This window comes from Lactobacillus sp. ESL0237 (genome assembly GCF_003692985.1).
In the GTDB taxonomy this organism is placed as follows: domain Bacteria; phylum Bacillota; class Bacilli; order Lactobacillales; family Lactobacillaceae; genus Lactobacillus; species Lactobacillus bombicola.
In genome coordinates, this window is the sequence record NZ_REHE01000008.1 from 1 (window position 1) to 115,343 (window position 115,343).

The 115,343-nt window shown below is 34.6% G+C and carries 99 protein-coding genes, 1 tRNA gene and 2 pseudogenes (1 of these 102 running past the window's edge); 16 read left to right on the forward strand and 86 right to left on the reverse strand.

The features are described 5' to 3' along the window. Together F5ESL0237_RS04060 and F5ESL0237_RS04065 are read left to right on the forward strand one after the other, a co-directional pair. A partial coding sequence (locus tag F5ESL0237_RS04060; RefSeq protein WP_147440980.1) for an SHOCT domain-containing protein occupies positions 1-255 on the forward strand: 255 nt, incomplete at its 5' end. A 103-nt stretch (positions 256-358) separates the two neighbouring features. After that, on the forward strand, positions 359-1,480 hold the full coding sequence (locus F5ESL0237_RS04065; protein ID WP_122024707.1) for a site-specific integrase: 1,122 nt from the start codon (positions 359-361) through the stop codon (positions 1,478-1,480). A 121-nt stretch (positions 1,481-1,601) separates the two neighbouring features. Here the strand turns inward: F5ESL0237_RS04065 and F5ESL0237_RS04070 are convergent. The 3 genes and pseudogenes from F5ESL0237_RS04070 to F5ESL0237_RS04080 all read right to left on the reverse strand — a co-directional run bounded on the left by F5ESL0237_RS04070 (position 1,602) and on the right by F5ESL0237_RS04080 (position 3,880). Then, a tRNA-Ser gene (locus F5ESL0237_RS04070) sits at positions 1,602-1,690 on the reverse strand. 93 nt (positions 1,691-1,783) lie between these two features. Further along, complete coding sequence (locus F5ESL0237_RS04075) at positions 1,784-2,992, reverse strand: ABC transporter permease (protein ID WP_122024708.1); 1,209 nt, start codon at positions 2,990-2,992, stop codon at positions 1,784-1,786. Then, positions 2,985-3,880 (reverse strand): annotated as a pseudogene (locus tag F5ESL0237_RS04080) (ABC transporter ATP-binding protein). Before F5ESL0237_RS04080 ends, F5ESL0237_RS04075 begins: the two are co-directional and overlap by 8 nt. 586 nt (positions 3,881-4,466) lie before the next feature. On the opposite strand from F5ESL0237_RS04080, the gene F5ESL0237_RS04085 reads away from it, so the two are divergent. Continuing rightward, positions 4,467-4,760, forward strand: coding sequence for a helix-turn-helix domain-containing protein (locus F5ESL0237_RS04085; RefSeq protein ID WP_122024709.1), 294 nt, complete (start codon positions 4,467-4,469; stop codon positions 4,758-4,760). 483 nt (positions 4,761-5,243) lie between these two features. On the opposite strand, the gene F5ESL0237_RS04090 is transcribed toward F5ESL0237_RS04085, so the two are convergent. Both F5ESL0237_RS04090 and F5ESL0237_RS04095 read right to left on the reverse strand, forming a co-directional pair. Further along, on the reverse strand, positions 5,244-5,702 hold the full coding sequence (locus F5ESL0237_RS04090; RefSeq protein WP_122024710.1) for a hypothetical protein: 459 nt from the start codon (positions 5,700-5,702) through the stop codon (positions 5,244-5,246). A 246-nt stretch (positions 5,703-5,948) separates the two neighbouring features. Further along, entirely contained in the window at positions 5,949-6,368 is a 420-nt protein-coding gene (locus tag F5ESL0237_RS04095; protein WP_147440982.1) for a hypothetical protein, read from the reverse strand. 353 nt (positions 6,369-6,721) lie between these two features. On the opposite strand from F5ESL0237_RS04095, the gene F5ESL0237_RS04100 reads away from it, so the two are divergent. Beyond that, positions 6,722-7,354: a helix-turn-helix transcriptional regulator gene (locus F5ESL0237_RS04100; protein WP_122024712.1), complete on the forward strand. Its 633-nt coding sequence runs from the start codon at positions 6,722-6,724 to the stop codon at positions 7,352-7,354. Between the two features lie 784 nt (positions 7,355-8,138). Further along, the gene (locus F5ESL0237_RS04105; protein ID WP_122024782.1) at positions 8,139-8,693 is read left to right on the forward strand and encodes a phosphatase PAP2 family protein; all 555 of its coding nucleotides are present in this window, start codon (positions 8,139-8,141) and stop codon (positions 8,691-8,693) included. Between the two features lie 237 nt (positions 8,694-8,930). Here F5ESL0237_RS04105 and F5ESL0237_RS04110 read toward each other — a convergent pair whose 3' ends face one another. Next, on the reverse strand, positions 8,931-9,761 hold the full coding sequence (locus F5ESL0237_RS04110) for a DegV family protein (RefSeq protein ID WP_122021836.1): 831 nt from the start codon (positions 9,759-9,761) through the stop codon (positions 8,931-8,933). A 237-nt stretch (positions 9,762-9,998) separates the two neighbouring features. On the opposite strand from F5ESL0237_RS04110, the gene eno reads away from it, so the two are divergent. Next, complete coding sequence (eno, locus tag F5ESL0237_RS04115) at positions 9,999-11,285, forward strand: phosphopyruvate hydratase (RefSeq protein WP_118897025.1); 1,287 nt, start codon at positions 9,999-10,001, stop codon at positions 11,283-11,285. 148 nt (positions 11,286-11,433) lie between these two features. Beyond that, positions 11,434-13,707 (forward strand): HAD-IC family P-type ATPase, encoded by a 2,274-nt coding sequence (locus tag F5ESL0237_RS04120; RefSeq protein ID WP_122024713.1) that lies wholly within the window; start codon positions 11,434-11,436, stop codon positions 13,705-13,707. Positions 13,708-14,236: 529 nt separating this feature from the next. Here the strand turns inward: F5ESL0237_RS04120 and F5ESL0237_RS04125 are convergent. The 24 genes from F5ESL0237_RS04125 to F5ESL0237_RS04240 form a co-directional block, all read right to left on the reverse strand. Beyond that, entirely contained in the window at positions 14,237-14,797 is a 561-nt protein-coding gene (locus F5ESL0237_RS04125; RefSeq protein WP_122024714.1) for a GNAT family N-acetyltransferase, read from the reverse strand. A 168-nt stretch (positions 14,798-14,965) separates the two neighbouring features. Further along, positions 14,966-15,493, reverse strand: a complete 528-nt coding sequence (locus tag F5ESL0237_RS04130; RefSeq protein WP_090092169.1) for an adenine phosphoribosyltransferase — start codon at positions 15,491-15,493, stop codon at positions 14,966-14,968. 93 nt (positions 15,494-15,586) lie between these two features. Continuing rightward, positions 15,587-17,872: a single-stranded-DNA-specific exonuclease RecJ gene (recJ, locus tag F5ESL0237_RS04135; RefSeq protein ID WP_122022048.1), complete on the reverse strand. Its 2,286-nt coding sequence runs from the start codon at positions 17,870-17,872 to the stop codon at positions 15,587-15,589. Positions 17,873-17,995: 123 nt separating this feature from the next. After that, positions 17,996-19,834, reverse strand: a complete 1,839-nt coding sequence (gene lepA, locus F5ESL0237_RS04140; protein ID WP_122024715.1) for a translation elongation factor 4 — start codon at positions 19,832-19,834, stop codon at positions 17,996-17,998. Positions 19,835-20,184: 350 nt separating this feature from the next. Beyond that, entirely contained in the window at positions 20,185-21,324 is a 1,140-nt protein-coding gene (gene dnaJ, locus F5ESL0237_RS04145; RefSeq protein ID WP_122024716.1) for a molecular chaperone DnaJ, read from the reverse strand. Between the two features lie 78 nt (positions 21,325-21,402). Continuing rightward, positions 21,403-23,241 carry a molecular chaperone DnaK gene (gene dnaK / locus F5ESL0237_RS04150; RefSeq protein ID WP_090092174.1) on the reverse strand — a complete coding sequence of 613 codons (1,839 nt, stop codon included), beginning with the start codon at positions 23,239-23,241 and terminating at the stop codon, positions 21,403-21,405. Between the two features lie 19 nt (positions 23,242-23,260). After that, complete coding sequence (grpE, locus tag F5ESL0237_RS04155; RefSeq protein ID WP_122024717.1) at positions 23,261-23,839, reverse strand: nucleotide exchange factor GrpE; 579 nt, start codon at positions 23,837-23,839, stop codon at positions 23,261-23,263. A gap of 12 nt (positions 23,840-23,851) precedes the next feature. After that, complete coding sequence (gene hrcA, locus F5ESL0237_RS04160; RefSeq protein WP_122024718.1) at positions 23,852-24,901, reverse strand: heat-inducible transcriptional repressor HrcA; 1,050 nt, start codon at positions 24,899-24,901, stop codon at positions 23,852-23,854. Between the two features lie 126 nt (positions 24,902-25,027). Next, positions 25,028-25,960: a riboflavin biosynthesis protein RibF gene (gene ribF, locus F5ESL0237_RS04165; RefSeq protein WP_122021843.1), complete on the reverse strand. Its 933-nt coding sequence runs from the start codon at positions 25,958-25,960 to the stop codon at positions 25,028-25,030. A 19-nt stretch (positions 25,961-25,979) separates the two neighbouring features. After that, positions 25,980-26,873, reverse strand: a complete 894-nt coding sequence (gene truB, locus F5ESL0237_RS04170) for a tRNA pseudouridine(55) synthase TruB (protein WP_122024719.1) — start codon at positions 26,871-26,873, stop codon at positions 25,980-25,982. A 38-nt stretch (positions 26,874-26,911) separates the two neighbouring features. Beyond that, the gene (locus tag F5ESL0237_RS04175) at positions 26,912-27,274 is read right to left on the reverse strand and encodes a ribosome-binding factor A (RefSeq protein ID WP_090092181.1); all 363 of its coding nucleotides are present in this window, start codon (positions 27,272-27,274) and stop codon (positions 26,912-26,914) included. A gap of 18 nt (positions 27,275-27,292) precedes the next feature. After that, entirely contained in the window at positions 27,293-29,935 is a 2,643-nt protein-coding gene (infB, locus tag F5ESL0237_RS04180) for a translation initiation factor IF-2 (protein ID WP_122024720.1), read from the reverse strand. A 4-nt stretch (positions 29,936-29,939) separates the two neighbouring features. Next, on the reverse strand, positions 29,940-30,251 hold the full coding sequence (locus tag F5ESL0237_RS04185; protein ID WP_122021846.1) for a ribosomal L7Ae/L30e/S12e/Gadd45 family protein: 312 nt from the start codon (positions 30,249-30,251) through the stop codon (positions 29,940-29,942). Between the two features lie 2 nt (positions 30,252-30,253). Continuing rightward, positions 30,254-30,550, reverse strand: coding sequence for an RNase P modulator RnpM (gene rnpM, locus F5ESL0237_RS04190; RefSeq protein WP_122024721.1), 297 nt, complete (start codon positions 30,548-30,550; stop codon positions 30,254-30,256). 17 nt (positions 30,551-30,567) lie between these two features. After that, positions 30,568-31,755: a transcription termination factor NusA gene (nusA, locus tag F5ESL0237_RS04195; protein WP_122024722.1), complete on the reverse strand. Its 1,188-nt coding sequence runs from the start codon at positions 31,753-31,755 to the stop codon at positions 30,568-30,570. An 18-nt stretch (positions 31,756-31,773) separates the two neighbouring features. Further along, a complete protein-coding gene (gene rimP / locus F5ESL0237_RS04200) occupies positions 31,774-32,247 on the reverse strand; it encodes a ribosome maturation factor RimP (protein ID WP_122021848.1) in 474 nt (157 codons plus the stop codon). A gap of 105 nt (positions 32,248-32,352) precedes the next feature. Further along, positions 32,353-36,660 carry a PolC-type DNA polymerase III gene (locus tag F5ESL0237_RS04205; RefSeq protein ID WP_122024723.1) on the reverse strand — a complete coding sequence of 1,436 codons (4,308 nt, stop codon included), beginning with the start codon at positions 36,658-36,660 and terminating at the stop codon, positions 32,353-32,355. A 5-nt stretch (positions 36,661-36,665) separates the two neighbouring features. Then, positions 36,666-38,366 (reverse strand): proline--tRNA ligase, encoded by a 1,701-nt coding sequence (locus F5ESL0237_RS04210; protein WP_122024724.1) that lies wholly within the window; start codon positions 38,364-38,366, stop codon positions 36,666-36,668. A 34-nt stretch (positions 38,367-38,400) separates the two neighbouring features. After that, positions 38,401-39,660 carry an RIP metalloprotease RseP gene (gene rseP / locus F5ESL0237_RS04215; RefSeq protein ID WP_122024725.1) on the reverse strand — a complete coding sequence of 420 codons (1,260 nt, stop codon included), beginning with the start codon at positions 39,658-39,660 and terminating at the stop codon, positions 38,401-38,403. A 10-nt stretch (positions 39,661-39,670) separates the two neighbouring features. After that, complete coding sequence (locus tag F5ESL0237_RS04220) at positions 39,671-40,468, reverse strand: phosphatidate cytidylyltransferase (RefSeq protein ID WP_090092196.1); 798 nt, start codon at positions 40,466-40,468, stop codon at positions 39,671-39,673. Between the two features lie 17 nt (positions 40,469-40,485). Further along, the gene (locus tag F5ESL0237_RS04225; protein WP_122021852.1) at positions 40,486-41,211 is read right to left on the reverse strand and encodes an isoprenyl transferase; all 726 of its coding nucleotides are present in this window, start codon (positions 41,209-41,211) and stop codon (positions 40,486-40,488) included. Positions 41,212-41,214: 3 nt separating this feature from the next. Next, the gene (gene frr / locus F5ESL0237_RS04230; RefSeq protein WP_090092199.1) at positions 41,215-41,772 is read right to left on the reverse strand and encodes a ribosome recycling factor; all 558 of its coding nucleotides are present in this window, start codon (positions 41,770-41,772) and stop codon (positions 41,215-41,217) included. After that, positions 41,765-42,496, reverse strand: a complete 732-nt coding sequence (gene pyrH, locus F5ESL0237_RS04235) for a UMP kinase (RefSeq protein WP_122021853.1) — start codon at positions 42,494-42,496, stop codon at positions 41,765-41,767. Before pyrH ends, frr begins: the two co-directional genes overlap by 8 nt. A gap of 142 nt (positions 42,497-42,638) precedes the next feature. Further along, positions 42,639-43,544 (reverse strand): ROK family protein, encoded by a 906-nt coding sequence (locus F5ESL0237_RS04240; RefSeq protein ID WP_122024726.1) that lies wholly within the window; start codon positions 43,542-43,544, stop codon positions 42,639-42,641. 606 nt (positions 43,545-44,150) lie between these two features. Here F5ESL0237_RS04240 and F5ESL0237_RS08390 point away from each other — a divergent pair. Together F5ESL0237_RS08390 and F5ESL0237_RS04250 are read left to right on the forward strand one after the other, a co-directional pair. Next, on the forward strand, positions 44,151-44,366 hold the full coding sequence (locus tag F5ESL0237_RS08390; RefSeq protein ID WP_158593163.1) for a hypothetical protein: 216 nt from the start codon (positions 44,151-44,153) through the stop codon (positions 44,364-44,366). Between the two features lie 43 nt (positions 44,367-44,409). Next, positions 44,410-44,928: pseudogene (locus F5ESL0237_RS04250) on the forward strand (family 1 glycosylhydrolase); the annotation flags it as partial. Positions 44,929-45,017: 89 nt separating this feature from the next. Here F5ESL0237_RS04250 and tsf read toward each other — a convergent pair. The 3 genes from tsf to F5ESL0237_RS04265 form a co-directional block, all read right to left on the reverse strand. Then, positions 45,018-45,893: a translation elongation factor Ts gene (tsf, locus tag F5ESL0237_RS04255; protein WP_118897009.1), complete on the reverse strand. Its 876-nt coding sequence runs from the start codon at positions 45,891-45,893 to the stop codon at positions 45,018-45,020. A gap of 23 nt (positions 45,894-45,916) precedes the next feature. Further along, positions 45,917-46,687: a 30S ribosomal protein S2 gene (gene rpsB, locus F5ESL0237_RS04260; protein ID WP_165777865.1), complete on the reverse strand. Its 771-nt coding sequence runs from the start codon at positions 46,685-46,687 to the stop codon at positions 45,917-45,919. A gap of 152 nt (positions 46,688-46,839) precedes the next feature. Then, positions 46,840-47,871 (reverse strand): GIY-YIG nuclease family protein, encoded by a 1,032-nt coding sequence (locus tag F5ESL0237_RS04265; protein ID WP_122021856.1) that lies wholly within the window; start codon positions 47,869-47,871, stop codon positions 46,840-46,842. Between the two features lie 58 nt (positions 47,872-47,929). Here F5ESL0237_RS04265 and F5ESL0237_RS04270 point away from each other — a divergent pair, with 58 nt between their 5' ends. Both F5ESL0237_RS04270 and F5ESL0237_RS04275 read left to right on the forward strand, forming a co-directional pair. Further along, a complete protein-coding gene (locus F5ESL0237_RS04270) occupies positions 47,930-48,544 on the forward strand; it encodes a 1-acyl-sn-glycerol-3-phosphate acyltransferase (protein ID WP_090092211.1) in 615 nt (204 codons plus the stop codon). Positions 48,545-48,635: 91 nt separating this feature from the next. Continuing rightward, complete coding sequence (locus F5ESL0237_RS04275; RefSeq protein ID WP_122024728.1) at positions 48,636-49,811, forward strand: cyclopropane-fatty-acyl-phospholipid synthase family protein; 1,176 nt, start codon at positions 48,636-48,638, stop codon at positions 49,809-49,811. 47 nt (positions 49,812-49,858) lie between these two features. Here the strand turns inward: F5ESL0237_RS04275 and F5ESL0237_RS04280 are convergent, their stop codons facing one another. The 9 genes from F5ESL0237_RS04280 to F5ESL0237_RS04320 form a co-directional block, all read right to left on the reverse strand. After that, entirely contained in the window at positions 49,859-51,259 is a 1,401-nt protein-coding gene (locus F5ESL0237_RS04280) for an FAD-binding oxidoreductase (RefSeq protein ID WP_122024729.1), read from the reverse strand. 106 nt (positions 51,260-51,365) lie between these two features. Then, on the reverse strand, positions 51,366-52,403 hold the full coding sequence (locus F5ESL0237_RS04285; RefSeq protein ID WP_122024730.1) for an aldose epimerase family protein: 1,038 nt from the start codon (positions 52,401-52,403) through the stop codon (positions 51,366-51,368). Positions 52,404-52,476: 73 nt separating this feature from the next. Further along, positions 52,477-53,901 carry an L-arabinose isomerase gene (gene araA / locus F5ESL0237_RS04290; RefSeq protein ID WP_090092218.1) on the reverse strand — a complete coding sequence of 475 codons (1,425 nt, stop codon included), beginning with the start codon at positions 53,899-53,901 and terminating at the stop codon, positions 52,477-52,479. 70 nt (positions 53,902-53,971) lie between these two features. Next, positions 53,972-55,123 (reverse strand): sialidase family protein, encoded by a 1,152-nt coding sequence (locus F5ESL0237_RS04295; protein ID WP_122024731.1) that lies wholly within the window; start codon positions 55,121-55,123, stop codon positions 53,972-53,974. A gap of 72 nt (positions 55,124-55,195) precedes the next feature. Beyond that, positions 55,196-56,698: an alpha-N-arabinofuranosidase gene (locus tag F5ESL0237_RS04300; protein ID WP_370448615.1), complete on the reverse strand. Its 1,503-nt coding sequence runs from the start codon at positions 56,696-56,698 to the stop codon at positions 55,196-55,198. An 8-nt stretch (positions 56,699-56,706) separates the two neighbouring features. Beyond that, positions 56,707-57,993, reverse strand: coding sequence for an oligosaccharide MFS transporter (locus F5ESL0237_RS04305; RefSeq protein ID WP_122024732.1), 1,287 nt, complete (start codon positions 57,991-57,993; stop codon positions 56,707-56,709). Between the two features lie 14 nt (positions 57,994-58,007). Beyond that, positions 58,008-58,979: a family 43 glycosylhydrolase gene (locus F5ESL0237_RS04310; protein WP_122024733.1), complete on the reverse strand. Its 972-nt coding sequence runs from the start codon at positions 58,977-58,979 to the stop codon at positions 58,008-58,010. Between the two features lie 25 nt (positions 58,980-59,004). After that, positions 59,005-59,733, reverse strand: coding sequence for an L-ribulose-5-phosphate 4-epimerase (locus F5ESL0237_RS04315; RefSeq protein WP_122024734.1), 729 nt, complete (start codon positions 59,731-59,733; stop codon positions 59,005-59,007). 3 nt (positions 59,734-59,736) lie between these two features. Further along, complete coding sequence (locus F5ESL0237_RS04320) at positions 59,737-61,338, reverse strand: xylulokinase (protein ID WP_122024735.1); 1,602 nt, start codon at positions 61,336-61,338, stop codon at positions 59,737-59,739. Positions 61,339-61,715: 377 nt separating this feature from the next. Here F5ESL0237_RS04320 and F5ESL0237_RS04325 point away from each other — a divergent pair, with 377 nt between their 5' ends. Then, positions 61,716-62,813: a GntR family transcriptional regulator gene (locus tag F5ESL0237_RS04325; protein WP_122024736.1), complete on the forward strand. Its 1,098-nt coding sequence runs from the start codon at positions 61,716-61,718 to the stop codon at positions 62,811-62,813. 37 nt (positions 62,814-62,850) lie between these two features. Here F5ESL0237_RS04325 and F5ESL0237_RS04330 read toward each other — a convergent pair whose 3' ends face one another. From F5ESL0237_RS04330 to F5ESL0237_RS04345, 4 genes are all read right to left on the reverse strand, one after another. Beyond that, positions 62,851-64,647 (reverse strand): ABC transporter ATP-binding protein, encoded by a 1,797-nt coding sequence (locus F5ESL0237_RS04330; protein ID WP_122024784.1) that lies wholly within the window; start codon positions 64,645-64,647, stop codon positions 62,851-62,853. Between the two features lies 1 nt (position 64,648). Beyond that, positions 64,649-66,403, reverse strand: coding sequence for an ABC transporter ATP-binding protein (locus F5ESL0237_RS04335; RefSeq protein WP_122024737.1), 1,755 nt, complete (start codon positions 66,401-66,403; stop codon positions 64,649-64,651). A 69-nt stretch (positions 66,404-66,472) separates the two neighbouring features. Continuing rightward, complete coding sequence (locus F5ESL0237_RS04340; protein ID WP_090092700.1) at positions 66,473-66,688, reverse strand: YneF family protein; 216 nt, start codon at positions 66,686-66,688, stop codon at positions 66,473-66,475. Positions 66,689-66,757: 69 nt separating this feature from the next. After that, the gene (locus F5ESL0237_RS04345; protein ID WP_122024738.1) at positions 66,758-67,006 is read right to left on the reverse strand and encodes a DUF896 domain-containing protein; all 249 of its coding nucleotides are present in this window, start codon (positions 67,004-67,006) and stop codon (positions 66,758-66,760) included. 146 nt (positions 67,007-67,152) lie between these two features. On the opposite strand from F5ESL0237_RS04345, the gene lexA reads away from it, so the two are divergent. After that, positions 67,153-67,776, forward strand: coding sequence for a transcriptional repressor LexA (lexA, locus tag F5ESL0237_RS04350; protein WP_090092703.1), 624 nt, complete (start codon positions 67,153-67,155; stop codon positions 67,774-67,776). 259 nt (positions 67,777-68,035) lie between these two features. Here lexA and F5ESL0237_RS04355 read toward each other — a convergent pair whose 3' ends face one another. From F5ESL0237_RS04355 to ylxM, 7 genes are all read right to left on the reverse strand, one after another. Then, a complete protein-coding gene (locus F5ESL0237_RS04355; protein WP_122021868.1) occupies positions 68,036-68,800 on the reverse strand; it encodes a nucleoside phosphorylase in 765 nt (254 codons plus the stop codon). Between the two features lie 94 nt (positions 68,801-68,894). Continuing rightward, positions 68,895-69,242 carry a 50S ribosomal protein L19 gene (gene rplS, locus F5ESL0237_RS04360; protein ID WP_090092706.1) on the reverse strand — a complete coding sequence of 116 codons (348 nt, stop codon included), beginning with the start codon at positions 69,240-69,242 and terminating at the stop codon, positions 68,895-68,897. 111 nt (positions 69,243-69,353) lie between these two features. Further along, positions 69,354-70,079, reverse strand: a complete 726-nt coding sequence (gene trmD / locus F5ESL0237_RS04365; RefSeq protein ID WP_118896262.1) for a tRNA (guanosine(37)-N1)-methyltransferase TrmD — start codon at positions 70,077-70,079, stop codon at positions 69,354-69,356. After that, a complete protein-coding gene (gene rimM / locus F5ESL0237_RS04370) occupies positions 70,069-70,584 on the reverse strand; it encodes a ribosome maturation factor RimM (RefSeq protein ID WP_122021869.1) in 516 nt (171 codons plus the stop codon). Before rimM ends, trmD begins: the two co-directional genes overlap by 11 nt. A gap of 69 nt (positions 70,585-70,653) precedes the next feature. Next, entirely contained in the window at positions 70,654-70,926 is a 273-nt protein-coding gene (gene rpsP / locus F5ESL0237_RS04375; RefSeq protein ID WP_090092711.1) for a 30S ribosomal protein S16, read from the reverse strand. Positions 70,927-71,008: 82 nt separating this feature from the next. After that, on the reverse strand, positions 71,009-72,436 hold the full coding sequence (gene ffh, locus F5ESL0237_RS04380) for a signal recognition particle protein (protein ID WP_122021870.1): 1,428 nt from the start codon (positions 72,434-72,436) through the stop codon (positions 71,009-71,011). Between the two features lie 3 nt (positions 72,437-72,439). Beyond that, entirely contained in the window at positions 72,440-72,781 is a 342-nt protein-coding gene (gene ylxM / locus F5ESL0237_RS04385; protein WP_122021871.1) for a YlxM family DNA-binding protein, read from the reverse strand. 270 nt (positions 72,782-73,051) lie between these two features. On the opposite strand from ylxM, the gene F5ESL0237_RS04390 reads away from it, so the two are divergent. Then, complete coding sequence (locus F5ESL0237_RS04390; RefSeq protein WP_199688764.1) at positions 73,052-74,479, forward strand: APC family permease; 1,428 nt, start codon at positions 73,052-73,054, stop codon at positions 74,477-74,479. Positions 74,480-74,621: 142 nt separating this feature from the next. Here the strand turns inward: F5ESL0237_RS04390 and F5ESL0237_RS04395 are convergent, their stop codons facing one another. The 17 genes from F5ESL0237_RS04395 to F5ESL0237_RS04475 form a co-directional block, all read right to left on the reverse strand. Then, positions 74,622-76,046: a C69 family dipeptidase gene (locus F5ESL0237_RS04395; RefSeq protein ID WP_090092716.1), complete on the reverse strand. Its 1,425-nt coding sequence runs from the start codon at positions 76,044-76,046 to the stop codon at positions 74,622-74,624. Between the two features lie 25 nt (positions 76,047-76,071). Then, on the reverse strand, positions 76,072-77,319 hold the full coding sequence (ftsY, locus tag F5ESL0237_RS04400; protein ID WP_122024739.1) for a signal recognition particle-docking protein FtsY: 1,248 nt from the start codon (positions 77,317-77,319) through the stop codon (positions 76,072-76,074). 2 nt (positions 77,320-77,321) lie between these two features. Then, entirely contained in the window at positions 77,322-80,885 is a 3,564-nt protein-coding gene (gene smc / locus F5ESL0237_RS04405) for a chromosome segregation protein SMC (protein ID WP_122024740.1), read from the reverse strand. Between the two features lie 12 nt (positions 80,886-80,897). After that, complete coding sequence (gene rnc, locus F5ESL0237_RS04410) at positions 80,898-81,584, reverse strand: ribonuclease III (RefSeq protein WP_122024741.1); 687 nt, start codon at positions 81,582-81,584, stop codon at positions 80,898-80,900. Positions 81,585-81,740: 156 nt separating this feature from the next. After that, positions 81,741-83,510, reverse strand: a complete 1,770-nt coding sequence (locus F5ESL0237_RS04415; protein WP_122024742.1) for an oligopeptide ABC transporter substrate-binding protein — start codon at positions 83,508-83,510, stop codon at positions 81,741-81,743. Positions 83,511-83,654: 144 nt separating this feature from the next. Continuing rightward, the gene (locus tag F5ESL0237_RS04420; protein WP_122024743.1) at positions 83,655-85,427 is read right to left on the reverse strand and encodes an oligopeptide ABC transporter substrate-binding protein; all 1,773 of its coding nucleotides are present in this window, start codon (positions 85,425-85,427) and stop codon (positions 83,655-83,657) included. 134 nt (positions 85,428-85,561) lie between these two features. After that, complete coding sequence (locus tag F5ESL0237_RS04425) at positions 85,562-87,325, reverse strand: oligopeptide ABC transporter substrate-binding protein (protein WP_122024744.1); 1,764 nt, start codon at positions 87,323-87,325, stop codon at positions 85,562-85,564. Positions 87,326-87,534: 209 nt separating this feature from the next. Next, a complete protein-coding gene (locus tag F5ESL0237_RS04430) occupies positions 87,535-89,310 on the reverse strand; it encodes an oligopeptide ABC transporter substrate-binding protein (RefSeq protein WP_122024745.1) in 1,776 nt (591 codons plus the stop codon). Between the two features lie 166 nt (positions 89,311-89,476). Continuing rightward, complete coding sequence (locus F5ESL0237_RS04435) at positions 89,477-90,397, reverse strand: ABC transporter permease (protein ID WP_090092731.1); 921 nt, start codon at positions 90,395-90,397, stop codon at positions 89,477-89,479. Positions 90,398-90,409: 12 nt separating this feature from the next. Continuing rightward, positions 90,410-91,369, reverse strand: coding sequence for an oligopeptide ABC transporter permease (gene opp4B / locus F5ESL0237_RS04440; RefSeq protein WP_090092732.1), 960 nt, complete (start codon positions 91,367-91,369; stop codon positions 90,410-90,412). 2 nt (positions 91,370-91,371) lie between these two features. After that, positions 91,372-92,349, reverse strand: coding sequence for an ATP-binding cassette domain-containing protein (locus F5ESL0237_RS04445; protein ID WP_122021879.1), 978 nt, complete (start codon positions 92,347-92,349; stop codon positions 91,372-91,374). A gap of 4 nt (positions 92,350-92,353) precedes the next feature. After that, positions 92,354-93,364 (reverse strand): ABC transporter ATP-binding protein, encoded by a 1,011-nt coding sequence (locus F5ESL0237_RS04450; RefSeq protein WP_090092736.1) that lies wholly within the window; start codon positions 93,362-93,364, stop codon positions 92,354-92,356. A 120-nt stretch (positions 93,365-93,484) separates the two neighbouring features. Next, entirely contained in the window at positions 93,485-93,727 is a 243-nt protein-coding gene (gene acpP, locus F5ESL0237_RS04455) for an acyl carrier protein (protein WP_122024746.1), read from the reverse strand. Positions 93,728-93,756: 29 nt separating this feature from the next. Continuing rightward, on the reverse strand, positions 93,757-94,755 hold the full coding sequence (plsX, locus tag F5ESL0237_RS04460; protein WP_122021882.1) for a phosphate acyltransferase PlsX: 999 nt from the start codon (positions 94,753-94,755) through the stop codon (positions 93,757-93,759). Between the two features lie 15 nt (positions 94,756-94,770). After that, the gene (gene recG / locus F5ESL0237_RS04465) at positions 94,771-96,807 is read right to left on the reverse strand and encodes an ATP-dependent DNA helicase RecG (protein WP_122024747.1); all 2,037 of its coding nucleotides are present in this window, start codon (positions 96,805-96,807) and stop codon (positions 94,771-94,773) included. Between the two features lie 2 nt (positions 96,808-96,809). Beyond that, positions 96,810-98,468 carry a DAK2 domain-containing protein gene (locus F5ESL0237_RS04470; RefSeq protein WP_122021884.1) on the reverse strand — a complete coding sequence of 553 codons (1,659 nt, stop codon included), beginning with the start codon at positions 98,466-98,468 and terminating at the stop codon, positions 96,810-96,812. A 21-nt stretch (positions 98,469-98,489) separates the two neighbouring features. Beyond that, complete coding sequence (locus F5ESL0237_RS04475; RefSeq protein WP_090092743.1) at positions 98,490-98,852, reverse strand: Asp23/Gls24 family envelope stress response protein; 363 nt, start codon at positions 98,850-98,852, stop codon at positions 98,490-98,492. Positions 98,853-99,019: 167 nt separating this feature from the next. Here F5ESL0237_RS04475 and rpmB point away from each other — a divergent pair, with 167 nt between their 5' ends. Beyond that, a complete protein-coding gene (gene rpmB / locus F5ESL0237_RS04480) occupies positions 99,020-99,205 on the forward strand; it encodes a 50S ribosomal protein L28 (RefSeq protein WP_090092744.1) in 186 nt (61 codons plus the stop codon). A gap of 89 nt (positions 99,206-99,294) precedes the next feature. On the opposite strand, the gene F5ESL0237_RS04485 is transcribed toward rpmB, so the two are convergent. From F5ESL0237_RS04485 to gmk, 10 genes are all read right to left on the reverse strand, one after another. Then, positions 99,295-99,978 carry a thiamine diphosphokinase gene (locus tag F5ESL0237_RS04485; RefSeq protein WP_122021886.1) on the reverse strand — a complete coding sequence of 228 codons (684 nt, stop codon included), beginning with the start codon at positions 99,976-99,978 and terminating at the stop codon, positions 99,295-99,297. Further along, positions 99,975-100,625, reverse strand: a complete 651-nt coding sequence (gene rpe / locus F5ESL0237_RS04490; RefSeq protein WP_122021887.1) for a ribulose-phosphate 3-epimerase — start codon at positions 100,623-100,625, stop codon at positions 99,975-99,977. The genes F5ESL0237_RS04485 and rpe overlap by 4 nt, the downstream gene beginning before the upstream one ends. A 13-nt stretch (positions 100,626-100,638) precedes the next feature. Next, positions 100,639-101,532: a ribosome small subunit-dependent GTPase A gene (gene rsgA, locus F5ESL0237_RS04495; RefSeq protein WP_122021888.1), complete on the reverse strand. Its 894-nt coding sequence runs from the start codon at positions 101,530-101,532 to the stop codon at positions 100,639-100,641. Continuing rightward, the gene (gene pknB, locus F5ESL0237_RS04500; RefSeq protein ID WP_122024748.1) at positions 101,529-103,493 is read right to left on the reverse strand and encodes a Stk1 family PASTA domain-containing Ser/Thr kinase; all 1,965 of its coding nucleotides are present in this window, start codon (positions 103,491-103,493) and stop codon (positions 101,529-101,531) included. The genes rsgA and pknB overlap by 4 nt, the downstream gene beginning before the upstream one ends. After that, the gene (locus tag F5ESL0237_RS04505) at positions 103,493-104,239 is read right to left on the reverse strand and encodes a Stp1/IreP family PP2C-type Ser/Thr phosphatase (RefSeq protein WP_122021890.1); all 747 of its coding nucleotides are present in this window, start codon (positions 104,237-104,239) and stop codon (positions 103,493-103,495) included. Before F5ESL0237_RS04505 ends, pknB begins: the two co-directional genes overlap by 1 nt. Before the next feature lie 4 nt (positions 104,240-104,243). Beyond that, positions 104,244-105,605 carry a 16S rRNA (cytosine(967)-C(5))-methyltransferase RsmB gene (gene rsmB / locus F5ESL0237_RS04510; protein ID WP_122024749.1) on the reverse strand — a complete coding sequence of 454 codons (1,362 nt, stop codon included), beginning with the start codon at positions 105,603-105,605 and terminating at the stop codon, positions 104,244-104,246. Beyond that, a complete protein-coding gene (fmt, locus tag F5ESL0237_RS04515; protein ID WP_122024750.1) occupies positions 105,556-106,500 on the reverse strand; it encodes a methionyl-tRNA formyltransferase in 945 nt (314 codons plus the stop codon). Before fmt ends, rsmB begins: the two co-directional genes overlap by 50 nt. Positions 106,501-106,513: 13 nt before the next feature. Next, positions 106,514-108,910 carry a primosomal protein N' gene (gene priA, locus F5ESL0237_RS04520; RefSeq protein WP_122024786.1) on the reverse strand — a complete coding sequence of 799 codons (2,397 nt, stop codon included), beginning with the start codon at positions 108,908-108,910 and terminating at the stop codon, positions 106,514-106,516. Between the two features lie 74 nt (positions 108,911-108,984). Continuing rightward, positions 108,985-109,194 carry a DNA-directed RNA polymerase subunit omega gene (gene rpoZ / locus F5ESL0237_RS04525; RefSeq protein WP_118896282.1) on the reverse strand — a complete coding sequence of 70 codons (210 nt, stop codon included), beginning with the start codon at positions 109,192-109,194 and terminating at the stop codon, positions 108,985-108,987. 1 nt (position 109,195) lies between these two features. After that, positions 109,196-109,810 (reverse strand): guanylate kinase, encoded by a 615-nt coding sequence (gene gmk / locus F5ESL0237_RS04530; protein ID WP_090092757.1) that lies wholly within the window; start codon positions 109,808-109,810, stop codon positions 109,196-109,198. A gap of 169 nt (positions 109,811-109,979) precedes the next feature. Between gmk and F5ESL0237_RS04535 the strand changes: the two genes are divergently transcribed. Next, the gene (locus tag F5ESL0237_RS04535; RefSeq protein WP_122024751.1) at positions 109,980-110,255 is read left to right on the forward strand and encodes a hypothetical protein; all 276 of its coding nucleotides are present in this window, start codon (positions 109,980-109,982) and stop codon (positions 110,253-110,255) included. Positions 110,256-110,305: 50 nt separating this feature from the next. On the opposite strand, the gene F5ESL0237_RS04540 is transcribed toward F5ESL0237_RS04535, so the two are convergent. The 6 genes in view from F5ESL0237_RS04540 to xseA are tightly spaced (at most 10 nt apart) and all read right to left on the reverse strand, a layout consistent with a single transcriptional unit that may run on beyond the window. Then, on the reverse strand, positions 110,306-111,172 hold the full coding sequence (locus F5ESL0237_RS04540; protein WP_122024752.1) for a GNAT family N-acetyltransferase: 867 nt from the start codon (positions 111,170-111,172) through the stop codon (positions 110,306-110,308). Positions 111,173-111,174: 2 nt separating this feature from the next. Continuing rightward, positions 111,175-112,857 carry a DNA repair protein RecN gene (gene recN, locus F5ESL0237_RS04545; protein ID WP_122021895.1) on the reverse strand — a complete coding sequence of 561 codons (1,683 nt, stop codon included), beginning with the start codon at positions 112,855-112,857 and terminating at the stop codon, positions 111,175-111,177. A 10-nt stretch (positions 112,858-112,867) separates the two neighbouring features. Then, positions 112,868-113,680, reverse strand: a complete 813-nt coding sequence (locus tag F5ESL0237_RS04550) for a TlyA family RNA methyltransferase (protein WP_122024753.1) — start codon at positions 113,678-113,680, stop codon at positions 112,868-112,870. Continuing rightward, a complete protein-coding gene (locus F5ESL0237_RS04555; RefSeq protein ID WP_122024754.1) occupies positions 113,681-114,547 on the reverse strand; it encodes a polyprenyl synthetase family protein in 867 nt (288 codons plus the stop codon). It abuts the gene before it with no gap. Positions 114,548-114,550: 3 nt separating this feature from the next. Then, positions 114,551-114,793, reverse strand: a complete 243-nt coding sequence (locus tag F5ESL0237_RS04560; RefSeq protein ID WP_122021898.1) for an exodeoxyribonuclease VII small subunit — start codon at positions 114,791-114,793, stop codon at positions 114,551-114,553. Then, a protein-coding gene (gene xseA, locus F5ESL0237_RS04565; protein WP_122024755.1) for an exodeoxyribonuclease VII large subunit crosses the window boundary here: on the reverse strand, positions 114,774-115,343 show its final stretch. The gene runs 798 nt beyond the window's last position; 570 of the gene's 1,368 nt are visible here — the last part of the coding sequence; the start codon falls outside the window, past its right edge — the gene reads right to left on this strand; the stop codon is at positions 114,774-114,776. Before xseA ends, F5ESL0237_RS04560 begins: the two co-directional genes overlap by 20 nt.

Below are 115,343 nucleotides of genomic sequence, written 5' to 3' on the forward strand. Positions count from 1 at the left end.
AGCAATTTTGAAGTTAGTCTCTTAAACGCTAAAAATAATAAGGCAGACGGTTTTTTTGTTAGACATGCATATTCAGAATTAAACCATGTCATTGCAATTCTAGATGGCTGGAAAGCCACGGAAAAAGTCGTCGAAGATACCAAGGATAACACTGATGCCCCAGCAGAAATACGCAGATATAAACAACTACTAGATGATGGCATCATTACCCAAGAAGAATTCGAGGCAAAGAAGAAACAATTGCTGGGGCTTTAAGGTATCGTCCACAACACGCAACACCAGCAATGTTAAAAACTATGATGTGCAAAAAAGCTGTAAGACAATAAATCTTTGCGGCTTTTTTATTAGGAGGAAAATTATGCCAAAGCGAGACGAACATATAAAAGAATACAAAAACAAAAGAGGCGAACGTGTTTTTAAGTTCCACCTCTATCTCGGTATGGATGAAAACGGCAAGCGCGTTAATATCACTCGCCAAGGATTTAAAACGTATAACGATGCCAAAATCACTTATGACCAATTACGCGCCAATGGTACAACTGGATATCAGCGACCTAAACAAATTAAAACTGATGAAATGTATCAGTTATGGTTTAACAATTATAAGGGACAAGTGAAGCAGTCGACAGCCAACAAAAATTGGCAATTGTACAAAAATCATATTAAGCCTATCTTTGGCAATCAGTATATGGATAAAATTAAAGTTAAATCCGTACAAAAATTTGCTGATAACAAAGCAAACGAAATCGTAAAATATAAAGATGTAGTCAGACAACTAGGAACTTTATTCGAATATGCCATCAGACTTAATTACGTTAAAGATAATCCTGTTAAAAGAATTATCATGCCCAAGAAAACATCCCGCGCTCGCAGAGATGTAGAACATAATGTTTACTCTAGGGCAGAATTGAAAACATTTTTAGCTACTGCTAAAGACTATAACATTAATATTTATACTTATTTCAAATTGCTTTCCTCTACTGGATTGCGTAAGTCAGAAGCTCTGGCGTTAGAGTGGAAAGACATCGATTTCAATAAAAATACAATTTCAGTAAAGCGTACACTTGCTTTGGGGCTTGGTAATAAAACCATTGTCCAACCACCAAAAAGTAAAATGTCCAACCGAACGCTTCCAATGTCAACAAATCTTAGAAAAGATCTTTTAGAATATAAAAAATCTCAAAAGATACTTTCAAAAAATATTTTCCATACCCATGACGGCAACTACTTAACATTAGCAAAACCATCGCAGTGGTTAGCTCAAGTATATAGAAAAAATCCAAATTTAAGAAAAATAACTGTTCATGGATTTAGACATACTTTTGCTACATTACTAATCAGCGAAACAGACATTAAGCCTAAAACGGTTCAGATGCTAATGGGACATGAAAACATTCAAATGACTTTGGATATTTATACCCACGTAACCCAAAAAAATAAAAACGATGCTGCTACCTCAATCAGCCAATTGAATATTTAACAATAATGACCTTTTTAAAGGTTAAATTATTTTTTTATTTCTTTTTTGCCGTGCGTTTGCCGTTCGAAAGTAATAAAAAAGCTTGTAATCGTTGATATTACAAGCTTTTTAAACATATTTAAGGAGAGTACAGGATTTGAACCTGCGCGCCAAGGAATACTTGGTTCGCCGGATTTCGAGTCCGGTGCATTACCACTCTGCCAACTCTCCACAACAACCATAATTATACATGATATTGGCAAAACTGCAAAATTAATTTTACAATTTTGCCAAATTTGTTCTTATAATTGTTGTCCATTTTAACTATGACTTCTTTGATTTTTGCCAAAATGGCTTACTATCGTTTTGCAACATTAACCGTTTATATGATTTGCCAACAAAAAATACTAGTAAACCAATACATCCAATTAAAATAAGCAAAGAAAAGGCACTCTCCCAATTATTAGCCGTTTTAGTAATTAAGCGTAAGGGCATGAAAAACGATGAGAATCCAGGAATAAAGGATAAAAAAATTATAATAGGATTCTTTAGTGTACTGATATTGCTTGATGTTAATCCAATAAATAAGATAACAAATGAGAAGTAAGTAACTGGCTGTGCAGCTTTTGAAGCATCTTCTGTCCGTTTGACCACTGCTCCACAATATGCCGCTAAAATCATGAATAGAATTATTCCCAATAAAAGATATACTAGTTTAATTCCTAAAAGACTTTGGACAATAGCTCGGGCGTAAGCTAATAAATTAGTTTGCGCCATAAAAGGAGCAGCTTGCGGTATATGTTTAATCATTTCTAGCCCAGTAGCTCCAATGATTAAATAAATCAATAATTGAAAAACTACAAGCCCTAAAATACCAGTAATTTTTCCAGTGAAATATTTAACGGCAGAAATGCTTGAAAAAATAACCTCAATTATCTTTGTCCCTTTATCAGCAGCAATTTCTTGTGCGGTAATATTAGTATAAATACCAACGATAACAAACATAATTCCAAATATAGTCGATAAAAATAGATAAGGATCTTCACCGAGATTAATGGTCATCTTCTGCAAGTGCTCGCTTAATACTGGAGTCAGATGAGTCTGAGATGAGTTTAGTTTAGAATCTTTCTTGCTACGCTCATTTTGAAGTTGTTTCAGGTATTTTACTAATCTCTTTTTAAACTTTGAATCAATTTTCTTAGTACCAAAGTAATCGGCTTGAATTTGACCACGTTTAACTTCAATATCAACATAACCGTCAATATCAACATTTTGTAAACTCTTTTTAGCAATTGAAACTGTTTTGATAGTGTCATCAACGTAATCTTCAACATTAGCTTTTACAAAAGGTTTACTTATATCCGGATTATTGCTGACAACAGCATAAGTGTCACCCATGCTGTTAATAATGAAGTATTCGGTTCCAAATGTAACAGCTAAGAGCAAAAGTGGTACTGAAAATAACATCACGAATGACCATGATTTTACTTGTTTGTAAAATGTGTGCCAAACAACAATAGCAAATTTACGCATTCTTCTCACTCGCTTTCATCCGAAAAATTTCAGCTAAAGTTGGTGCTTGCTGCTGATATCTTCAATATACTGATCTTTTGTCAAAGCTGCAAAGACTTCTGGACCGCTTTTTTCGTCATCTATTCTTAATAAATAGCGATTATTTTTCCTCTGCTCAACAGTTTGAACATGTGGCAATTTAATTAGTTCTGCTAGCGGTGTAGCTGTTTTGACAAGAATTTCATTTTTAGAAAATGAATTTCGAACTTCTTCAACCGGACCTTTTAAAACTACCTGGCCTTTTCTGAGCATCAAAAGTGAATCGCAAATTTCCTCAACATTCACCATATCATGACTTGAATAAATAATAATAGCTCCATTATTCTTAGCGTCTAGAATTGCCGTTTTTAGTAATTCCGCATTAATTGGATCAAGCCCACTAAATGGTTCGTCTAAGATAATTAATTTTGGTTGATGAATCAAAGTACAGATCAGCTGTACTTTCTGCTGATTACCCTTTGATAAAGTCTTTATTTTGTCAGATTTATTTCCATTGACCTCAAATCGATCTAGCCAAGCATCGATTTTACTTAAAATATCTTGCTTTTTCATCCCTTTAAGTTGAGCATAATAAATAATTTGGTTTTGAAGCGTCAACTTTTGCATCAAACTGCGCTCTTCAGGTAAATAACCAATTTGATCAAAATTATCTTCATTTATCTGTTTATTTTCCCAGGAAATCTTACCGTCATAGCTAATAAAGTTCAAAATACTATGAAAAGTTGTAGTTTTACCAGCACCATTTTGACCAATTAGTCCTAAAATTTTACCTGGTTCAGCTACAAAACCAATATCATCTAGTGCGACCTTGTCACCAAACTTTTTACTAAGATGTTCAATTTTCAGCATATAAAACCGCCTTTTTAATTTTTTCTAAATAATTGATTTATAAAATAAGATAGAGCGTTTTCTTTTTTTATTAGAATTGCTGCATCCCCCTTCATGCCGTAGCGAATTATTTTCGCCTGCTTAGCTGATAATTTGGTTTGAGCCTCAACTAAATAAAGATTGTATTCATTGTAGCTATATAAATTAAAACTTCCTTTTAAAAATGTATCTCTTATTCCAGTTTGGTCAGAATTTTGGTTTTCCCATTTTAAAATGTGAGAAAATATATCTTTCAGAACTCCTATGATGCAATCTTAGTTTGTAATGAAAACACTTTACGCCAAATATTTTATGCTTGAAGCAAGTATTTTTTCAAGCTAAGTTTCTAAGACATAGTTCAAAAGACTCTATTTAGAAGGATTTTTTGATCATTTATAGTTAAGCAACATCTATTAACAATTTAAAGTAGACCTAACAACAGTCTATGAATAATTGGTAGTTAGTGCTAGGTACAAATTATTAAGACCAAATTGATTTTTAAATTTAGTTAAAAAATGGTTTAATATATATTTATATGTATATGAAATTTTGAAAAGGTGGTTTAAAAATGAAAATAGGTTTAAAAATTAAGTTTTATCGTACCAAAAACAGGCTTACTCAAGAGCAACTTGGCAATCAACTACTTGTATCAAGAAAAACAATTTCAAGCTGGGAAAATGATCGTAGTGTGCCTGATCTCGAAACTTTATTAAAATTAAGCGACATTTTTAATATTACTTTAGATTACTTACTGCACCAAGATATTACTAAAACTCAAAATATTAAGACACAGTATTATATTGGTATATCCTCCACTCATCAACATAGCTTTGTCTGTCATCTATTTACTATTATTCAATGACTGGGCTCGTTTTCAGCAAAAAAAGAAACTAGTTTTATTACTAGTTTCTTTTTTCTTACTTTTTAATTCTGTCATTATAATATCCAATAATTATCTTATTGCCTCTTCCTCAAATATACCTTCACATAACCTGGAAACCTTATTTGATGCGAGGACCCATGCCCTCACCCAGTCGAAAAGCAAGATGTCGACCCTTTAGATGCCGCCTAGATATGTTAGAATTAAGCAAGTTCTATGGTAACTTTTTATTTTCTAATCAGGGCAAATGTCCAACTTCATTCTATAATTTAGGAAAAAACATTTTGAAGATTTCTAATTAATTTTCCAATAGTAATTAAAAATCTATAGCATCATTGTCGCTCTTTTAACCCCACTATTAATTTTACCTAAATCTTTGTTATTGCAAATGTAAAATTTACTTTTATTTAACTTGTTCATTATTTGTTTCTCTCATATTCAATTTTTTACATACTTATCAAAAAACTAAGAATGGTGGTTAATAAACAATTTTTGAAGGCCGACACCTATCGCACTTGCTACAATCCCCAGCAGAACTACTAACCCTACATTTATTTTAACTTTTGCGAAAGACTGAATTACTTCTATTCCAGCTATTGCAATAACTAGTCCTCTTAAACCAGATACTATCATACTTGAATGTTTAATTTGTTGGGTATACATACCATTATCAATACTTTTTTTCAATAAGTGCTGATAAATAAAAATATCAGCAGAAGCTATAATTAGAGATACTAGGGCAATTAAACCACTTCTAAAATCATTTTTTTGTAAAAAAATTGCGTTTGGAATTGGAAAACAAAAAATTACAATCGCCAGTGGCAAGAGATTACCCTTTTTTAAAGCAGAGCTAGGATCTGACCATTCTTTCAGATGATGATAAATATCTTTTAACGCCTCAAAAACTGTTTCTTGTTTTTTCATCCTCTAATTCCTCCTAGTTTGAACTTCTAAGATTATAATATCTTATAATCAAAGTTGGCATTTTTTCAAGCTAAGTTTCTAAGATATGCATTAGAGCTTGATTTATTAAGTCATGTAGAAATTGCTTAATAAATTTTTTGAAAAACGGATTATTATTTGATGCAAAAGAATTTAAGCAAAGACAAACAATTATTATTAACATTTTTCTCGCGATTTTTGAAACTTATTCGAAAATTCAAAGTAACATTAATTTTCCCAACAGTTTTTCTTTATTAAAAAACAAACTTGAAGTCCATCTCCTATTAAGCTAGCTATTATTGAAAATATTAATACTGACCAAAGATTAAATTTCATTTTAGTATAAGTACAAATTGAAAGCATGATACTAACAATAATCAAGCTCATTCTTATAGATGTATTAATTAAAATCCATCTTTTCATTGAATCGTTGATATTATTAGCGTTAATTTCTTTAATGATAGCACATTGATAACAAAAGCCAGTCCATATTTCTGCAAATACATCAAAAACAAAAAGTGGGCCCATAACACTTACAGATTCGTTACCCCCATAATTAAAATTTAAATCTTGCAATACCATGAAAACACAGAACCATAAACGGGAATCGAATTTTAGAAAAGTATTTTTTTTCTCTAATTTATCCATATTTAATCTTTTCCATTTAGAAATATGGTTATGGATATCCATTAAGCTTTCTATAATCCCGTTTTTTTCATTTTAGTCTCCCCTCTTCTATGCACTCAAACAATTTTTTTAAAAAATATTTTCAATAGTATGATATTAAAAGTTATTACTTGATGTACTTCTACAGTAAGCTATAAAAATGATTTCTAAATAAATATCATCTCAACAATTGGTACTGAAAAAATCACAAATAATTGATATAAAATTTATCTTTTATAATTTTTAAATATTATATTGTCTTTTTAAACCAATAATGCTTGAATGTCACTATGTATGTACACATGATTTAAATTTTTTAATAGAAAGTCATAAAGATGGAATTAGGAGACAAAATTAAACATTATCGTATTAAATATGGTCTTACACAAGAACAATTGGCTAAAAAATTACTAGTTTCTCGTAAAACAGTATCAAGCTGGGAAAATGATCGTAGTACACCAAATATTGAAATGCTTTTTAAGCTTTGTAGTATATTTGAAATTTCACTTGATGAGCTAGGTAGTATACAAGATACAAAATTAAAAAAAGACAATAATGTAAAAAAGAAAAATAAGCCGTTAACCGTTATACTATATTTATTATTATGTGCATTTGCCGTAATGACTTATCTGAGATTTTTTGGATTTAAATTGATTATTAAATATACTCCATTTATAGCTTTTATAATCAATATTGTTTATCTTAATTTTTATTCTGAATGGAGTAAATTTTCTAAACCAAAAGCACTTGCCTTTCTTTTATGTTCTATTTTTATTTTTCTTATACTAAATTGCTGTTTATTATTTAAAAACAACTACCTTTTTTCTTCTTATTCGACAGATTATATAAATAATATTTTAGTTACTCTAGCTTCAATTACATATGTTTTGATTACCACATTTATTATTACAACAATAGTTTTTTTTAGTCCTTTTAATATAAAAAAACTCGCAAAAAATAATTTCTAGCCTACCTCTCTTAGATTAATCAACTTTTTCATTAGACAATCTTTGCTATAAGTCTATAGGTAGCAGTAATATGTTTTTATTAATTTTAAGTAGAACAAAATTATTTTTGATTATAATAAAAACCTTTAGCTTTAATTTCTTTAGTCTTTGAGACTTCTAAAAACCCATGTATTTATTTAATAAATTTGTTTCAGAATGTTTGCCTCCGCGTATTTCAATTAAATCCGCATTTTTTAGCAAATAAAATTGTATTTTTTTGTTGCATTTTTCATAATTAATTCCTCTCTTAAATTAATATTAATTTAAAAAAAGTTAACTAAATAATCTAAAAAATCGTACTTTCACAAAACTAAACAAAAACAAGTTAGAGTAATTCAGTAAAACTTTCTTGTTTTTTCATCCTCTAATTTCTCCTATTTAGACTTTTAAGATTATAATATCTTATAATCAAAGTTGGCATTTTTTCAAGCTAAGTTTCTAAGACATGCATTAGAGCTTGATTTATTAAGTCATGCAGAAATATTTTAATGAAGCAAAAAATATTTTTGCCTAGGAATATTCAATTAAATTTGACAAATTTTTAAAATTAATTGTTTATAATTCTAACTAAACCAATAACAAGTTAGTGACAAAAAGCATTTATAATTAGCAATTTTCTTAATTTTTACTCAAGAGTGTACTTTAAAGTATATTGAAACCTTGGTAACTGTTAAAATACAGTCAAATAAAGTTAAAGTTTGATAGGTAGGGATTTATCTTGTATTTAAACATCTGGGTTGCAATTATGTCCGCTCTAATACTGGTACTACTTATTTTTAATGTTAGAAACTCACGTCGATTTAATCTGTTTGACCATTGGCTCCATCACAAATTAGTTGGGCAACATGATGGTTTTAGCTGGCAAATAATTACTTTCATCAATGATCCAAAACTCTTAGTAGTTTGGGATATTTTTTTGGCTAGTTTCCTAATTAATGAAGAAAAGAATTTAGCCGCACTTTGGGTTTTATTTACTCTTGGTTTTACCGATTTAAGTGGGCTTCTATTAAAAAAGTGGATGCACCGTAAGCGTCCACTCATGCACTCCAGTCTTGAAGAAGGTTATAGTTTTCCTAGTGGTCATGTCTTAGGAACTACTAGTATGATCTTAATTATTTGGGAAATTTTTGGAACAAAATTTGGTAATGGGTTAATAATTACACTAGCTGTCATTTGGATAATGGTAGTGATATCAAGGATTAGTTTGAAAGCCCACTATCCTTCAGACGTTATTGGTGCAACTTCTTTAGCTGTCTTCTGTTTTACCTTATCACAGCAAATTTTTCTTGCTTTTTTATAAATACTAAATTATTAGAACAATAATACTATCTTAGCTAAATAGCATAAGACATATTTCATAGTATCGGATACGATTTATGGTTTACTTCTTAAGGTTTTACTCAAATTGGTCTTTTACTAATTGCCAAAATTACTATCAATGTATCTTAACCGTCATTTTTTTAAAGTGTAATAAAATAATTACCAAAAAAGCAGTTCACATCATCGTTATGTTGAACTGCTTTTCGCTATTTAAAAATTACTGCTCATCGAAACCAACCATTAAACTACCAGCTTCTGCGTAAAAAGCGCATAGGCCATGCATTGGTCGAATTATTATTTCTGCTTGCGGATATGATATGAGAATTTTTTCTTTAAGTACTTGCGCATCCTTTTCATTATTACACTGATCAATGATTACTCGCCCACCTTGATAGTTCATTTCATTCATCAATTTTAATATTTCATTTAAAGAACGCTTCATACCACGTACTTTAGCAATTGGTTCCAATTTCCCTTGCTCACTAGCTGTCCCAACAAGATTGATTTTTAACATTTTAGCTACTTTAGCTACTGCCATACTTACACGACCGTTTAAAGCTAAATTATGTAGGGATTGTAGTACAAACAATAAGTGCGTATGCGTTTTGTATTCCGAAATTTTTTGTTCTATATCTACAAACCTAGTTTGATCATCAACCAAGCGTTCAATTTCACGTTGAATCATTGAAACCTCTGGTCCAGCAGTTCTAGAATCAATAACGATGACCCGACTATTAGGATTATCTTTTTCATATATCTGCTTTGCTTGATAAGCTGAAGAAAAACTACCACTAAGTCCACTAGTAATTGTTAACATAATTGCTCGGCTACTACCTTCTAAGGCTTTAAGCCACTCATCGATACTTGGACAAGATGTCCTTCCCTCTTCGGTATTTTTCGCCATTGAATCAAGAAAATCAGCCATATTTAAATGTTCATCATCTATAAAGTCTTTACCTGAAATTGATATTGTTAAAGGAACGACTATCAGTCTTTCACTTATCTTTTCATTAGCACTAGAATCGATTATTAATTTTACTTCTTCCATTTATTGAATATCCTTATCAAAAATAAACCAATCAAAGTTAAGATTGTATAGTTAAATAATAATGCAAATCGACTAAAAAAGCGAATAAATGCTTATAAAATTTTTAATACTAGAAAACGGTTACAAATGTTTACATAATCACAAACTTAGGCTAAAATTTGTCATGTAGACTTGGAGCTCTGCTCCACTAATGTATGTACTAATTAGTACAGCATTTATTATTTAGGAGGTTTTTAGATGTTAAAATCAGTCATTGAAAATGTTCATGCACTGGAAATCTATGATTCACGTGGTAATCCAACTGTTGAGGCATTTGTTACGCTTTCAAATGGTGTTGTAGGCAAGGCCGAAGTTCCATCTGGTGCTTCAACAGGTGAAAACGAAGCTGTTGAATTGCGTGATGGTGATAATCGTGTTGGCGGTAAAGGTGTTGCCAAAGCCGTTGAAAACGTTAATACTAAGATTGCCGAAGCTTTAAAGGGTTTAGATCCTCACGATCAAGCAAATATTGACCGTGTTATGATTGAATTAGATGGTACCCCTAACAAGGCTAAGCTTGGTGCTAATGCAATTTTGGGTGTATCAATGGCTACTGCTGCTGCTGCTGCTAAAGATACTCATCAACCTTTATACCGTTACCTTGGTGGAACTGACCTTGAAATGCCTCAAACTTTCCACAACGTTATTAACGGTGGAGAGCACGCTGACAACGGTATCGATGTTCAAGAATTCATGATTACCCCAGTTAAAAAGACTTCATTCCGTGACGGTTTTGAAAAGATTGTTAACACTTACCACACATTAAAGAAGGTTCTTGAAGACATGGGTTACGAAACTGGTCTTGGTGACGAAGGTGGTTTCGCTCCTAACATGAAGAACTCTGAAGAAGCTTTGCAAGCTTTACACGATGCTATTGTTAAGGCCGGTTATAAGCCTGGTGAAGATATTGCAATTGCTTGTGACTGTGCTGCTTCATACTTCTACAACAAAGAAGATGGTAAGTACCACTTTGAAGGTAAAGTCTTTGACGACGATCAATTAGCTGAATACTACGACAAGTTACTTGATGAATTCCCTGAATTAATTTCAATTGAAGATCCATACGATGAAAATGATGTTGAAGGAATGATTAAATTTACTCAAACTCACAAAGATAGAATTCAAATCGTTTTAGATGACTTCATTTGTACTAATCCTCAACTTTTAGCTAAAGCTATTAAGGAAGGTGCTGGTAATGCATCATTAATTAAGTTGAATCAAATTGGTACTGTTACTGAAACTTTGGAAACTATTCGTCTTTCACGTAAGAATGGTTACAACACCATGATTTCTCACCGTTCAGGTGAAACTGGTGATACTTTCATTGCTGACTTCGCTGTTGCAATTAATGGTGGTCAATTGAAGACTGGTGCTCCAGCTCGTTCAGAACGTGTTGAGAAGTACAACCGTTTACTTGAAATCGAAGAAGAACTTGGTGCAGGTGAACGTTTAGCTACTTTCCCAGATAACGTTAACAAGGACTAATTAGTCTTATCATAAAAAAGCTTGCCTATAAGCAAGCTTTTTTTGTGCCCTATTTGTTGTAAGTAAAACCATGCCGTTTTATTTGCTAGAAAACGGGGCATATTTATGCTAACTTAAATAAAGAATTACTTGTTAAGGAAGGAAAATTATGTCTGAAAAAATTGCTAGCTTAAGTCAAGCCGAAGCAGATGAATTACTAACAAAAAATGGGTTAAACGAAGTACCCGAACCTCAATTTAACTTTTTTAAAGAATTTTTAGCTAAATTATGGAATCTATCCGCCTGGATTTTAGAAGCTGCCTTACTTCTTGAGTGTCTCTTAGGCAAATGGATCCAATCTTTTTTCGTTTTATTAATGTTACTATTTGCTGCTTGGAATGGTGCTTCAAAGAAAAAGCAATCTCGCCGTGTTTTAAACACTATTTCTCATAAATTAACCCCGCTGGTATCAGTTCAACGCGATGGAATTTGGAAAACTATTGATTCCAAATATTTAGTTCCAGGCGATTTGATTAGTATCCAATCTGGCGATGTGCTAGCGGCAGATGTTCAAATACTTGATAGTCCAGTTTCTTTTGATGAAAGTTCTATTACGGGTGAAGCAAAAACCGTAAAAAAGAACATTACAGATATCGCCTTTGCGGGTACCACTGTAACCGAAGGAAGTGCCCTAGCTCGTGTAACCGCAACAGGGGCAAATTCACGTTCTGGGAAAACCATTAATTTAATTAATAATTCAGCTGCTCCAGGTCACTTGCAACAACTATTAACTAAAATTATTTATTATCTCTGTATCCTTGATGGAATTTTAACTTTAGTAATCGTGATTGCTTCCTTCTTTAAAGGTGGTGATTTGAAGAATTTAATTGATATGCTACCATTTTTGGCAATGATGTTTATTGCCTCCATACCTGTTGCGATGCCTTCAACCTTTGCCCTCTCCAATTCCTTTGAAGCTACTAGATTAAGCAAAGAGGGGGTTTTGACATCTGATTTAACCGGTATTCAAGATGCAGCTAATTTAAATTTGATTTTATTAGATAAAACTGGAACAATTACCGAAAATAAAACAGCTGTTTCTCAATGGACTAATTTTAGTGAGATGAGCAATGATACGGTATTAGAACTTGCTTCTGCCGCCATTGATCAAAGAAATAAAAAAATTATTGATACTGCGATTACCGATTATATTTCCAACTGCAACTTACAGATTAAAACTAGTAAGGACTTTACTCCTTTTACCTCTGCAAGAGGCTATTCAATGGCCAATGTTGATAACCATAATGTTAAATTAGGGTCATTCAAGCAATTATCTTTAATTGATTCAACTGCCCTAACCAAAGTTAAAGATGTTGATTTTAGTTCAGGACGGTCAGTTGCTGTGTTAATTGATGATATTTTAGCGGGAGTATTTATTTTAGAAGATAAAGTAAGATCTGACTCAAAAGCTGCTCTAGCTGAACTTAAAAAACGTGGTGTTCTGCCAATTATGCTAACTGGTGATAACCAAAAAACCGCTCAGGCTGTTGCAAAACAAGTTAACTTAAGCGGAAAAGTTATTTCTATTCATGATTTTAATGATCAAACTGATATTCAACATCTTGCTGGAATTGCTGACGTTTTACCAGAAGATAAATTACGAATGGTCAAATTTTTTCAAAAAAAAGGTTATATTGTAGGAATGACTGGGGATGGTGTCAATGATTCTCCTGCATTAAAACAAGCCGAGGTTGGAATCGCTGTTTCAAATGCAGCCGACGTTGCCAAACGATCCAGTAAGATGGTTCTTCTTGATGATGGCTTAACATCCATTGTTAAAATTCTAGACGCTGGACATCGGGTATATCAGCGAATGACTACCTGGTCGTTAACAAAATTAGCTAGAACTGCTCAACTCACTATGCTACTTACTTTTGGCTATTTATTTTTCGATTATATCCCTATGGCCTTAAATGCAATGGTTATTTATACCATTATGAATAACATGGTTACAATGATGATTGGTACTGATCGCACCCACATCACTTACCAACCAGAAAATTGGGATATGGCTAAGTTAGCTAAAATTGCTTTTTCACTAGCATTCGGCTGGACCCTAATTGGCATAGCAGGTATATGGTACTTAAATAACCATAACTTTAGTCATGGTACTATTTCAACTATGGTCTATGTATATCTAGTTTTAAGTGCAATGTTTATTATTTTAATAACTCGAACAAAGCATTACTTTTGGCAAGACTATCCTTCTAAAGCCGTTGGATTAACGCAAATGGGAGATATTATTCTAACAATTGTGCTTGCATTGAGCGGAATTGCGATGACTCAGATTAATTGGATAAATTTGCTAATTACTATTTTTATTAGTTTAATAGCAGCAATCTTAATTGATTTATTTTATCAACCAATTATGAAAAATAAATAACTAAAATTGAAGTAGATCGCTCCAAATATCTCTTGTGATAAGTTTGGGAGCGATTTTTATTGTCTCTCAAATATGAGCTGCTTCTTGTTGCCTCTTTAATAATTAAAAAAGCTGAGCACGACATTTTGACGTACTCAGCTTTTAAAGATTATCAGGCGTTCCTGACTATCCTCGCCTAATAAAATATGTTTGTATATGTGTTTGTATATGTGTTTGGTTATAAAAATTAAAAATAGGAAAAAATATTTAATTAATCAGGAAATTTAATTAGTTTATTTAAAATTTGAATCATTAACATAAATCATAATATATCAATGACCCTCTAACCACCCCCTTAAAATTGTTGATTTTATCGAGTTATACGGTTTTAATTTAATAAGCTTTAACTGTTTTATTTTTTGCAATAAATCAATATATAATTTGTATTTTAGTAGTTATTGTTTAAACAGTTTATTTAAATATACTACAAAACTAGCTAAAAAAACAGCAATAAATTAAAAAAGATTCCCAAAGTTAACGGAACCTTTTATTAATTATTACTCTTTAATTCATACACATAAGATGTTTCATTTGGTCTATATACACCATGCAAAGTACCTACTCGAGTAAAGCCCATCTTATTAATTAAATGTTGCATTGCCTTATTATCTTCGTGAGTATCAATGCGAATTGAATCAATATCTGTTCTATTATCGAGAATATAATTAATAACAGAACTTAATAATTCTGTTGCATAGCCCTTCCCTGCATAATTTGAATGGATTGCTACTCGATGAATGACTACATATTTACCAGTATTACATAACCACTGACCAACTAACTTATCGTAAGCATGATCAGGAGCGTTTACAATAGAAATTGCCCCAATTGTTTCATTATCTGCTGAAGAAGCTAGGTATGCTGAACCATGTTCAATATCCTCTTTAATTTGAGCTTTAGAAGGATAATCTCCTTGCCATTGATCAACTCCTCTTTCAGCTAACTGGTTAGCGCCATCTTTCAAAATCGTCATAATTTGGTCAAAATCAGCCATGGTTGCTTTTCTTAATTTCAAATTATTTATGCTCCTTTTTTTGAGATACCGTACCATTATAAATACTTGAACACTATTTGTAAAAAGATTTCGTTCTAAAATTAAAAAAAGTTTGCGATGATTACGTTCTGTTTAAGAAAATTAAGTTGATCCCTACTTTTAAATACCAGAGTCCTATAAATAAAAGGCTTGATACACTTGTGCATCAAGCCTTTTTTATTGTTCTTAAGCTCCATGATACTGAACAAGAGAAAAGACATCTAAGCCTGGCAACTTCTCTTTACCCTTTAAATCAGGTAGTTCAATATAAAAAGCAGCTCCTACTAGTTCGCCACCTAGTTCTTCAACAAGTTCCTTACATGCTCTTAAAGTTCCAGCCGTAGCAAGCAAATCATCACAGATGACTACTCGTTGTCCGGGTTTAATTGCATCTTTATGCATTTCCAAAATATTGGAACCATATTCTAAATCATAGGATGCGCGCTCAACTTCACGTGGTAGTTTCTGTGGCTTCCTGGCGGGAACAAAACCTAAGCCCAATTCAGTTGCTACTGGACAGCCAACAATAAAACCGCGTGCCTCAGGGCCTACAATTACATCAGCCGCTCTACTTTTAGCGTATTCCGCCAATTGGTGAGTAGCTTCTCGAAATAACTTCCCATCTTGCAAGATGGGTGTAATGTCGCGGAAAGTAATTCCTTTATTCGGGAAATCCTTGACACTTGCAATATGATCTTCAAAAACGTTTGCCATAAGAAGAAAAAAACCTCCAAATTCAATTGCTTGCTACAGCTTCTTTGACTTATCTATTCTACCAGACTTTTATCTTAAAAGCATTAAATGCTATTAATTATTGTTCTTTAATTGCTGATTAACATACATTAGCAACTTTTCACTTGGCATTTGTCGTAATTGTTGAATAAAATTAAGCTGTGATTGAATAGCACAAAAATACTTTGAAGCAGTCAAGGCTTTTTTTTCTGGATTTTTAATACCCCAAATTTTATTTTGCTTAATTGTAATAAATTTTAATTCATAAAAAACACGCATAATAAATAGTATATTCTGATAATCAATACCTAAAAATGGTGCCACCTGTCGATATTCATTAATTTCTAATCCTGGATGCTGGTATACATATTTAAGAAGCACTTCAAAATATTTCTTTGCCGGCATTAATTTAATTGGTAATTGATCTAGCAGAAAGCGTAAATAAAGCTGTTTATAATTTTTAGTCAAGGCTTGATCCAATTCAGCCTGATTATGAGGTGTATCAAGAAAGACCACAACTTCACGATCACTGTCATTATCATATTCATCAATTAGGGTGATTTTTTTAGAATCAATATCAAAACTATTATTTGCCACTTCTAAGTTTTGTTTGTCAAATAAAAGATAGCGATCAGCAAAGCCCATTACATGCTTTTCTTGACGCAAATCAATTACTGGAGTTGAAAACAAAAATTTAGGTGCTGAAAAAACAATTCCTTCGATTATTCCCTGTAATTTAACTTGATTACGATAATTATTTTCACCAAGTTGGATAAACAATTGGTTTATATATGGTAATAAACCTTTAGTTATGTATTTTTTATTAAAGCCCACTACCTCTAATTTATTATTTTTTTGGCTTAATGTTAATTTAATATGGTTCTTATCCTTACCCATAAAAAAGCAACTGCTGATTTCTAAATTAGAAATACTGAAAATTGGCTTTACATTGTCAGTTCCATAGGGTCCAACTTGATTAATTTGGTGCATAATATCAAGAGAAAGATGCGTAAATGGTAATTCAAAATCATAATACTTAACTATTGTACTTTCATGAATATCGTAACTAGCTTCAAATTCGGTTCTAAGGGTAGCAATTTTGCTTTCTTCCATTGATAGCCCACAAGCAAAGTCATGACCACCAAATTTAAGAAATAAATTTTGTTTTAAGCTATCTAACGCATTAAAAATATTAAAATTTGCAACTGAACGCCCTGAACCTTTGATAATTCCTGCTTTATTTTTAGTTAAAATAATTGTTGGTTTATGTAACTCTTCGGCAATTTTATTAGCTACCAGTCCTAAGACACCTTCGTGAAAGTCAGCTGAATAGATAACAAGTGTTTTTCTTGATTGCCAATTATTGACTTTTACTTGCTGTAAGCATGCCTTATATACTTTAGCTGTTAAATCTTTACGCTGTTCATTAAGGTTTTCAATCTTATCGGCTATTTTTTGCGCTTCAGCTTCACTTTCACACAACAATAGTTCAACTGCCAAACTAGCATTATCGAGTCTTCCCACTGCATTTAATCTGGGAGTAATATTAAAACCAACATCATTCTCATCAATTTGACCACTTTGCAATCCTGAATTTTTAATTAGTGCCTTCAGCCCAGGTCTATCGGTTTGATTTAGTACTTCTAAACCACGTTTGACAACAATGTGCCCCTCACCTGAAATTTTCACCATGTCGCCAATTGTGCCAATCATCGCAAGCTCTAATAATTCAGGCATCGGATCTTGCATCAATTCACGACAAATTGTATAAGCAACTCCCGCGCCACAATAATCATCAAACGGATATTTTTGTCCCGGATAGTTGCAGTGCACTAGGGCATAACAATCGGGTACATTTTCTTGCATTTTGTGATGATCCGTAATTATTGTATCAACACCCTTGTGCTTGGCATAAGCTACTTCTTCTACTCCAGTAATACCATTGTCAACGGTAATAATTAAATTAGTACCATTAGCAACTATTTTCTTATATGCCGCTAAATTGGGCCCATAACCATCTTCAAAACGATTAGGAATAAAATAGTGCACATCAGCCCCTAAAATTTCCAGTGTTTCCATCATAATAGCAGTAGCTGTTATTCCATCTGCATCATAATCGCCATAAATAGTTATTTTTTCATTATGCTCAATAGCTAAATTAATACGTGCGACTGCTTTAGCCATATCATGCATTAAATTAGGATCAGCTAAATCTTCTTCGGTAGCATTTAACCAATATTCTAATTTCTCTGCTGTATTTAGATTGCGTAATGCAAACAATTTTGCAGCAATGGGTTTTAGCTGATATTTTTCAACTAATTCAGGAGCTAATTCTTTACTAGTGCGCTCTTTCCACTTTATCATTTACTTAATTATGCCTTCTCTAAAATAGTAAAATTCCAAAGTTAAATATTGAGATGCTGGAACTTAAAAATTGTCACAGTACTATATTAAATCTTTGGAATTAAAATATCTTGTTAAAATTTATTTTGAGTTTAAATCATCGTCATTCATTCTTAAAACTGCCATAAACGCATCTTGGGGAACTTCAACTTGTCCAACAGCCTTCATTCTCTTTTTACCACGTTTTTGTTTTTCAAGTAACTTTGCCCGACGATCAGGGTCACCTGTATGAATTTTCCAAGTAACATCTTTACGATACGGCTTAATTGTTGCTCGCGAAATTATTTTTGCTCCAATTGCTCCTTGAATATCAACTTCAAAGTTTTGCCTTGGAATCAGCTTCTTTAGCATTGAAGTCATTTGTCTTGCTCTATTTTGTGATTCATCGCGATGAGCAATAAAGCTCAAGGCATCGATAACTTGTTTATTTAGCAAAATATCAATCTTGACTAAATCGGTTGCACGATAGCCAGTAATTTCATAGTCCAGTGAAGCGTATCCTTTAGTAGACGATTTTAAATCATCGAAGAAATCATAGATTATTTCCGCTAAAGGCATATTATAAATTACATTAACCCGGTATTTATCTAAATAATCCATTGTGACAAATTCACCGCGTTTACGTTGACAAAGTTCCATTACCGGACCTACAAAGTCATTTGGTACCATTACTTCTGCTTTAACATAAGGTTCTTGAACTTCACGATATTCTCCAGCTGAAGGCAAATCAGATGGATTGTCAATCACTTTTGTAGAGCCATCGTTCATAATTGCATGATAATCGACTGAAGGAGCTGTCATAATTAGATCTAAATTAAATTCTTGCTCTAATCTTTCTTGAACCACATCCATATGCAATAGACCTAAAAAGCCACAACGAAAACCAAATCCTAATGCAGTAGAAGTTTCTGGTTCAAATTCCAGTGCAGCATCATTTAATTGTAATTTTTGAAGTGCCTCTTTCAAATCGTCATATTTTGAGTTATCAACTGGATACATACCCGAATAAACCATTGGTGGGATTTGACGATAGCCAGGAAGTGGTTTAGCTGTCACATTTTCGCTTGAAGTAATTGTATCTCCCACCCCAGTTTCACGAACTGACTTAATATTAGCTGTTAGATAGCCAACATCTCCAGCAATTAAAAGATCTTTTTTCACGGGATGCGGACTAGAAACACCAACCTCAGTTACTTCATACTCTTTTCCCGTATTCATGATTTTAATATGGTCACCAGGTTTAACCATTCCATCTTCGACTCTAATTGATAAGACGACCCCACGATAGTCGTCATATTTTGAATCAAAAATCAAAGCCTTAAGTGGTGCCTCTAAATCACCATCCGGAGCAGGAATATCTTGTACAATTCTTTCTAATAAATCACCAATGCCTTGACCAGTTTTACCTGAAACTTCAGCCGCATTAGACGCATCTAATCCTAACATCTCGGTAATCTCTTCTTTTGCTTGCTCGGGATTTGCTGACGGCAAATCAATTTTATTAATGACTGGCAAAATCTCTAAATCATCATCAATGGCTAAATATGTATTGGCTAAGGTTTGTGCCTGTACACCTTGAGAAGCATCAACGACCAAAAGCGCTCCTTCACAAGCAGCTAGTGACCTTGAAACTTCATAAGAAAAATCAACATGGCCTGGTGTATCAATAAGATGAAAAATATAATCTTCACCATTTTGAGCATGATATTTAATTTCAACTGAGTTCATTTTAATTGTAATTCCTCGTTGACGCTCAAGTGGCATATCATCTAGCATTTGATTCTTTAACTGCCGCTCTGAAACCGTATCGGTTAACTCCAAAATTCGATCAGCAATCGTTGATTTACCATGATCAATATGAGCAACAATTGAAAAGTTGCGAATATGTTTTTTATAATCTTCTAATTTTGTTAGATCCATAAATCATTTGCATCCTTTTGTTTTTTCTGTCATTGACCAATCAACGTTTTAATGCTGATTGATGCAATTTTTATTTCTTAATTACTTTCAGATTAATAATTATTTACTATATTATTGTGAAGACTACTTTCTTCTTTCTGTGTAAGACAATTATACCATACCCCCATATTGAAAAAATAACTGCACGTTAGACCTATGTTTCAGAATAAAGTCTTAACATTAACTTTTAAGTAATTATTACTACTAAAATCAATTAAATTAATTATCTAGCAAACATTTTTAAATGCTATGATTTTCATTGACAGTTTAGCAGAATAAAAAAACGCAATAACTAAATTGCGTTTTCTTAATTATTGCAGTTTTTCTTTTAATCTTTCAAAGAAACCTTTTTCTTGTGGGTTAATGGATCCCCCGCCAGCCTTAACAAAGTCAACCAAGGCTGCTCTTTGTTTTTCGTTAAGAGTTTTAGGAATTTGTACTTCGACTGTCGTTATCTGGTCACCACATGCATTACCACGTAAATATGGAACTCCCTCACCTCTTAATGTGAATTTTTTATTAGGCTGGGTACCAGCAGGAATTTTTAATTTTTGCTCCCCATGAACAGTTTTAACTGTAATTTCATCCCCAAGAGTAGCCTGAGCAAATGAAATTGGCACCGTTGTATAAATTGTATTGCCTTCTCGTTTAAAGTCCTTGGACTGTTTTATTCGATATGAAATATACAAATCACCATAAGGCCCACCGTTTTTACCAGCTTCCCCTTGACCTTCATAGCGTAACTGCTGACCATTGTCAATTCCGGCTGGAATATTAACTTCTATAGTGTTTTTACCATCTACAACACCATTTCCATGACACGTACCACAAGGATGTTCAATAATAATCCCTCGTCCATTACATTTGTCACAAACTGTTTGCCGTCGAATCATCCCAATCATCGATTTCTGTGTAACCGTCATATAACCTGTTCCATTACATTTGTCACAAGTAATTGGATGGGTACCCTTTTCAGCACCACTTCCCTTACATGTCCCACAAATTTCACTACGAGTATATGAAACTTGCGTTTTTTTACCAGTAATAGAATCCATGAAATCAATAGTTAGGGTATAGTCTAAATCTTCGCCGCGTGTTGGTGCAGTCGGATCTGCTCGTCGCTGTCCACTAGAAGCGCCACCAAAGAAATCGTTAAAAATATCACCAAAATCACCGAAACCACTAAAGTCACTGTAGCCTTGACCTGCACCACCAAAGCCAGCTTGGCCATTCACACCAGCTGCACCAAATTGATCGTACTGACTCTTCTTTTGTGGGTCATGAAGAACTTCATAAGCTTCATTTATTTTTTTGTATTTTTCCTCTGCACCTGGTTCATGATTGATATCAGGATGGTATTTCTTAGCTAATTTACGATAAGCAGAATTAATTTCTTTATCACTGGCATTTCGATCAACACCTAGCACACTATAATAATCTTCTTGTGCCATCTAAAAGCTCCTTACTTTCCAAAAGAAAAGAACTACTTTCATGGCAGTTCTTTTCTAATTTATTCAATTATAAACCCATTACTTGTCAGGGTCTACTTTATGAAATTCGCCATCGCTAGCTGAACCATCACCTGCATTGCCATTTTGACCATCAGCTTCAGCACCAGGTTGTCCTTGAGCTCCACCATTAGCTTGGTATAACTTAACCGCTAAGTCTTGAGCAACTTTTGATAGTGCATCTTTCTTAGTCTTCATTTCTTCCAAGTTATTGTCCTTTTGTGCCTGCTTCAATTCATCAAGCGCATCTTGAACCTTCTTAATGTCGTCTTCAGAAACTTTATCCTTAACTTCACCCAAAGTCTTTTCAGTTGAGAAAATTAATTGGTCAACTTCATTGCGTAAGTCAACTTCTTCTTTCTTCTTTTTATCTTCTTCGGCATGCTCTTCAGCTTCTTTTTGCATCTTTTGAATTTCTTCATCGGATAAACCAGATGAACTCTTAATGGTAATCTTTTGTTCTTTACCTGTACCCATATCTTTAGCCGAAACGTTTACAATTCCATTCTTATCGATATCAAAGGTTACTTGAATTTGTGGAACACCACGAGGTGCGGCAGGAATATCAGTCAGTTCAAAACGACCCAAGGTCTTATCATCAGCAGCCATTGGACGTTCACCTTGCAAAACGTGGACATCAACAGCAGGTTGATTATCAGCAGCAGTTGAAAAGATTTGACTCTTAGACGTTGGAATTGTGGTATTCTTTTCAATTAATTTAGTGAAGACACCACCCATGGTTTCAATACCAAGTGAAAGTGGAGTAACATCGAGTAAAACGACATCCTTAACATCACCTGAAATAACACCACCTTGAATAGCAGCACCTAAGGCAACAGCTTCATCAGGATTGATTGAGTGGTCAGGTTCTTTTCCAGACCACTTCTTAACTGCTTCTTGAACCGCTGGAATTCTAGTCGATCCACCATTTAAAATAACCTTATCAATATCATTAACAGTTAAGTCTGCATCTTTTAGTGCATTATCAAATGGAATCTTAGTTCGATCAACAAGATCAGCCGTTAATTCATCAAACTTAGCACGAGTCAAATCAGCTTCTAAGTGTAATGGACCGGCTTCACCAGCAGAAATAAATGGAAGTGAAATGTGAGTTGAAGATACACCAGATAGATCTTTCTTAGCTTTTTCAGCAGCATCTTTTAATCTCTGTAGTGCCATCTTATCAGTTGATAAGTCCACACCATTTTCATCTTTAAAGCCTTTAACAAGCCAGTCAATGATCTTATTATCAAAGTCATCACCACCAAGACGTGTATCACCATTAGTGGATAATACCTGAAAGACACCATCACCTAGTTGCAAAACAGAAACATCGAAAGTTCCACCACCAAGGTCATATACTAAAACTTTTTCATCTTCAGCATCTTTATCCAAACCATAAGCAAGTGATGAAGCAGTTGGTTCGTTAATAATCCGTTTTACTTCTAAACCAGCAATTTTACCAGCATCTTTAGTAGCTTGACGTTGAGCATCATTAAAGTAAGCTGGAACCGTAATAACTGCTTCAGTAACCTTCTCACCTAAATAGTCTTCTGAAAATTTCTTAATATATTGTAAAATCATTGCAGAAATTTCTTGTGGTGTATAGGCCTTATCCCCAATTTTGACTTTATAACCAGCCTCACCAATGTGACGCTTAATTGAAGAAATAGTATTAGGATTAGTAATTGCTTGCCGTTTAGCTACTTCACCAACTTGAATTTCACCATCCTTAAAGGCAACTACTGAAGGAGTAGTTCTGTTACCTTCTGGATTAGTAATAATTTTTGGTTCCTTACCTTCAAGAACTGCAACTGCAGAGTTAGTTGTTCCAAGATCAATACCGATAACTTTTGACATTAATAAAACTTCCTTTCAATTATTGTGCAACAACAACCATTGCTGGTCTTAATGTGCGATCCTTATATAAATAACCCTTTTGTAAAACCTGAACGATATAATTCTTCTGCTCATTATTTTCAGCAGCAACCGTTTGAACTGCCTGATGTAAGTTTGGATCAAATTCTACACCTTCAGCATCGATTTCACTAATTCCATGATCTTTCATCGCCTTAATTAAGGAGTCAAGAGTCATTTGAACACCCTTTTTAAGCTGCTTTGAAGCTTCATCATCTACTTCAATTGCTAAAGCTCTTTCTAAATTATCCATTACCGGTAAAATGTCTTTAGCTAAAGACTGAGATTCATACTTAATCAATTGTGCACGTTCATTATTATAACGATTTTGCATATTTTGCATTTCTGCTTGACTACGTAAATATTTATCTTCTAAATCTTTATTTTGTTCCTGCACCCTAGTTAACTCTGATTTGATTTTATCTTTTTCAGATTCAGATGCTTGTTGATCATCTACTTGAGCTTCAAAATCTTTCGTTTCATCCGTTGCCGGTTGATTTTCTATAAAATCTTTTTCATTAGTCTGTTTTTCTTTACTCACAGTTAACCTCCTTTATTTAAATCTGCCATAATATTCCAGTAGCTTTTTAGCTAATTCATTTCTAAAATATTCTAGTAGGCCAATCACTTGCGAATACGGCATATTATTAGGACCAAGTAAAGCAATAATACCTTTACCATATGACCCTACACTGTACTCTGCAGTAAGAAGACTATAATCCTTCAATAAATCATTAGATAATTCCGAACCTAAACTAACTCTTATGGGTGAGTGACTATCACTTGAGTTCATTACATTAGTCATTAAATTCGAAACTAAATCTTCATGACCCAGTAATTCATAGAGCGATTTCAAACTTGAAGCATCGCTTAGTGAACTGTTATTTAAAAGATTTAGCTGCCCGTCAACATACATTTGCTCACTAGTAGCCTCTTTAACCACATCTTCAACCAATTCAATTAATTCAGTGATATGATGAAGACCAAATTTTTCACTTAAATCTTGACTCAATGAACTCGGGTTTATTTCGTTTAAAGTCTTACCTACCAATTCATTGTTTAGCATTCGCACAGCTTTTTCAACTTCATCGCCACCAATATTATAGGGTAAACGATAAACTTGACTGTGAACATTCCCATCACTGGTAACCAAAATAGCCATAACTTGCCTATTCACTAATGGAACAATTCGAAAACCAGTAATAGTTAAAGAATTACTCTCTGGTCCTTCAGCAAAAGCAGTATAATTAGTCAAATCAGATAAAATTTTGGCCGCCTCTTGAACAATTTCATTAACTTGATGAAATGGCTGGCTAAATTGTAGCATAATTCTATCATATACTGATGCTGGCAAACGTAATGGCTCAACTAAATTATCTAAATAGTACCGATAGCCATCAGTTGATGGTAAACGGCCACTAGATAAATGAGTTTTTTCAATTAAGCCCTTGTCTTCTAAAAGAGCCATTTCATTACGAATAGTTGCACTGGAAACTTTAATTGGCAGTTGGTTCATTACAGTTTTTGAACCGACAGGATCATGTGTCTGTGTAAAATTATTAATAATTGTTTTTAAAATTAATTCTTGACGTTCGGTCAACATAAATATCGCCCTCACTTTTAGCACTCTTATTTGCTTTGTGCTAACAATTATTATGATACTAGTATTTAGCAGAATGTCAAGCTGAGTGCTAATTATTTTGAAATAAATTTTTGCAACAATTTTAACTTATCTGTACTGCTCAAAATAGTCTGTAATCTTTAATTTATCCTGTTTCATTTGCTCTTTTAGTTGATTTAAATTAGCAAACTTTATTTCTCCGCGTGTATACTTATACCACTTAATTATTATCTTTTGGTCATAAGCCTCTTCACTAAAACCAAATAAGTTAGATTCAATATATATTTTTTGGGCACTGTTAATTGTTACATTATAGCCTACACTAGTCATTGATTCATACCACTTACCATTAATCATTGTCCTCGTAGCATAAACGCCAACTTTAGGAATCACCTTATTCTCATCCCAAACTAAATTAGCAGTTGGAAAGCCCAACTTGTGACCATTACGCAGTCCGTGCCCAATATAACCGGACATGACATAAGGTGTGCCAAGTAAGTCTTTAACTAAGTCCATTTTTCCATTTTTAATAGCTCTTTTAATCTCTGTTGAGCCAATTTTTTGGTCATTGTATGTTTGTTCCGGAACCGTAATAATCTCAAATCTGTTTTGCGCAAATTTAGGTAAATTCTGCATATTGGCAATATTTTTAGGTCCATAGGTATAATCAAAACCAGCAACAACAGTCTCAGTATTAAGTTTAACAATAATATTATCTACAAATTCTTGAGCACTTACTTTGCTAAATTGCTCATTAAAATGCATCACCAACAAATAATCTACTCCAAGCTGCCGCATTTTATATATCTTTTCATCTAGGGTATCAATATAACTCACTACTTGGTTTTGATAGACCTCCTTAGGATGCCGATCAAATGTCATTAGCACTAAGGGTAAGCCCTTACTATTGGCAGTGTTCTTTGCGACCTTTATTAACTGCTGATGTCCACGATGAACACCATCAAAAAAGCCGAGAGCCAATACAATTTTACCCGGGACAATATTCTTTTTAACTGGATAAGATAAATGAATAATTTGCACTGTTGAACCTTCATTTCATCTAATTATTTTGCAAAAGCATTAATTCAGGACGGTACATTGTACCTCTGGCTTGATAAATCGCCTTAACTTTATTATTGTACCTTAATGCAACTTTTTTTGCATTCGTTTTCAAAGCAATTGCTGCCCCATTTTTTACCTTCAGCCATTGATTTTCGTTCAAGTCAATTGTCTGATAATCTTTGAAAAATACTTCGATTGGTTGTATTGCTTTTTCAGCTATAGCTGGATTGCCAATAATTTCATCTAGTTTAACAGCTTGACTGAGATTAAAGCCTGAGCTTGCTGTCCTTCGTAAGGTTTGCATTACTGCCGGAACACCTATATTTTCGCCTAGGTCATTGACAAGTGAACGCACATATGTGCCTTTACTACATTCAATTTCAAAATTAAAAGTTTCCTGTCCCTTTTCTAAGTCAAATTGAGGCTCATCAACCGCGTTGTATGCAAAAATTTTAACTGATCGCTTTGGTCGTTCAACCGCAATACCTTCGCGTGCATATTCATAAAGGTGCCTGCCATTTAAACGTACAGCTGAGTAAATTGGTGGAACCTGTTCTATTTTTCCAATAAACTCTTGCATCCTTGTTTGCAGAGTATCTTTACTAATTTTCGTTGTTAAACGTTTAGTTTCGAGCACTTTACCAGATGTGTCATAACTATCCGTGGCATAACCTAACAGGCCTGCACCACAATATTTTTTATTTTTTTGATGCATTAATTCAATCAATTTTGTTGCTTGTCCAATTGCAATCGGTAAAACTCCAGTTACATCAGGGTCTAAAGTTCCCGCATGGCCAATTTTTTTAATATGCAGTACTTTACGCAAATGGTAAACAACATCTGCACTCGTCATACCCTTTTCTTTATCAATTACTAATATTCCGTTAATCATTTCCCTACCTACTAAAAAAGCGCTAACCAGCGCTTTTCTTAATTATTGCGATCTGCATCTTGCTTTTTTACTTCTGCAATTAAACGATCAATCTTACTACCATATTTAACTGAATTATCCCGTTTAAAAATTAATTCTGGAACTTTATAAACAGTTAAAATTTGTCCTAAGAGATGACGCATCATTCCCTTAGCTTTTTCTAAACCAATAGCCGTTTCTTCTTCCTTTTTTGGATTTTCAGAAAGAATGCTGTAATAAACAGTAGCATAAGACAAATCATTGGTACATTCAACTGCTGTAATCGTTACATCTTTAACACGTGCATCACGAATATCTTTTCGTAAAATTTTAGTTAATTCACGCAGAATTTCGCCTTCAACACGACCAATTCTATGTTTCATACTTTGCTCCTAATCACACTATTTTTGTGGCTTAACTTCCTGTTGTTCAACTGCTTCCAGCTCATCGCCAATTTTAATGTCATTATAACCTTCGATTGTTAAACCACAGTCAAAGCCCTGCTTAACAATTTTGGTATCATCTTTAAACCGTTTTAATGAACCAACTTTACCAGTATAGATTACAACACCATTACGAATCAAATTAACATCCGCATCACGTGAGATATAGCCTGAATCAACAAAAGCTCCAGCAATAGTGCCGACTTTAGAAACTTTCCATGTTTCACGCACGGTCAAATTCCCGACAACTTTATCTTCATATGTTGGCTCAAGCATTCCTTGCATAGCGGCTTTAACATCATCAATTGCTTTATAAATAACACTATATAAACGTATGTCGACTCCGCCATCTGTTTCCGCCTGCGATTTAGCGGTTACAGTCGGACGAACATTAAAACCAATAATAAATGCGTTCGATGCGGCAGCTAATGTTACATCGGATTCATTAACTGCACCAACACCAGCGTGAATAATATTAACCCGGACACCCTCAACGTCAATTTTTTCAAATGATTGTTGTAAAGCTTCAACAGATCCTTGAACATCAGCTTTTAAGACAACACCAACTTCTTTCATATTCTCTTTCTTCATTGTATCGAAAAGATTATCAAGGGTTACATGTTGTACATTTTCCCTGGATTGCTGTAATGCTTGTTGCGCCCTCTGTTCGCCGACACTACGTGCTGTCTTTTCATCATCAAAGACAACTATCTTATCAGCAGATTCTGGCACATCATTTAGCCCAGTAATTTCAACTGGCATCGATGGGGTAGCTTTTTCAACTTGACGTCCACGATCATTGGTCATTACCCGAACGCGTCCAAAACGATTCCCCACAACAATCGGATCTCCAGTATGCAACGTACCTTGCTGAATTAATAAATCAGCAACTGGACCACGTCCCCGAGATAACCGAGCTTCAATTACTGTACCAATAGCCTTTTGCTTAGGATCAGCCTTTAGTTCCATTAAATCAGCTTGAAGTAAAATCATCTGCAAAAGCTCATCAACATTTTCACCAGTTTTAGCAGATATTTGAACATAAATGGTATCTCCACCATAATCTTCTGGTATTAAATTATATTTCATTAATTGTTCGGTAACATGTTCCGGATTAGCACCAGGCACATCCATTTTGTTAATTGCAACAATTATTGGTACTTTTGCACTTTTAGCATGATCAATTGCTTCAATAGTTTGTGGCATTACTCCATCGTCAGCTGCAACAACTAAAACAACAATATCTGTTATTTCTGCACCACGTTCACGCATATTTGAAAATGCCGCATGACCTGGAGTATCCAAAAACGTTATTGGCTTATTATCTATTTTAACTTGATAAGCTCCAATTTTTTGAGTAATACCACCAGCTTCGTGTGCTGAAACTTGTGTATGGCGTAAGCGATCTAATAAAGTTGTCTTACCGTGATCAACGTGTCCCATAATTGTAACGACTGGTGGGCGTTTAACTTGTAATTTCGAATTTTGCGAAGCTTCCATTTGTTTTTCATAAAGAGTATCAATGTCGGAAATATCTTCATGAATTTTTTCTTCAGCGTTAATCCCATATTCAGCCGCGATCAACTCAATTGCATTTTTATCTAATGATTGATTTTGATTGGTCATCACTCCAAGCATAAATAATTTTTTAACAATTTCTGCTGGCTCACGATGCAATAATTTACCCAAATCTTGAGCATTCATCCCGACTTCATAAACTAAAGTTTCTGGCAATGGGCGCTCTTTGCGTTGAGTTGGTTGTTTTTTAGGTAATTGTTCAAATTGCCGCTTTTTACCCTTATTTTTGCGTTTTTCTTGATGCTTTGAAAAATTATTGCCAGCGTAATTTTGGCTTTTTCCCTTACGGCCAGGCTTACCAGAATTGCGAGTATGACCATTACCACGCCGATTCTCATCTTTCACAGGCTCTATCGCGGTATTATCTTCAATAACTCGGTGCTTATTAACCGAAGAAGACGCCTGATTTTGTTTCATTCTTGCTGGCGAAGGCTTAATTATTTTAGGACCGACTGTCTTAGGAGTAACTGCTACTTTTTTAACAGTTTGCTTTTCATTTGAACTTATTTTTTTCACTTCTTCTATTTTTTTAGTTGGCTTTTCTTCATTTGACTTTTCAAAATCATGCCGACTAACCTGTTTTGTTTGCTGATTTAATGAATTTTCTTCAACTCGCTGTTTTTGCTTTAATTGCTTTAGCAAGTCTTGTGCTGCCGGCTTAGACGCTTTTTCATTATGATTTGTTTTGATCTTTTGCTTTTTGTTTGCTTGATCACGATGAACCTGATCATTTACACGATTAGTATTCCGCTTTTTGGTAGTCTTTTTTTCATCAACCTTTTTTTCGTTTTTACGAATTGAAGTTACAGAAACTTTGATTTTACTATTTTTCAAAGCGGATTTCTCTTCCTTTTTAGTGGGAGCGGGGTTTTGAAAACTACCCTTTATCTGATTCACTTCTGAATCTTCCAATGATGACATATGATTCTTTACATCGAAGCCGAGTTCTTTCGCTTTATTAACCACAACTTTATTCTCGATGCCTAACTCTTTTGCAATTTCATAAATTCTTGTTCTAGTCATCCAATCACACTCCTTCATTAATCTTTTGTACTAATGCTTTATAAAAACCAATATCAGTAATACCTAATACTTTACGCTTTTTGCCAATTGCATGTGAAATTTCATCACTATTAAAAGCAGAAATAATACTTATCCCACTTTTGGTAGTAATTCTATTGATCTTTTCACTTGTACCTTCATGGCAGTCATTAGCCAAAATAACAACTTTGATTTTCTTTGCTTTGAGCCCCACAAGAACAAGTTCCTGACCTGAAATTATTTTCCCAGCTCGCTCCGCAAGACCTAGCAAATTCAACGCTTTTTGTCTACTTTGCAAATCTAACTATCACCAAATAATTCTTTTCTTGCCTTTTGATGATCGACATAAGCATATAACTCGTCATAGAATGCTGCTGAAATTTTAGTTCCGAGACTGCGATCTAACACGCCTTTTTCTTGTGCAGACTTAATTTTAGTAGGATCTAATGAAACATAAGCACCACGACCTGGCTTTTTACCAGTTGGGTCAACAAAAACATTTTTTTCTTTATCAATTACAATGCGAACTAACTCTTTTTTAGGTTGCATACTATTAGTTAATAAATCTGTTCGCATTGGAATCTTTCTTTTTTTCAAAAAAATTCCTCCTTGCCTTATTCATTATCAATATGCTCATTTATTTCTAAATTTTGCTTAGTCTCTTGTATATCACTCAATTGGTCTTCATGGTCAGTACCTGATTGCTTCTCAATTGATACAGAATCAGTGCTTTCTTCTGTATTGTCATTTGCTTCATCAACAAACTCAACTTCAGATTCTGGTCTAATGTCAATTTTATAGCCAGTTAAGCGTGCAGCTAAGCGAACATTCTGCCCCTTCTTACCAATAGCAAGTGATAATTGATAATCAGGTACAATTACCAATGCACTTTTTTCATCTACTTCATCGCTAAATTGAACTGCAATAACTTCTGCAGGATTTAGGGCATTAGCAATAAAGTCTGACGGATCTTGCTCGTAATTGACAATATCAATATTTTCACCATCAAGTTCATTAACAACATTTTGCACACGTGTACCACGTTGACCAACACAGGTTCCAACAGGATCAATATTAGGATCATTTGATTTTACCGCGATTTTAGTTCTATCACCAGCTTCACGCGCAATAGAAATGATTTCAACCGTACCATCAAAAATTTCTGGGACTTCCTGTTCAAATAATCTTTTAACCATATCTGGTGCAGTTCGTGAAACTGTAATTTGAGCTCCTTTGGAATCAGAACCAACATGAGTTACTAGTACACGAATTTGATCTTGAGGATTATAAATTTCATTTGGCATTTGATCATTGCGAGGCATAACAGCTTCTACATTACCAATTTTAACATAGACAAAGCGATTATCACGTCTTTCAACTGTTCCAGTAATTAATTCATCTTCGTACTTTGAATATTCACTAATTATCTGATTTCTTTCAGCCTCACGTAAATGTTGCATGATAACTTGTTTGGCTGTTTGAGCTGCAATGCGACCGAAGTTCTTTGGTGCAACTTCAAAGCGAATTGTATCCCCTAATTCATATGCACGGTTGATTGCTAAAGCATCTTTTAAACTAATCTCTAGTCGATCATCATGAACTTCTTCCACAACAACCTTCTCAGTCATTAACCTAAAGTCGCCCTTACGTTCATCAAATTTAACTACAACATTAGTTGCTTGGTTATAATTCTTTTTATATGCTGCAACGAGGGCTGCTTCAATTGCTTCAACAATCACCTCTTGCTTAATACCTTTTGTTTCTTCTAAAGTAGCAAACGCCTCTAGCATTTCTTTAGACATAAGTTTTAATCAACCTTTCTAAAATTCAATTGCAAATCGAACATTTGCAACTAGTTTACGGGGAATAGTTAACTGCTTCCGCCTTGTTTTAATTTTAATTTCCAATTTTATCTCGTCATTAGTATACGACTTTAAAATACCTTCATATTCTTTTTGGTTATCGATTTTTTGATAAAGTGCAATGTGAATGTAATTATTCAAAGCCTTTTGCCAATCATTACTAGTTTTTATTGGTCGCTCAATACCAGGAGAAGAAACTTCTAAAATATAGGGGTCAGGAAATGGATCAGGCCTTAATTCATCTAACTTAGTAGAAATCAGCTCACTAAGACCAGCAATTTCATCCATATCAATTCCATCATCTCGATCCACATATATGCGTAAATAACTTTGTCCTTTTTCTTTCACGTATTCACTATCTACCAATTCATCTCCACGTGACTTTATAATTGGGATAATTTCTGCAAGAACAGCTTCTTTAACTTTCGCCAAGTACTTTCCTCCGTAATAAAAAGAGTGAGCAATCAATGCTCACTCCGAATCACTTATTCGAACTTCTTTGTTAATTATATCATATTTATACTAATACTGCAAAAATCAAAAGAGTGATAGTTGATTTTGATCAGGCAAGCCTTCCAAAACACCATTTTCTTCTAAATAGTCCATGATTGTCTGCGATACTTTGCCCCTTTTTGCCAAATCTTCTTTTGATAAAAATTCTTGTTCTGCTCGTGCAGCAACAATTTGTTTTGCAGCATTTATCCCTAAGCCAGGAACGGCATTAAATGGCGCTAAAATTGTATGTTGGTCAACAATTGTAAAATTAGTTGCTTCAGATTTATTAATATCAACCATTTTTATACTAATACCACGTTCAAGACACTCATTAGCAATTTCTAACACAGTTAATAGACTTTTATCTTTAGCAGAAGCATCATTACCTTTGGCTTGAAGGTCACTCATTGCCTTTTTAACAGTATTTTTACCATGACTCATTGCTACTAAATCAAACAGATCAGCCCGAACTGAAAAATAAGCAGTGTAATATATTTCAGGATAGTAAACTTTAAACCAAGCAATTCTTAAGGCCATTAAAATATAAGCAGTAGCGTGGGCCTTCGGAAACATATATTTTATTTTCAAACAAGACTGAATATACCAACTAGGAATTTTATTATTTTCTTGTAAAACAGCCATGTCTTCCTCACTGATACCACGACCATGCCGAACCGATTCCATAGTCGAAAAGGCAACTTCAGGTTTAACACCCCAGTGAATAAGATCTGTCATAATATTATCACGACAACCAATTACATTTTTTAGTTTGCAAATACCATTATTAATTAGTTCCTCTGCATTACCTAACCAGACATCCGTCCCATGAGAAAGACCAGAAATCTGTAATAATTCGGAAAAAGTAGTTGGCTTAGTTTCTTCAAGCATACCACGAACAAATCTCGTCCCAAATTCTGGTACTCCTAAAGTTCCAGTTTTAGATTGTATTTGCTCTGGTGTCACTCCTAAGATATCAGGACTAGAAAATAATGACATAACGCCGGGATCATCAGGTGGAATAGACAGTGGGTCTACTCCTGATAAGTCTTGAAGCATTCTAATCATCGTTGGATCATCATGTCCTAAAATATCAAATTTCAATATATTGTCATGAATCGAATGAAAATCAAAATGAGTTGTTTTCCATGTTGCATTAACATCATCTGCTGGGTATTGTACTGGAGTAAAATCATAAATATCCATATCATCCGGAACTACAACAATACCAGCTGGATGTTGCCCAGTTGTTCGTTTTACTCCGCTGACTCCTGCTGCTAAACGATCTAATTCTGCTCTTCGCAGATTTAACTCTTTTTCATCATCGTAATGTTTAGCATAACCATATGCTGTTTTATCTGCAACTGTCGCAATTGTCCCAGCTCGATAAGAATTTACGGGGCCAAACATCACCCGAATAAAATTATGTGCCACTGGTTGATAGTCACCAGAAAAGTTCAAATCAATATCTGGAACTTTATCTCCGTGAAAACCTAAAAAAGTGGCAAAAGGTATATCTTGGCCGTCTTTGACCAAATCTGTATCACATTTGGGACACTTTTTATCAGGTAAATCATAGCCAGAACCATATTCACCATTCTCAAAAAATTGGGAATATTTACATTTCGGACAACGATAATGCGGCGCGAGTGGATTAACTTCCGTAATTCCAGACATTGTTGCAACAAGACTAGAACCAACTGAACCACGTGAACCAACTAAATAACCGTCTTTATTTGACTTGGCAACTAATCGTTGTGATATTAAGTAAATGACTGCATAGCCATTTGAAATAATCGAATGCAATTCCATATCAACACGGTCTTGAACTAGCTTAGGTAGCGGATTGCCATAAAGCTCATGCGCTTTATCATACGTCAGCTTTTTCATTTCTTCATCAGCATTTTCAATATGTGGCGGATAAAGTCCATCTTTAATTGGTGCAATTTCTTCAACTGACTCAGCAATTTTATTTGGATTTGTAATAACAATTTCTTGAGCCGCTTCTTCACCTAAAAAGCTAAAAGCATCTAGCATTTCTTGAGTAGTATAAAAATGCAAATCAGGTTGTTTTTTATTTCGATCAGGGTTACCCCTTTGCGCAGAAATTAAAATTGTCCTGTAAATAGCGTCATGCGGTTCAACGTAATGGGCATCTCCAGTTGCAACAACGGGCTTATTTAATTCTTGCCCTAATTGATATATATTACTTAAAATTTCTTCTAATTCTGCTTCATCGGCAATTAGGTGATCGTCAATCATTGCGGCGTAATTTGCAGGTGGTTGAATTTCCAAATAATCATAAAATTCTGCCTTCTTGCGTGCTTCATCATAGCCTTTTTGCATCATTGCAGTAAAAACTTCACCTTCACCACAGCCAGATCCATAAAGCAAGCCTTCATGGTTTTCAATTAAATCAGATTTAGGGGTACGTGGAATACGATAAAAGTCTTCAGTGCTCGCAATAGAAACTAAACGATACATATTTTTTAAGCCAGCTTGAGTTTGAGCCAATATAGACATATGTTTCGGTCGTGCTCTTTTAAACACTTGACCGTGAGCCGCATAATCATTCATTTTCCCCAAATCGTCCTCACCAAATTTTTCAGTAAAGGCAGTAAGTAGTTTAAACATTAAATAGCCCGTTGCTTCTGCATCTTGATTTGCTCTGTGATGATGTTCAAGTACAACATTGTATTTTTTAGCTAATGAATCGAGGGTGTGTCGCGTTTGTTCTGGATGAAGGAGCCTTGAAATTTCAAGGGTATCAACTACTGGCTGTGTGATTTCACTCAAATTTGCTCTTTTTAAAGCAGCATTTACAAAACCGACATCAAATTGAACATTATGACCACAAAGCGGCCTTGCACCATAAAAATCCTGAAACTGTTTAATTACAACGTCTTCATCATCAGCAGCCTTTACCATTTCATCAGTAATAGAAGTTAAGTTAATCGTTTGTTCACTTAGAGGGTGATGCGGATTTATAAATTTATCAAACCGATCAATTACTTCGCCATTTTTCATTTTTACGGCACCAATTTCGATAATAGTGTCATAAACTGACGATAATCCAGTTGTTTCAACATCAAAAATTACGAATTCTTGATCTTCATATTTCATTGGCGCAGGATTAAGGATCAATAAGGCACGATCATCAATCATATTTGCTTCAAGACCATAAACAATCTTTATACCATTCTTCTTGCCAGCATTATAAGCTTCAGGAAAGGCCTGTACATTTGCATGATCTGTAATAGCAATCGCCTTTTGCCCAAATCGTTTAGCTGCTAAAACAAAATCAGTCGCTGTATTAGTTGCATCAAGCTGACTCATATTAGTATGCAAATGCAATTCAATACGCTTCTCTTCACCTTTATACTTTTCAATTCTCTCAGTATGTTCAACTACTTCAAAAGAAGAAATATTAAAAACAACGTCGTGGCTCCATTGATCTTCAGCTGCAGTACCCTGCATCTTAGCCCAAGTTCCCCGTTTCAATTTACTAATATTTTCTAGTTGATCATCATCCGAAATAAACTTTTTGAATGAAATTGAATCAGTATAATCAGTAATTTCTCCCATATAAATATGAGAGCCGTTTTTAAGTTCCCGTACATCAGTATTAAAAATGTTGCCCTCAATAACCACATTTCTGGTTCCGGCAATAACATCCTTAATTTGAGTTACCGTCATTTTTTTATCAAGTGTTCGGTTACCATAGCGCGTTTTTTTAGTTTGATAAATCGGTTTTTTAGAGTATTCCTTTGGTGGGGTTGCTAAATAAGCCTCTTGCATATTTTGCTCATGCTGTTCCTGTAATTGCTGTAAACTTGCCAAATTACTTTGTGAGCTGGCCTCATCGATTTCCGTTACAAACTTTAAATTGAAAAAGCCGTAATCTCTCATTTCAATTGCTAACTGGTCTAATACCTTTTGTTCCAATAGCCCGTCTACCACTAAATTGTCAACCGGAATAATCCACCGTTCATCTTCTTTTCGCGGTTGATGGCTTGCAATAAACTCTCGTGCAACTGGTTGCAATAACTGCGAGGTTTGGACTGCATATTGCCAATAGTCAGTTAAATAATTATCATCTCCGTTTTCTGATCGCACAAACAAATGTGTTTTAACAAATGAAGAAAAGCTTGCCGTAATTGCCTTATTTAGAGCATCATAAGTGGCAAACTTTAACGGTGTAGCAAAAAGAACATGGATATCCCATCTATGCTCTTTAGCGTAAACATCCACGTTCTCAATTTGGCCCTTTTGCAGTATATCCTCATCTTCAAATTGTTTAGGGAAATTAATCTGCTCTAACAGGCGTAAGAAAAGTTCGTTTTTATTCGTCACGAAAATTATCCTAACTCTTTATTTACAAAATCTGCTAGTTCAGTAGTTGTCATCTCAGTAGCCACTTCATCACTTGGTCGCTTAACTTCAATAATTCCTTCACTAGCCTTTTTACCAATTGTAATACGAACGGGAGCACCAATCAAATCAGCATCAGCAAATTTAACACCGGGACGTTCATTGCGGTCATCGTATAAAACATCATAATTTTTACTGAACTCTGCTTCAAGTTGCTCAGCTAATCTAGTCTGTGCCTCATCTTTCATTTTCATTTGGACTATGTGCAAATTGAATGGAGCAATTTCTTTTGGCCATGCAATACCAAATTTCGTCAAATGCTGCTCAATTACAGCTGATAAAACACGTGTAACGCCAATACCGTATGAACCCATAATTACTGGTTGTGATTTTCCATTTTGATCTAAAAAATCAGCTCCCATTTTTTCAGTATAATATGTGCCAAGTTTAAAAATATGTCCTACTTCAATTGAAGTAGTAAATTTAAGCGGTAAATGATCGATTGGATCAGGTTCACCTTCATTGGCAACACGCAGATCACTGACTTGATCAATTTTAAGATCACGATCAAAATTAACGTTCTTTAATTGGTAACCATTTTGATTTGCGCCAACAACAGTATTGACTAAATTCTTAATTGTTTCATCAGCAATAATTTGATCAGCCCAGGTAGCATTTATTGGACCTACGCTTCCCTTTTTCAAGCCAGTAAGTTGGTATAGTTCATCATCACTAGCGACTCTTACTGAATCTGCATCAAGTAGATGAGTAAGCTTTACTTCATTAACTTGCTTATCACCACGAATTAAAACCAGTACATGATCTTTTTCATTAACTATATAAAGGATGCTTTTTACAATTTTAGTTGCTGGCACATTTAAAAATTTCGTTAAATCAGCAATGGTTTCTTGTCCTGGAGTGGCAACCTTAACAATTGCTTCTTCCTTTTCTTGACTAGGCTTGAAAGTATCAACACTAACCGCCATTTCTAAATTAGCAGAGTATGTATTAGTTTCGTTAGTGGCAATTGTATCTTCTCCAATAGCTGCCGGAGCTTGGAATTCAGTAGAATTTTTTCCACCCATGGTACCAGAATCGGCAATTACTGCTGTCACATTAACTCCACAACGTTTGAAAATAGCTTCAAATGCCTTCTTTTCATCATTAAATTGTTCATCCAATTGTTCTCTAGTAGCAGCGAAACTATAGGCATCCAGCATAATGAATTCACGCGTTCTTAATAAACCAAACCGTGGCCGATTTTCATCACGAAATTTATTTTGAATTTGGTATAAAGCAATTGGCATTTGCTTATAGCTTTTGATGCTTTTAGCAACAATTTGCGTAAATGTTTCCTCATGAGTCGGTCCTAGTAAACTTTGCCGACCATGCCGATCATTTAATCTAAACATTTCTAAACCGTATTTTTGCCAACGCCCTGATTCTTCCCATAATGAAGCAGGTAGTAATTCTGGCATAGCCATTTCCGGCACATTGATTTGGGCCATTTCTTCTTTTATTATCTGTTCAACTTTGGTTAAGACGCGATAACCTAATGGTAAATATGCATAAACACCAGCAGTTACTTGCCGAACATAACCACCCCGAAGCATCAGCTTGTGACTAGCCGCAACTGCATCAGCTGGAGCCTCCTTTAAAGTAGGTATAAATAATTTAGATTGACGCATTAATTTCTCCCCCAAAATAACTTTTTAAAAAATTCTATTTAATAAAATAGCGATATATGTCATTGCCAGTCACTGCAATAATCAAAATAAGTAACAGTCCAAAACCGATTAGTTCTACTAACGACTCATGATCTTCTGAAATTGGTTTACCACGAACAATTTCAATTAAATTAAGCAAAAACTTTCCTCCATCTAAACCAGGAATTGGAATCATGTTTACAATCCCCAAGTTTATTGAAATCATCGCTAAAAATGCCAAAATATACGGTAACCCTAATTGTGATACTTGTGATGTTTGTGAATATATTCCAACTGGACCTGATAGTTTATTTAAACTAAAATGTCTGAACAATCCACCAACAGCATTAAAAATCATTCCAGTTGTTGATACGGTCATCTCCCATCCTCGTTGAGCCTTGGCCGAAATATGCTCATCACCTTGTGCATGGATTCCGATTTGATAGATAGTTTGACCTTGAACTTTAATTGATTTTGGCTTAACACTAGCTGTCCTTGTTTGACCATCTTTATTAATAAAGGAAACTTTAATATTTTTTCCCTTACTATGATTAATAAAGTCAGAAACCTCTTGAAAAGTAGTAATCTTGTAATTGTTAATTTTAATTAGTCTAGAGCCTGGTTCGATTTTCGCCAATTTAGCAGGTGAATTAGTATCGACATGACTAACAGTTGTTGTAGCTGGACCTGGAATTGTAAAGGTCCAAATCATAAAAACAACAAAGCCCAAAATAATATTCATTAATGGACCAGCGATATTAGTCGCTAATTTTTGCCAAACATTGGCTTCTTGAAATTGAGTATCACGCGGAGCAATAATTAATTCGGTTTTTGTTTGATCGATTATAGTAGCATCATGATTAACATGATAGGTTACTCGATCTGCCTCATTGCCATTTTCATATCCTGAAATAAATAACTCATCAACCAAATCAGCTTTTGTAATTAAGACTGGGATGCCCTCAATTGGCACATCTGATTTAGAAGCATCAATTTTGATAACTTCGTTTTGCTCATTTAACTGTAGAATCACTGTCATCCCGGGTTCAAGTGCTGTGTCGTCATCTTTACCTGCTAAACGAACATAGCCACCTAATGGCAACCAACGGATGGTATACGTGGTTGGATTACGACGCACTTGAAAAAGTTTTGGCCCCATTCCAATTGAAAATTCACGTACCAAAATACCACATTTTTTAGCAACAATGAAGTGCCCGAATTCATGGACAAAAACTAACAACCCAAATACAATTAAAAAAATTAGTATACCTTTCAAAAGAAATCTCCTAGTGGACAATACCTAATAAAGCAGCAAAAACTGGCAAAACAAACAGCATACTGTCGAATCTGTCTAAAATTCCACCATGACCAGGCAAAATTTTACCAGAATCTTTTACATTATAAAAACGCTTGTAGGCAGATTCAACTAGGTCCCCCATCTGGCCAACAATGGATAAGATTAAAGCAAAAATCACCAATTCAATTAAAGAATAACCTAATGGAACAAAATAGGCATAAATTGTTGCACAAATAACTGCGCAAATTGTTCCTCCAATTGAACCTTCCCAAGTTTTATTGGGACTAATCACTGGCCATAATTTATGTCGACCAATTTTTCGACCGATCATATAAGCCCCTGTGTCTGTTAACCAAACCACTACAAATACATAGCAAAGTAAAGCTAGTCCATGCGAACTATTTCTAATTCCTGCCATATAGTGAAAGCCAGTGCCAATATACAGTGATCCCAAAGTATAAACACCAATATCATCAAAATTTGTTTTATTCTTTGATAAAACAGTCCATGTTAACATTAACATGATTAACGCAAAATAGATGCCATACTTAGTCCAGTTAAATGGCATTGCCTTAATAAAGGTATCTGGAATTGCCCAAGTTATCGTTGCTAATAATGCTAATACAAAATTAACTGATACTAAAATTTGCTTTTTCATTAAAAATATTTCACTGATTCCAATTGCCGCAAAAGCTACAGTAAGCCAGTCCATCCAAAGCCCACCTGCCCAAACAATCGGAATAAACAAAATTAAAGCAATAATTGCTGTGATTACACGTTGTTTCATATATTTACCTAACTACCTTATTCATCAAGTTTACCAAATCGACGATGACGATTTTCAAAGTCGCTGACAAATTCTTGTAAATCATTTTTATTAAAATCCGGCCAATTTTTCGAACTAAAAGCTAATTCAGAATAAGCAAGTTGCCAAAGCATAAAATTAGAAATTCTTTGTTCGCCAGAAGTTCTAATTAACAAGTCTGGTTCTTGAAATTTACCAAAATTAGCGGTCATTAAATGTTGAGCAATCATTTTTTCATCAATCTGTGCACTAGATAATTGCCCCATTTCAATTAGAGACCCTAATTCTTGCATAGCTGTTAGAATCTCTCTTCTTGAGCCGTAATTAAAAGCAAAATTCAAGATTAATCCGGTATTATCAGCTGTTTCAGCCATTGCCTGTTGTACAACATCGTATGTTTTACTTGGCAATTCGTCAAGATAGCCCATAATGTTAACCTTAACATTATTTTCCATTAGCGTAGGCATAAACTTATCAAAAAAGCGTACTGGTAAATTCATTAAATACGCAACTTCTTCTTTAGGACGAGCCCAATTTTCAGTTGAGAAGGCGTACAATGATAGAACTCTAATTCCCAGTTCATTAGCGGCTAAGGTAATACGTTCGACATTATACATTCCTTCTCGATGCCCCATAATGCGTTTCTTACCTTGTTGTGTAGCCCATCGCCCGTTGCCATCCATAATAATGGCAAGATGGTTTAACTGATTCCTTTTTTCTACCATTACTTATCCTTGAGTAATTTCTTTTCGTTTTTTATCTGCTAACACATCGATGTTTTTAGTTGCTTCATCAGTAACCTTCTGAACCTGCTTTTCTAAGTTTCGCTGTTCATCTTCAGTTATTTCATCATCTTTTTGCAATTTTTTCAAACTATTCATTGCATCGCGACGCACATTTCTAACCGCAATCTTACCTTCTTCAGCCATCTTATTTACTTCTTTAGCAATTTCTTGACGCCTTTCTCCAGTCAACTGCGGAATTACTAACCGAATAACTTTACCATCATTGGCTGGGGTTAGCCCCAAGTTAGAGGCTAACAAAGCATGTTCGATATTATCAATACTAGTTTGATCATATGGTGTAATCAGTAGCACACGTGGTTCGGGAATTGTTACGCTAGACATTTGCGTTAAAGGCGTTGGGGCACCATAATAGTCAACTTTAATTCCATCTAAAATCGCTGCATTGGCAACCCCAGCTCTAACCGTGCCAAGATTCTTCTCAAAAACATGAATCGATTTATCCATATTTTCCTTTGCCTTATTAATAACTTCGTTACTCATTTTTTCCTCCTTCAATCATTGTACCAATATTTTCTCCCATGACAGCTCGCTTAATATTGCCTGCAGTATTAACGTTAAATACAATTAGAGGTATATTTGTATCCATTGAAAGTGAGCTTGCCGTTCGGTCCATAACTTTTAAGTTCTTTGAAATAACATCAAGTTGGGTCAACTCAGTATATTTAGTGGCATTAGGATCAATTTTGGGATCAGCAGTATAAACGCCATCAACACCGTTTTTGGCCATTAAAATTACATCTGCACCAATTTCTGCTGCCCGAAGTGCTGCCGTTGTATCAGTTGAAAAATATGGGTTACCAGTACCTCCACCCATAATAATTACGCGTCCTTTTTCTAAATGACGAATTGCTTTTCTTCTAATATATGGCTCAGCAATTTGTCTCATCTCAATTGAAGTTTGCAATCTAGTAGGAACACCTACATGTTCTAATCCATCTTGAAGCGCTAGACCGTTCATTATGGTAGCTAACATCCCCATATAATCAGCTTGAGAGCGTTCCATTCCTAGCTTAGCACCAGTTTCACCGCGCCACATATTGCCACCACCACAAACAATGCCAATTTCGACGCCTAAGTCGTGAACCGCCTTTATTTCTTGTGCTAAATGACTGATAACAGTAGGATCAATTCCCGTACCTTTAGTTCCAGCTAATGCTTCACCGGAAATTTTTAAAACGACTCGCTTATATTTAACTTCAGTCATGACAACCTCCTCTATTAACTTAAATTATTCTACCATATAAAGCATACAAATGTAGTACATCAAAACAGCCGGATTCAGTAACCAACCTTAACTAACTTATTTTAACAAAAAATCCATTCCTAAAGAATGGACTTCCACAATATTATTTTTCATTATTGACTTGCAACAATAGATTATAAAGCGCCCCATAAAGATTCGAATCATTTCTAAACTTGGCAGAAACGATATTAGGTTTTACCAAAGTTTGACCAATAATTGGGTTATCTATTGTAGTAAAACGGTCGTAGGCTGCATTAATTCCCTCGATTAAAATTGATTGTGCACTAATACCACCACCAATTGCTACTTTATTAATATCAATAACCGTTTGCAGATTTAAAATTAGAATTGCAATTTTTAAACAATACTCATTAAAAATTGCCACAGCTTCTGGAACTTGATTTTTTATTGCGGCAAAAGCATACTTACCATCAGTTTCATCTTGATAGTGCAGCACCTGGTTAACTTTTCTAACAAACTGCACAGCTGAGCCGCGATATGCCATACTACCCAGCATTGTCTTTGCCTGCGAACTATCACAAATCATAAAGCTCAATTCTCCAGCTTGTGCATGTACCCCAGATAATAACTGACCATCAATCATGATGCCTCCACCAACTGCCGTACCCAAAGTAATAGCGGCACAATTCTTTTCTCCTTTTAGATTACCTAACCAACTTTCTGCTAAAATACTTGCTTTTCCATCGTTAATTACTGCTACTGGGAAATCATATTTATCGCCATATACTTGTGCAAAATCAATGCCATCTAAAAAGGGTAGCGCTCCACCAAAGCAAATTTTTGTTTTATCAATTTTACCAGGAGCGCAAACTCCCAGCCCCTTCAGGTTAGCTACATCTTGTTGGATTATCTTATCAAGACTGTTAAGAAAATCAACTTTATTTTTTAACGTTGCCATCTTACCCTTATCAATAATTTTCCCAGATGAACTTAAATGGGCGTACTTAACTTCAGTACCGCCGATATCAATGCTTAAATAGTTTTTCATAATTTTCTTTCATTTATAACTTTCTAACATCTTAATTAGATTCTATATTTTACAATAAAAAAAGTAAAAATAACAACTGAAAGAATAAACTTAATGGTAAAACTTTTCATGTTTCTTACCTTATAATTAGCTGTTTTCTTCAATTTTAACCATACATTCAATGATTAACTCGACAAAAAGAGAAACTAACGACTGGATATCGAATGAAGCGTTATAGACAAATGACTTACCTGGCAAAACAATTAAATGCCTAAAGTCTTTTCTGAGACTAGCATCTGGATTAAAGGTAACTAAATAAGTTATGACCAGACTTAGATTTTCACTTAAAGATATTACCAGAACAAATAAAAAAACTTTAGAAGATATTGATAAAATTCTAGGTGTTGTGTGTGCAGGTGAGTAATACCTAGAATTTTAGGGTCAAACTTACTTCCAACTTATAGTGCAGTCGTTAAAGACTTTGACTTAACTACAGAAAAAACTGTCAATGAAAATCTTGATAACCCAGCAAATAATAAGTTAACCTAGCGAAACATTGGTAGTAAAACCATAGGGTTTATTCAAGCAGCCGTTACTCCAATGATTCCAGGACTTATTGCAGGGGGAATGTTCAAAGTAATTTTGATCTTAATTACTACATTTGTTAATCCAAATTTTGTTAAAACCTCTAGTTATATGCTACTTTCTGCTATCGGAGATGCCCCGTTTTACTTCATGCCAATTGTAGTCGCATATGGTGCTGCACCCAAATTAGGTGGAACGCCAACACTTTTTGGCCTATCGGTAATAATTTTGAATTATGGGATTTCCTTATGGAATTAGTGGGCTAAACAAGATAAAAATGGAAGCTGAAGATATAACTACACTTAAAAATGGTCAATTGGATTTTATTGCCTTTAGCTATTACCGTTCGACCATTTCAAAAGCCGGTGATTCTTGGTTTAATGTCGGTGGATTACCTAATCCATATTTAAAAGTAACCAAATGGGGGGAACTCGATCCTCTTGGCTTACGCTATACAATGAACATGATTTATGATCGAATTCAAAAACCAATCTTTATTGTAGAAAATGGCTTAGGATCTATTGATCAGCCAGACGAAAATAATTATGTAGAAGATAATTATCGAATTGACTACTTACAGAAACATCTTTCAGCAATGGCTGATGCAATTAATATTGACAAAGTTCCATGTATTGGCTATACCATGTGGGCTCCAATTGATTTGATTTCACTTTCAACCGGAGAAATGAAAAAAAGATATGGCTTTGTATATGTAGATATGGATGACTTAGGAAATGGTAGTTTAAAAAGAATTCCGAAAAAATCGTTTAAATGGATAAAAAACATAATCAAAACTAATGGAAAAGCATTAGATAATTAGTTTAAATTAACCAATAATTGTAATAAATAAAAAAGGGGGGTCTCTTTTAGAGACATCCCCTTTTTATTTATATCCGACTTACTTCATTCTTACTTCATTTGTTCTTGTACTTCAGCCGCAAAATCTTCTTGTTTCTTTTCAATACCTTCGCCCACTTCGTAGCGAGTAAATGCAGCTACTTCACAACCTACTGATTTAGCGTACTCAGCAACTGTCATATCGCCATCTTTAACGTAAGGTTGATCAACCAAGCAAATTTCACTTAAGTACTTATTAACCCGACCTTCAACAATCTTAGGAATAATGTTAGCAGGCTTGCCTTCATTTTCAGTTTCCTTAGTAAAGACTTCTTTTTGACGATCAAAGTCAGCCTTTGGCACTGATTCTTTATTCAAATATTCAGGATTTATTGCTGCTACGTGCATTGCAATATTCTTAGCTGCTTCTTCGTTATCACCCTTTAAAGTAACAACAGCAACAATTGCACCACCGTTATGCTTGTATGCGCCAAAGACTTCATCATCATTCTTAGAAATCAAGTCAAATCTTCTTAAAGTAATCTTTTCACCAATAACAGCCGTTAAGTTAGTAATCTCATCACCAATAGTTGAGTCACCCATAGGTGCCTTCAATGCTTCTTCGACATTTGCTGGTTTAGCACTTAAAATTGCCTTAGTAACATCATCAACTAATTTAATAAACTTATCGTTTGATGAAACAAAATCAGTTTCGGAGTTAATCTCAACTAAAACAGCATCGTTGCCTTCAAATGCAAATTCAGCTAGACCTTCAGCTGCGATACGACCACTCTTTTTAGCAGCTTTAGCAACACCATTTTCTCTTAAGATATCAATTGCCTTTTCCACATCTCCGTTAGCTTCAACTAAAGCCTTCTTGGAGTCCATCATACCGGCACCAGTACGATCACGTAACTCTTTAACTTGTTTAGCAGTAATGTTAGCCATTAAAGTTTCCTTCCAAATAAAAACTAATTTTCATCTGAAACTTCTTCAGTTTCAGTAACTTCTTCGCTACTCTCAGTCAATTCAGTTTCAACTTTTTCTTCATTATCATCTTGACCTTGCTTACCTTCAATAACAGCATCAGCCATTGCGCCTGAAATTAGACGGATAGCACGGATAGCATCATCATTTGAAGGGATAACAACATCAACTGGATCCGGATCAGTATTAGTATCAACCATAGCAACAACCGGAATACCTAAAATATTAGCTTCATGAACTGCAATCTTTTCCTTCTTAGGATCAACTACAAATAATACATCAGGAATTCTTGGCATATCTTCAATACCACCTAAGAATCTCTCTAATTTATCCATTTCTTTAGTAAGAAGTGAAGCTTCCTTCTTTGGTAATCTGTCAAAAGTACCATCTTCTGACATCTTCTTTAAGTCTTTAAGTCTTTGTACTCGGCTTTGGATTGTCTTCCAGTTAGTTAAAGTACCACCTAGCCAACGTTGGTTAACATAATATTGACCAGCACGAGTGGCTTCTTCAGCAATTGAATCTTGCGCTTGCTTCTTAGTACCAACAAATAAAATAACACCATTATTTTGAGCAACAGCTCTAATAAAGTCATGCGCATCATCTAGCATCTTGATTGTCTTTTGCAAATCAATAATGTAGATGCCATTTCTTTGCGTGAAGATGTATGGAGCCATCTTAGGATCCCATCTTCTAGTTTGGTGTCCAAAGTGAACACCAGCTTCAAGTAATTGTTTCATTGAAACTACTGACATAATAAATTCCTCCTATGGTTTTGTTCCTCTCAAGCGGTCATTTTAACGATTCACCAATGTCTGGCACCAAAACGTTAATCGCCCTTGATGTTTTATCCATGTACTTATAGCACACTAGAAAATGATACTAAATTTTTATTAAAGATGCAAGACTAAAAGTCAACACGGTGTTCCCTTAAAAAATCTTCCTTCCATTGTCTGGAGTGGTGTTTAAACCAGTATTCACGTTTAAGAGCCAACTTTTTATCAGCAAACTTTTCGTGGTAAATCAGCTTGACTGGTCGACGTGCCTTGGTATATTTAGCACCCTTACCATCATTATGTGCTGTTAAGCGTTTTTGTAAATCATCAGTAAAACCGCCATAAAAACTATTGTCATTACATAATAGAACATAAAAGTAATATTTTTTTTGTGCTCGCTTATCCTCTGAATTGGGATTTGGCTCATGAATAATATACTGGATTGCAGGCAAATAATTTCCTTGCTCATCATGTACCTCAATTGCATCTTTTAAAATCAACCCATCTGTCCCTGTATGTTTAACCGCTTCAATAACAATCAAGTTACTATTTTCACCGCGGTGAGAAACATATGGCTGAACCACTTTTATACTAAGGTCGTGTTTCATACAAAAATAAGCAATTTCATTTAAGCGCTCTGGGCGATGCACCATAAATAATTTGCCCTTCATTTTAAGCAAACTGCTAGCAGAAGAAATTATTTCTTCTAAATTAATTAATATCTCATGGCGAGCAATTGCCTTCTGTCGCTCAGGATTAATTTTATGATTTTCGACAACTTTAAAATAAGGTGGATTAACGACCACCAGATCATAAGAATCTTTAGGCAAGAAAACAGCTACATCTTTAACATTTTTTTGATAAACGGTTATGCGGTTTTCCATATGATTCAACTCAATTGAACGTCTAGCTTGAGAAACAATTTCAGGTTGAATTTCTACTGCATCGTATTTAGCTCGATTAAAATATGCCATATACATTGTTGCTGCACAATTACCAGCACAAAGATCGGCCACCTTAGATCGATCACGAATTGATTCTTTTGCCATTGCAGCTAATAATAACGTATCAAGTGAAAAACTAAAGGAACTTTTGTCCTGAATAATCTTTAAATTGTCACTATACATATAATCTATGCGCTCATTTTTTTCCAAATTTACCATAAAATTTTATCCTCTTCAAAAGCTTTGTTATAATATTTTACATCAAATGGAGGAAATTATGTTTTATCATTTTATTCGCGCCGTTGCCCGGTTTATTGTTTGGGTAATTAACGGTCACTTACACGTTAACCATAAAAATCGCATTCCTGAAGGAAACTATATTTTAGCTGCACCCCATCGAACATGGTGGGAACCAATTTTATTTGCTTTAGCTGCAAGCCCTGCGGAATTTATGTTCATGGCCAAAATTGAACTATTTAAATTCCCACCATTGCGCTTCATCCTTAAGCATGCTCACGCTTTTGCAGTAGATCGACAAAATCCCGGTCCCTCTGCAATCAAAACACCTATTAAGGGATTAAAAGAAAAAAATTATTCATTAATTATTTTTCCATCTGGTACACGCCATTCTTCCGAACTAAAAGGTGGCACAATTGCAATCGCCAAATTATCTGGTAAACCAATTGTTCCCGTCGTTTATCAAGGACCATTGACCTTTATAGGGGTATTGAAGCGGCAACCACTTGAAATTTGCTTTGGTGATCCTATTCAAATTGATCGTAAAATCAAATTAACTCATGAAAATGAAAAAATTTTAGATAACCAGTTACAAACTGCTTGGGAAAAGTTAGATTATGAACAAGATCCAGCTTTTCATTATCAACCAAAATAAAAGATAAAAGAGATCGAGTTCATAATGAATTCGATCTCTTTTTTTAGTGTTAGAATAAAAATAGTGACAACGAAATGGAGGTATTCGAAAATTGTTAGAAAAAACATTTTATCGAACAATGTTGAGCAAGTCTTTTCCCTTCCCTGTAAAAGTAACTTATTGGGACGGAAAAAGTGAAATTTATGGAAATGGCACGCCAAATATTGAAATTATTTTCAATGAAAAAATTCCTGTGTCTTCTATTACTAATAATGCTTCACTGGCTTTGGGTGAAGCCTATATGAATAAAAAAATTGAAATCAAAGGTAATATCCAACACTTGATTTGGGGAGCTTATGAAAGTGCTAATAGTTTTATGCGTTCAAGTAAATTTCGTAAATTTTTACCACATGAAAAGCATACGGAAGCTCAAAGTGAAAAAGATGTTCAAAGCCATTATGATATTGGGAATGACTTTTATAAATTATGGTTAGATCCTACCCTTACTTATTCTTGTGCATATTTTGATGAAGACAATAAAGATGATTTAGAAAAAGCCCAAATAGCTAAAATCAATCATATTCTTGAAAAGTTACATCCCCAAAAAGGTAAAACGTTACTTGATATTGGCTGCGGCTGGGGAACCTTAATGCTGACCGCTGCTAAAAAATATGGTCTTAAGGTAACGGGAGTAACCTTAAGTGAAGAACAATATAAATTCGTACAAAAGAAAATTTATGATCAAAATATGCAAGACATGGCTGAAGTTAAACTAGAAGATTATCGCGAATTAGGTAACCAAGAATGGGACTATATTACCTCCGTAGGTATGTTTGAACATGTTGGGCAAGAAAACTTAGGTCAATATTTTAACGATGTCGCTAAATATCTTAAAAAAGACGGCATTGCCTTAATTCATGGTATTACCCGTCAACAAGGTGGGGCAAAAAATGCTTGGATTAACAAATATATCTTTCCTGGTGGCTACGTTCCAGGTTTAGGCGAAAATATCAATCATATTGTGGCTAGTGGTTTACAAATTGATGACTTAGAAATGCTGCGCCGTCACTACCAACGAACATTAGAGATATGGGATGAAAATTTTAATAAACAACGTGATCTTATTCAAAAGAAAATGGGTGAGCGGTTTACTAGAATGTGGGATTTATACTTGCAAGCCTGTGCAGCCTCTTTTGAATCTGGCAATATTGATGTAGTCCAATATCTACTAACCAAAGGACCATCAGGTGAAAATCTACCGATGACTAGGAGATACATGATTAAATAACATTTATTTAAAAAAGGTATGGCTTAACCATACCTTTTTTGGTCTTTTCAAAGATTAAAAATCTTAGCTGGATTTAAAACGTTTTTCGGATCAAATAAGTTTTTAATTTGTCGTAATAAGTCAGTATATTCTTTACCATAAAAGTCTTCATAGTTATTAGCACGGGCAAAGCCGATACCATGTTCGCCTGACATATTACCATCATAAGATTTAGCAGTTTTATAAAGTTCAGAAATAACTTTAGCGTTTATTTTTTTATATTCATTATCGGTTAAGTTATCTGAACAAAGATAAATATGTAAGTTGCCATCACCTGCGTGACCGAAATTAGGGATACGAATTTTTAATTCACTTTCCAATTCGGCAATTCGTTTTAAAACATCTGGAATATGATTAATTGGCACACAAATATCAATTTCATCCATTTTGGGAGTCGATTTTTGGATTGCAAGCAAAAGTTGTTCCCGACATTGCCAAATTTTTTGAGCTTCTTTTGAATCAGCTGCTAAAATTATTGCATCCTCAGCCTTAAAGTCTTTTACTACTGTTAGTGTTTGCTTTAATTGAGCTTGCCATTCTTCATCAGTAAATGAATCTAGACCGATAATAAGGAAGCCATCTCCATTTGAAATTGGAAATTGCTCATTAGAATATTCCTCCCATAATTCTATTACTTTCCGCCCCATGAATTCAACTGTTGTCGGCACGACGCCTGATGCTAAAATTGCCGGAACGGACTTGATTGCATCATTTAATGTAGGATATGGAATGATGGCATTAATCGACTTACGTGGTTTAGGATAAAGTCTCATCGTAATTTCAGTTATAACACCCAACGTGCCTTCAGCACCAATAATTAAGTCTTTTAATGAATAACCCGATGAAGACTTTACTGCTTTTGAACCAAATTTATATAGCTGACCATTAGTTAAAACAACTTTTAACTCCCGAATATGTTCCCTAGTAACACCATACTTAATTGCTTTAAGTCCCCCAGCATTTGTCGATACATTACCTCCGAGTGTTGCCCAATGCATCGCTGGCGCTGGCATGTAAGTAAATGGCTTATCTGCAAGGTATTCTTCAATATCTTTTAGTCTAATACCAGCTTGAACTGTCATAGTCAATCCTTTCGAATCATATTCTAGAACCCGATTCATTTTAACCATATCTAAAGATATGCCACCCTTAACAGTTAAGTTGGCTCCCATTAAGCCAGTGGAGTTTCCCCTAGCTACAATAGGAATATTATTATCATTAGCATATTTAACAACGTTTATTACTTCTTCATTATTTACTGGCTGAATAACTAAATCAGGCATAGCTGTAATTGTTTTGAATTGATCATGATCCCAGTGCTGCGTTGGATTAGTAATAAATCGATCTGCTTCTGAGATAAATCTAGATAAATTAGCGCAATCAGCTTGAGTAATTTCATGGTACTTCATGGTATATTCCTTTTCATTTCTAAATTTACAAATTAACTTACCTAGTAAATTTATCTTTTTATGTAAGCGGTGTCAATAATAAAGAAATAAATTAAAATAGCCAATCTTATTTTTGCGTAAAGGTAAATACTATTTCATGACTTTTTGTTGTATTTGCTGGCAAAACAATATTACCAAAATCGTCATTATTAATTGCGTCAGGCAATGTTTGTGCCTCTAATGCCACTGCTTCACTAGGTTGAGCAAATTTACCTCCATCACGTATAAACTTAACCCCCGGTTGATTTTGCGACATAGTATACACAACTAAGCAATTACTATCGCTAGATATTGTTATTACTCGACCACTTGTCTGTTCACTTAAAACTGCAACTGGTCGTAAATTAGTGCTTGCTCCATCAATGACAAAGGCATCGTCAAAGCCATTATTCTTACTTATGGCAGATTCAAGATTTTGAAAGTCGCGAAAATCATAGGGAGTATTTTCAACCGCAAGTATATTTCCTGTTGGGATTAATTCCGTATCTAATTCTAAATATTGTGTACTATTAATTTTTAATTTATGTGAAGCTAAATTGGGCTGGTCACTCAAGTTAAAATACGCATGGCAAGTTGGGTTGAATAATGTCGATTTCGAACCACATTTAGCCGTATACAAAATCATTACTTGATTTTGATTATTTAGTGTATATTTAATCTCTACATCAAGATCTCCAGGAAACCCATCAATCTTTTCGCTGATTTTATTGCTAAAAATCGCGCTAACACTATTATGCTCTTTTTGGGTAGTTATCTTCCAATTCAAAAAACGGAAGCCATGATTACCACCATGTAAAGTATTGCCATTCTCATTAGGTAGCAATTGAACCTCTTGCTGATTTAACTTAAAATGTCCTTTTTTTATTCGCCCAGCGACCCGTCCAATTGATTGACAGCAACACAAGCCATTTGAATAATAGTCAGCACAGTGTGCAAAATTCATTATCAAATTGTGCTTATTTCCATCTTTGTCTGGTACTAAAAATTCATACCAAGTTGCCCCCATTGATAAACACGAAATTGCCACACCGCAATCGTTTTTTAGAGTAACTTTTTTAATTTCTTGAGCTTGATATTTTTCAAATTTTTGTGTAATAATTTCCATTTTTCTTCCTTACTAGCAAAATACACTACTCCAAAAAACATTGAAATAGTGTATTTATTTTTAATAATTGTCCTTACTTTATGCTACATAAATCAATACCATACATTGTAGCCAGATCACTAACTTGCTCTTCAGTTGCCGCAAATGAAAAGACTGTATGGTGTCCACCACCTGCTTGAATCCACTGCTTAGATCCCTTTTCTAAGCCGACTTTTGGTGTCCACATTTGTTTAGCAACTGGTAAATGTGGCGTTTCTTTTTCAGCTTTATGCGCATCAACTTCATAAGTAACTAACTTGAAGTTATTTCTAAAATCTGCCAGAGTAACATCAATTGCGTCACCTTCTGAACCTGAAAATACTAAACGGGCTGGGTCGGCTTTTCCACCAATATCTAGCGGATGAACTTCAACACGTGGTTTTTCTGAAGCAATAGAAGGATCTACTTCTAACATATGTGAACCCAGAATTGCTTTATGGCCCTCACGTAAATCAAGTGTATAGTCTTCCATGAAGGCCGTCTTTTGATTATGGGTCATAATCTTAAATGTTCTAAGTAAAGCTGCTGTTTTCCAATCACCTTCACCAGCAAAGCCATAACCATCACGCATTAACAGCTGAGCTGACAATCCTTCCAATTGCTCTAAACCATGAAGATCTTCAAAGTTACTAGTAAATGCAGTATAACCACCCCGTTCTAAGAACCGTTTTAAAGCAATGTATTGCTTCAACTGATAGCGAACCGTTTTTTCATATTCAGCTTCAGCCATATCGCCAGGAACTAAAGTATACTCATTTTTTAATTCAGCAAATTGCTCATCAATTTCTGATTCTTTCACCTTGTCCATCTCAGCAACTAAGTCACCGACACCATAATAGTCAACAGTCCAGCCCAATTGAATTTGAGCTTGAACTTTGTCTCCTTCAGTAACCCCAACGTCACGCATTGTATCCCCAAAGCGACAAACCTTTAGTTTGAATGATTCGTCATATGCTACTGCTACATCTTCCCAATCAGCAATTTGCTTCATCACTTTAGGGTCTTGCCAATAACCATAAATTATTTTATTGTGCTTTTGTAAACGGGCATTAATATAACCATATTCCCGATCACCATGGGCACTTTGATTTAAGTTCATATAATCAAAATCGATAGTGTCGTAAGGAATATAGTCTAAATATTGTGTTGCAAAATGTAATAACGGTTTTTGCAATAATTTTGTGCCCCGAATCCAGTTCTTTGCAGGTGAAAAAGTATGCATCCAAGTAATTACACCAGCAACATTATCCTGATAATTAGCTTCTTTCATAAACTTAGTAACTTCGTCAGCTGTAGTTAAAACAGCTTTAAAGACTATTTTATATGGAAGATTACCTTTTTCATTTAAACCTGCAACAATTTTCTTTGAATTTTCAGCTACTTCTTTTAATGTTTCTTCACCATACAAGTGTTGACTTCCAGCTGCAAACCAAAATTCATATTTAGGTACTTCTAACATTTTAAAAAATCTCCTTGCATTACTTATATATTTAGTGATTCACCGTAATTCACTAGATACTTTAATTTTTTTATTTAAAACTAAAAATAGTTGATGTTAAATCGTTACTATTCGGATCTGTCGGTGCCTTCAAAGGCCCACCACTTACTATTAACAAATCATCATTAGGTAAAACTGTTAGTGAACGAGAATAAGCTAAAGGAATATTGGTTTTGATATCTTGCCATGCTCTGACATCACCATTATTTTTGTTAATGTATAAGTCCCCGCTACCATCAGTATTAGCAACAATATCACCATTATGTAAAGTAACTACATAAGGTGCACCACCATAAGCTAATCTAGTTCCTTCATCGCTTGCATTCCAGTTTAAACCATCAGCAGAAATCTTGTAGTTAGTCCTCCATTCACCTGAATTAACCACTTCGTATGTCATGATATATTTACCATTCTTCATTCGAGCTACAGTAACCATACCTGGACGAGCTGCTGGTTCTTTGAATGCAACATCATCTACTTCGTTACCCCAGTTGATACCATCTTTTGATACCCGGTGTGATAGTTTTTGACTGTGAAGTGGTTTATCACGTTCATCAGAAAAATAGCAGACCAATTTATGATCAATCACGCTAACAAATGGTTCCCAAACTGGACCGTTACTTGTAGTATTAACATCGGCATGTCCACCAACAGCAATCGTACTCAGATATTGCCAACTATGGGCGTGATCTTTACTAAAATATAAATCAATTGAAGTCCTACTCAAGTCATTAGGAATCGAATTGCCAGCACAGATAATTGTTCCAGCAGACATTTTGCCTATTTTTTCAGGTAGTTCATACAAAAATGGTTGATAGCGATTGCCCCATGGGCTATTATTGGCTAAAAAGTTGTGGGTATCATTTATTTCACTAATTTTTTTCCAACTTTTTGCATTATTTAAACTTTCAAAAATTAAAAATGTTGGCGTACCATTCACATAGTGCTCTGATGTAGCATATAATTTACCATTGTGACTTTTATCGGTATGAGTAGTTACAAGTCCCCTACCATACAGAAAACTTGGACTTTTAGTTCCAGGTATTTGATTTTTGCTAGCAATTGTAGTTATTGGTGTACTTGAATTAGCACTAACTTTTTCATTAATTCCACCTAGAAGTGACAATCCTAATGACACAACTCCTAATGAAAAGAGTAGGCCTTTTCCTTTATTTAATTTCATTATTACCCTCTCAAAATTTCTTTAGTCAGATAGTAAGTAACTAACTGAATTACGATTTTAGTTGCTATCAGCCTAATGACTGATTGCTGATAAACGAATCATGTTCCAAGAATATGGTGCAATTTTTCCATTAACACAATTCTGATTATTAACATTAATATCCTTTAAATTCTCAATTTGCATAGTTTGTTTTTCGTTAGTTTCATCTAAGTCATAGCCTGCAAATTGAGTTGCTTCTTTTAACGTAACCTGTGGAAAATCAGCTAATTTATAATCAAAATCAACTTCTTCAGCCGCTTTATTTTCAATAAATAGAACAACTTCACCCTTAGATTGATTATACACAGCAGAAGAACTAACATATGGAACTACCCGATTGGAAACTGTATAATCAGCGACTTTACTATTTACCTTTAAAGCAGTTCCCTGAGCGTAATTTGCAACTTGCATAAATGGGTAAAAAATTGATTGGTACCAAATTGTTGGCGTTCCTTCATTATTAGTCATAATCGGAGCAATAACATTAATTAATTGAGCTAAACATCCAATCTTAATCCTGTCAGCATGTTTAATTAAGGTTAGTGCCAATGAACCAACCACTAATGCATCTGCAAAAGTATAATGATCTTCTAGTAAATGAGGTGCTTGTTGCCAAGGTTTTTGTTTAGTATCAGATTCTTTTGAATGATACCAAACATTCCATTCATCCATAGCCAAATACATGGTCTTAGTCTGATGTTTGCGGGCTTTAACCGCATCACAAATTGAAATTACTTCGTTAATAAAACTATCTAAATCAATAGATGAAGATAAAAACTTTTTAATATCATGATCATTATCATCATAATATTGGTGTAATGATAAATACTCGACATCATCATAAACATTATCCAGTATTTCTTCTTCCCAGCTACCAAATGAAGGCATGGAGTGTAGCGAACTACCACAAGCAATCAATTCAATTGACGGGTCAACAATTCTCATTGCTTTAGCAGTTTCATGTGCAAGCCGTCCATATTCATGAGCTGTTTTATGACCAATCTGCCACTCACCATCCATTTCGTTACCCAAGCTCCACAATTTAACATTGAACGGATTTTTTTGTCCATTTTGAATTCGAAGATTGCTCCAATAAGTACCAGCTGGGAAATTACAGTACTCAACTAGATTGCGCGCAGCGTCTATTCCTCTCGTTCCAAGATTAATAGCCAGATCTGCCTGAGCATTAATTGTCTTACACCAAATTAAAAATTCATGTAAGCCAAATTGATTAGTTTCGGTACTTTTCCAGGCTAAATCTAGTCTAATTGGTCGCTTTGATTTTGGACCAATACCATCTTCCCAGTTATAACCAGAAACAAAATTTCCTCCTGGATACCGAACCAATGGTATTTTTAGCTTTTTGACTGCATCAATTACATCTCGGCGAAAACCATTTTTATCAGCTAAGGGATGATTAGGTTGATAAATTCCGTTATAAACAGATCTACCAAGTTGCTCAGCTAGTGAGCCCCACATTCGGGGATCAATCTTACCAATAACCGCATCTGCAGTTACTTTAAAATTAGCCTTTATCATTTCTGCTACCTCGTAGAATCAGTTGCAGAATTATTACTTGAACTAGCAGTTTCATCTTCAATTTCACCGGCTTGAACACGATTTTCTTTTTTTAATGTAATCGCCGCAAATAATGTAATAATAAATACAAAAACACCCATCATGACATATGTATGTTGATAACCAAAGCCATCATACATATGTCCTGCTAATGTTGAAAATATAAATACAGATATCTGTTTAGCAAAATTAGATGCTAATGAATAAACTGTTGCATATAATCTAATATCAAATGCTCCAGCAATATACTTCATAATTGATGTCAAAAGTAAAGGCATCTCTAATCCAGCAAGTAATCTAAAGAATACTACCCAACCCCAGGTTGGTGACAAGGCTGACCCCAATATACGAATACAAGTTAAAAATCCATACGCAATTAAACCTGTTCGTGCTCCAATTTTATTAATAATCCATGGCATTGGTATCATTAGAAAAAATTCGATTAAGGTTTGAGCCGAGGACATATAACTATATACTAATGTACTCTGTGCTGCTGTAGCAAAAAATGTCTTAAAGAAAATAATAAACTGTTGATCAAAAACATCAAAAATTGCCGAAGCTCCCATATAAAATATTGATAAAACCCAAAAATTTTTATTTTTAAAAACAGATCCTACAATTTCCATGTTCAATGAATTTGAAGTATCACCTGCTGCAGAAGCATTATCCATATTTATCTTGTCACTAAATAGCAACAAACCAACAAATATTGTTGCTGAAATAGAACACAACCAAAAAATCGAATCTGGCTTCCATAGAAATAGTCGTCCTGCGATTAAAGAAGCTACAATACCTGCTAAAGAACCACCTAAACGTGAATGGGAGTACTCAAAACCATTTGCTAAACTAGCCCGTTGAACGTACTGTTCAATTACACTAACTCCACCATTTAAAACAAAGCTTAAGAATATACCTGTCACTATCGCTACTAGAAATGAATTAATTTTCATTAATGGTAAAAATGCCCATTGAAAATAAGGTCCAATAAAAATTCCAACAACTCCAATAGTTATTATTAAATCTTTCCTAAATAGTAATTTATCAGAAATAACTCCAAAAAATGGCTGAAAAATTAGTGATATACCTGCCATCATAGAAAATACAAGCCCAGACTCTGCCCCATTCAAATGTCCAACTTGTTCCATCCATAGCGTTAAATAACCATTTACTGTAGCCCAAATAAAGAAGTATGCAAAGTGGGTAAATGGAAAACCCCAAAAATGCTTATTTTCATTTTTTATTTCACTATTCATGTCTATTCTCCACCCTATTTATAATTATATGGAACTGGTTTCCCAAATACAGGCATTCCATCTTGATTCCAAGTAAATGATTGGATTTTAGTATGCCGGTTAGGATCATATAACGGATCCCCCTTAATATCTGTGTAATCTCTACAATGGTAAACTAGAATATCAGTATTACCATCTTCTGCTTTAGTGAACGAATTATGCCCTGGACCAAACTGACCGTGTTCTAAATCACTTTGAAACACAGGTTTTTTACTCTTATGCCAGCTATTAGGATTAAGTAGGTCAGCATCATCAAGTGCATCTAACATTCCCATACAATAATTTTCATCGGTAGCACTAGCAGAATAAGTTAAAAAGAATTTATTATCGTGATGTATTACAGCAGGACCCTCATTTACCCAAAATATTTTAGTTTCCCAGTCATACTCAGGTTTAGTTAACATAACTGGTTTTGTTTTTAACGTCCATGGATTTTTCATTTGAGCAATATAAATATTAGAATTGCCTCTAATATTTGGATCTTTTTGTGCCCAAACATAGTACAACTTGTTTTTATACTCAAAACAAGTAGCATCTAACGAAAAACTGTCTATTCCTGTTTTCACTTGTCCATGTTCAATCCAATTTTTTTCATCAGTAATTGGATTTTCTTCATCACATTCAATACAAAACATTCTGTGCTGAAACATTCCGTTTTTGTCAAGTTTAGTAGTTTCTGCAGCAGCAAAGTAAATAAACCATTTTTCATTAATATAATGAATCTCTGGTGCCCAAATTAATTGGCTCATTTCTCCATTATCATGTTTTCGCCAAATCGTTCTTGGAGTAGCATGCGCTAAACCTTCAAGCGTTTTTGCCCTTCTTAACTCAATTCTATTATAGGATGGAACTGAAGCAGTAAAATAATAATAACCATCAGTATGCTTATAAATAAACGGATCAGCCCTTTGTATAATTAAAGGATTAGTATAAATATTGTTTGTCATAATTATTGTCTCCTAATTTAAAACTTTATTTTCTTTTCGCATGGGACTGCGACTGGGCATTATTTTGCCCGTAATACGCTCCTTGACCATGTTTTCGATAGTAATGCTTATCTAATAAATACTGGGGCACATGACTATCTGCTCTAGTTAACATAAGGGTGTGGTAGTCTTCTTCTGCCACTACCTCTAAAACCTTAGCGTTATAGACTGCCTGGGCGGCCGTTTTCCCCCAACAAAATGGCCCATGTTGGCTTACTAGACTCCCGGGCGTTGCTTCATAATCTAAGTGCCGCTTTGCAAAGGTTCGCACAATGGTCTTGCCCGTATTGCCCTCATAGTCGGCTGTAATTTCGGCTTCAGTTAAGGCAGCCGCTGCTGGTATATCGGTATAAAAGGTATCGGCATGCGTTGTATTCAAAGCTGGTATGCCCATCTTAGCTGCCGCAAAGGCCACCGCCCAAGGTGAATGAGTATGGACAATCCCGCCAATCTTAGGAAAATGGTTGTACAAATAGGTGTGGGTAGGAGTATCGGAAGAAGGGTTTAACTGACCTTCAACTACTTCACCCTTAAGATTGACGACTACTAAGTCCGCTGGCGTTAATTCTTCATAACTAACACCTGACGGTTTAATCACATATAAGCCTTGCTGGCGGTCAATTCCAGAAACATTACCCCAGGTGAAGGTTACCAAGCCCAATTGGGGTAACTGCATATTTGCTTCATAAACTTCTTGTTTTAATTGTTCTAGCATTACTCATTCCTCATCTTTCAAGACAGTTGCTTGATTTTCCAAAGACAATGCCTTTCGAAAACGTGCAAGATATTTTTCAGCACCCTTTACACCTTCAGTTTCTGGGCTCAATGTCATAATTTCAGATTTAACAAATACTTTTGTATCCAAATAATCTGCAAGCGATTCCTGTGCACCAGATAACACATATTGAGCTAAAACTGCCATACCCCAAGGACCACCAGCACTAGCATTAGTCATAATCGAAATTGGTAAATTCAACATATTAGATAAGACTTGTTGCCCCACAACTGGTGTTTTAAAAAGACCACCTTGAGCAATCATCACATCAGTCGTGATTCCTTCTTCCTTAGTAAGAATATCCATGCCAATTCTAAGTGGAGCAAATGCTGAATACAGTTGAGCCAACATCAAATTTGCTAGAGTAAAATTACTACTTGGCGTTCTAAGCAAGAGCGGTCTGCCCTCTTGCGTTTGCGTAATTGGTTCACCTGAAAGATAACTGTAATTTACAAGACCACCAGCATCAGCATCAGCTTTGGTAGTATCTAAAAATAATTTACTATATAGCTGGTCTGCAGTGATATTTTTACCCAATCGAGCCGCAAATTCACTAAAGACCTGTGCCCAAGCATTAATATCAGATGAGCAATTATTAATATGGACCATAGCAACAGGTGCGCCAGTTGGTGTATTCACAATATCAATATCACGGTGTACTTTTTTCAGTGGCTTTTCCAAAACAACCATTGAAAATTCTGATGTTCCAACTGATATATTACCCGTTCGTAAGCGAACACTATTGGTACTAATCATCCCAGTTCCAGCGTCACCTTCTGGTGGTGCCATGACGCTACCAGGCTGCAAAGTCCCTGTTGGATCAAGCAGGTGAGCACCTTCATCACTCAAATGTCCAGCAATCTCACCGGCTTTTAAAACATGTGGTAGAATTTCTTCAATTTTCCATGGGTATTTTTGAACTTTTTTCAAAGTATTAAATTTTTTTAAGCAACTTTGATCAAATTGTCCAGCTGCATCAATTGGAAACATTCCAGAAGCATCGCCTACACCAATATTTTTTTCACCTGATAACTGCCAATGGACATAACCAGCTAATGTTGTTAAATATGCAATCTGCTTAACATGTTCTTCATCATGTAAAATTGCATGATATAAATGTGCAATACTCCAACGTAAAGGAATATTAAAATCAAATAAGTCAGTTAGTTCAGTAGCAGCATCGCTAGTGATTGTATTCCGCCATGTTCTAAACGGAACTAATAACTTACCTGCTTGATCAAATGGTAAATAGCCATGCATCATGGCACTAATTCCAATTGAAGCAAGCTTTTTAATCGGAACATGATATTTACTACTTACATTAGCAGCTAATTGTGCATAACTTTGCTTTAGCCCTGTTAAAATTTCTGTTTGCGAATATGTCCATATGCCATCTTGTAAACTGTTTTCCCATAAAAAACTACCAGAAGCGATTGGCTGAAAGTCTGGTGTAATTAACACAGCTTTAATCTGAGTTGAGCCAAATTCAACCCCTAACGTTGTTTGGCCACTTTCAATTAGTTGTGCTATTTTAGCAATGGTCATCTAAGAGCCTCTTTCCTTAGGTTTATTTTTCTATACGTTTGCCTTCTAGAAAGCACTTTCATAATATATTTTTTATTAATCGTATTCAATACCCTTAAAAATTCATTCGCATAATTTTTAACTATTGTATAGGTTATAATTATTGATATTACTTAATTTTTACTTCAGAAAATTTTTTATATGTTTTTTTCTAAAATATTAAAAAAAATTCATTGTTTACCCCAGTATGTCAATTAACTTAATTTTTACTTATATATCAGTATTTTGAGGTGAAAAATTTTGCGGTTTTTATTTATTCATGATATTATCTTAGTTAAAAAATAAAGATTATCTATTATTATCAAATATTTATTCGAATAAATATTAGGAGAATCAGTGTGAAAAGTGATTATATCGCTATTACGGAAACCCTCAGGAATGAAATAACTTTAGGGGGCTTCAAAACCAATCAAAAATTACCAACTGAAAATGAATTAATGCAACGTTTCCAATCCACACGTTATTCAGTACGGAAGGCTTTAATTGAACTACAAAACGAACATTTAATTTATAAAGTTCAAGGTAGCGGAGTGTATATCCAAGATTGGAACAAAAAATGGCAAGCTAATCCAAAAAGTAAAATAATTGGGTTAATTTGCACCCATATAGCAGATTACATTTTTCCCAAAATCATCTCGCAAATTGATGCTGTAATTGAGCCTGCTGGTTATTCTTTGCTACTAGCTAATACTCATAATTATCCAGATAAAGAACGATTTAATTTAATAAAAATGCTCGATTCCCAAGTAGCTGGACTAATAGTTGAACCAAGTGAGAGTGCCAAACCTTGCCCAAATTCAGATATTTATAGACGAATTGCTAAAAGTAAAATCCCATTATTATTTATTAATGCTAAATATGCTGAGTTCGATTTTCCTGCCATTACTAATTCTGATCGAGCATCAGAAAAAGAGTTAATTACTTATTTACTTAAAAAGGGACACGAAAACATCCTTGGAATATTTCAAATTGATGATTGCCAAGGAGTTGAACGCATGCAAGGTTTTATTGCAGCATACCAATCTAGTAATATCAATTTAACTAATAGTAATCTAATTATGTATAACTCCCACGATTCCTTTTCAGTTATTAGTCAAAAAATTGATGTTTATCTTAAAAGTAAGCAAGTGCCAACAGCAATTGCCTGTTATAACGACGAACTTGCTGTCTTAGTTATTGATAAGTTAAAAAACAAAAATATCAAGATTCCGCAAGATATATCTGTTGTTGGTTTTGATAATTTCGATTCTGCAACTTATTTATCTCCTAGTTTAACCACCATGAATTATCAAAGAACTCTTGTCGGAAAAGAAGCTGGTAAGGGAATACTAACATTAATTAAAGGTAAAAAATTTTCCTCAATTGTGCATCAGCCACAATTACAAATACGTGATTCAGTTTGCACTCCTAAAAATAAGAAATCAAAAAGGCACTGATAAATTATCAGTGCCTTTTTGATTTTGAAACAGTTATTTAGTTTTGCTTATGTCTATTTTGTAACGTGTACAGATTATAATAGTAACCATGTTGATTAATTAATTCATCATGAGTACCACGTTCAACAATTTTGCCGTCGTCAAGTACAATTATTTGATTAGCATCAACAATTGTAGACAATCTATGAGCAATTGCTAAAGTAGTACGTCCTTGGCGTAATCTTTTCAATCCCTTCTGAATCAAAGTTTCAGTTTCAGTATCAACATTTGCCGTTGCTTCATCCAAAACCAGAATTTTGGGATCTGTAACTAAAGTCCTAGCAAAAGATATTAGTTGTCTCTGCCCTTGACTAAATTCACTACCGCCTTCACCAACTTCTGCATGATATTCTCCACTTAATTTTTTAATAAAATCATCTGCTTGTACGGTTTTAGCCGCCTTTTTTATTTGGTCGTCTGTAATTTTATCATTATATAATCTAATATTTGAACTTATGTCACCATAAAACATGAACGGCTCTTGTAAAACAAGTCCAAGTTTCTGGCGAAGTTCGGCTTTAGGATACCTTCTAATATCTACACCATCAATTAAAATTTCACCTTGATAAAATTCATAAAAACGCATCATTACATTAATAATTGAACTTTTTCCTGATCCAGTATGCCCAACAATTCCTAAAGTTTCTCCGGGATTAACTGTGAAAGAAATATCATGTAAAATTTCATTTTGACCATCATAAGAAAAACTAACATGTTTAAATTCAATTTTCCCCTGCCTAATAGTCAGTCCTGATTGTTCATTTTGCGCAGGTTCATAATTAGTATTATCTAAAATTTTGAAAATTCGTTTACCAGCAACTATTCCATCCTGAAAAAAGGTCATTTGATCCATTAAAGTTGCTATTGGATTGAAAAACTGTGAAATATATTGCGAAAATGCATAAACGACTCCCGCTGGAACAAAAGTCTCCCGCAATGGAAAGCCAAAATACATTAACGTCAATGCCAAGGCTAGTGAATATAATAAACTAGTCAATGGTGAAAGTAAGATTGAATTAAGAGTAATCATACTGAACCTAGTTCTCATCAAATTAGAATTTTCTTGTTCAAAATGATGGCTCATTCTCTCTTCCTGTTTGAACTGTTGAATAAGAGAAACACCTTCAATTGATTCATTTAAATTTGTATTAATCCTGCTTAAGCGTTCCCGATAATTACGATACAGCTTGGAACTTCTTTTTGAATACTGCCAAATGATCAATAATAAAATTGGTAGAAAAGCAAGGACAATAAAACCAGCTAATGTATTCGTCGAAAACATGGCAATTAAAGCAGAAATAATTGAAAAAAATGAAAGAACCACACTAGCTAAAACTGTCAGAAAGTTGCTCAAAGTCATTGTATCATTGGTTACGCGTGACACAATGGAGCCTGCAGGAGTTTGATCAAAATAACGCATTCCTAAAGTATGCAATTTTTGATAAAGATCTGTTCGTAAAGCTTCTAATGATTTTTCTGACCCTAAAGCAAAAAAATATTCATAAGTAAACTGCAATATTGCCTTAATGATAGAGCCTAAAGCGTATAATATACCAGCAAAAATAATCACCTGTGTTGTAACATCTGCTTTTACTAGATAGTTATCCAGAAAGAACTGTAATCCATAGGGTAACAACATATTAATTGCACTAACTAAAAAAGCACCAATCCCAGCAACAATAATTTCATTTTTAAAACGCCAAACAAAACCAAGTAATCGTTTTAATATTTTTAACTGTTCTTTAACCGGAATTTCTTGAGCCCAAACAGATTGATTCGTCTCTTGTTCGTCCACACTATTCACCAACCTTTTCTTCTAATTCTTGTTTTTGCCACATATCTGCATACCAACCATGAGCAGCTAATAACTGGTCATGAGTTCCACGCTCAACAATTTTACCATCTTTTAATACTAAAATCAGGTTAGCATGCATTACTGAAGTTAAGCGATGAGTTGCAATCACTGTTGTCTTGTCTTTGCGTTCTTGATTTAAAGACTTTAAAATTGCCAGCTCAGTTCTGGCATCAACGGCCGATAAAGCATCATCCAAAATTAATATTTGACTTTTTTTAACCAAAGCACGTGCAATTGACATTCGTTGCTTTTGTCCTCCAGAAAGCGAAATACCATTTTCCCCTACCAAAGTTTGATAATCTCTTGGCATTTGCATAATATCTTCATGTAAATCACTCTTTTTTGCAGCCGAAATAATTTCTGCTTTTTGTGCGTTCGTTTTTGCAAAAGAAATATTATTTTGAATATTAGTTGAAAACAAATAATTATTCTGTGGAACGTAAGAAATTTGTTTTAATAAAAGTTCTAACGGAATTTGCCGAATATCTAAACCATTCAATGTAATTTGACCATCGTACTTATCAAATTCCCGTAAAAGCAGTTGAATGATTGAAGTTTTACCAGCTCCAACTTTACCGACTAAACCTAATGTTTGCCCAGTCTTTAAAGTGAAATTAATATGATGTAGTACGGGGAGATTAGGTTCATCAGGATAGGCAAAAGAATTAATATGATATACTAAATCGCCAGTAATATCAGTCGCAGATAAATTTGGGGCAGCCTTATCATCTGTAATCTCAGGCTTTTCAGCTAGTAATTTTTCAATCCGATCATAACTAGCACTGCCACGTTCTAAAATATTAAAAAGGTAGCCAATTGCAAACATGGGCCAAACCATATTGCCAATATAAGCAATAAAGGAAACTAGCTGACCAACTGATAATGAATGATTAACCACCATTAGCCCACCATAAATGATAGTTATAGCATAAGTTAAGCCAATCAGTAAGGTACTTAAGGGATCAAACATTGAATCCCACTTAAATACTTGTTTATTAATTTGAATTGTATCAGCAACCATAGCATTAAATGCTGCCGCATCAGCTTTTCCTTGACCGAAAGTTTTTATTACTTTTATTCCAGAAACTGATTCTTGCGTCTTATTATTTAAACGGGAAAAAGCTGCTTGAGATTTATCAAACGAGTCATGTAGTTTATCACCTAACTTCCAAGCCCCGACAGCTAAAAATGGTAAGGGTAATAAAGCAACTATTGTCAAACGCCAGTTTACAAAAATCACCATAGCAACTATAGTAGATAAGCCCATGACCAAAGAATCGACTAGGGTCAGTACCCCCTCACCTGCTACTTCTTGCACTGCCGAAACATCATTAGTAGCATGAGCCATCAAATCACCAGTTCGATGTCTTTGATAAAAAGTCCGATCCATTTCCATAAAATGACGAAATAGCTTTGACCGTAATTGTAACTCGAGTTCTGCAGCACCACCCCAGATTTGCTTTCGCCAAAAGTAGCGAAAACTATATAATAATAAAGCAGCAATAATAATTGTCAAAATCAGTAAGGTATATTCACTCCAAGAAATATGTCCTTGATTTAATTGATCAGCCATTAAGCCTAAAATACGTGGTGGGACTAAATTGACAAAAGATGTTAGTATTAAAAATGTGATACCGATGAGATACCTTTTTTTCTCCTGTTTAAAGAACCAACTTAATTTATAAAATATACTCATTATTCACCTAACTTTATTTATACAAAAAGACGGAGATAAACCCCGTCTTTTTCAATCTAGTAAAATTATTTATTTTTGATGTTTCATCATGTTCATTACTTGGTTGACCTTCTTAGCCGAAGGTTTCTGTCCCATTTGTGACATCATGGCAACAATCATATCTTCACTGATTGGTGGATTATCTTTAAAATATTTCTTCATATAAGTTCTTGCACCATAGAAGCCTCCTACAAGACCAATTAGTAGTGCAATAATAATTAAAAAAATTTCTAACCCTAAATTCATAAAACAGTCACCTCAATTTGTCCAATAAATATATCTTACCTAAAAATCATTTAAAATTAAAGGCTAAAGTTAATTTTTTCTTAAACCTTTTTTCCGTTGAATCGCTTTAGCTTTTTCAGAAGTAATTTCTTTACCATCTTTATCAAGTATTACCAAATTTTCAACATCTTGCTTAAAACTGGCCCGAAAGTTTTTGATAAATTCTTGGTGTAATTTTTCTCGTTCTTTTTCTTCCTCAGCAGTTAGACCCTCAGCCTTTTTCTTATGATAAAGTTCATTGATTCGGTCAACCATCTTTTTTTCTTTGTCTTTTGTCATTCTTTGCACCTCTCAATAAAAAAGTCTACCTTATTTTTAACTATAAAAAAAGTCTAAGCTTTTAGAACGTTTGTTTGCATATAGCTATAATATCTGCTAAAATAAACTTAACTTAAGATAATTGTCATTACTATAGGAGCGTATTTATGACTACCAAGCAAAATCCTAAACAACTGCAAATTCTCCAATATATCTATGATACTGTACAAAAGCGTGGCTTCCCACCTACTGTGCGCGAAATTTGCCATGAAGTAGGACTATCATCTACTTCAACTGTTCATGGTCACTTAACACGACTTGAACGAAAAGGACTTCTGCTTAAAGATGCTACTAAACCACGTGCCTTAGAAGTAACCGCTCAAGGCAAAAAAGTTTTGGGCATTAAAGCTACTGAAATTCCAATAGTTGGTGTGGTAACCGCTGGTGAACCAATTTTAGCAGTTGAAGATATCGAAGATTATTTTCCTCTTCCGCCAGATTTGGCTAATGATTCAGATAACCTATTTATGCTAAAAATTCATGGTGAAAGTATGATTAATGCTGGCATTTTAAACGGTGACAATGTTATTGTTCGCAAGCAAAGTTCAGCAATTAATGGTGAAATAGTAGTTGCTATGACCGATGAAAATGAAGCAACCGTTAAACGCTTTTATAAAGAAAAAGATCATTATCGTCTTCAACCTGAAAATGACAATATGGCACCAATTATTTTAGATAAAGTGCAAATATTAGGTAAAGTGGTTGGACTTTATCGCAATAACATTTTCTAAATTGGCTAAAAAAGCCTGATTAATAACTTTTAACTACAAATATCTAACTGCAATTAAATTGATATTTGTAGTTTTTTTATAAAAAAGTCCGATAACAAAAAGCAATGCTAATTTTCCACATCTATTAGATTTATTCCATTCACAAAGTTTTGGCGTTATTTTTTTGATAAATGCTTTAATATCAACTTATTTATTTTATTTTGTGAAATACGTCAATGTTTCATATAGGTTTCACAACCATATTTTTCACAAAGTATGTTTAAACTTCAGCAATTATTTTAGCCGCTAAGGTGAGGGCGGTTTCATGAGTATCCAGCCCCCAGCCCCTATCATTGTGACATTCAATATTACTTAATGAATCTGCCGTAAATAAGATTTGCGCAAAATCAACTCGGCGAAATTGTGCACATGCAGCCATGGCTGCACACTCCATTTCAACACAAGCAGCACCAAGTTTTCTAAATTGTTGAACTTTTTGAGCAGTTTCTCTGAAAAAACCATCAGTTGTCCAGGTTAAAACTTTCTTAGCTTTTAAACCATTTCGTTTCATTAAAAATTCAATTCGGCTTAAATAAGCTGAGTTTAAGTCAACAAAGTTGCTGGCTTTTATATAATGAAATGAAGTACCTTCATCTCTAATTGCCTTAGTTGGTAATAAAAAATAACCTTCTGGCAGGTCAACCAATGTTCCAGCCGAGCCAATCGTTAATATTTGCTTAACCCCATAACTAATTAGCCAATCAAGTAATTCAGTGGCAGCTGCAGCACCAAGTTTGGCTTGACAAAATGTGATTTTCTCTTGACCAATTTCAACTTCATAAATGGGGGTTTTACCTTCAAAGCAATCAAATTGTCCTATTAAACGATGCGGATATACTATTAAAAATCGTTTTATTGCATCATTTGTAATAAATGCAAATAACAATTTTCGGTGAAAGTGATAATTCACTTTACTTCTTTCATGGTCTGGCTCTAATACTGCGTTTCGATTTGCGTCAAAATCTAATAAAAAAGGCCGTTGCACTTTAAAACCTCCTAGCTAAAATAAGATTGCTGGTATTTTAACATAAAAAAATAGAACTGTCCTTATTAAAAAGATAGTTCTACTTTTTATTTGATTAACGACGCTTCTCAGCAATTCTTGCAGACTTACCATGACGTTCACGTAAGTAGTAAAGCTTAGCACGACGTACACGACCATGACGCAATACTTCAACTTTAGCCACACGTGGATCATTAACTGGGAAGGTACGTTCAACACCAACACCAGAAGCAATCTTACGAACAGTGTAAGCAGCTGCAATACCAGCGCCTTTACGCTTAATTACAACGCCTTCAAACATCTGAATACGTTCATGACTACCTTCAACAACACGTACATGAACACGGATAGTGTCACCTGCACGAAAATCAGGAATATCATCACGTAATTGCTCTTTAGTTAATTCTTGAATTAATGGATCCATTGTTTTTCTCCTTCTTCGGCATTCATTAACGTTACTTCCGCCAGCGGAACACCCCTAATTATTAGTGCCCGTATAGCACCTGAACTATCTTAGCAAATTCTTGATTGCAAATCAAGCTTTGTTAATTTCAGCTTTAATTTCACTTAACATCTTTTTTTCAGCTGTAGTCATAACATATTTTTCAAGCAAGTCCGGCCTTTTAAGATATGTCACTTTCAACGCTTCTTTATGCCGCCATTCAGCAATTTTTTGATGGTTACCAGAAGTTAAAACTGCCGGTACTTTCATGCCTTCAAAATTTTCAGGTCTGGTATATTGTGGGTACTCCAATAATCCATGAGAAAAACTTTCATCAATAGGTGAAGCAGCATTACCTAAAATACCAGGTAACAAGCGAATAGTTGCATCAATCATACTCATCGTTGGCAGTTCCCCACCAGTTAAAACATAGTCACCAATTGAAACAACTTCATCAGCCATATCATAAACCCGTTGATCAAAACCTTCATAATGACCACAAATAAAGGTCAAATTTTCTTCACGTGCCCAATTTTGAGCAACTTGTTGATTAAAAATCTTTCCTTGCGGAGCTGTAATGATTACTTTCCCTTTGTTTTTTAAGGAATCAAGTGCCCTTTTAATTGGCATAATCTGTAGGACCATTCCGGCGCCACCACCATATGGTGCATCATCAACATGATGGTGAACATCAGCTGTAAAATCACGAAAATTGACTAAATTTAATTGCCACTTATTGTCCTCAAGTCCGCGACCAAGCATCGAAGTTTGTAAAGGCGTGAACATATCTGGAAAAAGAGTCAATACGTTAATCTGCATCGCGCAAACCCTCCAGTAACTCAACATAAACTCTTTTATTGGTAATATCGACTTGTTTAACTACTTCATCAATATAAGGAAGCAGGTATTCATTCCCAGAATCTTCAGTAACTTCCCACACATCATTAGCACCAGGGGCTTCAATGCCAGTAATTTGCCCCAAATCATTACCAGTTAAATTATCAAGCACACGGCAACCTAAAATATCACGATAATAATATGTACCTGGAGGTAGTTGATGCTGATTAAGCTCACTCACTACCAATATTTTACCCATTAACTGCTTTGCGACTTCAATTGTATCAATTTCGGTAAATTGAACTAGCCAAAATTGCTTAAATGGTCTGGCAGTTTTAACAGTTAAAGTTCTATCAGTGTCATTTTTTAGGGATAATTTATTGCCCGCAACAAAACGTTCCTGCGGAAAATCGGTAATTAAAGCGATTTTAAGTTCTCCCGCTAAGCCATGGGTAGTTAAAATTTTTGCAACATCGTAAAATTGCATTTTTTCTCCTAACTCAAAAGAAAAAAGTTTGAAGCATAAGGGGCCTCAAACTTTTAACCGGCAAATTCATTATTTATTGAATTTTGAATCATGCAACTTCTTCATTAAACCGGCACTTGAAAGTAGTGAACGAACTGTGTCAGAAGGTTGTGCACCCTTCTTTAGCCATTCAAAAATCTTATCCTCGTCAAGTTTCAATTCTTTTGGTTCTGAAACAGGATTGTAGTAACCTACTTCTTCAATAAAACGGCCATCACGTGGCATTCTTGAATCTGCAACAACTATTCTATAAAAAGGCTTTCTTTTAGCACCCATACGGCGCATACGAATTTTAACTGACATAAATTTATTCCTCCTAAAAGTTACGGATTATAATATAGCACTTTTTTGAAAAAGTGTAAAGTGTTTTCCCTTAACATATTGATTAAGAATGGTAGCGCTTAACTTTCATTCGTTTCTTTTTATTTTTTTTAAACTTTTTACCCATGTGTCTCATAGCCATGCGTCCCATCGGTGAATTCATCCCAGGTAAATTTTCCATCCCTTTAAAATTACCATTAGTAATTTTACTCATCATCTCGCGAGCTTGTTTGAATTGCTTAATCATTCGATTTACTTCTACAATCGGACGACCAGAGCCGGCAGCAATTCTTCTTCTGCGACTGGGGTTAAGTAATTCTGGATTTTCACGTTCTGCTTGAGTCATTGAAGAAATAATTGCTTTAACATAAACAATTTGCTTCTTATCAAAATTCATATTCTTTAATTGCGGATTATTAGCCATTCCTGGAATCATTTTGACTATTTGATCAAGCGGCCCCATCTTTTCAACTTGCTCCAATTGATCAACAAAATCATTGAAATCAAAAGTATTTTCTTTCATTTTTGCTGCAACAGCTGCTGCTTTTTTGGCATCATAGTCTTGCTGGGCTTTCTCAATTAAAGTGAGCATATCACCCATTCCCAAGATTCGTGAGGCCATCCGATCTGGATAAAACTGTTCTAAATCAGTTAATTTTTCACCCTGTCCAGTATAAATAATCGGCTTACCAGTCACCGCTCTGATTGAAAGCGCCGCTCCACCTCGGGTATCTCCATCAAGCTTAGTTAAAATAATGCCGGTAATATCAAGCCGATTATCAAATCCGGCTGCCACATCAGTAGCAACTTGCCCCGTCATTGCATCGACAACTAGCAAAATATTATCTGGTTGGGCAATTTCTTTTACTTGTTCAAGCTCCTCCATTAAGGGCTCATCAATTTCCAACCTACCAGCAGTATCGATAATCACATAGTCGTTCTTGTTTTGCTCTGCTTGTTTCAATCCATTTGCGACAATTTGTGCTACATCTGATTGATCCTGTTCACTATAAACTGGTACTTTTAAATCAGCACCAATTTGTTGCAATTGTTCGATAGCTGCTGGACGGTAAATATCACCAGCAATGAGTAATGGCCGCGCTTTTTCTTTTTCAATTAGTTGATTAGCTAATTTACCAACCGTAGTTGTTTTACCAGTACCCTGTAAACCAACCATCATAATTATTGTAGGAATATGCTTTGATTTATTCAGAATAGTTGCACTTGAACCCATCATCTTGGTCAATTCATCATTAACTATTTTTATGACTTGTTGCCCTGGATTTAGACTCTCTTGAACTTCTTTACCTAGCGCTTCTTTTTTGATTTTTTTAATAAAATCTTTTACTACTTTAAAATTAACATCAGCTTCAAGTAAAGCTAGTCTAATCTCTCTACTCGCTGCATTAATGTCTTCTTCTGAAATTTTACCTTTACCGGTTAAATTACGTAATGCTTTTTGAATTCGTTCGCTTAAATTTTCAAAGGCCATGAATTATTCTCCTCTCATTTTTGCTAATAAATCATTGATTAAACTTAAAGCTTGGTCCTGCTTTTTTTGCTTAACAATCTCACTAAGATTAGCTAATGCCTGCTCAATTTCATTATATTCTTTTTGCATTTGCAATTTTTCTTCATAGTTAAACAAAAGCTTGCGACATCGCCGCAAATTATCATAAACTGCCTGGCGCGAAACCTGGTGGTTAGCCGCAATTTCACTCAAAGAAAGATCATTGTAATAATAATCTTCAAAATAATTCTGCTGACTTTTTGTTAAAAGCTTACCATAATAGGCATATAAATCACCTATTGTTTCGTTTTTTTCTAGTTCATCCATTACTTTTTCACCTTGAATTAGTATAGCAAAAATGCCGTTAAATGACGATCTTGAAAGTTATATTTAGTAAAGTCAAACTTGGCAAAACTTGATTTTCAAGCTAAATATAGGTATGATTACCACTAGTATAATTAGAGATTAATTTATTGATGGTGCTTAGTCATGCTGAACTTAGTACCCTTTTTTATTTATACAATTTGCAGTGCTAATACGCTTATTTCACTCGTAATAGTGCAGATATTGTTTTATTAAAATCAAGGAGAAATGAAATTGAATTTATGGAAAACAATGAACCGAAAAGAAGATCCTAGTATCTATCAACAAAAAGATGGCCAACTAGTTAGAACTTTAAAGGTACGCGATTTTCTTGCTCTTGGGGTAGGAACAATCGTATCAACTTCTATTTTTACTTTACCAGGAGAAGTAGCTGCTCTACATACAGGACCTGCTGTTGCTATTTCTTGCTTGTTAGCAGCCATTGTTGCTGGTTTAGTCGCTTTTGCTTACGCGGAAATGGCAGCAGCAATGCCTTTTGCAGGTTCTGTTTATTCATGGATTAATGTCATTTTTGGGGAATTCTGGGGGTGGATCTCAGGCTGGGCGCTCTTAGCAGAATACTTAATCGGTATGGCTTTTATTAGCTCGGGCCTATCAGCTAATTTACGCGCACTGGTTACTCCACTGGGCTGGAAATTACCTACTGCCTTAGCCAATCCACTAGGAGTTAAGGGTGGAATATTTGACTTAGTGGCTTTGGTTGCCATTTTGCTATCGGCTATTTTAGTTAGTTTTGGGGTATCAAAAGCATCAAAAGTCGAAAATGTCTTAGTAGTGGTTAAAGTACTGGCAATTTTATTATTTGTTTTTGTCGGTTTAACTGTGGTTAGAAAAGCTAATTTTATGCCATTTATTCCACATTATCGTATGACAGCTCATGGCCCATTTGGAGGTTGGCAAGGAATTTATGCTGGAGTATCAATGATCTATATATCTTTTTTGGGCTTTGATGCTATCGCTTCAAATTCCGCCGAAGCTGTTAATCCTCAAAAGACTATGCCTCGGGGTATCATTGGCTCCTTATTAATAGCAGTCGGGTTATTTATTGCTGTAAGTCTAGTATTAGTAGGAATGGTACCTTATCAGAAGTACTTAAACTCGGCCGAACCAGTCGGTTATGCCTTACGTCAAACTGGTCATACGACAATTGCCCTTATTGTGCAATCAATTGCAATTCTAGGGATGTTTACAGCTTTAATTGGTCTTTGCATGGCAAGTTCGCGGTTAGTATACTCTTTTGGCCGGGATGGAATGTTACCTAAAAAATTAGGAAAATTAAACAAAGATCATCGCCCTGCCAGTTCACTCTGGGTAGTATCGCTAGTAGCAATTATTATTTCTGCATTTATCCCATTTTCATTTTTAACACAGTTAGTTTCCGCTGGTACGTTAATTGCCTTTATGTTTGTTTCAATTGGTATCTATAAATTGCGACCAAGAGAAGGTCAAGATATTGCTGAACCATCTTTTAAGATGCCATTTTATCCCGTACTACCTTTTTTAGCATTTAGTGGCTCACTCGTTGTATTTTTGGGCTTAGATAATGAAGCAAAGCAATATATGCTGATTTGGACATTCGTTGGTATGCTAATCTACTACCTATATGGTATTCATCATTCAACTATTACCGCAAGAAAATAATTATTAGCTCTAATCGTAAAGGTTAGAGCTTTTTTTAAATAAAAAAATAACCCAGAATAATTCTGGATTATTTAAATGTCGTACTTAAGTTAGCAACAGCAGACTGTTATAATTATTAAATTTCACCAATCTAATAAATCAATTATAAATTAGCATCCATATTAAAAGTCAATTTTGACATATTGATGGAATCAATCATCATTTGACCCCATAATTTTTCTGATTGCTTTCGCGTATAGGCAACTGTTTCTTGATTAGCCTTAGTCAAATAATCAGTTAATTCTACACCCTTTTTATTAGCTGCACCAATAATAACTTCATTAACACGACTGCGATAGTATTGATTCAATTCCTTCAAATAGTCAGTATCTAATTGAACAAATTGCGGATAGTGACTTTCTACTAATACTGCTAGAGATTTGTAATACCACCATGCATCATTCATGTTATATTCCATTGAAGTATTGCTATATGATGGATCCGTGTCATTCATATTCGCAAAGAATGGCACAAATGGTGTGAAAGTTGGTCCACCAATACATAGCCACATAATTGCTGCTTTATCAGCTGGAACATCATTTCTTATTTGTAAAATATGCGCATTTTGGGTTCTATTTAACCCAATTGGGCGAAAACGGTGCTTTTCTTCTTCTGTTCCCTTACCAAAAGGATCAAAAGGTGTATTTTGATAATGACTCCCCAAAACAAATTCAATATCTTCACGCGTAATCTTTTTAGCAGCGCGACGAATAAATGGTAAATCGCCATCTGTTGGATCTTGCTCAATTTCAGGATTAAAATACTTCTGTCCATACCAAACGCGGTTAGTGTTATAGTAGCGATCTTGTTGGCTGTATGTACCAAATATATGGCGGAAATTCCAACCCTCGTGATCAACATTTAAGTGGTACTTAGTAACAAAATCTTGAATGCCTTCACTCCACATAAAATTATCTGAATCATTAAAATCAACTTGTTCAATCGAAACTCGGTTAGCAGCAACTGCATAAGCATCATCTGGAATTCTTTGGGCTACCCAATGGTGACCAGTAACAATTTCCATATACCAGATTTCATCTTTGTCACCAAATAAAACTGAGTTACCGGCTGGTGAGCCGTATTTTTTAATTAATTTACCTAAATATTCAACTCCATTTCTAGCAGAATGAATATAAGGTAAAACAACCGTTTGCATACAGTCTTCATCAAGACCATCCTTCACTAATGGATCAAAGGCTAGTGCGCGTTCGTTACCATAGGTTGATTCAGTACATGACATTGCTACATTTTCTTGGTTAATACCACTTTCATCATAATAGCCACGATTTTTATAATCCACGTTAGGAACCGCTGGTACAGCTTGAGCATCTTCTGGCAAATCCATTGCAAAATTATTAAGCCATGACTTAATCTTGCGTCCCTTTTCTTTTTTAGCAGCTGGTTCAATGATAAATTTCTGAGGGGTAATTGGCCTAAAAGTATCATCATTTCTAGCAATCATGGTTGATCCATCAACAGATGCCTTTTTACCAACTAAAATTGTTGTACAAGCGCTATATTCTTTCATAAAATATCTCCTTTTTTATTCTATCTTAAACTAAGTCATGGAAAAGTCCAACCGCATAATTAGCGGCATCAAAATCTGCTAAGTCACTAGCTTTTTCTCCTAGGCCAACTAGTTTAACCGGTAATTTCATTTCATTTCTAATTGCTAACACTACTCCCCCTTTAGATGAACCATCTAACTTAGTTAAAACTAAACCTGTTAATTTAGTCGTTTTATCAAAATCTTTTGCCTGCAAAAGTGCATTTTGTCCAGTTGAGCCATCTAAAACTAGTAAAGTTTCAGTTGGTTCATTAGGCGCTAACTTTTTTATAGTCCGTTCAATTTTTTCTAGCTCATTCATCAGATTCTTCTTATTTTGTAGACGCCCCGCCGTATCAACCAACAAATAGTCTGCTTGCTCTTTAATTGCTTTTGCAGTTGCGTCAAAGACTACCGAAGCAGGATCAGCTTGATCTTTACCGGTTACAACTGGCGCATCAACTCGTTTGCCCCATTCGACAAGTTGCTCAACAGCACCTGCCCTAAAAGTATCAGCAGCAGCTAGTACAACTGTTTTGCCCTCGTCTTTGAAGCGCTTAGCTAATTTACCAATGGTAGTAGTTTTTCCTGCACCATTTACACCAACAAAAAGATAAATGTTAAGTTGTCCATCATCGTGTACACGTAACTGCTCATTTTCGCTATCACCATTTTGGTCATAAAGATCGACTAACTTCTCAACAATTACTTTCTTTAAATCATCACGTGATTTAGCTTTTTGTAATTTTGCTTCATCACGCAACTCATTTGTTAGATTTTCAGCTGTTTCATAGCCCACATCCGATTCGATTAATAGTTCTTCTAAATCATCAAAAAAATCTTCATCTACAGTTCGAAATTGAGCAAAAAATTTATTTAACCGCGCACCAAAACCTTTGTTAGTCTTTTCAAGTCCCTTTTCGTATAAGTCAGCATTGTTAGCAGCGTTATATTCACTTGCTGGTGCTTGTGCCGCGCTCGAATCAATATTTGCTTCAGCATCCGTTTCTGTTGTGATTGTGCTCTCTTTTACCGCTGAGTCTGAAATAGTAGTAGCTGTTTTAAAATCAGCTTCTTTTTTTGCATTTACCTTTTTCTTTTCGTTATCAAGAGCTTGTTTAGCTTGATCATCATTTACAGATGACAAAGCATCATCAGTTTCAACATCTACTACCGTATTAGTCGGCTTTTCTTTATTTTTTTCATTATCATTATTACCAAATAGTGACTCTTTGATTTTATTGAATAATCCCAATCCTAATTTACCTCATTTTTTAATTCTTTTAATGAAACTGACAAAACTTGTGAAACGCCAGATTCTTGCATTACAACTCCATATAATTGATCGGCACGTTCCATGGTACCACGCCGATGAGTAATAACAATAAATTGCGTGTGCATATCGTATTTTTCTAAAAACTGTGCAAAACGAGTCACATTGGCATCATCAAGTGCCGCTTCAACTTCATCTAATACACAAAAAGGAACCGGTTTAACCTTTAACATTGCAAATAGCAACGTAATAGCTGTTAAAGCTCGTTCTCCACCAGATAATAAGCTAAGTTGCTGTAATTTCTTACCTGGCGGCTGGGATACTATTTCAACTCCAGTAGTTAATAAATCATCTGGGTTGGTTAAAACAAGCTTAGCATTTCCTCCCCCAAACACAACCGGAAAAAGAGTAGCAAAACTTTTAGCAACTGCCGTAAAGGTCTGATTAAACCTAGTTGAAACTTCTTGATCTAGTTCCGCCATTGATTGGCGCAAATTATCACGGCCCTTTAACAAATCATTTTGCTGATTATTAAGAAAATCATAACGTTTTTTAACTTCATCATATTCCTCAATAGATTTTAAATTAACTGGACCAATTTCTGCAATTGACATTTGATGAAGTTTAACACTTTTTTGCAGTTGTTCCCTAGTAGTTGCATCATTTTCACCTTCAGCTTGAGCCAATGCTGCTTCATAAGTTAAAGCATAATCCTCACTAAGCTGACTAAGACGCTGATCAATTTTACTATTTAATTGAGCGATTTGAACCGAAAGATCTTCTTGCTCTCCTGCCGCGTCTTTACGTAAGTCATAATTTCGGCTAGCTACTTGATCAAGTTGGTTAATTTTTGCATCAAATTGCCCCAAATGAGAACTCAAACTATTTAATTGCTCTTGCAGTTTAGTTTGCTGCAGAGTGCTCTGTTCCTTTTCAATTTTCATTTGCTGCTTTTTATCTTGATCTACTGCGCCACTTTGAATGATTGTCTCTAACTTTTTAGTTAATACGCTAATTTGCTTTTGGTGATGGGTTAAATCATGCTGCTTTTCTTCTTGTTGTTTAGATAAATTTTCTAACTTATTGCTAAAAACAGCGATTTGTGGATCTACTTCGGCTAGCTTAGCTTGAACTTCTTGATTTAATTCGGTAAAGTTTTTTATCTTGTCCTGAGTTTTTTCAATTTCAACTTTTTGTTGATCGATTTTTTTAATTAATTTTACCTTTTGCTTTTCGGCAATATTAAGCTTTTCTTTAATATCTATTCTTTGCTGTGCTCGTTCTTCTTGACGAGCTTCAAATAATTTTTTAGCCGCTTTAAGCCGCTTTACTTCCTTTTCTTGATTTTGATATGAAAGTACTGCTTCATTCAAGTCTTGACTACATTTTTGCTTTTGGGCCTCTAGCTGACTAATTTCTTGAGCTAAAGATTCATTTGTTACCGATAATACTGCAAAATCAGCTTGATTTTTTGCTAATTGCTCCTTCAACATATCCATTGTTGCTTTTAACTGATTAAGTTCAGTAACTGTTTGTAATGGTGAATTGCTTTTTTGATTGCGTGCTCCCCCAGTCATTGAACCACCAGGAGAAATCACATCTCCATCAAGGATCACTATGCGATACCGCGAGATTTGTTGCCGTAATTGCATTGCGTGATCAATTGTATCTACAATTATTGTACTTGCTAAAAGATAATTAATTGCTGCACTAATATCTTGCTTGGTGGTACTTGTTACTAGCTCACTTGCTATTCCTTGAAAGCCGGTATATGATTCCATCAGCTTGACGGTTGAAGTTGGGATTGCATGATTATTTAGTCCGTCTAAAGGCAAAAATGTCGCCCGTCCCGCATGACTTCTTTTTAATTGATTAATTGCATCTCTTGCACTAATACTGGTCGTAGTCACAAGGTCCTGAACGCCTCCTCCTAGAGCAGTTGCCATTGCTGCTTCTAATTCAGCTGGAAAAGAAATCAATTCACCTACTGCGCCAATAACACCAGGATACTTGTCTAAATTATTTAAAACATTTTTGACTCCAAAGTAATACCCTTCATGACGTTTACGAATATTTTCTAAAGCTTCATAGCGAGCACAAACTTGGCTGTATCGCTGACTGTTATCATTTAATACCTGGCGTAAACGCTCTAATTTACTTTTACTCTCAGCCTGTTGATCATTTAAAGCAGATAGTTGCTTTTGCGCCGCTTGAAGTTTTTCTTTTAAAGCTTTTCCTTCACTACTGAGTCTTTCTAGCTCACTTGTTCCCTTTATTAATTGATCAGTCACATCATCATTTTGATATGTACTATCATCGCTAGTTCTTTTTAATTCTGAATTAAGATAAACAATTTCATTATTATTTGAGGTTTGCTCTTGTAACAATTGAATGTATTGCGCACGCAATTGCTCTAAATCTTTATTCATTTGAGCTGGATCTTGCTGCAAGCGATATGTTAGTTCGGTCCTTTTAGCATTTAACTCCTTTAATTGTTGTTTCAAATCCTGTTCTGTTTTGCTTAAGTTGGCATAGTCTACCTGACAACTTTTAACTAATTTTTTTAAATTTGCCAATTCAGACTGATATTCCTTTTTCGTTGCTTCAGTGTATTGTTTACTCTGTTCAGCCACTTGTAAATTAGTATTAATATCAGAAAGTTTCTTTGTCAAAGCCAGTAATTCATTTTGAATTTGCTCACGTTGATCATTAATTTGCTTATATTCATTTCTTTTAGCAGCTACCGCACTCTGAGATTCTTTTACTTCTCGGTCAAGCTTTGACAAAAGAACTTGATTTTGTTTAGCCTTTTTCTGAAGCAGATGTTTTTGACTATCGATATTTTCAATTTCAAAAGCTAGTAATGTTTTTAGTTCTTTATCGAGACCGTTCTTTTGAAACTGATATTCCTTCGCAAGAGAACTTTGCTCTTCTAAAGGCTCAATTCTTTGCTCTAGTTCTTTAACCAAATCATTAATTCTAATTAAATTATCAGTTGTTTGCTCTAATTGAAGATTCGCTTGCTCTTTTTGCTTTTTAAAAGATAAAATACCAGCCGCTTCTTCAAACAAGCCACGCCGATTTTCGGGGCGTGAATTTAAAATTTGATCAACTCGACCTTGAGAAATAATAGCTAAACTGTCTTGTGACACACCTGAGTCCATAAATAAATCACGGATATCGCGTTGACGCACATTACGTTTATTAATTAAATATTCACTATCACCTGAACGCAAAATTCTTCTAGTAACAATCACCCTATTTGCTTCAAAATTCAAATCATGCTGTTGATTATCAAAAATTAAGGAAACTTGAGCATAACTAGCTGATTTGCGAAACTCACTACCAGCAAAAATAACATCTTTCATATTAGAACCACGTAGTGATTTTGCACTTGTTTCACCCATTACCCAACGGATGGCCTCAGTAATATTACTTTTCCCACTACCGTTAGGACCAACAATACCAGTAATTCCCGTATCGAATTTAATCGTTGTTTTTTCGGCAAATGATTTAAAACCATCAATAATAAGTTCCGTTAATGGCACAAATTTATCCCCCTAATTAAGTCTAGCTAAAGCAGCTCTTGCTGCATCCTGCTCGGCTGTCTTCTTATTATGCCCTTGCCCTTGCGATAAAATATGACCATCAGCTTTTAATTGAACAGTAAAGCGTGAGGGAGTTTGCTCTTCTCTTAGTACTGTATATTCAATTTTAACTGGTCCATCCTGTTGTAAAAATTCTTGCAAATCAGTTTTGTAATCGCGAGAAGCATCAAATTTGCCTGCATCAATTAACGGATAAACAGTTAAACTTAGAAAATGTTCTACAGCATCCATTCCTTGATCAAGAAAAAGCGCCCCATTAAAAGCTTCAAAAACATCTTCTAACAAGGTTTTGCGTGACCTGGCACCCGCTTTTTCTTCACCACGACCTAGATTTATTTCAGCAGGAAAACCGAATTTATAGGCAAATTCAGCAAAGCCCTCGGTGTCTACAATGTTTGAACGCATTCGTGTTAATTCGCCCTCATTTAAACTTGTAAAATTACAATATAAGTAATTGGAAATAGCTAATTCTAATACTGCATCCCCTAAAAATTCTAATTTTTCATAATCCCGAATTCCACTTTCAGGATGCTCATTGGCATAGGATGAGTGTGTGAAAGCTTCTTCTAATAATTTTTTATTATTAAACTTAATTTTATATTTTTCTGCTAATTGATTAATAAATTTCGAACTGACCATCTTATAAATTCCTTTCTTTATAAATTATACCAGTTTTTGGTACCTAAAATAAAAAAGAAAACTATTACAACATTTATGCAATAGTTTTCTTATATGCAATAGTTTTCTTAACTAATAAATCGCTTTTTCTAAATTATAAAAATGCCCCAACTTTATTTACTTAACAAAACCTACATTGAACCACATTGGATGATCATAATTAATTTTTGACGGCTTTAATGAGTAACCTGTTAACTTGTTGTTTACTGCATCAATATTATATTGATTATAAGTTGGTACGACATAAGCTTGTTCAACCATGTATTTTTGCCATTCATGGAATTTTTCTACCCGATATTTATGGTCGAAGGCCTTTTGTGAATCCATTTCTGCAATTAACTTGTTATTTTCCGGTGTAACAAATCTAGAATAATTTTGCATAGTTCCTTCACTATACAGCTGAGCCTGCGATGGTTCATCTGATAAAGTCCAACCCGCCATGTAAACATCAATTCCTGGGGCATCATGCTGTACTTTATCGTAGAAGGAATTGAACTCAGTTAAACGACCACCAACCAACTTAACATTCAAGCCAATCTTATTCCATTGTTGGATATAATTTTGCACAATTGGCTCTTGAATGGCATCACCAGACTTAGCTGCAAAATTAATAGTCAACGCTTTGCCATTTGGCATTGTGCGCCATTTGCCTTTCTTCTTATATCCAGCTTTATCTAAGATTTCATTAGCTTTCTTAAGGTTATAAGTATAACCTTTATTATTTTTATCAAAGTAATCACCAAATTGGGCTGGTATTAAGGTAGGGATTTGGAAACTCAACCCATCTGTATAATGCTTATATACTTGATCCGTATTCATCGCATAAGCCATAGCCTGACGCAAGTTCTTATCACCCATCTTGGCCTTTGGATTCATAACGTTCTTAGAATTTTTTGTATCCCATTTACCAACTTTGAAACCCAAATAGTAATATGCTAAAGGAATTTCGGCAATAAAGTTTACCTCTTTAGTATCTTTAACTTGCTTCCACTGGTTATTTACCACCCGCGCAATATCAAATTTATGACTTTTAATTGCTTGTGAAGCTGAATTAGGTGACACTACTTGATAGATAATCTTATCTAGCTTTGGTTTACCACGCCAATAGTACTTGTTCGGTACCCAAGTTACTGATTGCCCACGCACAACTTTTTGGACTTGAAATGGCCCAAAAAGTAAAGGCCTTTTGCGAATTTCATCAGAAGACTCTAATTTAGTAAACGGAATATCCTTTAAATAGTGATACGGGGCTGCATTTTCCCAGATATATCCATTACCTACATATGCCATTCCTGGTTTTAATTCCTTGCAATGAATAATAACAGTTCTCCCGTTTTCACCGTCAGGCATTTCAATTCCAGAAATTGTTTTTGCCTTGCCTTCGTGGTATTCTTTTAATCCTTCAATTATATTAAATTGTGATGAGTATCTTTCAGATTTAGTACCCTTATTTGCAATAATCTCATAAGCATATTCAATGTCCTTAGCAGTAACTTGCTTGCCATCTGACCATTTTACGCCCTTTTTAACGGTGATTGTTACTGTCTTAGCTTTACGGTTCAGTCTTAAAGTCGCTGCTCCTTTGTCATTGATTTTATAATGATCATCAGTGTCAAACAAGGACTCTTGACCAGGACTCATTACATCAGCATCAGGCTGACTCATTTGTAATTCTTCATTAAAAATACCGGTAAATGGGGTGTCCATTTCCTCAGCCACTTTTAAGGTACCACCTTGCTTAGCATCCTTAATCGGTGTTTCTACCGGAAACTTACTCGCCGTTTTGGCCCTCTCACTATTAGTACCATTGCCCTTGCCACAAGCTACCAGAGTTAAGGTAGCAGTACTGATAAGTCCAATTGAACCTAATATTTTTATTTTGTTCATAATTGAAGTTACTCCTTAATTATTTAATATTTTATAACCTTTTAATTTAATATTATCACCTAATGTTAATTTTTCAACTTTTTATTATAATTTTGTAAACAAAAAAACTCGAGCATTGCTCGAGTTTCCTTTATTAATCGTAAATTACTTAGTATAAGCAACTTGGTACCATAATGGATGACCATTATTAGATTTTGATGGTTTCAGTGAGTAACCAGTTAATTTATTGTTTACTGCATCTATCTGGTATTCATTATAAGTTGGCACGACATAAGCTTGATCAACCATGTATTTTTGCCATTCATGGAATTTTTCCACCCGATATTTATGGTCGAAGGCCTTTTGTGAATCCATTTCTGCAATTAACTTGTTATTTTCCGGTGTAACAAATCTAGAATAGTTTGACATAGTTCCTTCACTATACATTTGATTTTGTGATGGTTCACTTGATAGACCCCAGCCAGCCATAAACATATCAACCTTAGGATCATCATGATGTACTTTATCGTAGAAGGAATTGAACTCAGTTAAACGACCACCAACTAACTTAACATTCAAGCCAATCTTATTCCATTGTTGGATATAATTTTGCACAATTGGCTCTTGAATTGCATTACCCGACATTGCCATAAAGTTAATGGTTAATGGTTTACCATTTGGCGTTGTACGCCATTTACCCTTCTTCTTATATCCAGCTTTATCCAAGATTTCATTGGCTTTCTTAAGGTTATAAGTATAACCTTTGTTACTCTTATCAAAGTAATCACCAAATTGGGCTGGTATTAAGGTTGGAATTTGGAAACTTAACCCATCTGTATAATGCTTATATACTTGATCCGTATTCATCGCATAAGCCATGGCCTGACGCAAGTTCTTATCACCCATCTTCGCCTTTGGATTCATAACGTTTTTAGATTTTTTAGCATCCCATTTACCAACTTTAAAAGCCACATACCGGTAGCCTAGCGGAACTTGGGCTACAAAATCTACGTCCTTAGTGTCTTTGACTTGTTTCCATTGACTGTTCACAACACGTGCTACATCAAATTTATGACTTTTAATTGCTTGTGAAGCTGAATTAGGTGACACTACTTGATAGATAATTTTATCTAGCTTTGGTTTACCACGCCAATAGTACTTGTTCGGTACCCAAGTTACTGATTGACCACGCACAATTTTTTGGACTTGAAATGGGCCGAAAAATAGTGGATTTTTTCTAATCTTATCAGAAGATTCTAATTTATCGAAAGGAATGTCTTTTAAATAGTGATATGGCGCTGCCGCTTCCCAAATAAAACCATTACCACTGTTAGTCATACCCGGTTTTAATTCTTTACAATGTAAAACTACAGTTCTTCCATTTTCACCATCAGGCATTTCAATTCCAGAAATTGTTTTTGCCTTACCTTCATGGTATTCAGCCATTCCATTGATAATATTAAATTGTGATGAATAACGCTGTGATTTAGTGCCCTTATTTGCAATAATCTCATAAGCATATTCAATGTCCTTAGCAGTAACTTGCTTGCCGTCTGACCATTTTACACCCTTTTTAACGGTAATTGTTACTGTCTTGGCTTGGCGGTTAAGTTTTAAAGTCGCTGCTCCTTTGTCATTGATTTTATAATGGTCATCAGTATCAAAGAGAGTTTCCGATCCAGGACTCATTACATCGGCATCAGGCTGACTCATTTGTAATTCTTCATTAAAAATTCCAGTAAATGGCGTATCCGTTTCTTCAGCTACCTTTAAGGTGCCACCTTGCTTAGCATCCTTAACAGCCGTTTCTGCAGGAAACTTACTTGCTGTTTTAGCGCCTTCATTACTAGTATTATTGCCGCCTTTGCCACAAGCTACTAAAGTCAAAGCAGCGGCACTAACAAGTCCAATTGAACTTAAAATATTTCTTTTTTTCATAATAGACAACTCCTTCACATATAAAGTGATTGAAGTTTCTAGAACAAGTTAACGACTGAATTTTAACATTTTTACTTTAATATGCAAAGAAATATTTTATAAATTATTCATTAATCTATGAATTAAATCAAAATTTATTTTACATAACCAACATTGTACCAAGCAGAATTGCCTTTTGAAGGTCTTAAAGAATAACCAGTTAACTTTTTATTTACAGCTGAAATATTATAAGAATTATTAGTTGGAATTACATAGGCTTGGTCAAACATGTATTTTTGCCATTCATGGAATTTCTCCACCCGATATTTGTGGTCAAAGGCCTTTTGCGAATCAATCTCTTTCAATAATTTCGTATTTTCAGGAGTCACAAATCTTTCATTATTAAATGCTGCTCCTTCATCATAAAGTCCCGCAGGAGATGGTTCACTTGATAATGACCACCCGGCCATAAACATATCAACTGAAGGATCATCATGTTGAATTTTATCAAAGAATGAATTTGCTTCAGCCAAACGTCCACCTACTAGCCCAACATTTAAGCCAATTTTATGCCATTGTTGAATGTAATTTAAAATAATCGGTTCTCTTGAAGAATCACCTTGAGCTGCTAATAATTTGATTTTTAATGGCTTACCATTTGGCTGTACACGCCACTTACCTTTTTTCTTATAACCAGCCTTATCTAAAATCTGATTGGCTTTCTTTAAATCATATGAAAAGCCTTTAACATCTTTATTAAAGTAATCACCAAATTGAGCTGGAATTAAAGTTGGTACTTGGAAAGTCAAGCCACTTGTGTATCGTTTGTTGACTGCTTCAATATTCATAGCATAACCAATTGCTTGACGCAATGCCTTATTGTTCATTTTACTCTTAGGATTCATAACATTTTTACTGGTTTTAGCATCCCATTTACCAACTTTAAATCCTAAATAACTATAACTTAATGGCACCTTAGCAATAAAAGTTACATCTTTAGTATCTTTAACTTGCTTCCACTGTGTATTTATTACTTCTGCTATATCAAATTTATGACTCTTAATTGCTTGAGAAGTAGAATTGGTTGAAACTACTTGAGAAACAATTTTATCTAATTTGGGTTTGCCACGCCAATAATATTTATTTGGTACCCAAGTTACTGATTGACCACGCACAATTTTTTGAACTTGATATGGTCCAAAAAAGAGAGGATCTTTTCTAACTTTATCTGAAGATTCTAAATTTTTAAAAGGTACATCTTTTAAATAGTGATATGGTTCTGCGCATTCCCAAAAATAACCATTTCCACTATTATACATACCAGGCTTTAATTCAGTATAATGGATTACTACCTTAAGACCATTTTCACCATCTGGCATTTCAATACCTGAAATTGACTTTGCCTTGCCTTCGTGATATTCTTTCATGCCCTTAATAAATTCAAATTGACTGGTATATCTTTGCGATTTAGTAGCTTTATTACCCATAATTTCATAAGGATATTCAACGTCTTTAGCAATAACTTGCTTGCCATCTGACCATTTAACCCCCTTTTTAATGGTAATCGAAACTGTCTTATTTTTCTTATCAATTTTTAGTGAGGCAGGTCCCTTGTTAGTAATTTGGTAATTGTCATCGGTATCAAATAGTGACTCATTACCTGGCTCCATAACTTTAGCATCTATGGTAGTTGTATATAATTCATTTGAAAAAATCCCTGTAAATGGTGAATCTGTTTCAATAGCATATTTCACAACTCCACCTTGTTTTGCTTCTTTTTCAGGCATTTCCTGCGGAAACTTGCTTGCTGTCTTAACATCATTAGTGTCAGCATTATTACTATTTTTACCACAAGCCACTAAAGTTAGTGCTGCAGCACTTACAACCCCAATTGAACTAAATAATTTCGATTTTTTCATAAATAAACTCCTTAAAAACAAAGTAAATTTTAATTACAGATTATTAAAGAACAAGTTAATAAAGAGATTTTAACATTTATATTTTTAAAATCAAGATATTTGTTAATAAATAATTAATAAAAACAGCGCATTAATTTATTAATCTAATTAAACCATAATTTTTTGCAAATAAAAAAGCTCGGTTTTAAACTGAGCTTTTTCACATATTTTTATTTACTAAAGCCAACTTTGCCCCATAATTGGTGCCCATTTGAATTATCGACTGGCTTAGTTGAATAACCTGTCAATTTTTGATTAACAGCTGTTAGTATGTATGAATTATCCATTGGAACTACGTAAGCCTGATTATTCATATAATCTTGCCATTCATGAATTTTTTGAACACGATATTCATGATTAAATGACTTTTCAGAATCAATTTGGTTTAGTAGTTTATTGTTTTCTGAAGTAACAAATCGCGTATAATTCATTGGCGAAGATTCACCGTATAAGGAGGCAGGTGATGGTTCACTTGCTAAACTCCAGCCGGCTATAAAAACATCTACTTCTGGATCATCATTTTGAATTTTATCAGAAAATGAATTAAATTCAGTTAGTCTGCCACTCACTAATTTGACATTTAAGCCAATCTTTTGCCACTGTTGGAGATAGTTTTGGATTGTTGGTTCTTGAACAGAACTTCCTGTCTTTGCTAAAAGATGAATTGTTAATGGTTTACCATTAGGCTGAACTCGCCATTTACCCTTCTTTTTATAACCAGCTTTATCTAATAGAGTATTTGCCTTTTTAAGATTATAATCATATTTTTGAGAATTTTTATTGAAATAATCACCAAATTGTTGCGGAATAAGAGTAGGAATAGGAAAACTTAATCCCGAGGTATATTGTTGATCAACAGAACCAATGTTCATAGCAAAAGCCATTGCTTGACGTAAAGACTTATTATTCATTTTTGCCTGTGCATTCATGACATTTTTGCCCTGCTTATTATCCCACTTACCAACTTTAAAACCCAAATAATTATATGAAAGTGGAATTTGCGCTACAAAGTTAACTCCCTTTGTATCCTTTACTTGATTCCATTGTGAATTAATTACTTGTGCTACATCAAACTTTTGATTTTTAATTGCTTCTGAAGTTGAGTTAGGTGAAATTACTTGAGTGGTAATTTTATCTAGCTTTGGTTTACCGCGCCAGTAATATTTATTAGGCACCCAAGTTACTGCTTCCCCCCGAACAATTTTTTGAACTTGAAATGGACCAAAAAATAATGGTTTTTTTCTAATTTCATCAGCCGATTGTAATTTATCAAATGCAATATTTTTTAAATAGTGATAAGGGGCAGCACTTTCCCAAAAATATCCATTTCCGCTATATAACATTCCTGGCTTCAACGCTTTAAAGTGAATTATCACTGTACGTCCATTATCACCATCAGGCATTTCAATTCCTGAAATTGTATTAGCCTTGCCTTCATGATATTCCTTCATACCAATGATTTCTTCAAATTGACTACTATATCTTTGTGACTTAGTTTTTTTATTGGCTAAAATCTCGTAAGGGTATTCTATATCTTTGGCATTAACCTGCTTACCATCTGACCATTTAACCCCTTCTTTGACCGTAATCGTTATTGTTTTAGCCGTGCGATTAATTTTTAGAATTGCTGGGCCTTTATCAGTAATTTTAAAATTGTTATCTGTATCAAATAGTGCTTCTTCACCTGGTGCTGCTACAGCACCATCAATTGAAGTTGTAGAAAGCTCATCAGAAAAAATTCCTGTAAATGGTGTATCAGTTTCTACTGCATATTTTACCGTACCGCCTTGCCTGGTTTTTTTAACTGGAACAGCTTGCGGAAATTTACTTACTAGCTTTGCATTTTCATTATTGATAGAATTACTATCACTTTTGCCACACGCAGCTAAGGTTAAGGCAACAGTTGCGATGAGACCTGTAAAGCTAATAATTCTTGTTTTGTACATATTATAGAACTCCTATCTAGTCTGGCTAATTATAATTTTTTATATTTGTTATAATAAGACATTGTTTATATTCTAACACAGCGCCCAATAACTGACTAATCACAGGTTTCACTATAAAAAGCAATATAAAAAAGCCTTGCCAAAGCAAAGCTTTTTTATAGTTTATTTAATTTTCTCTTTGTCTTGCGTCACCTGCACGTTGGAGTGCTCGACCTACATAGTTAATGCTTAATGATATTGCTAATAACATAACAGTAGCTGGTAACCACAACCAAGGACGGTTAACGACATTAACCGGATCGTTGGCAAAACCAATTAAAGTTCCTAGAGAAGGCGTTGTTGGTGGTAAACCATAACCAATAAATGACAAAGTAGTTTCAATACCGATATTACCAGCAATTGTTAACACAACATCAATAATTAACATTGACGTAATATTCGGTAATACTTCACGAAACATAATTTTTAGATCTGATGAACCAGAAGTCTTAGATGCAAGAACATAGTCGCGATCGCGTTGTGATAAAACAAAGGCCCTAAAATATCTTGCAGTATTGGTCCATCCAAATACCGAAATAATCCAAACCAAACTCCACGCACTGTAATGCGGAATAACTGTAACTAAAACAATTTCAATTGGCATTCTCGGTAAAACTTGCACAAAGTCAACAATTCTCATAATAATGGCATCAATGTAACCACCATAATAGCCAGATACTAATCCAACCACTAACCCCACTAGTTCACAGACAGCAGTAACACCGAGTCCAATTAAAATTGAATTGCGGCCACCCATAATTAAGAGATTAACAATGTCACGGCCACCATCATCTGTACCAAATAAGTGACCATTAACTCCCCAACCGTTATAGGCATCGATAATGTTAATCTCAGTAACTTTGCTAGAATCTAAGAATAAAGATCCACCAAAAGTAAACAACAAAATTAAAACAATAATAATAAATGCAGTTAAAGCAACTTTGTCTTTAACAATTTCCCGCACAACCACTTTAAAACTTGAGGCAGGAGAAGAAATTTTTGCTTTTTTTACTTCTGTTTTTGAAGCATTCTTTTTCTTATCAGACATTCCTCTTCCTCCTTACTTAATTCTTATTCTTGGATCAACAATACTCATAATGATATCGGACAATAAATTACCAAGTAAAGTTAAAGTACCAAAAATTAAAATTAATGCCGTTAAAGTAGTATAATCACGCTGACCAATCGAATCTAGGAATAATTTTCCCATTCCTGGGTAACTGAAAACCATTTCAACCACCATTGAGCCACTCAATAACCCAGTAATTACTGTACCGAATGAAGATGCAATTGGTAGTAATGAGTTACGCAAAATATGTTTATTAAAAACAACATTATCCGGAACACCTTTACTGTGTGCTGTACGAACATAATCTTCAACTTTATTGTCAACAATACCAGTTCTAAGGTATTGCACAATCGAGGTTGTAGTAATTAATGCTGATAAAATTGCTGGTAAGAGGATATGATACAGTTGACTACCCAAAGTGCCCCAAAATCCTGAAGCATTTGGTGAGACTGAACCTGAAATAGGGAACCAACCCAAAGTAAAACCAAACAACCAAATTCCTAAAATGAAAAATACAAACGCTGGCACAGCAAAAGTTATATAGTTAAAAATTTGAACTGTTTGATCTTGCCACTCATCTTGATGACGACCAGCAGTCACACCTAAAGGAATAGATATTGCATAACAAATAATTGTCGTTAATAGTGATAGCCAAAATGTATTTACAGCTCGATCAGCAATTAGTGAAGTTACAGGAACATGCTGGATATAACTGGTACCCATATCACCCTTGAACAAATTACCCACCCAACGAGCATATTGTACTGGAGCTGGATCATTCAAACCTGCTGCTTGCTTTAAAGCGGCAAGTTGCTTGGGATCCGTATTAGGATTTATTTGTCCACTAAACGGGTCACCGGGCATCATTTTAGCCAAGAAGAAGACTAAAATACTCAAAATGATCAATTGTGGGATCATGATTAATATACGTCTTAAGACTGTTTTCCACATGATTAGTCTCTCCCCTTTTCATTTAATTCTTCTTGTATTACTTCATCTTTAGGCAAGGCTACCCAGTGATTACCAGAAACTTGTTGTAAAGGATAGACACAACCATTTTTGTCATACCACTTACTTTGATCGTTTTGAAATTCCAATTCAACTTCTTGCCGATGCTTTTTATGTTCTGTTCTATTTTCAACATCAACCACTGGAATCGCCGATAATAGTCGCTTGGTATAAATGTGCATTGGATGATTATAAATATCTGCTCTACTGCCAATCTCTACCAAACGTCCACGGTGCATAATTGCTAAGTTTTCAGACATATGCTTAACAACACCCAGGTCGTGTGAAATAAACAAATAAGCAATGTTATATTGTTGTTGAATATGCTTCATAAAATTCAATACTTGAGCTTGAACCGATAAGTCTAAGGCACTAGTTGGTTCATCCGCAACAATTAATCTTGGATTAGTTGCAACTGCGCGCGCAACACCAATTCTTTGTCTTTGACCGCCCGAAAATTCATGTGGAAACTTATAAATTGCGTCACTAGGCATCCCAACAATATCTAATAACTCTTGTACTCGAGTACGTTCTTGATCAGTAGTCAGATTTTCAAAATTGCGAATTGGCTCGGCAATAATATCTTCAATTCTTTTTCGTGGATTCAAACTTGACATTGAATCTTGAAAGATCATTTGAACGTCTTTATTGTAGTTAAGTTTACGCCGATTACTTGGCTTTGTCACATCAACATCTTTATAAATAATTTGTCCACTAGTAACTGGTTCAACGCCAACAATTGCTTTACCAGTCGTTGATTTACCTGAACCGGATTCACCAATTAAACCGTATGTTTCACCTTCGTTAATTGTAAGACTCACATCATCAACAGCACGAACATAATCTGTTATACGATTCCAAAAACCTGATCTAATCGGATAATGAACCTTTAAATTCTTAACTTGAATAATTTCTTTAGCCATAAAACTACTCCCCACCTACTTCATCTTGAAAGTGGAACGTTTTCCAGCAAGTACATCTTACCCAGTGATTAGGTTCAACTTCATGCATTATTGGCTCTTGTTCATGAGCACTTGCAGGAATCCAAGGAATTCTTGCGGCAAAGCGGTCACCTTCATGAGGCATATTTTGTAATGATGGAACTGTTCCTTGAATAACATGTAAATCTTCATCTTCATCTTCAGATTGCGGCATTGAATTCAAAAGAGAACGAGTATAAGGATGCAAAGGATTTTCAAAAATAGTTTTTACATCTGCTTTTTCGACTACCTGTCCAGCATACATGACAGCAACTTGGTCAGCTGTTTCGGCAACAACGCCTAAGTCATGTGTAATTAGGATAATACCAGAATGAGATTGACGCTGAATATCTTCTAGTAAATCTAAAATTTGGGCTTGGATAGTAACATCTAAAGCAGTTGTTGGCTCATCAGCAATAATTACTTCTGGTTTGCAGGCAATTGCCATTGCAATAACAATTCGCTGACGCAAACCACCTGAAAGCTCAAAGGGATACATGGCATAAGTTGACTCGGGTTTTGGCATCCCTACTTGATTGAACAACTCAATTACACGATTGTGCCGCTCTTGTTCATTCATATCAGTATGATAATAGAGTGTTTCAGCTACTTGGTCTCCAACTCTCATTAACGGATTAAGACTTGCAAGCGGATCTTGAAAAATCATTCCAATTTTATTTCCTCGAATCTTATCAAATAAGGATTCGTTCAAACCTACAAGATTTAATTCATTGTACATAATATCGCCAGTTACTTTTGTATTTTTATGGTCATATAAACCAATAATACTTGCAGCAATTGTACTCTTACCACAACCAGATTCACCTACAACTGATAAAATCTCATCACGCTTCAATGTTATATTAATATCATCAGCAGCATCATAAAATTTTCCTTGTAAACGGTAAGCAGTATGCAAATGCTGGATGTCTAGCAAGAGATCACTTTGTTTTTCCAAAGGTCATTTCCCCTCTCAAATTTTCAAAGAATTTATTAAAGATATTTAATAAATTTATTTAATTTCTAATTATATACATTAAATCGACTACATGCAAATTACAAGACGACTTTTTTAAAATTATTTTTGATGAGAAGTAATGTAATTGACTGCATCACCAACAGTTTTGATTTTTTCTGCATCCTCATCAGAAATTTCTGAGCCAAACTCATCTTCTAATTGCAAAATAAACTCAACTAAGTCTATAGAATCAGCATTAAGATCATTAGTAAAATCAGTATTTAAGGTGATCTTATCTTTATCAACCTCTAAGTTATCAGCTAAAATATCACGAATTTTGATAAAAATTTCTTCTTCAGTCATCATTTTCTCCTTTTTACCCTAACTTTAAATTATTTTTTATGATCAAATTCCTGTCTAAATTGATCAATTATTTTTTCACTTAAAATTTTATCTATTTGCTTAATCGTATAATAAACTGCACGCTTATCAGAACGACCATGCGTTTTAACTACTGGCGCATCTGTTCCCAGTAAAACTGCCCCACCATATTTATCAACATCGAATTTTGATATAAGTCCTTTTAAAGCACTTTTAATCATTAATGCACCTATTTTGGTGATTGGTCCATTGTTTAGCAGACTATCCTTTAACAAATGAATTAAAACGCTTGAAGTTCCTTCAATGTTTTTAAGAACTGCATTCCCAGTAAAGCCATCAGTTGCAACAACATCTGCTTTACCGTCCAGCAACTCGTTGCCTTCAATATTACCAATAAAGTTAAGATTACTTTTACGTAATAACTCGTATGCCTGCTGATGCAGGTCATCGCCTTTATCACTTTCAGCCCCATTATTCAGCAGAGCAACTTTAGGATTTTTAATTCCTCTGATTTTTTCAGCATAATATGCAGCCATTTTTGCCCAATCAAGAAGATACTCCGGGCGGCTCTTAGCATTCGCTCCTACATCAATCATATTGAATCCATCATCAGAATTTTTAACCGGTAATGTTGGCATAAATCCAGGGCGCGCTACTCCCTTAATTCGTCCGATAATAAAAATCCCACAGGCTAAGATTGAGCCCGTATTTCCTAAGGAAAGAAGTGCATCTGCTTTTTTTTGTTTAACATACTGTGCAGCGACCACTAGGGAAGAATCTTTCATAGTACGAATTGCTTTAACCGGCTCATCTTCATCCTTAATCACCTGAGTGGTTGCCACAATTGCTATTCTTTCTTTATCCTGGCCAATTAAATTAGTTATTTTTTCTTCGTCACCAAAAAGAATAAACCTTGTATTCTTTAGTTCAGCTTTTGCTTGTAAAACAGCTTGGACGATTGCCTCTGGGGCATTTTCTCCGCCCATTGCATCAATTGCAATTGTTTTCATTTTTACCAATCTTTTCTAAGTTCTTTCTTGCTGTAATTGTTTATATTCTAGTACCTGCTTAAGGTTTTTATGTATTGACTGTTGTAAATCTGGATCCTGTGTTATGACATCTCTAGCTACTTGTTGTGCCACTACTAGTGTCTCATAGTTATTAACGACATTGCCAACTTGAAACTCGGGTAAACCTGACTGTGCTTTACCAAATAAATCACCTGCACCCCGCATTTTCAAATCTGCCTTTGCAAGTTTAAAGCCATCTGTTGTTGCTGAGACTGTCTGCATCCTTGTTTTACCAATTTCTGTTTTCGGATCAGCTAAAAAAACACAATAGCTTTGAGTTTTTCCTCTACCAATCCTACCACGTAATTGATGCAACTGGCTCATACCAAAGCGATCAGCATTATAGATTATCATCATATTAGCATTAGCCACATCTACGCCAACTTCAATTACACTAGTTGCTACTAAAATATCAATTTCTCCTGTAGCAAAAGCCATCATAATTTCGTCTTTTTTAGCTCCGGGCATTTGTCCATGTAATAAAACTACCTTTTGTTTAGGAAAATCATGAGATAGTTTCTCAAAAAGTTGTTCAGCAGTTTTTAAATCTAACGATTCAGATTCTGTAATTAATGGTGTCACTGCATAAATTTGGAAACCCTGATTTAATTGTTTCTGCATCAATTTGTACACATCATTTATTTGACTACTAGTTTTCCAAACAGAAATAATCTGTTTTCGGCCCGCTGGCAGATGTCGTATTTCAGAAATTGCGGTATTCCCGTATATTGTTAAAGCAAGAGTACGCGGGATAGGCGTAGCTGTCATCGTCAATACATCTGGCCGATCACCCTTATTAATTAAGGTTTGCCTTTGACCTACACCAAAGCGATGCTGCTCATCAATAATTACTAAACCTAATTTTTTAAAAATAACTTTAGCTTGAATTATAGCATGGGTACCAACCACAATATTAAGTGTCCCATCAGCCAATTCCTTATATATTTCTCGTCGTTCCAGTGTTTTGGTTGTACCCGTTAAGAGAGCTGTTTTTATCCCAAATGGACTTAGTAATTCATCAATTTTTTTAAAATGTTGCGTAGCTAAAATTTCTGTAGGTACCATTAAAGCCACTTGATAACCAGCTGTAACTGCTGCAAACATTACATAAACAGCAACAATTGTTTTTCCCGATCCAACATCTCCTTGTAATAAACGATTCATTTGTCGATTAGAATGTAAATCAGCAAAAATCTCATTAATCACTTGCTTTTGATCCGCCGAAAGTTCAAATGGCAACATGCTATTTAATTTTGTTACTTCAGTTAAATCATATTTTTTAGCAAATCCAATACTTTTAGCATTAAAGTTATTTAAAAATGCCAGTTCCATTTCAAAAATAAAAAATTCACGAAAAATTGCACTTCTTTTAGCAATCATAGCTTCTTTACCATTTTTAGGATGATGCATCTTTACTATTATCTCTTGTTCATCTAATAGTCGATACTTCTTACGTATAGCAGAGGGTACCACGTCACCTATTTCTGGTAAAAAATCTGCTATAGCCAGGTCAATTAAATCCGTCAATTTTTTCTGTCTAAGATGCCGATTAACTGAATAAATTGGTGCCATACCGCTATCATTTGCTTTTGCTGCTACAAATTTAAAAGCTGACAAACTTTGCTTGGCTAAATTATATTTACCATATATTGCTACTTCTTGACCAATTACAATTTTTTCTTTAAGCCAAGGTTGATTAAAAAAATTGACCATGACAACATCATGGTCAATCATTAATTTGAAACTCAAACGGCTTTTTTTATAGCCAAATCTACTTACAAAAGCTTCCGTAGCAACGATTCCCTTTAGCATTACTTTTTGACCATCCATGATCTGATCAAGAGGAATTGTTTGTAATTCATCATAGCGAAAAGGAAAATAAAAAAGTAAATCGTAAATACTATAAATTCCAAGGCTTCCAAGTATTGCAGCAGTTTTTGTCCCTACTCCTTTTAAATCAGTTACGGGAGCAAATACCTTACTTGCATCCATTTTTATTCCACAGAAATTAAGAAATTATACACTGGTTGACCACCATCATGAACTTCAAATTCCAAGTCATCATGCTTTGCTTCAAGAGCGGCTATAATTTGATCTGCTTGCTCTTTATTGGAATCACGGCCATACATTACCGTAATAATTTCTGAATCTTCATCTAACATCTTCTCAATCATATTTACAGTTGAGTTAATTAAATCAACTGTTGCCACTTGAATGTCACCATCAATAATACCAAGATAGTCATCTTTATGGATATCAATCCCATTAATGTTAGTATCCCGGTTAGCCTGAGTAACTTCGCCAGAAACAACTGTTTCAAGTGCCATTGTCATGCTTTCAATATTGTCTTCAAGACTAGCATCTTGATCAAACGATAACATTGCTGTTAATCCTTGAGAAATCGTCTTAGTTGGAACAATTCCAACTGGAATATCACTAACTTCTGCTGCCTGCTTAGCTGCCATCACAATGTTGCCATTATTTGGCAATACAATCGCTTGCTTAGCACCAGATTTTTTAATTGCATCAATAATATCCTGAGTTGAAGGATTCATTGTTTGTCCACCAGAAATAATTCGGTTGACTCCTTCACTTTCAAACAGCTTTCTAATCCCATTTCCAGACGCAACTGCAATCACAGCAAAATCAACACTTTCCTGATTTTCTTCATTACTGTTGACAATTGTTTCATGTTGTATCCGCATGTTATCAATTTTTATTTTGCCTAATTGACCAAATTGACTACCATAAGTAAAGATTTCACCCGGATGCTCTGTATGAATATGTACTTTAGCAACTTCATCGTCTGAAACGGCTAGTAATGAATCACCTAATTTTGAAAGATAACTTCTAAACTCTTCCAGATTAAAGGCTTTTTTATTAGGAATATCGGCAGTTAAATCAACCATAATTTCCGTACAATAACCATGATCTATATCCTGAGTAGAAAGCTGGGATTGAACTGATTGATGATGCATTGCATTAATCATTTCATCCATTTCACCTTCATCTGGTTGATAGCGATCGGCAAAGCTTTCTCCTAAAAGTCCTTCTAAAAAGCCCTCATAAATAAATAGTAAGCCTTGACCACCAGAATCAACTACACCTACTTGCTTTAATACCGGTAATAAGTCGGGGGTTGTTTTTAATGCTCTTTTTGCACCTTCAACAATGGCCTTCATTACTTCTTCAACATCATCAGTTTCATTAGCTTTATTAACACCATCTTGAGCTGCCACGCGAGCAACCGTTAAAATAGTACCTTCAACTGGTTTCATTACAGCTTTATATGCTGTAGCTACACCATTAGAAAAAGCATTAGCCAATTCTTGTGCATTTAAAGTCTGCATCCCCTGGGTAGCTTTATAAATACCTCTAAATAATTGTGAAGAAATAACACCACTATTTCCCCGTGCCCCCATTAACATACCTTTAGCTAGACTTTCAGTCAAATCACCAACGCTTGAGCTAGTGTTTTCACTAACAGCTTTAGCTCCGCTTTCAATAGTCAAATTCATATTTGTGCCAGTGTCACCATCTGGTACAGGAAAAACATTCAACGAGTTAATAAACTCTGCATTACGACCTAATCTATGGGTTGCAACACGAACCATATCCCTAAATTTTTTACTATCTATTTCCTTTAAAACCAATATCCTAAACCTCCGCTTGAATTATTCGTCAAGCACTTTAACACTTTGAACGATGACATTAACAGCCTTAGTATCAATTCCAAGCTGATTTTTCAAGTTAAATTTTACGCTGTCTTGTACATTACGACTTACTTCTGAAATTTTCAATCCATAACCTACAATAATATAAACATCAACTGTAATCATATTATCTTCTGACTTGACAACTACACCACGTTTATAATTTGCACGGTTAAGAATTCCATCAAATCCATCACGAATTGCATTCTTTGATGCCATTCCAACAACTCCGTAGTTGGATGTAGCTGCGCTACCAACGACAGTTGCAATTACTCCGTTTGAAATATCAATCAAACCATCTTTTGTTTTGATTTTTACAGCCATATTTATCCTCCATATCATTGTTCTCGATATTATGAATCTATTTTATCATAGTAATCAAGTATTAAGGGAAAATCCTATTCATAAAAAATACTTTTTAGAGTTGCAATGATTTTTAAATTATGCTATCTTAATTGAGTATGAAAACACAAATAAAGGAGGTTTAGCAAATGGCAAAAGATTATTTAACTGGTAAAAAGACCACTTTTGGTAATACACGTTCACACGCATTGAATTCGTCACGTCGTACATGGAAGCCAAACCTTCAAAAAGTTCGCATTCTTGTTGATGGTAAACCAAAACGTGTTTGGGTTTCAACTAAGACTTTAAAGTCTGGTAAAGTTACTCGCGTATAATAAAAAAGCTGACGACTAATAATTGCCGCCAGTTTTTTTTATTTTAAATTAAAACCATTTTCTGTCTAATTATTATAGAAAATGGTTTTTTAAATTTTCTGAAATCGATTGATATCTTTCGACTGTATCACAGCAACAACGCCTTCATTGAAAGATAAATTGACTAAGTTATGTTGTACAAATTCATTTGAGCTAAAAGATATTGGGTATGAATTAAAGTAACTAGATAAATTATATTTTGCGCCATTAATATTTAAATTTTTTACTTCTGATAGGGTAACTATTCCAAAATATGTATAACCTGGCCGTCTTTTTATTGTATGATTACCAGGATTATAAAATTTAACTAGATTTTGCCGATCAATAATTTCTATTTTTTCAGCCCAAGCATTAAACTCAGGTTTAAGCATCATTAACATGTTCGTCATAAAGTGATCAAGTCGCCCGCCAGTAGCTCCTAAAAGTGTTAAAAAATTTATCTGATAATCTTCAAAAGCATATTTTAACATCAATTCAGTATCAGTTAAATCTTTTTCTGGTACCGAATAGCGCATGTCAGGAATATATTGTTCAATAATATTTAATTCATTTTTTTTAAGCGAATCAAAGTCGCCCACAGCTAAATCTGGTACTAATCCTAATTCCGCTAAAAGTATACTCCCTCGGTCAACACCAATTAGTAAGGAGTCTCTTTTTTTTGCCGCAAAAATTGGTTTTTTCATAAAGGCTGGCCACTGTGATTTAGGACCGCCTAATAATGCAACAGCCTTCATTTTAAGATCCTATCCAATTCGTTAATTTGCGCTACAACACTTTCTTGACAAAATAAATATGACCCCGCAACAAAAATCTCTGCCCCGGCTTCCTGGGCTAATTTTGCAGTTTGCCTATTTATTCCACCATCGACCTCAACTGGAATCTTGCTTGCTAACATAACTTTGGCTTGGCGAATTTTTTCACACGATTCAGCAATAAATTTCTGCCCGCCAAAGCCGGGATAAACTGTCATAATTAATAATTGATCAATTTTTGGTATAAAGGGGGGTAAAACCGTTAAAGGGGTATCAGGATTAAGTACAAGACCGACTCTAACTTGATGTTGCTTTAAGTAGTCAATCCATTTATTCAATTCAGCAGTATCCATTGCTTCATAATGCAACAACATTAAATCAGCCCCCGCTTTAACAAAAGCTGGAACCATTATTTCTGGTTTATTACTCATTAAGTGTACTTCAGCTTCAAGCTTAGGAAAAGTCTTCTTAAAATCACTTACTACTTGTGGTCCAAAAGATAGATTAGGAACAAAATGTCCATCCATAATATCAATATGGAATCTTTTGATTCCTGCTTGAGCTGCTACTTGAATATCATTTTTTAAATCTAGATTATTAATATTTAAAATTGAAGGTGCTATCATCATTTTTTCTTTCTTCTTACTTTAAGTATTCTGGAAGCCGCCCATGTTCAATTTCTGTTCTCATAAGCAAGTAATTATCATAGCGACTTTGCTTTATTTGTTTTTTTTCAATTAAATTTTTAACTTCGCACTTAGGCTCTTTAAGGTGTTGACAACCACGAAATTTACAACTACCACTCACTCGTTTAAATTCGACAAAGTAATTACACAACTCGTTTATTTTAATTGGTGTAAAGTCAATTGCAGAAAAGCCGGGCGTATCAGCTAAATATCCATGACCTATGCGGAAAAGTTGGACCATTCTTGTTGTATGCTTGCCTCGATTTAAACTAGAAGATATGGCCGCCGTTTTTTGCTTTAAGCTCTTTTTAAGATGATTAATTAATGTCGACTTTCCTGCCCCCGATTGCCCAGCCAGGGTCCAAATCTGGTTGGGCTTAATAATAGTAGCCAAATTTTGCGCAAAATCTTCCCAATTATAAATAACTTGATAACCAAGTTGGGTATAATAATTGAGATTTTGCTTAATTTCAGTCAATTGTGGTGCACTAACTAAATCAGTCTTAGAAAGATAAATACTAACTGCAACCTTTTGCCAAGAAAAAAATGTTAAATAGCGATCAAGTAATTGCAAAGAAAATTCGGGTTCCACAGCAGAAATAACCAATAAAACTTGATCAACATTTGCGACTGCAGGTCGTCCGATTAAATTTGTTCGCGCATAAACTTCAACTAAATAATTCATTCCATGTTCATCAAGTTGTATTTTTACTCGATCACCTACGGTCGGCTTTTGTTTATTTTTACGAAAAATTCCGCGCGCTCTTGTACGCTCAATCCCGTTGCTTGTTTGAACATCATAAAATCCTGCAATTGAACTGACAATAATTCCTTCTACCTGCTTATTCATTTATGAACCTTTTCATTTAAAATCGTTTGTCCATCACGAACAACCTTTAATATACCCGAATTATTTTTTAGTACAAAAGGTATTGAAAAATTGACATCTCGTTTAATATACAAATCACGATAAATATTTTTTACGGAGTGACTATCATCACTTATATATATTTGAACATGGTTTTGCTTGCTATCAGTAGCTCCCTCATTGTTTTCATAATTGACAGTGAAAGTCTTGATAACCGTAAAGTCTTGTTCCTTTTTGGGGCCTTCAGAAACACTAACGATAACAGTACTACCACGTTGAACTGCTGTTCCAGCGGAAGGACTCATAGAAATAATCATACCTTTTTTGACCTTATTTGAATAAGTTGGACTAACTTGCAAAATCAAATTATGCCTATGTGCATATATCTGCGCACTCTTCAAAGAATATGTACTTAAATCAGGTAATTTAACCAGATTATGATCAATATGATCATTTCGACCTTTAGAAACACTAAGTGTAATCGTTGTTTGGGCCGGCTTAACCTCTACATCTGCTGCAATACTTTGAGAAATAACATTCTCTGGCGCAATACTATTTGAAAATTGATTTGCTCGTAGAACTTGAAAACCCATGCTTTCAAGTTTATTTACTGCCACTTGATAATTTTCACCTGTTACATCGGGAACACGAATCATTTTTGCACCATCAGAAACATAGAGATTAACATAGCGCCCTTGCTTAATATTTTTTCCAGCAGGTGGTGAGGTTTTAATAATCTTACCTTCTTCAACGCTATTAGAATTTTTATGCTTTATGCTACCTATTTTTAATCCTAAATTCTCCAGACGACTACGTGCCCTACTTTCAGTTAAATTCGTTACATTAGGAACACGAACTTCATTATTGTTCCTACCAAAAAGCACAAAAAACATTAAACCAACTACTGTTATGGCTGCTAATCCAACAAAAATCCACCACCATTTATATTTACGCAAATTCTGAAAAAAAATAGGACTTTTCTTTTGCTTACCTTTAGCTATACTTTTTTTTGCTTGTTCTGTTGTCGCATTCGTTCTATTCGCTTTAAAGTTTGGTAATACAATTGTTTCATCATTATTTAAACCATTACTAGCTGAAAATGGGGGTTCATTTGCCCGCTGTTTTTCTAAACTTGTATCTAAATCAACTTGCATTTCATAAGCTGACGCGTATCTAAGACGTGGATCCTTAGCTGTTGCCCTTAAAACCACATTTTCTAAAGACTGCGGCACTTTTTCATCTTTTTCTTTAATTGAAGGAATCGGCTCTTGAGCATGTTTTAATGCAATAGCAACGGCCGAGTCACCATTAAAGGGCACTGAACCTGTAATTAATTCATAAAGAATTATGCCTAAAGAATAAATATCGGATTGCTTAGTAACTAAGCCACCTCGAGTTTGCTCGGGTGACATATAGTGAACAGAACCAACAGCTGAGTTAGTTTGTGTAACAGAATTTTGATTTAAGGCAACGGCAATGCCAAAATCAGCAATCTTAATATTGCCTCTTTTATCCATTAAAATATTTTGTGGTTTTAAATCACGATGGATCACATTATGTTTATGAGCTAGTGTCATTGCACTTAAAATTTGATCCATTATACGGATCACATCATGTAAATCAAGAGGCGTATTTTTTCTAATATAATCTTTTAAATCTGGTCCATCAACATATTCCATGACCATGTATGGTAAGCCATAGTCCGTGCCTACATCTAAAACCATAACGATATTGGGATGACTAAGTTCACTAGTAGCTAACGCTTCACGCTGAAAACGAGCTAAAATTTGCGGTTCTTTTTGTAAATCCATGCGTAGAATCTTAACAGCAACTTTTCGTTGTAAAATAATATCCTCAGCCAGATATACATTAGACATTCCGCCTTCGCCTAGAGTATCTATAATACGATAACGATCACCTAGCAAATAGCCCCTATTTATCATTATTTTTCACCGCCTTCATCCAAAATTAGGCAAACAGTGATATTATCTCCCCCACCTAAGCGATTTGCTTCATCAATTAATTTTTGACACCGCTCTTTAAGGGACAAGTCTTTAGTTGCTAAAACTTGTTGGATTTGCGGATCACTCAAGGAATTAGTTAAACCGTCGGTACATAATAAAATAAGATCATGCTTTTTTAAATTGATTTGACAAAATTCTGGATCAATTGTGCTAGAAACACCTAATGATTGCGTAATAATATTTTTTTGCGGATGGTTTTTCGCCTGCTGCTTAGTAATTTGTCCCATTTTTACTAACTCATTAACGAGGGAGTGATCTTCTACTAATTGAGTAAATTTACCTTCCGTGTAACCATATGCACGTGAATCACCTAAATGTGCAATTATTGCTTCAGTGTTAAAGACAATTGCTAAAACAATCGTAGTACCCATACCATTAAGATCTGGAAATCGATCTGCAGTATGTAAGATTGTATCATTTTCTACTTTAAGCTGAACATCTAGCCACTTATGGGCACTAGAGCAATCATTAAAGTCAGTCATACTGAAGCTATGCCCTAAATGGCTTACAGCCATTGTTGAAGCAACATCCCCACCTTGATGACCACCCATTCCATCACAAACAATGGCCATTACTGCATTATTCTTATTTTTAAAAACCTGTACAAAATCTTGATTACTTTTTCGTATTTTTCCAATACTCGAAGCAAAAGCTGTTCTTATCAAAACGTTAACCTCGTACTACAAATTTAGAAATGAAAAATCCATCGCTACCATAACTATCTGGCAAAATTTTTAGCATCCCATTAGGTGCTTGCATTTTAGCTGCTTTAAATGGTTTTAATTCAAATTCCGGATGTTTTTTAAGAAAAATTTTTACCACATCTTCATCTTCTTCTTGTGTAATTGTACAAGTAGAATATACTAATTCGCCACCACTTCTTAGCAATGAACACACATGATCCAGTATTTGCAATTGGATTTTTTGCAAGTCAGTTAAATCAGTCAACTTCTTATTATAACGAATTTCCGGCTTGCGGCGAATTAAACCTAATCCTGAACATGGTGCATCAACTAAAACTTTATCAAATTTACCGGCTGCAAAAGTTTGATCAGCATTTCTAGCATCTAGAGCCTTAGTTGTTACTCGCTTACTGACTTTCATCCTTTGACAATTTTGTTCAACTAAATGCAATTTATTTTCATGAATATCTAACGCAATAACATTCCCCTGTGGAATATTTTCTGCTATTTGCACTGTTTTTCCACCAGGAGCACTACAAGCGTCTAATACTTGCTCATTACCAACAAAATCAAAAGCTTGTACTGCTAAACTAGCTGCCTCATCTTGAATAGTTATTTCACCATTTTTAAATAAACTAGTTTTACTAATTCCACCATGACTTACAATTAATTCATTCAAATTTAATATCGATTCTTGTGGATTAAAACCCAATTGATTCATCTCTGAAATCACATTAGCCAAATTAGTAGTTTGCGAAACACGGACTATATTTTTAGCAGGTTCATTAATGCTAGAAAGAATACTCGCTGTACGTTCTGCTCCCCAATGTTTTAACAAATATTCAACTAACCATTCAGGTACGCTCTCTTTTACACTTAAATAAAATGGCAAATTATCTATAGTAGGTAAAATTGGCTGACGACGAATTAAAGCACGCAAAACACCATTAACTATTCTAAAACCGTTAGAATTAACTTTGCCAAATTGCTTAGCTAATTTATTTGCTTCATTTAAAACCGCCCGATTTGGTACCTTATCCATAAAGATAATCTGATAAGCAGACATCAATAATAGCGGTCTTAAATAAATTTCTTTTAACTTAGTTTTTATTAAATCGTGTAATTGATATTCTAAATAAATTTTATATTGAATAGTACCATAAACTATACGCGTAGCAAAATTTGAATCATTCGCAGATAAATGTGCTTTTTGCAACTCATTATTCAAACTAATATTTGAATATGAATCCTTCTCTAAAACACGAATCAATGTATCTAAGGCAACTGCACGGGCACTTCTATTCGTCAATAATCTTTTCTCCCACTTTAAATTTATCACCTTGACCATTTAAAAAGTTCTTGATGGGCATTCTTTTCTTGCCTGCAGGCTGTACCTCTGTCAAATCTAACACACTTCCACTCGCCATAGTAATAGCAAAGCGACCTTTGTTATTAGCTAAACTTCCTGCTGGTAAAACTGATTTTTCTGAGCTAACTCGTGCTTGCCAAACTTTAAAGCGCTTGCCATTTACCTTTAAGTACGCTCCAGGATTGGGATTAAGACCACGAATTAAATTATTTGCTTCTTGTGCAGTCATATTGAGCTTAATTTGCTCTTGTTCCTTCCTAATATTAGGTGAAAAAGTAACCCCAGCAGAGTCTTGTGGCGCTTTTATATTCGGATGAGCAATGATTTGAGGTAAAGTTTTAAGTAATAAATCACGCCCAACAATTGCTAATTTATTAAAAACTGTACCCGCAGTATCTGTAGCAGCTATTTTTATTGCTTCTTGCGCATAGATGTCGCCGGCATCCATTTCTTTTACCATTTCCATAATGGTTACACCAGTTTCAGTATCACCATTAATTATTGAATATTGAATTGGTGCTCCTCCGCGATATTTAGGTAAAAGTGAGCCATGAACATTAACAGCTGCTATTTTTACTGAATTTAAAAATTTACTTGGTAAAAATTGACCATAAGCTGCAGTTATAATTAAATCAGCATGTAAATTAATTAAAGCTTCTAATTCTTGTGACTTTGGTAATTTAATTGGTTGAAAAATAGGTAAATTAAGCTCTTCGGCTACTATTTTTACTGGCGTTTTTTTAAGGCTTTGTTTACGACCAACTTTTTTATCAGGTTGAGTTACCACAGCCTTAATTTCATAACCGTTTTCAACCAGGCCTTTCAAAATTGGCACTCCAAAATTAGGCGTACCCATAAAAATTACAGATGTCATTTACATATCCCCTTTATATAATGTGTTCAGGCTCGTTATCAATATATATATTTAAACCATATTTTTTTATTTTTTGTGCAGAATCTTGAATTTGATGTAACAACTGATTTAAATTAGCCTCTTTTTTATATTTTACCAGTATTTGATAATAATACTGATTTTTTAGACGTGAAACTGCACTGGGCGCAGGTCCTAAAATAATAGTAGTGCGTTGCAGACGTTGTTGCAACCAATTTTTTATTTTAAATGCTTCTCTAGCAACATTTTGTTCATTCTTAGCAGCTATAGAAATTAATACTGTATAAAAGTAGGGTGAATAATTTCCTGCATGTCGCATACGCATTTCATACGCATAAAAACGTTCATAATCTTGAGTCTGAGCAAATTTTATTGCATAGTGATCAGGATTAAAAGTTTGAATAATAACTTCGCCCTTTTTCTCTGCCCGACCTGCCCGACCTGCAACTTGTGTCAACAATTCAAACGTCCGTTCAGACGCATTATAGTCAGGTAACCAAAGTCCTGTATCAGCATTAATGACACCCACTAAAGTGACATTGGGAAAATCTAGTCCCTTGGCAATCATTTGTGTACCCAATAAAATATCAGCTTCATGATGACCAAATGAATCAAGAATTTTTTTAAATGCACCTTTACGTCTAGTTGTATCAACATCCATGCGCAACATTCGAGCAGCAGGTAAAAGCGTTTCTAACTCCTGCATAACTTTTTGCGTTCCTGTACCTAAAAAACGAATCTTTAAACTCTGACAATTAAGACATTTTTGCGGAATTGCGGTTGCATAGCCACAATAATGACACTGCATTTTCGCGGTATCCTTGTGCATAGTTAGAGAAAGATCACAGTTAGGACATTTCATAACATAACCGCAATCTCTACAGAGCATAAAACTTGAATAACCTCGACGATTAAGCAATAAAATAACTTGTTCTTTTTTAGCGATTCTAGTTTTTATTGCCTCAAGCAATTGAGCGGATAAATCTAGTTGATCTCCAATAAAGTTAGTTTGCTTCAAATCAATAATCTTAACTTTAGGTAAGCTCTTTTTGTTAGCCCTTTCTGGTAATTTTAAAAGCTGATAAACTCCCTTTTGAGCACGTGCTCGACTAACTAATGAAGGAGTTGCACTACCCAATATCAGAGGACAAGAATTATAATTACTGCGCCAAATAGCAACATCTCGTGCATGGTAACGCGGAGTATCTTCTTGCTTATATGAAGACTCGTGTTCTTCGTCAATAACAATCAACCCAATATTTTTTAATGGTGCAAAAATGGCACTGCGTGCTCCGACAACCACGTGCACCTCACCGCGGCGAATCCTACGCCATTCATCATAAAGTTCACCTTCTGACAATCCACTATGTAAGACAGCAATTTGCTGTCCAAAGCGTTGCTTTACCTGGGCTACCATCTGTGGCGTTAGTGAAATTTCCGGAACTAACATCAGCGCATTTTTGTCATTTGTTAACGCTTGGCTAATTGCATTTAAATATACTTCAGTTTTCCCACTACCAGTTACACCTTCTAATAAAAAGGTTTGTGCAGTTTGATTATCAATTGCACGGTTTATTTTGGCCAGCGCCTCATCTTGTGCTGGAGTCAGTTTGATACTTTGCTGTGATTTTGAAGTGGTAACATCAATTAGCGGATCACGGTATACCTCAGTAAGTTCTTTTTTTAACCACCCTTTTTTTACAGCAGAAGTCAAAGTAGCTATTTTAACTCCAGAATTCTGTTCTAAATCTACTTGCCTTTGTGGAAATTTGGTGAAATTTTTAATAATATATATTAAAAGCTGCTTTTGCTTTTGGGCATTTTGCCTAAGCGTTTCATAAATTTTGATATATTCATTTTTACTTAGTAAAAGTGAATAGTTATTCTGCATTTTAACTTGGGCGCGATTTTCGACTAAATACTCAATTTTGGCATCATGATGTCGCAGTAATTTATGGATAAAAGAAACTTCCTTAGCATCATCTACTTTAGTTAAATCAATTAATCCCCTTTTAAAAAGCGGCATTCTTTTAGCTTTATCTGAAATTGGCGTTAAGATTTTACGATAATTTGCTCGCATCACCCGAGGGAGCATTGCTTTTAAAATAGAAATTCGATAAGAAAAATTTTCATTTGCTAGTGTTTTAGATAAATCAACTAATTCAGTAGTTAGTGGTGGTTGTTCATCTACTACTAAAAGAAGGTCCTTAAGTTTCCCTTGAAACTTGCTTGTCTGACTTAACCCAACGACAAATCCTTGCAATTTGCGTGAACCAAAAGGGACGAATACTCGAGAACCTACTGCAACTTCTTTGAGCTCATTAGGAATATGATATTCAAAAATACGATCTGTCTGTTTAGCTGCTATGTCAACGATTATTTGCGCAATCATTATAACAATCACCTTCAAAAATGGCCTCCATCTCTTTATAGATGGAGGCCATAAAATTTTTAACTAACTATTAGTTAACCTTGTGATTTAGAATCAACGGTAACCTTACCAGCTTCAATCTCTTCAAGGGCTCTACCAACGGGTTTTAATGCTTTGTAATTTTTAAGCGCTTCTGGTTCACCCGCTTCTAATTCATGTGCTCGCTTGGCAGCTAGCACAGATAATGAATAGCGTGAATCTACACGATCTAATAATTTATCGATTGATGGATATGTAACTCTCATCTTAATCCTCCCTGACCATTTTACGATATGTGTCAATAACTCGCTTTACACTAACATGCTCAGCATCAACAATTGCCTTAATATGATCTACAGCGTTGGCAACTGTATCATTAACAACGGCATAATCATAATCTTGCATGACTAATATTTCTTGACGTGCTTGATTAATTCGTCCTAGAATCACATCTTCTGACTCAGTGCCACGATTTTCCAGGCGTAAATGCAATGTATGTAAATCTGGCGGCGTCAAAAAGATAAATACACCATCGGGCATTTTTTCTCTAACAGTTTTTGCGCCATTAACATCAATTTCAAGTAAAACATCTTTACCTTCATCTAACATCTTTTTAACTGGCGCAAATGGTGTTCCGTAATAATTATTTACATATTTATTATATTCTAAAAGTTCACCCTGCTTAATAGCTTCCCCAAACTTCTCTTCGCTAACAAAATAATAATCTTGCCCGTCAACTTCACCTGGTCTCGGCTTTCTAGTTGTCATCGAAACTGAATATTCAAACGGAAAAACTTTATTTTCAACGATTGCACTTTTAACGGTTCCTTTTCCAACTCCAGAAGGTCCCGAAAGGACAAGTAACAAACCTTTTTCTGTCATGCCATACTCCCCTATAAAAAGCTATTATATCTAGTTTGCACTAAAAGAAGGATATTTTCAAGTTAAGATGTTTTTTAATTTTATGAATTAAAGACTTGTTTTTTTAAACAAATGTTCTTATAATAAATATATCAAACAAATGTTCGCATAGATGATGAGAGGAGCAAAAATGAAGAATTCACTAAAAAAAATTTATCATTACTTATTTGATTACGATAATAACAAGCCCGATGGTACGAATCAGTATAGCAGTGAGATTTTAACTTTACTTACAATGGCCATGCATAATCAAAAATATGTATTAGTGACTTTTCAAGATGGACAAAGTGAAATCGGACAAGTAAACCAGCAACTTTCAGCTCAAAAATTTATTTTGCGTTCAACTAATCAAAAACTCTTACACATTGTTAACATTAATTACCTTCTAAGAGTTGATCTGGCCTAAATAATTCTTTAACTAAAAATACGGATTGATGTCCGTATTTTTAGTTAATTCTATTTTTTCAAATAAACATTTTTACTTTTTATTTCAAATCCTGCCGCTAAATATGCCTTGATGGCGGGAATATTATTAACATCTACATCAAGTACAAATTCTTTTACGCCTTTTTTTCTCAAGTGGCACATCATTTCTTTAATAAAAAATGTACCAAAACCTCGATTGCAATACTTGTGCGCAATAAATAAGCCAAAAAAATAAGCATACTTACTAATATCAGCTGCACAATAACCTATAATTTGATTATGATACAGTAAAACAAAACTAAATTGATTTAGATTTCGTAATCCCTGAGTAAGGTAATTAAGTGACATTGTTAAATCATTTTCAAAGGCTGCACTGTGCAATACTGCAGTTTCTTTAACTTTATCCTTTGTTAACAAACATAGGCTTAAATCTTGCTTTAATCGACTATCACTTGCATTAGCAAGCGGATTTTGGGTCCGCATATTATATTCTTCATCCACTATTTTTAATTTTGTTTTACCTAAAAATTGGGGATGCTCATCTAAAAATCTTTGCTCAGATGCATAATTAAAATTACTGTAGCCGTATTTATTCAAAATTATTTTAGCCCGGTTAATCAAAGCCGTAGCTATTTTTCTTTGTCGAAATTTTGGCAAAACATATATATATAAATCAATTTCTTCATCCGGTTTATCATCTGCATAAATCATCAGAAAGCCTACCAGCAAATCGTTTTGATAGGCCAAAATAAAAGCAGGCATGTCTGAAAAATAATTGTATTCGTTACTTAAATACGGATCTGAATATGTATGATCATGAGTATGAATTTCATTCATTAATGTTTTAACCTGTTTAATTTCTTCATTCGCTAAAACTTTTTTCGCAATAATTTCCATAATTAATTCCGCTCTTTAAAACTTTTCAGCAAATCTTTTGCATTTTGCTTGGCAGCCTGAGTTACATTACTCCCAGCCATCATTTCAGCGATTGCAGTTACTGTTTCCTCTTGAGTAAGTGGCCCAATTTGGGTATAAGTTGCCCCGTCTTTTACTTCTTTGGCCACTAAGTATTTTTGATCACTGGCCGCTGCCACCTGAGGAGAATGAGTTATTGCAATAACCTGTTTATTTTTCCCAATTGAGTGTAATTTTTTCCCAATTGCGGCTGATACTCGGCCTGAAACTCCCGTATCGACTTCATCAAAAATCATGGTTCCGACTGGCTCTACCTGACTAAAAATTGATTTTAGCGCTAAAATCAAACGTGACTGTTCACCCCCAGAAACAATTTTAACTAATGGCATTAATTCTTCACCTGGATTAGGCGAGATTAAAAACACAACTGCATCAGTTCCTGTACTAGTGAATGTTTTAGTGGTTTTCAAGTCTATTACAAATCTAGCCTTGGCCATATAAAGATCTGCCAATTCGTGTTTAATCTTTTCTTCAAGTACATTTACAACTTTTTCTCTTAATTGATGTAATTCAGTAGCTTCTTTGGTTAATTTACGTTCAATCTCTATTACCTGTTGTTCTAGGTGATTTTCATCTAAACCACCTGTTTCAAATTGATTTAGTTCTTTTTGCACTTTTTTATAAAAAGCAAACACATTAGTCAAACTAGGACCATATTTTTTCTTTAGCGAATTTAGTAAGTCTATCCGGTTAGATACATATTGATATCTTTCTGCGTCAAAATCTAGTCCATCAAGAACATTGGAAAGCTCACTTCTTGCATCACTTAAAGCAAAAACTCCATCATCAATAGTTTTAGCAATATCTTTAAATTTAGCCCCGTATTCAGTTAATTCTTGCGCTGCATTCTGAGCATTTCCTAATAATTCTTCAATTCCATGTTCGTCATCATCAAATAATTGGATTAAATAATTGGCAGTATCAACTATTTTCTGATAATTATTCAGTTCATTATATTCTTCTTCTAATTGCTCGTCTTCATTTGGATCAGTTAAGTTTGCGGCCCTTAACTCCTCATTTTGAAAAGATAATATATCTTGCTTTTGTGCCAATTCTTGAGCATCATTACGTAAATGATTTAAGCGCGTAGTCAATTTTTGCCATGTTTTAAAATCAATTTGGTATTGAGCTAATTTTTCTTTAAAATCTGCGGAAGCATAATCATCCACTAAATCTATTTGGCGATCTTGATTCATTAAAATTTGTTGATCATTTTGACCATGAATATCTACTAAATAATTACCTAATTCACGTAAAACGTTAATTGTAGTCAATTGCCCATTTATCCGAACAACATTGCGCCCTTTAACAGCCAATTCACGACTAATAATTAGTTGTCCTTCTGAATCTGGCAACCCGTACTTATCACAGATTTGCGCAATTTGCCTAGATTGACCAACTTCAAATAGCCCCGTAATCACTGCCTTAGTTTCGCCACTACGCACCATCTCTTTTTGACTACGACCACCCATTAGTAGTGAAACTGCATCAATAATAATCGATTTTCCAGCACCCGTTTCACCAATTAAAGCTGTCATATTTTCTTGAAAGCGAACCTTTAAAGCCTTAATAATGGCAAAGTTTTTAATATCCAGTTCAACTAACATGCTTTTTCTCCTAAAGTCCTTTTACTGCTCGTTCAACAATCTCTGCGGGCGTATTTGGCCAAATTAATTTACCGCCATCTCTTTCATTTTTTTGTAAATGAATTAAAAACTCTATGTTTCCCTTTCCCCCTTTAATCGGTGAATAGTCAACTGCTAACACATTAAAGCCAATTGCTAAAGCTTGCTCAATCGTATGCTTTATTACCGCACAATGAACGTGATTATCATTTACTATACCATGCTTACCAACGTTTTCTGGACCAGCTTCAAATTGTGGCTTAATTAAGCAAACTGCCTCACACTGATCTTTTAAAATTTGATACATAGGTGGCATAATTAAATCAAGAGATATAAAAGATACATCGGTCATAGCAAAGTCAGGCAAACCCTTAGTAAAGTCTTCTGGTTTACTATAGCGAAAATTTTGTTTTTCCATAACTTCTACACGCAAGTCATCACGTAATTGCCAGGCTAACTGGTTATAACCAACATCAAGAGCATAGACTAATTTCGCCCTATTTTGTAATGCCACATCAGTAAAGCCGCCAGTTGAAGCACCAATATCTAGACAAATCTTATCGGTCAAATCAATATTGAAAACTTTTAAAGCTTTTTCTAACTTTAAACCACCGCGTGAGACATATTTTTTTCCTGAATCTTTAATAAAAAATTGCTCATCACTGGGAAAACTTGTACCACTTTTATCAATTCGTTGATGATTATGATCGCAAACCAGTCCGGCCATAATTGCACGTTGTGCTTGCGTTCGTGAATTAAATAATCCTTGTTTAGCTAGTAAAATATCTGCTCTTTCTTTTGTCATTTATAGTACCTTTTGATACAAATCAAGAAATCCTACTAAAACTGAATCATCGAAATTTGCTAAATTAGACTTTGCCCGTTTAATTAGTTCTTTCAATTCTTGACGACTTTTTTCAGCTCCAAGTAAAGTTAAAGTATTATTTTTACCACTTGCTTGGTCTTTATGAGTTGCTTTTCCAGCTTCTTGGGTTGTCTCAACAATATCAACTAAATCATCATAAATTTGATATGCACGACCAAAATCTTTGGCAAAAGCAACAAGTTGTTTACTACTTTGACTACTTGCCTTACCATGAATTGTTGCCATTTCAACACTTGCTTGTATTAGGCAACCTGTCTTTTGCCACTCCATTTTATCAATGAAATTAGCATCATTAGCAACACTTTTGTCATTTGTTGAATCAATGTCTAGATATTGGCCACCAACCATGCCATTTGCACCAATTGCAGCGGTAATAATTTTAACCAACTTTGGCTCATTACTGCCTTCAACAATCCACTGAATCCCCATCGGAAGTAATGCATCTCCAGCCAAAATAGCTTCAGCTTCGCCCCATCTTTTATGACTAGTTAGTTCTCCTCTACGGTAGTCATCATTATCCATTGCCGGCAAATCATCATGAATTAGCGAGTATGTATGGATTAGTTCTATTCCACAAGCAATTCTAACTTCTTTTTCAGAAATCTCTTTATTCAATGCCGAATAAGTTGCTAAAAACAATAAGGGTCGTAATCTTTTACCTCCTGCCATTACTGAGTAAGCCATAATCTCGCTTAATTTTGCATTATTTACTTCTAATTTTAAGTGACTAGCTAAATAATTATCAATTATTGGTGTCCATTTTATTTTAAAATCATTAAAAGTCATTTTTTATTCTTCCGGTGCAGCACTACTATTAGGATCAATTTTATGTTCTGAACCGTCGCTTTCAATTAGCTTAGCGACAGTTTGCTCGGCAGCGGTCAGTTTTTGATTTAAATCTCGACTTAACTTAACACCGGTTTGAAACTCATTTAAAGCATCCTCTAGGGCCACATTGCCATTTTCCAAATTAGCTACAATTTGCTGTAATTTAGCTAATTCTTCTTCAAAATTATTTTTCTTCGTTACCATTCTTAATTCTCCTTGTAGATTTTATAACTGCTACTGCTTTACCGTCTTTGAAATTAAGGTTGACTTTATTATTTGGCTTAAGCTGCGTAACTGAACTGATTGTCTGCTTTTGCTCATTAACTACATAAACATAACCGCGATCAAGAGTTTTAAGTGGGCTATAATCATCTAATTGTTGCCCAATTTTAGCTAAACCATGTCTTTTTTCCTGTAAAATATTTTTTACATTAGTATCCAATTTTTGTCGATAAAAACTGGCCCTTTCTTCGTATTGTTTTACTCTATCTTTAGGGCTCTTAGCTAATAATTGTTGCCTTGTTAATTGATACTTTTGTTGCGCAAGCTCTAAGAGTCGCACCATGTTCCGCCTAAGTTGCTCTTTTAAAAAATCCAAAGTCTGAGCTTGTTCATCATAAAGTCGTGTGGGTTCACGCATAATAACCGAATTATCAATCCGCTTTAAAGCTTCTTGGCGGGCATGAATAATATTTTGCATACTGGCAAGCATACTACTTTGGAGTTGATGAATATTAGCTAATTCATTGGTCAA

Excerpts from the sequence above, each read along its gene's own strand:
- F5ESL0237_RS04120 (WP_122024713.1), top strand. The coding sequence starts at position 11,434 with ATGTCTGAAAAAATTGCTAGCTTAAGTCAAGCCGAAGCAGATGAATTA.
- F5ESL0237_RS04540 (WP_122024752.1), bottom strand. The coding sequence starts at position 111,172 with ATGGAAATTATTGCGAAAAAAGTTTTAGCGAATGAAGAAATTAAACAG.
- rsmB (WP_122024749.1), bottom strand. The coding sequence starts at position 105,605 with ATGGTCAAGGTGATAAATTTAAAGTGGGAGAAAAGATTATTGACGAAT.
- F5ESL0237_RS04130 (WP_090092169.1), bottom strand. The coding sequence starts at position 15,493 with ATGGCAAACGTTTTTGAAGATCATATTGCAAGTGTCAAGGATTTCCCG.
- ffh (WP_122021870.1), bottom strand. The coding sequence starts at position 72,436 with ATGGCCTTTGAAAATTTAAGCGAACGAATTCAAAAAGCATTACGTAAT.
- lepA (WP_122024715.1), bottom strand. The coding sequence starts at position 19,834 with ATGGATCTAACAAAATTAGAAGATTATAAAAAACATATTCGCAACTTT.
- F5ESL0237_RS08390 (WP_158593163.1), top strand. The coding sequence starts at position 44,151 with ATGTTCAAAGTAATTTTGATCTTAATTACTACATTTGTTAATCCAAAT.
- F5ESL0237_RS04210 (WP_122024724.1), bottom strand. The coding sequence starts at position 38,366 with ATGCGTCAATCTAAATTATTTATACCTACTTTAAAGGAGGCTCCAGCT.
- fmt (WP_122024750.1), bottom strand. The coding sequence starts at position 106,500 with ATGACATCTGTAATTTTTATGGGTACGCCTAATTTTGGAGTGCCAATT.
- eno (WP_118897025.1), top strand. The coding sequence starts at position 9,999 with ATGTTAAAATCAGTCATTGAAAATGTTCATGCACTGGAAATCTATGAT.
- rnc (WP_122024741.1), bottom strand. The coding sequence starts at position 81,584 with ATGGTCAGTTCGAAATTTATTAATCAATTAGCAGAAAAATATAAAATT.
- F5ESL0237_RS04555 (WP_122024754.1), bottom strand. The coding sequence starts at position 114,547 with ATGACTTTTAATGATTTTAAAATAAAATGGACACCAATAATTGATAAT.
- F5ESL0237_RS04105 (WP_122024782.1), top strand. The coding sequence starts at position 8,139 with ATGTCCGCTCTAATACTGGTACTACTTATTTTTAATGTTAGAAACTCA.
- F5ESL0237_RS04335 (WP_122024737.1), bottom strand. The coding sequence starts at position 66,403 with ATGAGTATATTTTATAAATTAAGTTGGTTCTTTAAACAGGAGAAAAAA.
- trmD (WP_118896262.1), bottom strand. The coding sequence starts at position 70,079 with ATGCAGATTAACGTATTGACTCTTTTTCCAGATATGTTCACGCCTTTA.
- F5ESL0237_RS04485 (WP_122021886.1), bottom strand. The coding sequence starts at position 99,978 with ATGAAGGCTGTTGCATTATTAGGCGGTCCTAAATCACAGTGGCCAGCC.
- priA (WP_122024786.1), bottom strand. The coding sequence starts at position 108,910 with ATGATTGCGCAAATAATCGTTGACATAGCAGCTAAACAGACAGATCGT.
- acpP (WP_122024746.1), bottom strand. The coding sequence starts at position 93,727 with ATGACTGAAGAAGAAATTTTTATCAAAATTCGTGATATTTTAGCTGAT.
- frr (WP_090092199.1), bottom strand. The coding sequence starts at position 41,772 with ATGAGTAACGAAGTTATTAATAAGGCAAAGGAAAATATGGATAAATCG.
- F5ESL0237_RS04125 (WP_122024714.1), bottom strand. The coding sequence starts at position 14,797 with ATGGTACGGTATCTCAAAAAAAGGAGCATAAATAATTTGAAATTAAGA.
- F5ESL0237_RS04395 (WP_090092716.1), bottom strand. The coding sequence starts at position 76,046 with ATGAAAGAATATAGCGCTTGTACAACAATTTTAGTTGGTAAAAAGGCA.
- F5ESL0237_RS04110 (WP_122021836.1), bottom strand. The coding sequence starts at position 9,761 with ATGGAAGAAGTAAAATTAATAATCGATTCTAGTGCTAATGAAAAGATA.
- F5ESL0237_RS04295 (WP_122024731.1), bottom strand. The coding sequence starts at position 55,123 with ATGAAATTAAATAAAGGAAAAGGCCTACTCTTTTCATTAGGAGTTGTG.
- F5ESL0237_RS04340 (WP_090092700.1), bottom strand. The coding sequence starts at position 66,688 with ATGAATTTAGGGTTAGAAATTTTTTTAATTATTATTGCACTACTAATT.
- F5ESL0237_RS04445 (WP_122021879.1), bottom strand. The coding sequence starts at position 92,349 with ATGGCTAAAGAAATTATTCAAGTTAAGAATTTAAAGGTTCATTATCCG.
- opp4B (WP_090092732.1), bottom strand. The coding sequence starts at position 91,369 with ATGTGGAAAACAGTCTTAAGACGTATATTAATCATGATCCCACAATTG.
- rpmB (WP_090092744.1), top strand. The coding sequence starts at position 99,020 with ATGGCAAAAGATTATTTAACTGGTAAAAAGACCACTTTTGGTAATACA.
- nusA (WP_122024722.1), bottom strand. The coding sequence starts at position 31,755 with ATGTCTAAAGAAATGCTAGAGGCGTTTGCTACTTTAGAAGAAACAAAA.
- F5ESL0237_RS04310 (WP_122024733.1), bottom strand. The coding sequence starts at position 58,979 with ATGACAAACAATATTTATACTAATCCTTTAATTATACAAAGGGCTGAT.
- infB (WP_122024720.1), bottom strand. The coding sequence starts at position 29,935 with ATGACTAGAACAAGAATTTATGAAATTGCAAAAGAGTTAGGCATCGAG.
- F5ESL0237_RS04305 (WP_122024732.1), bottom strand. The coding sequence starts at position 57,993 with ATGAATAGTGAAATAAAAAATGAAAATAAGCATTTTTGGGGTTTTCCA.
- pknB (WP_122024748.1), bottom strand. The coding sequence starts at position 103,493 with ATGATAAATAGGGGCTATTTGCTAGGTGATCGTTATCGTATTATAGAT.
- rsgA (WP_122021888.1), bottom strand. The coding sequence starts at position 101,532 with ATGAATAAGCAGGTAGAAGGAATTATTGTCAGTTCAATTGCAGGATTT.
- plsX (WP_122021882.1), bottom strand. The coding sequence starts at position 94,755 with ATGAAAACAATTGCAATTGATGCAATGGGCGGAGAAAATGCCCCAGAG.
- rplS (WP_090092706.1), bottom strand. The coding sequence starts at position 69,242 with ATGGATCCATTAATTCAAGAATTAACTAAAGAGCAATTACGTGATGAT.
- hrcA (WP_122024718.1), bottom strand. The coding sequence starts at position 24,901 with ATGTTGACCGAACGTCAAGAATTAATTTTAAAAACAATTATTAATAAT.
- ylxM (WP_122021871.1), bottom strand. The coding sequence starts at position 72,781 with ATGGATGAACTAGAAAAAAACGAAACAATAGGTGATTTATATGCCTAT.
- F5ESL0237_RS04075 (WP_122024708.1), bottom strand. The coding sequence starts at position 2,992 with ATGCGTAAATTTGCTATTGTTGTTTGGCACACATTTTACAAACAAGTA.
- F5ESL0237_RS04240 (WP_122024726.1), bottom strand. The coding sequence starts at position 43,544 with ATGAAAAACTATTTAAGCATTGATATCGGCGGTACTGAAGTTAAGTAC.
- recN (WP_122021895.1), bottom strand. The coding sequence starts at position 112,857 with ATGTTAGTTGAACTGGATATTAAAAACTTTGCCATTATTAAGGCTTTA.
- F5ESL0237_RS04220 (WP_090092196.1), bottom strand. The coding sequence starts at position 40,468 with ATGAAACAACGTGTAATCACAGCAATTATTGCTTTAATTTTGTTTATT.
- recG (WP_122024747.1), bottom strand. The coding sequence starts at position 96,807 with ATGGATGCAAGTAAGGTATTTGCTCCCGTAACTGATTTAAAAGGAGTA.
- F5ESL0237_RS04270 (WP_090092211.1), top strand. The coding sequence starts at position 47,930 with ATGTTTTATCATTTTATTCGCGCCGTTGCCCGGTTTATTGTTTGGGTA.
- F5ESL0237_RS04065 (WP_122024707.1), top strand. The coding sequence starts at position 359 with ATGCCAAAGCGAGACGAACATATAAAAGAATACAAAAACAAAAGAGGC.
- F5ESL0237_RS04315 (WP_122024734.1), bottom strand. The coding sequence starts at position 59,733 with ATGCTAGAACAATTAAAACAAGAAGTTTATGAAGCAAATATGCAGTTA.
- F5ESL0237_RS04430 (WP_122024745.1), bottom strand. The coding sequence starts at position 89,310 with ATGTACAAAACAAGAATTATTAGCTTTACAGGTCTCATCGCAACTGTT.
- F5ESL0237_RS04175 (WP_090092181.1), bottom strand. The coding sequence starts at position 27,274 with ATGAAACATAGAATTGGTCGTGTTGAAGGCGAAATTCTGCGTGAATTA.
- F5ESL0237_RS04560 (WP_122021898.1), bottom strand. The coding sequence starts at position 114,793 with ATGGTAACGAAGAAAAATAATTTTGAAGAAGAATTAGCTAAATTACAG.
- F5ESL0237_RS04320 (WP_122024735.1), bottom strand. The coding sequence starts at position 61,338 with ATGACCATTGCTAAAATAGCACAACTAATTGAAAGTGGCCAAACAACG.
- F5ESL0237_RS04425 (WP_122024744.1), bottom strand. The coding sequence starts at position 87,325 with ATGAAAAAATCGAAATTATTTAGTTCAATTGGGGTTGTAAGTGCTGCA.
- F5ESL0237_RS04550 (WP_122024753.1), bottom strand. The coding sequence starts at position 113,680 with ATGACAAAAGAAAGAGCAGATATTTTACTAGCTAAACAAGGATTATTT.
- lexA (WP_090092703.1), top strand. The coding sequence starts at position 67,153 with ATGACTACCAAGCAAAATCCTAAACAACTGCAAATTCTCCAATATATC.
- rpsB (WP_165777865.1), bottom strand. The coding sequence starts at position 46,687 with ATGTCAGTAGTTTCAATGAAACAATTACTTGAAGCTGGTGTTCACTTT.
- F5ESL0237_RS04420 (WP_122024743.1), bottom strand. The coding sequence starts at position 85,427 with ATGAAAAAAAGAAATATTTTAAGTTCAATTGGACTTGTTAGTGCCGCT.
- rpe (WP_122021887.1), bottom strand. The coding sequence starts at position 100,625 with ATGATGATAGCACCTTCAATTTTAAATATTAATAATCTAGATTTAAAA.
- araA (WP_090092218.1), bottom strand. The coding sequence starts at position 53,901 with ATGTTAGAAGTACCTAAATATGAATTTTGGTTTGCAGCTGGAAGTCAA.
- rimM (WP_122021869.1), bottom strand. The coding sequence starts at position 70,584 with ATGCAATTTTACGATGTTGCAAAAATTTTAACTACCCATGGCTTAGCG.
- pyrH (WP_122021853.1), bottom strand. The coding sequence starts at position 42,496 with ATGACTGAAGTTAAATATAAGCGAGTCGTTTTAAAAATTTCCGGTGAA.
- rpoZ (WP_118896282.1), bottom strand. The coding sequence starts at position 109,194 with ATGAGAGTTACATATCCATCAATCGATAAATTATTAGATCGTGTAGAT.
- dnaK (WP_090092174.1), bottom strand. The coding sequence starts at position 23,241 with ATGTCAAAAGTTATCGGTATTGATCTTGGAACAACTAACTCTGCAGTT.
- F5ESL0237_RS04280 (WP_122024729.1), bottom strand. The coding sequence starts at position 51,259 with ATGAAGTACCATGAAATTACTCAAGCTGATTGCGCTAATTTATCTAGA.
- F5ESL0237_RS04085 (WP_122024709.1), top strand. The coding sequence starts at position 4,467 with ATGAAAATAGGTTTAAAAATTAAGTTTTATCGTACCAAAAACAGGCTT.
- dnaJ (WP_122024716.1), bottom strand. The coding sequence starts at position 21,324 with ATGGCACAAGAAGATTATTATAGTGTGCTAGGTGTTGATCGAAATGCC.
- F5ESL0237_RS04100 (WP_122024712.1), top strand. The coding sequence starts at position 6,722 with ATGGAATTAGGAGACAAAATTAAACATTATCGTATTAAATATGGTCTT.
- F5ESL0237_RS04090 (WP_122024710.1), bottom strand. The coding sequence starts at position 5,702 with ATGAAAAAACAAGAAACAGTTTTTGAGGCGTTAAAAGATATTTATCAT.
- F5ESL0237_RS04535 (WP_122024751.1), top strand. The coding sequence starts at position 109,980 with ATGAAGAATTCACTAAAAAAAATTTATCATTACTTATTTGATTACGAT.
- F5ESL0237_RS04095 (WP_147440982.1), bottom strand. The coding sequence starts at position 6,368 with ATGGATAAATTAGAGAAAAAAAATACTTTTCTAAAATTCGATTCCCGT.
- tsf (WP_118897009.1), bottom strand. The coding sequence starts at position 45,893 with ATGGCTAACATTACTGCTAAACAAGTTAAAGAGTTACGTGATCGTACT.
- F5ESL0237_RS04285 (WP_122024730.1), bottom strand. The coding sequence starts at position 52,403 with ATGGAAATTATTACACAAAAATTTGAAAAATATCAAGCTCAAGAAATT.
- F5ESL0237_RS04415 (WP_122024742.1), bottom strand. The coding sequence starts at position 83,510 with ATGAACAAAATAAAAATATTAGGTTCAATTGGACTTATCAGTACTGCT.
- F5ESL0237_RS04435 (WP_090092731.1), bottom strand. The coding sequence starts at position 90,397 with ATGTCTGATAAGAAAAAGAATGCTTCAAAAACAGAAGTAAAAAAAGCA.
- F5ESL0237_RS04225 (WP_122021852.1), bottom strand. The coding sequence starts at position 41,211 with ATGGTAGAAAAAAGGAATCAGTTAAACCATCTTGCCATTATTATGGAT.
- rpsP (WP_090092711.1), bottom strand. The coding sequence starts at position 70,926 with ATGTCAGTTAAAATTCGTATGCGCCGTATGGGTGCTAAAAGAAAGCCT.
- truB (WP_122024719.1), bottom strand. The coding sequence starts at position 26,873 with ATGATTAACGGAATATTAGTAATTGATAAAGAAAAGGGTATGACGAGT.
- F5ESL0237_RS04345 (WP_122024738.1), bottom strand. The coding sequence starts at position 67,006 with ATGACAAAAGACAAAGAAAAAAAGATGGTTGACCGAATCAATGAACTT.
- F5ESL0237_RS04265 (WP_122021856.1), bottom strand. The coding sequence starts at position 47,871 with ATGGTAAATTTGGAAAAAAATGAGCGCATAGATTATATGTATAGTGAC.
- gmk (WP_090092757.1), bottom strand. The coding sequence starts at position 109,810 with ATGACAGAAAAAGGTTTGTTACTTGTCCTTTCGGGACCTTCTGGAGTT.
- F5ESL0237_RS04475 (WP_090092743.1), bottom strand. The coding sequence starts at position 98,852 with ATGGCTGTAAAAATCAAAACAAAAGATGGTTTGATTGATATTTCAAAC.